This is a genomic window from Limisphaerales bacterium (assembly GCA_014382585.1).
Classification (GTDB): Bacteria; Verrucomicrobiota; Verrucomicrobiia; order Limisphaerales; family UBA1100; genus JACNJL01.
This window is the reverse complement of the sequence record JACNJL010000057.1, coordinates 1-115,343: the sequence shown is the minus strand read 5'-3', so window position 1 is coordinate 115,343 and position 115,343 is coordinate 1. Positions and strand designations below refer to the sequence as shown.

Sequence of the window (115,343 nt, the reverse complement as noted above, 5' to 3'; positions counted from 1 at the left end):
GTTTTTTCATCACCACACCACCACCAACGCTCCGCTGGATTGGGCCCAAGCGGGCAAGCCTGCCGTGGTGCTTTCCATAAACCCGCAAACCGATCTCATCCTGCCCGAGGCGCGGGTGGACCTGATGTTCAGCGCCGGCGGCAAGAGCTATCGGCTACAGCTTTCCAACTGCGCCAAACTGCCCGGGCAACGCTGGCGCGTCGCCGAAGAACTGCGCTTCATCGACCTCACCGCCGAGGCCGCCACCGAGAAGGATTGGGGCACCGACCTCCCCGCCGCCCTCAAGCAGGCCCGCGCTGAGGGCAAGCGTGTGCTGCTCGAATTCACCGGCTCGGACTGGAACCCTTCCTGCATCGCGCTGCACGACCGCGTGCTGACGCAACCGGGGTTTCGCGATTGGGCCGCCCAAAAGCTCGTGCTCGTGCGCGCCAATTTCCCGCGTCACACCTCCCCGCCCAAGGCGCAGGCCGACGCCAATAAATTGCTCGTTCACAAATACGCCGTCCAGGGGTTTCCCACCTTCCTGTTACTCAATGCCGACGGCACAGTGCTCCACCGCATTGAGGGCTACGACAATGAAGATGTCCTCGTGTGGGTGGGGGCATTAAAAAAGAAACTCAATCCAGAAAATGAATAGGATTATTTTTTATCCCATCGCGCTGTGCGGCGCGTTGCTGCTGGCCGCCGCCTGCGGCGACTCCACTCCTCCCAAGCCCGCCCCCCCCAAAGGTGGGAAGGCCAATTCCCTAACCGCGCCGGTGAATCCGCACAAATCGCCCGAGGCACTCGCACGGAAATTTCACGAATCGCTCTCCGCCAACGACGCCATCCAAATGATGCACCTCTCGATGCTGGGCGCGCCCACCAATGCGTGGATGGAGTTCACCGGAAAAATGTATCAGCACTCCAGTCAGTTGCTCGCGAAAAATTTAGCCGACCTTCAGGAGGCCAAGCCGCGCGAAGAACGCACTGACGCCGAACAAACGCGCATTTTCAACCTCATGGCTCAACGCCGCCAAATGGATCTTGCCTTCACCAACAGCCTCAAACGACTGACCATCGAGCTGCCCGAAATGCGCGAAAAATTCCTGCAACGCGGCTTTCTCGATGTGGTGCTGCAATTCAAGAACGCCGGACTGGATCCCGCGCAGCTCACGGTATCGCGCGTGGATACCTCAACACTCACCGATCAATATCAGGGCATCGAGATGCACGGCGGGCCGGTGACCGTTTGGTTTGCCAAAGGCGCCACACCACTGAACATCACGCTCACCCTTGTCCTCGCCAAGGTATCTGATCACGGCTGGGTGTTCGTGCAGGATCCCAAAGTCAACCTCCCCCCCGTACAAGGCCCGGTGCCCGAGCCGAGCCCGTAATGTCGACCGGGCCACCGAGCCGAGCGACAACACCAATTAATCTCGCCCCACACCCGCCCACGCGGTATAGCCTACGCCGTGAATCACACCGCCACCCACTGGACCCCCGCCTCGTGGCGCGCCCAGCCCATTCAGCAACAGCCGCCCTGGCCCAATGCCGGCGCATTGCAAGCTGCACTGGACGAAGTACGCGCTCTGCCGCCTTTGGTGAACCACGGCGAAGTCGATGCCCTTCGCGCCCACCTCGCCGAGGCCGCCCGCGGTAAGGCGTTTCTGCTCCAAGGCGGCGATTGCGCCGAGCGTTTTGCCGACTGCACAAAGAGCGCCATCGAGGCGAAGCTGAAAATCCTGTTGCAAATGTCCCTCGTCCTCACATGGGGCGCACGCATTCCAATCATCCGTGTGGGCCGGATGGCAGGCCAGTTTGCCAAGCCGCGCAGCAGCGACACGGAAACAGTTGACGGAATCGAAATGCCAAGCTACCGCGGCGACAACGTAAACGCCATCACGCCCGACCTCGCCGCGCGCCGGCCGGATCCGAAACGGCTTGTGAAGGCGTACCATCTCTCCGCCGCCACGCTGAATTACGCGCGCGCGCTGGTCGATGGCGGCTTTGCCGATTTGCATCATCCGCAACATTGGGACCTCGGCTTTGTGCGCAGCCAATCGCATCGCGCCGAGTACGAAGATATGGTTGAGCGCATTCGCGATGCCATTGATTTTCTGGAATCCACCGGCGTGCGCGGCACCGGCGCGCTACGAACGGTTGAATTATTTTCGTCGCACGAAGGGTTGCTGCTCGATTACGAGGAAGCGCTTACCGAAAAAGTCGGCGACCGCCACTACAACCTCGGCGCGCATTTTCTCTGGATCGGCGATCGCACGCGCAACCTTGGCGACGCGCATCTCGAATACTTTCGCGGCATCGAGAACCCAATCGGCATCAAAGTCGGCAAACAAATGCAGCCGAACGAATTGGTCGAAATCATCAACGCCGTGGAACCCGCCAATCGCCCCGGCCGCATCACGCTCATCTCGCGCATCGGCGCGGCCGATGTGCGCGAAGCGTTGCCGCCACTCATCGCCGCCGTGCGCGAGGCCGGCCAAAAAGTCGCGTGGTCGTGCGACCCCATGCACGGCAACACCACCACCACTGAGAGCGGATTGAAAACCCGCGACTACGATTGCATTCTTGCAGAACTCGAGGCCGCCTTCGAACTCCACGCCGCCGATGGCGGCCAACTCGCCGGCGTACATTTTGAGCTCACCGGCGAAGATGTCACCGAATGCACCGGCGGCCCGCAGGAACTTTCCGAGGCCGATCTCTCGCGCAGTTATGAAACCTACTGCGATCCCCGCCTCAATTACGCCCAAAGCCTCGAGCTCGCCCTCCGCATCGCGCAGCGTTTGCAATCCCGCCGCACCGCAGGAACGGCAACGCCTAACCGATGAAACGCGGCGCCCTCATCGGCATCATCGTGTTTAGCAGCGCCGGCTGCCTGTGGCTGCTGCTCGCGTGGCTGAGCATCACGGAAAGCACTTATCGTCAACCCGCCATCTCGCGCGCAGAAGCCAAGGCTGTTGCCGCCCCACAAGGCATTTATCAGCCGGAACATTTCACCGATGGAGAGATGAGTGCCTATAAGATTCGCCTTGAGAACGGATTCCTCGTGCTACCAGCCGGCAAAGTCACCTTTGCTGTCCGGAAGCTGGATCGCAATGGGATGGCGCTGTGGGAATTCACCCTCAAGGGCGGCGCAATCGGCGGGTTGATACACTATGATGCCACTTCCATCGTTAATGCCAGCTTCACCCATTCCCGCGAATATCACACCGTCCAGTCCGATCTTTCCTCGCGCAAGGTGGACCTTGCCTTTGATGAAAAAAACCGCGTCTGCAAACGCACGCTCGATGGACATCCTGACGGCCAAGTAGTCACCGAAATGGAAACACTTGATCCGCTCAGCATCATTTTCAAATTTCGCGAAATGAATCTCGCCGCTGCCAGCAAATTCTCCAGTGCCGTGAGCGATGGTAAGGCCACCTTTCCGGTCACGGTCAACGTGGTCGGCAAACAAGCGATTAAGATCGGCGGCCAAGCCTACCACACCATTCTCGTGGAGCCGGATCTCGGCAATTTTCGTGGCATCTTTAAGAAGAATCCTAACGCCAAGCTGCAAATCTGGCTCAGCGACGACGCCCATCGAATACCTCTCCGCATCAAGACCAAGATCAAACACGGCACCTTCATTGCCGAACTGGAAAAATATCAACGCCCCAGGCAGCCCAATTCACCCTCCGCCGTGGCAACCACGTCCCGCCTCATCAAGCTCATCATCAGCGGCGCCGTATTTATCTTCCTCGTCGGTTTTTTCTTACGAAGGAATTAAATCAATATGAAGGACTTGCCCCGAATGAGTCAGCAAATGCATCTACCGGCCCATCAACCCGCCGAGGCCGCCGCCTCCCATTTTGGCTAGCATCTTTTGCATTTTACCCATTTTTTTCATCATCTGCTGCATCTCGAAAAATTTGTTGAGCACGCCGTTCAGTTCAGAAACTTTCACGCCTGTCCCGGTGGCGATGCGTTTGCGGCGGCTGGCATTTAAGATGTTCGGGTTGCGCCGTTCCTGAATCGTCATTGCGCAAATCAATGCCTCCATTCGGCTCATTTCTTTTTGGCCTTTATCGAGGTCCGCACCCTTCATCGCCTGATCGCCGCCGGGCAACATCCCCACAATATTTTCCAGCGGCCCCATCTTTTTCATTGCGCGCATTTGCTCCAAAAAATCCTCCAGCGTGAAATTGCCTTTGCGCATTTTTTCTTCCATACGCTTGGCTTCATCTTCATCAATCGCCTCGGCGGCTTTTTCAACGAGGCTCACCACATCGCCCATCCCCAAAATGCGACCGGCCATTCGCTCGGGATGGAACGCTTCAAATTCATCAAGCTTCTCACCAAGGCCCACAAATTTGATGGGCTTGCCAGTGACACTTTTCATCGACAACGCCGCGCCACCGCGCGCGTCGCCATCGAGCTTAGTAAGAATAGACCCGGTGATGCCCAGCGCTTCATCAAAATGCGTGGCCACGCTGACCGCTTCCTGTCCGGTGGCCGCATCGAGCACCAGCAAAATTTCCTGCGGCTTGATGATGCCTTTGAGGTCGACCAATTCCTGCACCAGATTTTCATCAATCTGCAAACGACCCGCCGTATCAAAAATCAATACATTGCACGCCTGTGCCCGCGCCGCCTCCAGCGCGGCCTTCGCGATTTTGCTCACATCCTTTTCGCCTTTGAGTGCCACCACCGGCACGTCCACCTGTTGGCCGAGTGTTTCGAGCTGCTCCATCGCCGCCGGCCGATAGACATCCGCCGCCACGAGCATCGGCTGCCGCCCTTGTTTTTTGAGCAACTTGGCGAGCTTACCACTGGAAGTCGTCTTGCCCGCACCGTGCAGCCCCACCATCATCAGGCAGCTCGGGTTGCCGCCGGTTTCGAGTTGGGCATTGGTGTCGCCGAGCAACGTGACCAGCTCGTCGTGAATGATTTTAACAATCTGCTGCCCTGGCTGCACACTGGCGAGCACCGCTTCGCCCAGCGATTTTTCCTTCACGCTGGCGATGAACCCCTTGGCCACCTTGAAATTGACATCCGCCTCCAACAAGGCCAGCCGCACCTCACGCAAGGATTCGGCGACATTCTCCTCGGAGATTTTGCCCAACCCGCGCAGATTTTTGAACGCGCCCTGTAATTTACCGCTGAGAGTATCGAACATCGGCGCGCAACTTAGATCCCGCGCGCGGCGAAGGCAAGCACGGCAGCTCGGAACACCGTGCCCGATAGGGTGCCTGATGGGGCCGGAGGATTTGGGGTTGTCACACCCAAAGCTTTCCACTAGGTTTCCCGCCCTCCGAGTGGGAGGATACCGAAGCGGTCAAACGGGGCAGACTGTAACTCTGCTGGCTATGCCTTCACAGGTTCGAATCCTGTTCCTCCCACCATTTTCTTTTTGCTCCCAATTGCCGATTGAAAAGGTACTTTTGACGAAACAAAATTTTATGTCCGACAATAGCTCAGAAAAAAAAGCGCCGCCGGATCCTTTGGTTGTGGCGGTGGCGGAGCATGATGGGAATTTGGCGATGGGGGTGCGGGCGATTGCGCGGCGGGTTGAGACGAATGAGGACGCCGAGACAAATTTGTTGTTTATCCGTTACAATGTGCGCGTGGGCGATGAGGGGTTTAAATTGCTGGGGCAGTTGGAGCATCTAGAAGTGCTCGATGCTACGGATTGCGCCCTCACGAACAAAGGTCTCAAATCGATCGGTGAACTGACGAGGCTACGGGAGTTGATTCTCGATATCACCGAGGTGGGCGATGATGGACTGGCGCATCTTTCCAAAATGGAATGCCTCAGCCGCCTTTCGCTTTCGGCCACGCGCGTGACGGATGTCGGCCTGCAGCATCTCACCAATATGCACAACCTGCAGTCGCTCAATCTTTCCAACACCAGCGTGACCCACCGGGGACTACGGCATTTGAAGAATCTTTATAACCTCACCCATCTCGATCTCGGAGAAAACAACATCCGCGATGACGGAGTGGAGCATCTCTCCAAACTGGTGAATCTTGAAAGCCTCACGCTGAATTACAACCGCATCTCCGATGAAGGCGCCAAGTGGCTCAAGGGATACGACTTTCTGAAGTTTCTAAATATAAAAGGAAATTTCATCACTGACCGAATGGTCGCCGATCTCATTGAGTCGATGCCTCAAGCGACGATCAACCGCTAGAGCGGCTCCCCCTTTTCAGGTCGCGCTTGTGGATCGGGTTTTTCTCGGGCCTTTGGCGTTTGGTCTTTGAGATTTCCAAACTCACTCACTCACGTCGGCCTCTTTCGGCCCGCGTTTCATTTGAACCATCACGAGGCTAATGTCTGAAGGCGAAATGCCAGAGATGCGCGAGGCTTGCCCGAGCGTGGCGGGTTGATGGTCGATGAGCTTCTGCCGGGCCTCATTTCGTAAGCCCGTGATGCCGGCGTAATCTAGCCACCGGGGAATCTGCTTGTCCTCCATCGTGCGAAAACGCGCCACTTCGGCTTCTTGTCGCTCCACGTAGCCGGCATATTTCACCGTGATCTCCACTTGCCGCCGCACCTCTTCTGACAACGTTTCATCACTCTGCGGCAAGTTTTCATACTTCACATCATTCCGCCGCAACACCTGCGCCAACGAATTCGACCCGTCAAACGTCTTCCCCAACCGCTCAATCTCATTTTCCACTGCTATCTTTTTCTTAGAAAAAACATCAAATAACCGACCAGAAAGCACTCCTTTATCGTTGCCGATTTCTGAAAGTCTCATATCTGCGTTGTCCTGACGTAGCAACAATCTGTATTCTGCGCGGCTGGTGAACATCCGATATGGCTCGAGTGTGCCTTTGGTGATGAGATCATCTATGAGCACGCCGATGTACGCTTGATCGCGCCGAAGCACCAGCGGCTCCTTTTCCTGGGCACGAAGCGCGGCATTGATCCCCGCCATCAGCCCTTGAGCGCCGGCCTCTTCATAGCCGGAAGTGCCATTGATTTGACCGGCCAAAAACAGATTGCGACAGGGCTTGGATTCGAGGGAAGGGTGTAGCTGGCGCGGCGAGGCAAAATCGTATTCCACCGCATAAGCCGGACGAAGAATCTCGGCGTTCTCACAACCCTTAATCGTGCGCACCATCTCAATCTGCACCTCAAAAGGCAAACAAGTCGAAAACCCGTTCACGTAAATTTCATCCGTAGCAATGCCTTCCGGTTCCAGGAAAATTTGATGGGTCTCCTTGTCCTCAAACCGCACAATTTTGTCCTCAATCGAGGGGCAATAACGCGGCCCAACCCCGTCGATCACGCCCGAATACATCGGCGATTTATGCAGGTTTTCCTTGATAATTGAGGCTGTTTTGCTCGATGTCCACGTAATCCAGCATTTTAATTGGCCGCCAATTTGGTCTAAAATAGATCCTTTCGGATACTTGCTCCCCGAATGTTCCACGTGGAACGCCTCATCCTGCTCAGCATCTTTCCAAAAGGAAAAGTACGGCACCGGCTCATCACCGGGCTGTTCCTCAAGCTGGGAAAAATCAATGGAACGCTTCAGCAACCGCGGCGGCGTCCCCGTCTTCAGCCGGCCCAGCTCCAAGCCCACTTCCTGCAGTGATCCGGATAACCCCGTTTCAGCCGCTTCGCCGGAGCGGCCGCCTTTTTGTTTCGCATCACCCACGTGCATTAGTCCGCGCAAAAAAGTGCCCGTGGTGATAACGGTCGTTTTCCCATAATATTGAACCCCCATCGCCGTCTCGACGCCGAGCACTTCGCGATCCTTGTGCATTAATCTGGAAACCTGCCCTTGCTGGATAGTAAGATTGGGTTCGCGCTCGCAAACCCATTTCATTCGAAACTGATACGCCTTTTTGTCGCATTGCGCCCGCGGAGCCCAAACAGCGGGGCCTTTTTTCAGGTTGAGCATTCGAAACTGCAACCCCGTCATATCCGTGCACTTGCCCATTTCACCGCCAAGCGCGTCGATTTCCCGCGCCAAATGGCCTTTTGCCAACCCGCCAATCGCCGGATTGCAGCTCATTTGGCCGATGGTGTCCACATTCGTGGTCAACATCAGCACCTCGCAGCCCATCCGCGCCGCCGCCAGCGCAGCCTCCACCCCCGCGTGGCCGGCGCCCACAACGATCACGTCAAAATCTTTAGGATATCGGAAACTCATTTTCTTCGCCTCTTGGCAAACCATACAGAGCATCAAACCGCCATTCCCCGTCGATTTTTTCTAACCGACCATTCGCAGCCAAATGTTCGCAAATTTTGTAAACCGTCTCCGTGTCGTCGACCGACAACGTTTCCATCGCCAAATCTTCGACCGACATCGGATTTCCATCCCGCCGCATTAAGCACTCGAAAATAGCCAACTGCACCTCAATCACCCTTTCGGCAGCCTTTTTGCCAGCCTCAACGCCCGGCTGATGATAAGCATTTACATTAATGAGCGACGCATAAAAACCCACCGCCCGCTCATAAAGCGCAATCAACACTCCAACCGAAAACGGCGAAACATCCGGAATCGTCAGCGTGATTGATTCCCGCCCGCTCTCATAAAGCGCCTTGCGCGTGCCTTGGAAAAACCCACTGAGATAGTCTCCCGAAGTAATCATCCCGTGTTCCACGTGGAACATTTCCCCCGCCCGCTCTTCCAACACCTCGATAAATGTCGCAAAAAAATTCGGCACGCCATCTCGCAATTGCTGAATATATGCGTGCTGATCAGTCGATCCCTTGTTGCCGTAAACTGCGATTCCCTGATTGACCACTTGTCCATCCAGGTCTTTTTCCTTGCCCAAGGATTCCATTATTAATTGCTGTAGATAACGTGAAAGTAATTCTAATCGGTCTTTATATGGCAATATTACCATATCTTTATCCCCTTTACCGTTGCAGCAATAATGCCACGCCAGGGCAAGGCGGGCGGCCGGGTTGGTGTTTGCGTCGGGTTTTCGGGTCAATTCATCACAAGCTGCGGCCCCGGCCAGGAATTGGTCGATGTCGATTCCTTGAAGCGCAGCAGGCAATAAACCGACCGTGGCGGTTTCGCTGGAGCGACCGCCCACCCAGTCCCACATTGGGAACCGTTTCAGCCAGCCATCAGCTTCCGCAATTTTATCGAGCTTGCTGCTTTCACCGGTTACCGCGCAGGCGTGTTTGGCAAAATCCAAACCTTCACGCTCAAACGCTGCTTTTGCCTCCAGCATTCCGTTGCGGGTTTCTTTGGTTCCACCGGACTTAGAAATGACGATTACCAGTGTTTTTGACAGAGTTTCACCTATTTCTTCGATATCTTTATCGATACCGTTCGGGTCTGTGTTGTCAAAAAACCATAGTCTCATGCGGTCTAAATTGGGTTGACCGAGGGCGTGTGACACGAATTGCGGGCCAAGCGCGGAGCCGCCGATGCCGATAAGTAGTAGATTTTCAAACGGGCCATCGGGTCCGGCGAGTTTGCCTTCGTGTACATCGGCGGCGAATGATTTGATATCGTCCAGCGCGGATGTGATTTGGGTTGTGATTTCTTCGGTGGGCGCAAGCGATGCGTTCCGCAGCCAATAATGTCCGACCATTCGGTTTTCGTCGGGATTGGCAATGGCGCCACCTTCAAGCTCAGTCATCGCGGTGAAAGCGCGATCCATCGCGGGCCGCATCGTCTCGAAAAAGTCATCGGCGAAATCGATGCGACTAAGATCCAGCGAGAGATCGATTTCGGGATGAAAAGTGGTGCGCTTTTTATAGCGCGCCCAAAGTTTTAATGAATGAGTTTCCACGGGGCGGAGCAGCATACCGCGCAAACGGGGGAACTTTCAACCTTCTCTACATTGTATATCGTGACTGGCAGTGGAGCCTGTTTTTTGGTAAACACATTTCCGCGAAGGACAACTTCGGAAGGAAGCGCATGAGCAACAACAAAGTTTTAATTTTCGACACCACGCTGCGCGATGGCGAGCAATGTCCGGGGGCCTCAATGAATCTGCGCGAAAAGCTCGCAGTAGCGCGGCAGTTGAGCCGGTTGAATGTGGACGTCATTGAGGCAGGCTTCCCGGTCATAAGCGAAGGCGATTTCACCGCGGTGCAAACCATTTCCAAACAAATCAAGAACGCGCAAATCGCCGGCCTCGCGCGTTGCGTAAACAAGGACATTGACGCCGCCGGTGCAGCGGTGAAGCCCGCGGGGAAGCGCGGCCGCATACACGTTTTTTTGGCGACCTCAAAAATTCATCGCGAACACAAGCTCGGCAAAGCGCAGGATCAAATTTTGAAACTGGCGGTGGATGGCGTGAAGCGAGCGCGCAAATATGTAAAGGACGTAGAATTCTCTCCGGAAGACGGCTCGCGCACCGAACCGGATTTTTTGGTGGAGATTTGCAAAGCGGTAGTCAAGGCCGGCGCAACGACGGTCAATATCCCGGACACCGTCGGCTGGGCCGTGCCCGATCAGTACGGCGCGCTCATCGCGCACTTGCACGACAAGGTTTCGGAATTCCAAACCGGCAAAGCGATCATCAGCGTCCATTGCCATAATGACCTCGGCCTCGCGGTGGCCAATTCGTTGGCGGCGGTGAAGGCCGGCGCGCGGCAAGTGGAGTGCACGGTGAACGGCATTGGCGAACGCGCGGGCAACGCCGCGTTGGAGGAAATCGTGATGGCGCTCCAAACGCGGAAGGATGTGTTCCGCGGTTTTTCGTGCGGTATCAATTCCAAAGAAATTGTGAAAGCGTCCAAACTCGTTGCGCGGATGAGTGGGTTACCGGTGCAACGCAGCAAAGCGATTGTCGGCGAAAATGCCTTTGCCCACTCGAGCGGCATTCATCAGGACGGCATTTTGAAGAAACGTGAGACGTATGAAATAATGGATCCACGTAAAGTGGGGTGGGGCAAAACCGAGCTGCCGCTCACCAAGCACAGCGGCCGCGCGGCGGTGGCGGCGCGCTTGAAGCATTTGGGATTTAAGCTGTCCACTTCGGATGTCGCCGCGTTGTTCAATCACTTCAAAGAGATCGGCGACAAGAAAAAATTTGTGTACGACGAGGATCTTTCCGCCTTGGTGGAAGACATTCTCACGACTGTGCCGGAGACGTGGGCACTCGATTATTTGAATGTGTCCACCGGCAACCAAACCGTGCCGACGGCCACGGTACGCTTGCTGAAAACCAACGGGAAAAAAACAGAATCTGAACAAGACGCCGGCATCGGCGATGGGCCGGTGGATGCCGCGCTCAAAGCGATCGATCGCATCACGCACACGACCGGCAAGTTGATGGATTACGCGCTGCACTCGGTATCGCAAGGCAAGGACGCGTTGGGCGAGGTGTCAGTGAAAGTGGATTTCGGTGACGGCAAACTGGTGGCCGGCCGCGGCGCCAGCACGGACATCATCGAAGCCAGCGCGCGCGCTTATTTAAATGCGGTGAATCGTCATTTGGACACCAGCGGTATTCAAACTACAAAAACAAACCGCGGCAAACCGTGAGGGCATGAAACCGACTTTGATCCTCTTGGCCTTGCTCGTCAGCTGGACACTTCCGGCAGCTGATCGGCCCGGCGGCAAGTTGACCGCCAAACGAGCCACTCAATTTTACGACATCCGCGGGCGCACTCCCAACACCCTGCGCAAGGCGTTGGACGCGCAGGGGCCCTTGAGTCTGGATGGGAAAAAACGGTTCGACGCACGCACGGATTGGACATTGCAGTGGACTTATCAATGGGACGGCAAGCTCGCGCAACAAGCAGGATTTTATCGGCTTAGCGAATGGACGGTGAATGTGAAGTCCACCGTCATCCTTCCGCGCTGGGTTGAGTTCGATGAGGCAAACCCGTTGGAGCAACGCCGTTGGCAGGTTTACATGGCGCGACTCACGCTGCACGAAAACGGACACGCCAAACTCGCCGAGCTCGCCGGCGATGCGGCGAACAAAGCCTTCGCAAATATCAAAGTGTACCCCTCCAGCGCAAAACTCAAGGAAGCCGTGCGGCTCAAGGCACAGGAAATTCTGAAGCTCCATCGCGCAATGGAACTGGAGTACGACCAAAAAACTGATCACGGCAAAAAACAGGGCGCGCGCTTCCCCTAGCCCATGCTTGACGCGCGGGCGCGGGCCGCTACCGTTCGCGCATGAAAGCCACGTTTCTTTTTTGCTGGGCCAGCTTGGCGCTGGTGGGTTCCACCTTGGCCGAAGCTCAATGGTGGAAGGGCAACCTCCACACGCACACGCTGTGGAGCGATGGCGATGATTACCCTGAGCAAATCGCCAAGTGGTACAAGGATCACGACTACCATTTTCTCACGCTCACCGACCACAACACTTTGCAGGCGGGCGAGCGGTGGATCGATGTGATGAAGAGCAAAGGCGGCCCACCCGCACTGGCCAAGTACCGCGCGGCTTGGGGCGACTGGGTGCAAACCCGCGAACGCAACGACCGAATGGAAGTACGCCTGAAAACGCTGTCCGAATTTCGGGGCCGACTAGAGGTGCCCGAAAAATTCCTGTTGATCCAAGGTGAAGAAATCACCGACCGCTGGAAAACCGCGCCGGTGCACATGAACGCCACCAACCTCAAAACACTCATCAAGCCCAGCGGCGGGGACAGTGTTTACGATGTGATGCAGCGCAATATGAACGCGCTGCTCGCCCAACGCAAAGCCACCGGCCAGCCAATGATCCTGCACCTCAATCATCCTAATTTTGGCTGGGGCGTCACGGCGGAAGAACTCATGCGCGTGAAGGGCGAACGATTTTTTGAAGTGTACAACGGCCACCCCATCGTGCGCGACCGCGGTGACAAACTCCACGCCAGCACCGAGCGTATGTGGGACATCATTCTCACCCGCCGCCTCGCCGAACTCAACCTCGGCACCTTGTACGGGCTCGCCACTGATGACGCTCACAACTATCACGGCATCAATCCCAAACACAGCAACACCGGCCGCGGCTGGGTGATGGTGCGCGCGGATAAGTTGGAGGCCAACGCGCTGGTGCGCGCACTGGAAGCCGGCGATTTTTACTCAAGCACGGGCGTGACATTGAGCGAGGTTCAACGCTCGCCGAAAATGTTATCGCTCACCATCGCCACCGAGCCGGGCGTGGAATACACCACACAATTTATTGGCACCCGTAAGAATTATGATAAAGCACACAAACCATACTCGGTGGCCAGTGGTGCTAAGTTGCGCGTTACTCATCAATACAGCGATGACATCGGCACGGTGCTCGCCACGGTGAAAGGCAAGCACGCGGAGTATCGTTTGAAAGGCGACGAAATTTATGTGCGCGCCAAAGTCACCGCCTCCAATCGCGTGCGCAATCCGCGCGGCTATCCGGAATTTCAATCCGCCTGGGTACAGCCGATGGAACCGCGCGGACGTTAAAAAAATCAGCCCAAAAAAAGCCGGACCAGGTGGCCTGAAGAGAGCCTTCCTGGTCCGGTGAACTCAGAAACAGTACAAAGTAGGCTACTGTAGGATTTTTGATTCCAACTGTACTGGGAAGGAATCGAAATTATTTGTTTGTGAGTTCGTTTTTTGCACTGCCCCTTGGCTGCAGTGCTGCAGGTAAAAAAGCCACATATTCACGGAAATGTCAAGCTCGGTGAACAAGAAAACCACAACCGGTTGGGTGGACAAATTCACACAACGCAAAATCCTGTGGGTTTTTTAGTCGCCCAGTAGTTTGCGCAAGGTGTCTTTTGCCGCTTCCTCACGGCTGATTTCGCCTTTTGAGGGATCAATTTTTTTGAAGTTGCGCCGCGCGAAATCGAAGTACTCGCAATAGTTGGCGCGGTCTTTTTCATCGACCGGCTCGGCGCGGCGCTCGCGGCATTGATGCGCCACGACGATGTCGAAGTGAACGCAATTGCGGCAGCACCGGAAATCGGTGTTGCAGTCCTCGCACGCATCGCGCCGCCCCGGCGCAGTGGCCAGCGCCCAGTCTTTCCCGCAGTTGAAACAATGCCGCGTCATCGGTTGAGGGTAATCGCGTGAGTAAGTCTGGACAAGCAGCGAGACAAAAAACGCTGGCCTTGTTTTTTAAGGCTCAAATGAAGATCACGTTTGTTTGTGATTATCTTGTCCCGGCTGTGTCCCACTTTTAACGCTGGCGCGTTGGATGAATCCCATAATGAAACAAACAGAAATCGCTCGGTGGTTTATATGATTAAGGGGAGGGAGATCACCGGGCTAAAAATTACTCCCTTGGCCATCTTTTGATTATTCCTTGCGCTTCCTTGATAGTGTCGATTTGCGAATCTAAGGAAATCAAGGTGTTATTAATTGATCTCACGAACGTCAGATGATCAGTGCCCCTATTGTAAATTGCGTCAAGTGAGTTCATGGCAAATGCACGTGCTGTGGTATTATCACTCATCTGAATTAGCACCGCACTCACAGCGCCTGCGGAACGTGAGTTATGCCCATCCATTTATTGCAGTCCTTCAACAGGAATCCAAATCACCCGATCCGCCGGAGTGCCGGTTGTCTTGAGAATTCCCGTTACTGTATATTGATCCTTATGGGGTTTCTTATTTGGGTTGAAATTAAGACCATGATAAGGATGGAATTTTGAGTTTATCTGCAGCTCAAGTTTACGCGCCACCGTATCTCCAATTACAGCCTCCTTATTCCATTGTTTCTCATTCTGAATAAAGAATTCACCTTTAGATAAGTCGTATTTCCTACTTGCGGCATACTTGACGTCAAAAAAATTTAATGTAGTTCCTACAATTCGATATCCCTTATAATTGTCTCCAACTGCAATTGGCACAGCCTGTCGGTAAAAGCGTTTATATCTCTCCCTAAAAATTTTATAATCCTCAGATTTGACCAACCCTGTTGGGGGCCCTATGTGGAACAAACTGTTAAAGACAAGCTGAAGGTGTGAGCCACGAGGGCCAAGTATGGCATCGTACCCGAATTTCTTTTCAGCCAGAATAGTTTCTGCTGCCTCAATGACCTTCGCCGATGCCTCCTTGGTTAAAGGCTTCTTATCCGCTGCCAATACGGATTGGCCCATCACCACCGCACATATCAAGAGGCGTTGTTTCATCTTCGAGGAGGCTAACGATTGGCCCACCTCAGGGCAAGGGGGCATTCATTAACTGCCCTCAAGGAGTTTCACGGGGAGGAATGAGGGCGGTTACTTCGTGGGGTTGCTGTAGATTTTGCACTTCGGCAACGCCTTTTTCAGTTCATCGATCTGTGCCTTGGTGAGAGCGGGGTTGCCACTGAGATGAAGCTCCGTTAACTGCGTGAGCTTCTCCAGTTCCTGCACATCGGCCAGTTGATTGTTATAAAGATACAGCACCGTTAACTGGTTAAGCTGCTCCAGACGTTTCACATCGGTCAGTGGATTGTCACTAAGATGCAACTTCTTTAACTGCGTGAGATTCTCCAGACCTTTGATAGAGGACAGTAGATTGTTATTGAGATTCAGATACGTTAACTGCGTGAGCTTCTCCAGCCCCCTCACATCGGTCAGTTGATTATCACTGAGGGTCAGCGTCCTTAACTCCGTTAACTTCTCTAGAACCTTCACATTACTAAATTTATTCCTGTGGAGATTCAAACCCTTTAACTGCGTGAGTTTCTCCAGACCTTTAGGCAACGCGTCCAATCTGTTACTACTGAGAGACAGATGCGTTAACTGATTAAGTTTCTCCAAGCCCTCCACATCGATCCATTTATTGTAATCGAGATTCAAACTCGTTAACTGTGTGAGATTCTCCAGACCTTTCGGCAACACGGCCAATCTGTTATTACTGAGACGCAGACGCGTTAACTGGTTTAGCTTCTTCAAGCCCTCCACATCAGCCAGCTGATTGTAATCGAGATTCAAACTCGTTAACTTCGTGAGCTTCTCCAGCCCGTTAATATCGGTAAGTCCCTTCTCCCACATATCCAGCTTCGTCACCTTCTCAAAGTCCGCCTTGGTAAGTTCGCCTGTGGTTTTTTGGGAAGCTTTCCGAATCGCAGCCTCAATAACCTTTGCCGATTCTTCCTTGGTTAAAGGGGGGGTGCTCAGGAGATTCGAGCAATTCGGTAACGCCTTGTGTAACTCAGCCAAACCCGGCTTTGTTACTTGGGTGTCGATCAAGCTTAGCCATTTGAGGTTCTTCAGTTTAACCACTTCCTTAAGGCCTAAATCAGTAATATGTGTGCAGTACCATAAACTTAGTTTGGTGAGGTTCTTGAGCTTGGCTACATCCTTAAGGCCCGCGTCAGTGATTTGGGTGCTGTCCAAGCGCAGATAAGTGAGGTTCTCCAGATTGGCTACTTCCTTGAGGCCCGCGTCGGTAATTTGGGTGAAGCCCAAATCTAAGCCGGTGAGATTTTTCATCGCGGCTAACTCTTTAAGGTCTGCATCTGTGATTTGAGTGCTACTCAAGTATAGCGTGGTTAGGTTCTCCAGCTTGGCCAATTCCTTAAGGTCGGTGATATTTTTCAAATAGTTCCTTTCGAACCGAGTCACCTTCTTCAAGTCCGACTTGGTGAGTTCTCCTGTGGATTTCTTGAGTTGCTTGCGAATCGCCTTCTCCACGATGGGGTCGGAAATGAGCTTTTCGGGGTTTGCCGCACTTGTATTGCCATCCTCCTTCTTCCCGCACCCCACCAACGCCACCACGGCTAAAATCAATAGAATCTGTTTCATGTGCCGCGACCCTACAGGAAACTCCTCGCACCCACCGACTACAATAAATCAGAAAGATTATAATGGGATGCAATAACAAGATTCGCCTATTGCGAAAACAACAGTTTCCTCGGCCCGATATGTCCCTTAACGGCTTTTCTTGGGATAACTCTGGACAAGTTTTCCGTGCGCGGGCGGGCGTTGCATTTATGTTGGGTGCGTGACGGCTTATCATCAATTGCTCAATGCCACGGTGGATTATCTGGAAGGCGAGCGGGCGCTTGGGCGGCGGCATGTCAATGTGGATTCCGAAAAATTGTCGGTGCTGTTTCGGCCATTGCCAAAGCTCCCAGTGGAATCAATTCCAGATACGGCTTGTGATTCGATGGCGGATTTACGAACGCAAGCGTTGGCTTGCGCGCGATGCGAGCACCTGGTGGGTTCGCGAAAGCAAGTGGTGTTTGGCGTGGGCAATGAGGCGGCGGATATTTTATTTGTGGGCGAAGCACCGGGCGCGGATGAGGATGCGCAGGGCGAACCGTTTGTCGGTGCGGCGGGGCAGTTGCTGACCAAAATGCTCAAAGCGATGGGCTTGACGCGCGACGGTGTTTACATCGCGAACATTCTTAAGTGCCGACCGGACACGCCCAATCAACGCACCGGTAACCGCGCGCCCACGCCCAAGGAAATGGAAACTTGCTCTGACTGGCTGCATCGGCAGATTGATTTCATCCAACCCAAAGTCATCGTGGCGCTCGGCAAAGTGGCGACGGGGGGATTATTGGAAATGGACAATGCGCCCATTACAAAAATGCGCGGCACTTGGCAAACCTATCGTGGCATCCCTCTGATGCCCACCTTTCATCCAGCATACCTCCTGCATCAGGAATCGATGCAGAACAAACGCACGGTGTGGGAAGATCTTCTGGCGGTGATGGAAAAAACAGGGCTGCCCATCAGCGACAAGCAGCGCGGTTTTTTCCTCAAACACTGATCGAAGGCGCAGGCTTTTGGCTCGTGACGCACGCGGTTTTCTGTTAAGGAAATCGCATGGCCGCTAAACAAACATTGGGTTTCCTCGGCGCAGGGCGAATGGCCACGGCGTTGGCGGGAGGGATGGTGAAGGCAAAGCTTATTACGCCGCGCGCGTTATTTGCCGCGGATGTGGTGACTGCCGCAACGAAGGCATTTGCGAAAGCCACGGGCGGCAAGGCGCTCAGGAAGAATTCCGAGGTGCTTCAAAAAGCGAACGTCATCGTCATCGCAGTAAAGCCGCATCAGGTGGAGGAGTTGCTGAGCTCACTCGCGGATGACGTCACTTCCAAACATCTTTTTATTTCCATCGCGGCCGGCGTGACGATTGCGCAATTGGAAGCGGCGCTCGGCGGCAAGGCGCGGGTGATTCGGGTGATGCCGAATACGCCGGCGTTGGTCGGCGAGGGCGCGGCGGGGTTTGCGCGTGGCACGCGTGCAACGGTGGCGGATGCAAAACTGGCGGCGCGGATGTTGGGCGCGGTGGGGTTAGCGGTTGAAGTGCCGGAGCGGCTCATCAACGCGGTGACCGGCTTGAGCGGCAGCGGGCCGGCGTATGGATTTCAAATCATTGAGGCGTTGAGCGATGGCGGAGTAGCGGCGGGTTTGCCGCGTGAGCTTTCCACGCAACTGGCGGCGCAGACAATGCTCGGCGCAGCGAAAATGGTGTTGGAAACCGGCGAACACCCCGGCACACTCAAAGACCGCGTGGCCAGCCCCGGCGGCACGACCATCGAGGGCCTCCACGAAATGGAAGCAGCGGGTGTGCGCAACGCGTTGATCAATGCGGTGCGCGCCTCGGCAGACAAAGCAGGCACGCTCGGGGATTAACAATAAAGTAAGATGCCTTTCCCTTCGCCATCGGATAAGCAGGCGAAAGTGCTGTGGTTCTCCGTCACAGTGCTGGCCATCGCTGTGTTCCTCGCACTTCTGGCGCTGATGTTTTACGGCGTGGGTTGGATGCTCGACCGCCTCTCGCCGGTGCTATTGCCATTGGCCATCGCGGGCATCTTGGCGTTTCTGCTGAATCCGTTGGTGGATTATTTTGAACCTAAAATGTCTGCCAAAGTCAGTTTCCTGTTTGCCAAAATCCGAAATCCAAAACGTGTGAAGGCGATCTTGTTGGTGTTGATGATTGGGTTTTGCATCATCACCGCGCTCACGATGGTTATGCTCACCACGGTGGTGCCGGAGATGTTGAAGTTGGCCGAGGAAACCAAAGTGGAATACGTGCAGCAAAACATTCGCAACTGGGCGGCTGAACACAAGGACACCGATTGGGGCAAGGTGATGATGGTGCGCAAACTGGAAACAATCGATCTCAGCGCACTGATGGTTGCGGGCGAACAACAGCTCACGCGGTTTTCCGAGAAGGGATTTTCCGAAGCCATCGCGTTGATTGGGCTGTTGGCGGGCTTGGCGTTGGTGCCGGTTTACGTTTTTTATTTCCTGTTGGAAGCGCGCACCATTGAAATGAAATGGAGCGATTACCTCCCGCTCAAGGAATCGCGATTCAAAGAAGAGGCGGTATTCGTGCTGTCGTCCTTTAACGATTGTCTCGTGGTGTTTTTTCGCGGCCAGGTGTTGGTGGCGTTTTGTGTGGGCGTTTGCCTCTCGGTTGGATTTTCAATCATTGGGCTGCCGTACGCGATCCTCATCGGGCTGGCGGCGGGGCTGCTCGGCATCATTCCATACTTCGGTGTGATCGCCTCGGCCATTCCGGTCCTATTACTGTCGCTGGCGTATGGCGACCAAATGATTGTGGACGGGGCAGCGGCGCCGATGGTGGCATTAATGGTTTGTGCGTTGGTTTTGTTTTTGGAGAAAACAGTGATCCAACCCAAAATCATTGGTGACCGCGTGGGAATGCATCCAGTGGCGGTGATCATTTCGGTGCTAATGGGTGCCACACTGGTGGGCGGTGTAATTGGTGGTTTGCTCGCCATTCCAGTGGCGATGGCGTTGCGCACGGTGTTGTTCCGGTACGTGTGGGTGCGGCGGCAGATGCCTGAGAAGGCCACGCAAATGGAAGTGCTTTAATCGGTGATATTTTCCGGCAGCACGCCGGCGATAGTGCGCACATCAACGGCGTCCATATGCGCGGCGCGGATGGCTTCCAGACCTAAATCAGTATCCTCAAATGCGCGGCAATCTTCTGGCGGCACGCCGAGCAATGCGGCGGCTTTCAAAAAAGTATCCGGCGCGGGTTTGTGATTTTTTACGTCGTCACTCGTGACGAGTGCCTGAAACCAATCCGCCACGCCAAGGCGCTCGAGCAGCGGGCGAATGTATTTCGTTCGGCCGCCGGTGGCGATGGCCATCGGGAGCTTGCCGATGTGTTCGCGGGCGATGGCGGCGATGGGGGCGATGAGTTCCACCTCGTCCATCAGTGGTAAGTAAGCCTCTTCTTTTTGTCGGGAAATTTCCGCAGGATCAAAGTCGAGGCCTTGTTCCTGTTTGAGCATCGCCAGAATTTTTTGCGAAGGCACGCCGCCGAGTTTGTAAAAGCGTGCCTCGGAAAGTTTGATGCCGTTGTGTTGACAGACGCTGTTCCACGCGCGCCAGTGCAGAGGCATACTGTCGGCAAGCGTGCCGTCGCAGTCGAAGATGAGGGCGCGGGGTTGCATCAGGCTTGGAGGGCGGCGAGTTTTTCCTCCAAGTCATTTTGGATGAGGGGCGCGATCATCTCGCCAATGTCGCCCTCGATGAATGTGGACAGACTGTGCATCGTGAGATCAATGCGATGGTCGGTCACGCGGCTTTGCGGGAAATTATAAGTGCGAATGCGTTCGTTACGTTCGCCGGTGCCCACTTGCGCTTTGCGCTCGGCGGCGTACTTGGCATTTTCCTCAGCGAGCATTTGATCGAGCAAACGCGCACGCAGCACTTTCATTGCCTTGGCGCGGTTTTTGATTTGGCTGCGTTCATCCGAACATCGCACGATTAGACCGGTCGGTTTGTGAATTATTTGCACTGCGGAATCCGTGGTGTTTACGCCTTGCCCGCCTGGCCCGCTGGCGCGCGTTGCGGAGATGTCCAGTTCCTCAGGCTTAATTTCAATATCTACTTCCTCCGCCTCAGGTAACACTGCCACAGTGACCGTGCTGGTGTGAATCCGCCCGCTCGCCTCGGTGGCTGGCACGCGCTGGACGCGATGCACGCCGCTTTCGAATTTCATTTGCTTGTAAACTTCTTCGCCCCCGAGGCTGAAAATGATTTCTTTGTAACCGCCCATCGCTGCGTCGCTGGTGCTCATCAGCTCGTGTTTCCAGCCTTGGGCGGAGGCAAAGTGGATATACATCCGAAATAGATCACCGACAAAAAGCGCGGCTTCATCGCCCCCGGCACCCGCGCGAATTTCGATAATTGTATTGCGCGAGTCCGCGGCATCCGGCGGCACGAGGCCGAGTTCCACTTCCTTTTCGAGCAAGGGAATTTCAGTTTCCAAACGCGTAACTTCTTCTGCAGCCATCTCAGCCATCTCATCACCGCCATCGACCAATTCCTGATTTTCCGCCAATTCCTCGCGCGCTTTCAAATATTGTTCACCTTTGACCACCAAATTCTTTAGGCGCGAATATTCGCGGCCCAGTTCCTGTGCGCGCCGGTTGTTTTCAAAAACCTTGGGGTCGCCCAGCTCGATCTCCACCTCGGCCATTCGGGCGGCGAATTTTTCAATGTGGGGTTGCAGGTCCATCCGGAAAAAATTGGGGAAGGGCGGGAAAAAAGAAACCACCCGCCACGGCACAAACCGGGCGGGCGGTTAAAAAGGATTCGCTATTTTTTTGTTTTAGCGGCGCGAGCCTCGGCGATGGCTTTGGCCTTGGCGGCGCGTTGTTGGAACTTGTCGACGCGACCGGCAGTATCCACAAATTTTTGTTGGCCGGTGTAAAAGGGATGGGAGGTGCTGCTAATACCCATTTGGTACAGCGGGTATTCTTCGCCCTCAAAGGTGGTTGTTTCCCTCGTGGGCGCGCAGGAGCGGGTGAGGAATTCCTCGCCATTGCTCGTGTCACGAAAAACCATCGGGCGGTATTTATCAGGATGAATGTCCGTCTTCATAAATCGGGGCGGGGAATCTAACAGCCACAGGATACTTGGCAAGCGTGAATTTCGGTCATTTTTCCGCTGGTTTTGTGGTGGTTTCCCCATCACGCCGGCGTTGGGGCAAAATATCGCAGGCGCCTTGGCAGCCAAAAACCTTACTGATGAGGTGCCGATTGCGGCTCACGCCTGCGTAAATTGCTTCGGCAATCCAGATAATTCCCGGCACCCAAAGCACCCACGCCATCGGCACCAGCAGCGGCATTCGCAGCCCAATGAACCGCAACGCCCGCGCGCCGCGCAGCACGTTGCCCTCTGCATTGACGCAATGAATCGCCTCCATCAGCCCCTCCCGCGTCAGCCCCGGCGCGAGTTTGAGGCACTCGGGATCCGATGCGGGCACCAACCGCGCCACGCCGCACCAATCCAGCCACGTCAGCAAACGCATTTGGAACGTGCACATCCAACATTCGTCATCGTAGAGAATGCAGTGTTTTTTCTGCTCGGTCATTCGCGTCCGGCAGTTTAGGGTTTCCAAACAGCAAAACAAGCCTACACACCCAACCGATGATGAGCGAAGAATCCTGCAGCCTCTCCCAACGCGAATGCAAACCCTGCCAAGGCGGCGTGCCGCCGCTCGCGGGCGAGGCATTGGCACAACTGGCCGCCGAACTCGGCAATGACTGGCACGTCATCGACGGCCATCATCTCGAAAAAGAATACAGCTTCAAAAACTTCGCCGAGGCACTGGCCTTCACCAATCAGGTCGGCGCGCTCGCCGAAGATATTTTTCATCACCCCGACATCTGTCTCGCGTGGGGCAAAGTGAAGATCACCCTCTGGACCCATAAAATCGACGGCCTCAACGAAGCTGACTTCATCTTCGCTGCCAAAGCTGACGCACTCCTTTAACAACACTGATGTTGCAACGAACAATCATTTTGGGGGCGGCACTGTTAATCGGTCTCTCAGGCTGCAGCCGAAAGCGACCGGCGGCCCCCGCATCCCCAACCGGGGAAAAAACGAACCCTGCCAACGGCGGAGCCGCCGGCAAATCGGCAACCCGCGAGGTGCGCCTGCTGCACACATTACAAGGCCATCGAGGTTCGATCTGGAGCGTGGCGTGGAACCCGAACGGCAAACAAATTGCCACCGGAAGCTGGGATCATACCATCAAGTATTGGAATGCCGACACAGGCAAATTACAGCACTCTATGCGCGGGCACAAAAACCGGGTCCACAAAATTGCCTGGAGCCCGGATGGCAAACACTTGGCCAGCTGCGGCTGGGATGGGGAAATTAAGATTTGGGATGGCACTTGGCTCGAACACTCGTTGTCCGGCCATTCGTCAGTTGCCTTTTGCATTGCGTGGAGCCCGGACGGCAAACGATTGGCCAGCGGAAGTCCGGATCAATCCGTACGAATTTGGGATACGGAAAACGGCAAACTGCTACATCTGCTCGAAGGCCATACCGGCACCGTATGGAATGTGGCGTGGAGCCCGGACGGCAAACGGTTGGCCAGCGGAAGTAACGATAACACGATCAAAATATGGGACGCACAATTCGGTGCGTTGGCACATACACTGACAGGGCATGAGGGGGGCGTCTGGACCACAGCGTGGAATCCGGATGGCCAACGCCTGGCCAGTGGCAGCGACGACCGCACCGTGCGGATTTGGAATGCCACCACCGGCCGTTCAATCCACATCCTGCAAAGCCATCAAGCGTGCGCTCATTGTGTGACGTGGAATCGTGCCGGTGACCGGTTAGCCAGCAGTAGCTGGGATACAACCGCAAAAGTGTGGGATCCCAGCCAAGGTAAGTTGTTGCAAACCTTAAGCGGCCACACCGGCTTCATTAATTTAATCCAATGGAGCCCGGGCGATCAACAATTGGCCACGGCCAGCGATGACGGTACGGCCAACGTTTGGAACGCCAAAACCGGTCAGCTGCTCGATAGCCTCGGAGGACATTCCAGCGCGGTCCATAGTTTGGCTTGGGATCCGAACGACGGGCGCCTGGCCGTGAGTAGCTTCGATGGAAAAGTAAATTTATGGGGTATCACCGGCACCCACTCCCCGCCGGCCAAACCTCCCGCACCCGACCCCGCGTCCGAATATAAACATTCCCCCACCGAACTGGAGCAGCTGAAAAACGGTGAGGCGGTTTCCAAAACCCTATGCGTCACTTGTCATGTGCGGCCGGAGCCCTCAATTTTGAGCAGTGAAAAATGGGATCTCGCACTCCAACGGATGATGCCGTGGCTGGGGATGATGCCGCCGCATACCGGCCTGGCATCCACCAACGGATTTGAACGCGTGCTGGCCGCCAATATTTTTCCGGCCGCCCCGGTCATGTCGGTAAAGCAGTGGACTGATGTCTGCTATTATTACATCGAAAAATCTGAGTACGAAAAACCCGTCACCCTGAATCCCAACCCGCCTGAATTGCTTCAATTATTTGCCGTGGAACACCCCGCCACCCCGTTTGACGCGCATTGCATGCACGTCAACATTGGCGCAGAAAATTTATGGGTCGCGCACGAGCCCACCCGCACATTGCACCGGCTCGGCTCGGACGGTAAGTGGCGTAAACCCATTAACCCCGGTGGATCAGTTTCCCGCTGGCAACTCGATAAAACCGGCGCTTGGGGCACGCTCATCGGCAGCTTCCGGCCCTCAGTCGATCCCCGCGGCGCGCTGGTGCGATGGGAGCAAGGCAAAACCACTCCGCTCCTCCCAACCCCCCTGCACCGGCCGGCGGATGTGTTGCCCGTGGATCTCAACAACGACGGCCGCGAAGACCTCGTGGTTTGCGAATATGGTCACATGCTCGGCAGCGCATTTTGGCTGGAAAATACCGGCGGAACTTTCAAGCGCCACCCGTTGCTGAACCAGCCCGGCTCCGTCAGCGTAGCCAGCGCCCACTTTAATGACGACGGCATCCCGGACTTCGCCATTCTCACCGGCCAAGCACGTGAGGCCGTTCATTTATTTATCAGCACCGGGCCGGGCAAATTCGATCACCGCGAAATCCTCAAGCGCCACCCCGCATGGGGCCACACCCACATAGAAATCTTGGATTTCAATCGGGACGGCCACCCCGATTTACTCATCACCAATGGGGACAACGGTGAGGTCAATCCCGCACCCATCAAATCTTACCACGGTGTGCGACTGCATTTGAACGACGGCCATAATCAATTTCGCGAAGCGCTGTTCCACCAACAACCCGGCGCGTTCCGGGCCGTGGCTCATGATTTCGATGGCGATGGGGATCTCGACATCGCCTCCACCGCCTTCTTTGCCGACTACCAACGCGACCCCGCCGGCGGGTTTGTTTTCCTTCGTCAAGACCAACCCCTGAAGTTCACCCCGCTCGCCTTGCCCGCCGCCGACAGTCGCTGGTTGGCAATGGACGCCGGCGATCTCGATGGTGATGGCGATGTAGATATTGTTCTCGGCGCGTACAACAACGGCCCCTCCGAAAGCGGCTACCCCACCGCCATTCGAGTCCGTTGGCAGGCAAACCCCGTGCCCCTGATCATTCTGCGTAACCGCTCCAAATAGCCACGAACCGGAGCAAGGCGGAACTTGCCCCACCCATCGCGTTGCGGCACACTTGCGGCTTACAGATTTATGAAGCAGTACAAAAATTTCATTAATGGCGAATGGGTGTCCGCCGTTTCGGGCGACACGCACACCAATCTCAACCCCGCCGACACGCGCGAGGTGGTCACCGAATATGCGCTGGGTGGACGCGCCGAAGCGCAGGCGGCGATCGATGCCGCGCAAACGGCTTTCCCCGCGTGGCGGGCGACGACGGCACCCGCTCGCGGGAAAATTCTCAGCGCGGTAGCCAACATCATCGCCGGTCGCAAAGATGAGCTGGCGGAAATTCTTTGTCGCGAAGAAGGCAAAACCAAAGTGGAAGCCGGAATGGAAGTCGGTCGCACGGTCGATATTTTTCGGTTTATGGCCGGGCTGAGCTACACCATCGGTGGCAGCGTGGTGCCGCACGATTTGCCGAACAACATGCTCTTCACCAAACGCGAGCCGCTCGGCGTCGTGGCACTCATCACCCCGTGGAATTTTCCCATTGCGCTCCCCGCGTGGAAGCTCGCGCCCGCGTTGGTGAGCGGCAACACCGTCGTGCTCAAGCCCGCCACCCAGGCACCCGCGATGGCCCTCGAACTCGCGCGCGCCTTCGATGAGGCGGGTTTGCCCGCGGGCGTGCTCAACGTCGTCGTCGGCAGCGGCAAAGAAGTAGGCGATGAACTGGCCAATCACGAAGCGGTGCAGGCGCTTTCCTTCACCGGCTCGCACGACGTGGGCCACGGGATTTATCAGCAACTCGCCCCGCGCATGACCCGCGCGCAAATGGAAATGGGCGGCAAAAATCCAACCATCGTACTCGCTGATGCCGATCTTGATTTCGCGGCAAAAATCGTCGGACTCGCCAGCTTCGGCCAAACGGGCCAAGTTTGCACTGCGACCAGTCGCGTGATTGTGAGTGAAGAGGTGGCGGACGAGTTCACCGAAAAACTCATCGCCGAAGCCCAATCCCGCAACGTGGGCAACGGGATGAACGATGGCGTGACAATGGGTCCCGCCGTGAGCGCCGGCGAATTGGACGGCAATCTCGATTACATCAAAATCGCCAATGACGAAGGCGCCGAATGCGTTTGGGGCGGCGAACGCCTCGGCGAAGGCGATCTCGAGCACGGCCATTTTATGAGCCCCGCCGTAATCGCCAATGTGAAAAATTCCATGCGCATCGCGCAGGAAGAAGTCTTCGGCCCCGTGGTGGGCGTCGTAAAAGCCGGCGACTTTGACGAAGCCATCGCGCTCGCCAACGACATCGAGTACGGCCTCAGCGCGTCCATCATCACCCGTGACATCACCAAAGCGATGCGCTACACCGACCAAATCGAAGCGGGCGTCGTGAAGATCAACCAAATCTCCACCGGCCTCGCCCTGCAAGCCCCCTTCGGCGGCGTCAAACATTCCAGCACCAACAACTTCAAAGAACAGGGCCAAACCGCCATCGACTTTTACACGAGAGTGAAATCAGTTTACTTGGATTACTCAGCGTGAAGGGCTTGTAGATGGTAGGGCGTGCTCTCCAAGCGCGCCTTGGCGGTTTCGGAGAAACCGCCCTACCCGCGATCGAAATGAAACTCTGCAGATTCAAAATTAATGACGCGGCCCGCATCGGCCTTGCTGTCGATGAAACCACCCTTGCCGATCTCACCGCAGGCGGCATCCCCTCTATCACCGAATTGCTGGAAGACGCCAACGCCATTTCGCGCGTGGAGGCGCTCACGGATTTGCCGACTTACCCGCTGGCGGAAGTCACCTTGCTTGCGCCCGTGGAGCAGCAGGAAGTGTGGGCCGCAGGCGTCACTTACTTGCGCAGCAAAACGGCGCGCATGGAGGAAAGCGATTTCAGCGCCAGCGCGTACGATTTGGTTTACGATGCGCCGCGACCGGAAATTTTCTTCAAGTCGCTCCCCGAAAAAGTCGTGGGCCCAAACGAGCCCGTCGGCATTCGAGCCGATGCGACGTGGAGCGTGCCCGAGCCGGAGCTGGCGTTGGTCCTCAACTCGGGCGGACAATTCGTCGGCTGCACCATCGGCAACGACATGAGCTCGCGCGACATCGAAGGCGAAAATCTCCTCTACCTTCCGCAGGCCAAAGTGTACGACCGCTCTTGCGCCATCGGCCCGTGGCTCGTCCTCGCCCCCACCGAAGCCGAAGCCCGCGCGTGGACCATCGGCGTGGAAATCATCCGCGCAAACAAAACTGTTTTTGATGGCGAAACTTCCCTCAACAATCTCAAGCGTTCATTCGACGAATTGGCCGAATACCTTTGCCGCTCCCAATCATTCCCACACGGCGCGATATTGCTCACCGGCACCGGCGTGGTGCCGCCCGATGAATTCACACTGACCGCGGACGACCTCATCCGCATCCACATTTCCGGCATTGGCACACTGGAAAATCCGGTGGCGGTCATATATAACGGTTAATGTGAATGTAACGCTTTTTGGCCTTGTGCGTCTGGATTGAACAGTCACAATCACCTCTCACCCATAACCCATAAACCTAGAAAGAAAAAACTGAATGAAGAAACTAATGATGCTCGCGTTTGCCGCAGCCCTCGCGCTCGGCACTGCCCAGGCAGATGATAAGAAAGACGCACCAAAGAAAAAAGGAGGCAGTAACGTAATAGCGTTGGTAAAACAGCTGGATCTCAACGCGGATCAAAAGAAAACGCTCAACGCGTTTTTAAAGGAAAACCGCTCGAAATCCACGGAAATCCGCAAATTGCCCAAAGAAGAGCGCCGCGCGAAATACCAAGAAAACCGCAAAGCCATCGAAGCCAAGCTGAAAGAAATCCTCAACGAGGAACAACAAGCCAAGCTCAAAGAGTTGGTGGCCAAAAACAAGCCCGCCGGCAAAGGCAAGAAGCCCAAAAAGGACTAATCTTTCATTCCATACAAATCACAGCGGCCTGCGGGTCGCTTTTTTGTATCCAATTTAATCCAGACGCGTCTGCATTTCAGAACCGATTAACAATCACACATTATGAAAAACAAACAAACTATGCTGGCAACAGCACTCATCGCTGGCGGACTGCTCATCGCCTCCACCAGCCAAGCACAACCCGGCGAAGGCAAAGGCCAGCGTCCCGGTCAAGGCAAAGGCCAACGTCCCGGCGGCGGCTTCAACCGTTTCAACCCTTACGCTCAGCTCGACCTCACCGAGGCGCAGCAGGCAAAAATGAAAGCGGTGCAGGAGGCACAAAGCGCCACTATGCGTAAAATGTTTGAAGAACTCCGTGGCGGCGGCGGCGACCGCGAAGCCATGCGCGCTAAATTCGGCGAATTGCGTGAAAAGTTTCAGAAACAAACTGATGCCATCCTCACCGATGCGCAGAAAAAGAAACTGGCCGAAATCCGCGCCAAAGGCCCGCAACGTCCCGATCGCCCCGGCGGTGGCCAGCGCCCCGGCGGAGATGCCGGTCGGCGTGATCCTTATGCCGCGCTCAAGCTCACGGAGGCCCAAAAGAAAAAGGTCACTGAAATCCAAACCGCACAGCGCACCGAAATGCGGAAGCTTTTCAGCGGGGGCAACCGCGAAGGAATGCGCGAAAAAATGACCGCGCTACGCGAGAAAACCAACAAACAAATCGAGGCCATCCTCACCGACGAACAGAAAAAGAAGTTCAAAGAAATGCAATCCCAACGCAGCCCCGGTGGCCGTCCCGGCGGACGCGAAGGTGAAGGCAAAGGCAAACAACGCCCCGGCCGTTCGGACGCATAAAACCCACTACACACAACCCAAATTCAAGCGGCCTTCGGGCCGCTTTTTTTTGTGGTCTTGTCTGCAATCATACGAAATCAACCGTTTTCGCCCTATTTTTTGGTAGAAAATAATGGCGTAACCCCGCCCTTTTCCCGTCTAATCAGCCGCAACAATCCAAACCACACATTATGAAACAAACCCAAATCATCACCGCCCTGGCTTTGGCCGGCGTCACCGCCCTTTCCGCCAACGCACAGGATAATCCCAAGCCCAAACGCCTCCAACTGCAGGCAGCACCCTTTGCCGCCGGCGGCGCACTCATCCGCCCCGCAGTTTTCCCGCGTGGCATCGGAGGCATCAAGCTCTCCGAAGAGCAGCAGAAAAAAATGACGGTAATCCGCAAGGCCCAAAGCGAAGCTTACCGGAAGATTTACCAAAACAAAGATCTCACTCCCCAGGATAAGCGCGATCAAATGGCCGACCTGCGAGCGGATTTCCAAAAACAAATCGACGGTATTTACACGAAGGAACAAAAAGCCGAAATCGAGAAGGCCAAAAAAGCTCAGGCCGAGCGCAACGAGCAAATGAAAAAACTCCGCATCGTGCTCACCGAAGATCAACGCGCCAAACTCCAAAAAATGAATGCCAAGCGTCAGGAAGCTTATAAAGCAGTCCGCGAACTCCCGCAGGAAGAGCGACGGGACGCTTATAAAAAGCTCTCCGAGCAATACCAAAAAGACTACAACTCCATCCTCACCGACGAGCAAAAAGCGAATCAAAAGAAAATGCGCGAACTCTTCGGCAATCGCGGCGGCTTTGGCCAAGGCGGCATCCGCATCCTGCCCGCCCCCGGCGGTCGTGGTGGCGGCGTCCAACCCCGCATCCAACCGCGCCAGCTCAAAGAAGTCCCCCGCGAGAAAAAATAATCACCCTGAATTGATCCCCCCAAAAGGCGGCCTCCGGGCCGTCTTTTTTGTTGCCCAGTTTTCCCCAAGCTACTTTTTATCACCCGCCCAGAATAATCCGCGCCGCACCATTTCGTGCAGCGCTACGGATGATTCGGGATGGGGGCTGATGCAGAGCACGCGGCCTTTGCCGTATTGGCCGGCGATGATGGCGGGGGTGCCGGTCATTGTTCCTTTCTGCGGTTCGTAACAGGAAACTTCGCTGCGGAAATGCGCCAGCGGTTGAAACGCGGCGGGGCCCGCCTTGCCCATGGGCGACATAATGGGGCCGTTGTGATAGCGCACATCGAACGCGCCTATTTTACCGCCCAAGATTTTCCGGCCCGCTTTGGTGAGCTCCATTTGCACCGTGGCGGAAGGGCCGCGGTACCACATACTTTTGCGGCCCACTTTCGGGATGTCGATGCTCTTGCAAAATGTTTTGTGATTGCTGATGCCGAGCGACCATTCGTAATTGGCCGCCGCCAAATACGAGCCCGCACAGATGCCCACAAACCCGCCGCCATCAAGCACAAAATTTTGCACCGCCTTGCGTCCGGCCGGTGCCAATGCCTTGGCTTGTTTGCTGCCGCTGCCGCCGGGGAATACCGCGAGGTGAAACTGCCCCAGCACGCCATCGCGTACATCCGTCGCACCCACGCGCCGCATCACCGCGTGCCCCGCGAGCACGCGATCCACATTGCGCGGCCCATTACCTCCCGCGCCGCCGGCATCATAAATCGCCACGCGGAAACTATCCTTACCCACCAAAACGTGCGGCCCCGCCGTCGCCATTTGCAAATGCATAAGCAGCGCGTACACCATCAGCCGATGCTGCCGCGCGCGTTGGCTGCGGGGTTGATCTTTGGAAGTCGTTTCGCAAATCATCGCGTGCGCGCCCAGCCGCTCGTGCGCCGCGCGCGCCAGCGAGCCATCCACGGGATACCGCAGCCGCACAAATTTTTTCCTGGGCTCACTCACGGTCGCATTCACCGCCTTGAGCATCAGCGGCACGGCGGCATTTGAAGCGTTTGAATGCACGTCGATGATGGATGATCCGACGGATTTGGAATTGATTTGGTGAAAGTCCGTCCCCTCGTGCAAATCAATTAACCAATCCGGTTGATGCCCGATCACAAATTTCCACAACGCGATCGCCGGTTCACCCACGGGGCCTTCCTCGGAATTGGTTTTTTGAAAATTACGATTCAAGTCGCGCGTCTTGAGCGACACCCCCGGCAGAAACCGCGTGCCATCTTTCAGCCCCGGTCCGTTGGCGCGCGGCACCACGATGAGCCGCCCACGTTTCACCGGCCAATGCTGAATTTGCCCCGCGGCGCTGGCGCCCGCCGGCTCATTGCCGTGCACGCCGCCGACCACAATCACCGTCGGCCCCGGCTGGCCGCTGTCGTACACGCGCCACGCCATCGCCCACCGCGTGCCCTTGGCGATCACGCCGGTGGACACCGCCGCACCCGCACCCATCGCGCCAAACAGCACGGTGAACATCATCAACCCAAACGCCAACCATCGTCGCATCCGCAAATCGTTTGCCAGCGAGGGCAGCGCGTCAATAACTCTCGCTTTTGTTGCGGCGGGATTGTTGCCATTTTTTGGCATGCGCTGGATGTCGCTGTTTATTTTTCCGTGGCTCGCGATTGGGGTGAGTGGGGCTGATCAATCGCCGAAGGAGGTGGTGGCTTTGTGGCGGCAGTTGCCCCAGTTAGCGAAGGATACGCCGAACAAAGCTTATCGTGATTTGGACACGTGGCTGCCCAATCGCGGGTTGCGCGGGCTGTACGCCAAGGCACAGTTTGCGCTAAATGTGGCGCAGCTTGAAAAACTTTCGGACCATAAAATTTTCCGCGCGGGGCCGCATCGCAATGGCAAACTGGACTTGAACGCCGAAGGCGATTTCGGCCATTACAATCCGGCGTTTCTCAAGTGGGCTTTACAAAATGGAATTCCGGGCCGCCACGACGCCAAGCTTCGCAAGGAATTGCAGCTGGTTTATGAAAAATTTTTGAAGCGCACGGCCCGCCATTATTTTCGCACGCATAAACTGCTGCAAACGATGCCGGCGCGCGCGGCCAAGGCGCGGGACGGGTATGCCGTAATGTTGGCGGCTGAACGGGATGCGGGCGAATGGTTGCAGGAATTTTTCCGGCCAGAATCGGATCAGGCAGACAAAGCAGGGGAGGATTGGTTTGAGACCAATGTGTCGCTGGGCTTTTGGGTGCGGCGTGATTTGGACGGCTCATCCAAAGAATTCCAAGCGCTGCTCTCGGCACTGCTGCAAACGCACGACGCGGCGTGGCTCAAGCAGCCAAAATAAAGCCACTCCAATCCGCTGTTTCTTTCCATAAAAAATGCGCCCCCAATTTGATTTTTGGGTGAACCGGTGCTATGTTACAATGGTTAGTGTGGACAGGACCTAGCTGACCCAGTTGACGAGACACAGACACCAGACCGGCGGGCGCGGTTGCGTCCTTTCATTCGCGCTCGTCGGTGGCGGTGGAATCGGACATCAGGAGCCGACCCTTCGGGGCCCTCTCCGGGCGAGAAGCTCAAATTTCTCGCGCAGCTCCTAAGTTTGTCCCGCGTTCGGTTCCACCGCTATTCTTGTTTACTGGCTTAATTCAGGAACCCAAAGCTTCAGGAACCCAAAGCTTATCGGCGGCGGCGGGTTGTTCCGTGCGGCGGGCGCGGAGTTGGATGTAAGGCGCAATGAAATGGCCGCGGTATTCGAAACTGCCGGGCGCAGCGGAGGCGTCGCCGAATTTTGGCTCGGTGACCGCTTCAATCACAAACCCCGCCTCGCACAGGCCGCCGATCAAGTCTCCCCAACGATGCAGAAATTCCATCGTACCCTGTTCGCGATGCGGACCCGAACGCTTAGCGGGCGAAAGCGGGCCATCGAGAAAATACGGCTCCTCAATCACAAACCCATTCGGGCCCGGCGCGAGGTCCATTTGCAAACTGGTGGGTTGCTTGTGACGGCTGATGTAAACGCCGCCCGCTTTCATCACCCGCGCCAGCTCGCGATAGGCGATGCGGATGTCCGGCACATAACAAGTGCTCACCGGCTGCATCACCGCATCGTACTCCGCAGCGGGCAGCATCGAAAGATCATCGATGGACGTCGCCACCGTTTCTACTTGGAGCCCACGCGCCTCGGCGAGTTCATCATCCAACCGCAGCATTTCGGGGCTGATATCCACCACCGTCACCCGGGCGCCCGCGCTCGCCAGCATCGGCCCATGTCTGCCGCCGCCCGCGCCGAGGCACAGGATGCGTTGATCGGCGACTTCACCGCCGAGCCAGCCGAGTGGATCGAGAATCTCCAACGGCCGCGACATCTCATCATCCGTTGAAGGCCGCGTGAAGCGCTGGCCCTCTTTCACCCGCGCATCCCACGCGGCGCGATTGTGATCGTGAATGGGATTCATGCCCGCAACGATTAATGCTTCTTCGGCGCAGGCTTTTTGTTCTTTTCCTTTTCGGCTTCTTTTTTCTTTTTTTCTTCGGCTTCTTTGCGGGCTTTTTCTTCCTCCTTTTGTTTGTCGCGGAGGGGGTTGTTGCCGGAGGGTTTTTTGGGTTTGGAAATGCCGAAGGTGTGTTCACGGATGCGGCGGGGGAAGTAGTTGTTTTCGATATCGACGTCGGCGGTTTCGCGGTGGGGATCGATTTCGATCTTGGCGATTTTTTTGTCGGTGACGATCATCTTTGAAACAGTCTCGGGATTGCGCCGCCAGATTTGGGCGGGCAAGCGGATTTCTTCGGTGCTTTTGTCTTCGTACGTTATTTTGATCACGACGGGCATCACAAGGCCGCCGAGGTTTTTTAGGTCCACGATGTAAAACTGGCCTTTGCTTTTGAGCATGGCCTTCTCCTTTTCGCTGAGGCCTTTGAGGAGTTTCTCGTAAGCGGCGCGGTCTTTTTCGGTAACGTCGAGATCGTCGTAGTCGTTATAAAAATCTTTGAGTTCCGGAAAGGCGTCGACGCGTTTGGGGAGGGGTTTGTTGCGTTTTTGGAACAGGCGATCGGGCTCGGCATCGCGTTTGTCTTTCCGGGCGGTCTTATCTTTGTACGGATCGCGCGTGTCCATTTTGTAGTGGTGGACGTTTTCAATGGAAATGTCGGTGTGCTCAATGCCGTAAAACCAGCCGCGCCAAAACCAATCGAGATCCTGTCCGCCGGCGTCTTCCATGGTGCGGAAAAAATCGGTGGGCGTGGGGCTCTTGAACATCCAACGGCGGGCGTATTGTTTGAAGGCGTAATCGAACTGCTCGCGGCCGAGGACGCTTTCGCGCAGGATATTGAGCGCGAGCGTGGGTTTGGTATAGGCGTTGTAGCCGGTGCTTTGGAGGGAATCGGCGCCGGTCATGATGGGCATTTTATTGGGGGACTTCAGGTAACTGAGCAGTCCGCCCATGCGCTCGGGCATGATGCGCGAGGGATAATCGGCTTCCCATTCCTGTTCGGTGAGAAATTGCAGGAAGGAGTTAATACCCTCGTCCATCCACATCCACTGACGCTCATCTGAATTGACAATCATCGGAAACCAATTGTGGCCCACCTCGTGGATGATCACCGAGATGAGGCCGTACTTGGTGCGCTTGGAATAAGTGCCGTCCTTTTCGGGGCGCGGGCGTTGCCAGCAAATCATCGGGTACTCCATCCCGCCCACCGGCGCGTTCACGGAGATGGCGACGGGGTATGGATAATCAAACGTGTAGCGCGAGTACAACTCCAGCGTGTGGGCGACGGCGTGGGTGCTGTACCGGCTCCAAAGCGGCTCGCCTTCCTTGGGCCAGTAGCTCATCGCCATAATGGTTTTGCCATTCAAATTGACGCCCATTGCGTCCCACAAAAATTTTCGCGAACTGGCAAACGCAAAATCACGCACGTTGTCGGCTTTGAACACCCACGTTTTTTTGCCTTTGGCTTTTTCTTTTTCGTTGGCCTTGGCCTCGGCGAGGTTGATGATGAACACCGGCTTCTTTGACGTGCGCGCTTTGGCGAGGCGTTCGCGTTGGGTTTGGGTTAAGATTTTATCGGCATTTTGCAGCACGCCCGTGGAGGCCACCACGTGATCGGCCGGCGCGGTGATGCGCACCAGGTAATTGCCAAACTCCAACGCAAACTCGCCCGTGCCGAGGTACTGTTTATTTTGCCAGCCGGTGACATCCGTGTACGCGCACATCCGCGGGAACCACTGCGCAATGGCGTACAAATGGTTTTTGTCTTCCTTAAAATATTCGTACCCCGTGCGGCCACTGATTTTGGCGGTGTCGTTGATGTTATAATTCCACTCCACCGAAAACGTGATCGACTTGCCCGGTTTGAGCGGCGCGGGCGGGATTACGCGCATCATCGTTTGCACCACCACGTGCTTGAGCGGTTTGCCGGCGACATCCTTGACGGCAGTGATTTTGTGTCCGCCATTAAATTTCCGCTGCAATAACATCGAATCGAGTTTCTCAAAAGACAGCCCTGAAAACCCTGGCGCCGTGCGCGACTGCGCGGCGATCATTTTGGGATCCAACAAATTTTGATCCAGCTGCAGCCACAAATAATCCAGCGTGTCCTGTGAGCGATTGTGATACGTGATCGTCTCGCGGCCGGTGATGCGGTGCTTCGCTTCATCGAGTTCCACATCGATGACGTAATCCGCCCGCTGCTGCCAATAGCCCGGCCCCGGCGCGCCCGAAGCGCGGCGTGCCGCATCCGGCGTGGGCCACAGATCATCGAGTTGCTTGAAAGGATCCTTCGGCGCGGCTGACAGGGAAAACGCCAGAAGAAGACCCGCCGCGCAAACGCGACGCCAAAAAAGACTGAGTGATTTCAGCATAGGGATGGGTTGGGTTTACCCATTCCCCCCCGAAAAAGCAATGCCGGAAACGGGGCTTGTTTGACAGGGGGCTTTTGAATGAACACAGATGTTCACGATGGACAGGATGAAATTAAATCCTGAATATCCTGCTTATCTGTGTCAGAAAAATGCGATGTCTTAGCGGCTGCGCAACTTGGCCAGCAAATGGAGGATTTCGATGTACAGCCAAACGAGCGTCACCATCAATCCGAATGCACCGATCCATTCCATATATTTGGGGGCACCTTGTTCCGCGCCGTTTTCGATGAAATCAAAATCCAACACGAGATTTAATGCGGCAATGACCACCACGAACCCGCTGAACGCAATCCCGAATGTGCCCGAGCCGTGGATAAATGGAATGTTCACGCCGAACATACCGAGGATGAATGTGGCGAGGTAGATCAACATGATGCCGCCGGTGGCGGCGCACACGCCGAGCTTGAAATTTTCCGTAGCCTTAATGAGCCCGCTGCGATACGCGCCGAGCAGGGCGAACAGCACGCCAAACGTCAGCCCCACCGCTTGCACGACGATGCCCGGAAACATGGCCTCCATAAATGCCGATAACGCACCCACAAACAATCCTTTGAGGATCGCGTAACACGGCGCAGTGATAAATGCGATCGTGGGTTTGAAGTAGGTGACCAGCGCCAAAATCAAACTGCCGATCGCGCCGCCGATCATAAACAATTTCAGCTGCGGATGCATCATCAGCATCCCTTCCGAGTTGGTGCCCTGAAACACCATATTCCAAGTCACGGCCGCTGCCGCCACCAACAGCGTCAGCAGCAGGCCGGTTTTATGCACCGTGCCCATCAACGTCATCCGATCCTCGCCGGTGAGGTCGATGTGGCGGGTAAATGTGGTGTCATTTAAAACAGGATTTCCGGATCGCATCATAATAATTCCTCCAAGTTTTTGCTGAGCGCGCGCCGAGCAGTGATGACGCTACCATCAAATTGCCTTCGCGTCCATCCTCCTCTGAGAGGCGCAGAATTTCCCTCGCCTTCGCCGGCGCACTCGACAACCATCCTCCGCCATGGCCGATTCGCCTTATCTGACCGCCCCGGTGAAAAGCAAGGGCATGCCCAAAGGCATTCCGTACATCATCGGCAATGAGGCGGCGGAGCGGTTTTCGTTTTACGGGATGCGCGCTGTGCTGATGGTTTTTATGACCACCTATCTCATCCAGCCGGGGGGTGCATTGGATGTTTATACAGATCAGGAGGCGAAGAGCTGGGTGCATTTGTTTGTGGCCTCGGCTTATTTTTTCCCAGTGATCGGGGCACTGATCGCGGATGCGTTTTGGGGCAAGTACCGGACAATCATCACGCTCTCGTTGGTGTATTGCGCCGGGCACGGGTGTCTGGCGTTCATGGGGGTGATGGGCGACACGAAGGGATGGTTGCTGGCGGGACTATTCCTGATCGCGGTGGGCTCGGGGGGCATCAAGCCGTGTGTGTCGGCGCATGTGGGAGATCAGTTTGGCAAATCCAACGGGCACTTGCTGAGCAAAATCTTCGGCTGGTTTTATTTTTCAATCAACCTGGGCGCGTTTGCCAGCGGCATGCTCACGCCATTTTTGCTGGAAGCCACCGCGGGCGAAGGGATGGGCGCCAAGCTCTATCCCCACGTGCAATGGTTGGTGGGGACCAAGGGCCCAGGCGAGGTATTGTTCGGGCCTCATTATGCGTTTGGGTTACCAGGCGTTTTGATGGCGCTGGCAACCTGGGTTTTTTGGATGGGCCGCCATAAATTTGTTCACATCCAAGCCCGCGGGAAGGCATATTTTTCAGAAACATTTTCCCGTGACGGGCTCAAGGTCATCGGCCGCATCTGTGTGGTGTTTGCCTTCATCATTGTGTTTTGGTCGCTGTTCGATCAACTGGGCACCACTTGGCTGATCCAAGCCAAAAGCCTGAACCGGGTGATCCCGGAGGGCATCCCGTGGATTGGGGGCCAGGAATTGTTGCCGGCACAAATCTCGGCGGTATTCAATCCGCTGTTCATACTGTTGCTGATCCCGGTGTTTAATTACGGGATTTATCCGCTCATCAACCGGGTATTTCCCCTCACGCCCCTGCGCAAAATTGGCATCGGCCTGTTTGCCATGAGCGCGGCCTTCAGCATGGTGGCGGTGGTGCAAATGGTCGTAGACGGCGGCGGCACCCCACACATGGGCTGGCAAATCCTCGCCTGCGCCCTGCTCACCGCGGCGGAAGTCATGGTTTCCATCACCGGCTTGGAATTTGCCTACACGCAGGCCCCGCGCCAAATGAAGTCATTTGTCCTGGCGCTGTTCCTGCTCACCGTGTCGCTGGGCAATTTTCTGACCGCCGGGGTCACCTGGCTCAACACGGCTGAAGACGGTAATTCTCGGTTAAGCATGACGCAGGAATTATGGTTCTGGGCCGGCTTGATTTTTCTGGTCGCCGCCGTCTTTGTGCCCGTGGCAAAGGCATATCAGCCCAAGGAATACTTGCAGGACGAGGCTGAAGACAGCGAAACTGAGGCCCCGACCGCCAGCTAAATTTCTCGGAAAGACCTGTTGACACGGGGGGGTGTTTCTGGTCTATTCCCCGTCCCTTTTCGCAGTTTTAGGACAATTTTTAAGCTTATGTATGCAGTATTTGAAACCGGCGGCAAACAGTACCGCGCCTCGGCTGGCGAACTCCTGAAAGTGGAGTTGCTCGGCAGTGACAATGGCGCCACGGTAACGTTTGACCGCGTGTTACTCGTGAACAACGACGGCAAAGTCACCATCGGCGCACCCACCGTGGAGAACGCAACCGTCACCGGCGAGGTGGTGGAATCGGAGCGCAAGGACAAGAAGGTCGTCATTTTTAAAATGAAACGCCGCAAGCACAGCCGCACCAAGAACGGCCATCGCCAGCGCCATTCGATTGTGAAGATCACCGACATCAAAGTTTAACCCCGCAGAAAAATGGCACATAAAAAAGGACAGGGCTCCGTTAAGAACGGCCGCGACAGTAACCCCAAAAGCCTCGGGCTCAAAGTGGGCAACCAACAGCTCGTCAACGCCGGCACCATTCTCATCCGCCAACGCGGCACCAAATGGCACAAAGGCGCCAACGTGGGCATCGGCCGCGACCATACGCTGTTCGCGCTGGAAACCGGCCGCGTGATGTTCGACAAAACGCGGGGCAAAAGCCGCGTGAACATCGAGCCAGTGGCCACGGTGCAAAACTAGTCGCCAACAAAATCAAGTTCACGGCGAGGCCCTGTGCCTCGCTTTTTTTTGCCCCGCCAATCATCCCGCAATGTTCATTGACCAAGTCAAAATTTACGCCCGCGCCGGGCACGGTGGGCGCGGTTGCGTCTCGTTTCGGCGCGAATCCTTCGAGCCCATGGGCGGGCCCGATGGCGGCGATGGCGGGCGCGGCGGCACTGTGATCCTCGAGGCCAGTCACGATCTCAATAATTTGATCGCGCAATTTTATGTGCCGCGCCTTATCGCCAAAAATGGCAACCCCGGCGAAGGCGCAAAGAAGACCGGCAAATCCGGCAAAGATATTATCATCAAAGTCCCCTGCGGCACGGTGGTTTGGAAACTGGCCGACCCCACACCCGCCGAAGCGGAAACGGACGGCGACCGCGTGGAAAATTCCGCAGGCGAACAGGCGATGGAAATTGACCTCGAAGCTGATGATGCCCCGCCCGCGCCGGAGCTGGCCATCGGCGAGGAAGCCGAACTCGTCGTGGACCTCACCGAGCACGGTGAGCAATTCATCCTCTGCACCGGCGGACGCGGCGGGCAGGGCAATCATCACTTCGCCACGCCGCGCAACCAAGCACCGCGCCACGCCCAACCCGGCGAACCCGGCGGCGAAGGCAATTATCATTTCGAGCTGCGATTGATGGCCGACATCGGCCTTGTCGGTTATCCGAACGCCGGCAAGAGCACGTTGCTCAACGCCATCTCCCACGCCAAGCCGAAGATCGCCGCGTATCCATTCACCACACTGCACCCGCAAATCGGCGTGGTGGAAATGGACGGCTGGGAACGCTACACGGTTTGCGACATCCCCGGCATCATCGAGGGCGCCCACAACAACGTCGGCCTCGGGCACGCTTTTCTGCGGCACATTCGCCGTTGCCAAACGCTGTGCGTCATCCTCGATATGGCCGGCACGGACGACCGCAATCCGTGCGATGACTACGAAAAAATTCTGCGCGAGCTGGAGCTGTACGACGAAGCGATGCTCGCCGTGCCCCATCTCGTGGCGGCCAACAAAATGGACGAAGATGCGTCCACCGATTACCTCGCCGAATTTCGCCAACGCTTCCCCAAAATCGAAGTCCTCGAAATCATGGCCGCCATCGACGAAGGCGTGCCCGAGCTAAAGGAACGCTTTCGCGAAGCGGCCCGTGCGTAAATCACTTTCACCCATCACTCATTTCCCCTAACCTCCGCGCCCCATGTTACGAGCTGGTATCGTCGGACTGCCCAATGTGGGCAAGTCTACCCTGTTTAACGCACTGACCCGCACCCGCAAGGCGGAGTCGGCCAACTATCCCTTTTGCACGATTGATCCCAACCTGGGCGTCGTCACCGTGCCCGACAAACGCCTTGCGCCGTTGGCCAAAATTGAAAACTCCGAGGAGATGATTCCCGCCGTGTTTGAGTTTGTGGACATCGCCGGATTGGTGGCCGGCGCGTCGCAGGGCGAGGGGATGGGCAACCAATTCCTCAGCCACATCCGCGAGGTGGATGCCGTGGTGCAAGTGATTCGGTGTTTTGAGGATGAGGATATCCATCATGTTGCCGGCAGCGTGGATCCTGTTCGCGATATTGAAACGATCACCACCGAGCTCATCCTGGCTGACCTCGATAGCCTGCGCCGCCAACTACACAAGCTCGAGAAAGACGCCAAACGTGGCGATGCGGACGCCGCAGCCAAACTGGCTGTGGTGCAAAAACTTGAGCCCCATCTGGACGCCGGCAAACCCGCCATCACGCTTGAATTGGAGTCCGAGGAGCAAATCACCGCGCGCGGATTATTCCTGCTCAGCGCCAAGCCTACTATCCTCGCCGCCAATGTGAAAGATAGCGACCTCGCCGAGGCAGATGCGAATCCCTTCGTGCAACAAGTCCGCGACTACGGCCGCGAACATCACGGATGCGATACGGCAATCATCAGTGCCCAAATCGAAAGCGAATTGGCCGACCTCGATGAAGCCGAAGCCGCCGATTTTCTGGCCGACCTTGGCGTGGCCGAAAGTGGCGTGGGCCAACTCATCCGCGCCGCCTATCATTTACTCGGCCTTCGCACCTACTTCACCTGCGGCCCCAAAGAAACGCGCGCGTGGACCATCCGCGTTGGCGACACTGCGCCCCAAGCGGCCGGCGTCATCCACACTGATTTCGAGCGCGGCTTCATCAAGGCCGAAACCGTGGGGTACGACGATCTCATTTCCCACGGCTCCATTTTGGCTGCCAAAGAAAAAGGATTATATCGGCAGGAAGGCAAAGAATACATCGTGCAGGATGGCGATGTGATTTTGTTTAAGTTCAACGTGTGATCGGCGCCTCCAAACGAACAGCACCTTCACTCATTAAAAATCTTGGGCCGCGTTGCCGATTCGCAACAAGCCTTTTCATCGGCGGAATAAGCAATGTGCTTGCCGGGAAGCGTATCCAGGAAAAATATAAATTCCAGTTGCGCTGTCGCGCCGCGTTCGTTCACGAACTTATCCATAATGCCGTTCGGCGTTACCACATTTTTGCCGAGCACGCTCTCCAGTTTGAACTCCAGCAGATCACCAAAGGAATAATACAACAACTCGCTGCACACCAACTTACTTTCATCGGTGAAATCAAATCCAAAATCATAAGCGCGCCCGTGGTAGCCAAACGCTTTATGGATGACTTTACGGATGGCCGCAGTCCTGTCCTCAGGTTTATTAAATATCGGACGCAGCACGGCCACGTAATCCGCGTGCATCGAATGCTCGGCACTGGTGAACACGACGCCCTCGCTTATCGCCTCGATGATCACGCGCGGGTGGCCGTGCTCGGGGCGTTGATGCGCCGCGCGCGCTTCGGCATCGAGCTCGGAATAGTTGATGCCCATTGCTTCCAGTTCCGCGGGCGTGCCCACGTACAGCGCGCAGTGCGGCCAAAAGCCGGGCAGGAATGCGTTGGATAAATACCAGTTGCGCCGTTCGAGTATGATGTCGCCGGGCAGCAGTTGGGTCTTGGGATCGTTAAGCGTCATCTGAATGAGATGCTCGGAGATAAATGGATCGCGCCGGACGATGCGGGTGTCGCCCATGAAGGTGGCCATCATTTTTTGTGCCTCGTAAAACGGCACGTTCACGTCCTGCTCAAGTTGCCGCCCGATGCGCGAAAACCACGCGCGCACTGGATGGAGATCGGTCTCTTTCACCGCGTCCTGTCCGCGATGGATGCGCCCCTCCAGCCAGGTCACATCCGTGCCGGGCAAGCCTTCGCGATCCCAACGCGCGATGTGTTTTTCGAAATGCCCGCCGTAGGTTGCAAATAATTTCAGGTGATGCCGGTCGGTCACGCTGTGGTACACGATTTCAAATTGGCCCGGCTTAAGCCAGCCGGGTTCACCTTCGTTGAGCTTGGCGCGCGCATGATCGTTATCGCGATACTTCGTCACAAACTCCCGGCCCGCCTCCAGCGCCACCGCCGCCGCGGCGTAGCCGGTGAGGAAGCAACGGTCGCGCAGCGTTTCCTCCCGCACTTTTTTGAAGCCGATGTACACCCGCGCCAGATGAATCAGTTCTTTACGATAGCCGATGTAGCGGATGAACAAATGCCGAATTTGCCGGCTTTCCTCCGGTTGATAATCCTCCGTGCCTTCCCGCTTCATGCGATCGGCAATGCGTTGGTGCAGCTCAGCCGAATCCTGCCGCAGATGGTCCATCCCCTCGGCAAGTTTTTTGAGCCGCACCGAATCGCGGTTCAATTGTGTTTCCAACTCCGCGTCGGGAATGTCGGCCAGCATCGAGTGCGCGTTATCAAACGGACTGGGCGGCGGCATCGTCAGGCGGCCAAAATAAAAACTTCCCGCGCAGAGCACGCCCAACCCCACCGTCATCAATGCCGGCCGCATCCAGCGCGGCAGGGGCCGAACGTTCTTGGGACGTTTTTTTAGCCACCGGCCGATGATGACCAATGACCCTCCCGTCGCGCCCACCGCCAGCACGGTGACCGCCCAATGCCACCAAGCGGGCAGCGTCGAAAATGGGCTAACCCGAAACGCCAGCCCGACCAACAATGCCCCCAGCCCCGCCGTGAAGCCCAGCGTCGCGCGGCCGGATTCCCATTCCCACCGTGCGCCCGCGCGCCACAACACTTGCAGCCAGCCCAAGCCCACCGCCGTCACCACCGTGCCCCACCACAGCCGCCAGCCGATCACCGAGGGTTGCACCCGCCAGCTTTCGCTCCACACCAATAATTGGAAAAAAATCTGCGACGCCGCCACAAAACTGAGGGCCGCTATTCCTAATCGCGTGAGCCGTCCGTCCAACGGATGCGCCATCCGCGCAAACGCCGCACCCGTCAGAACGCCAAACGCGCAAAACGCCAGCTGCCCCATCGGTGCTTGAAACCGCCCCAATAAAAACCCACCCAACAGCAACAGCAGCAAAACCAAAACGGCGCTCCACTGGATCATCCGATACCAAGGCCGCCAAATCAGTGATTTGTCCGGTTGAGACATCACCGGAGGGTAAAGGACAAAGCCCCCATTACCAATTCCCAATTGGAGGGTTGGGATACACGAATCGTGTCCCCGCCTTGAAATTCGCAGCGAACCCTTTACCCTCGGCGCCGATGCAATTTTGTTTAAACACCAGCACCATCAAGCCGCAGCCGATTCTTAAAAAAATCGAATTGGCGGGCACTGCCGGTTACGACGGCATCGAGCTTTGGCTCAATGACATTTACGACCACATCGGCCGCGGCGGTGAGGTTAGCGATGTGGAAAACGCGTTGGCCGATCACGGCCTCATCGTGCCCAGCGTCATCGCCATCCGCCAATGGGGCGATCAAGACGGCTGGGAATTCGAGCTGGTGAAAGATGAAGCGCGACGGCGCTTTGCACTGGCCGCACGATTGGGCGCGCCGTACATCGTCGCCACGCCGCCGCTTGAACTGGCACGACAGGATCACCTGCCCGCACGCTACCGCGACCTATTGCAAATCGGCCGCGAGGAGGGCATCCGGCCCACGTTCGAATACATCAGTTTTTTCAAAAGCGTTTACAATCTTGCCGATGCCTGGCGCATCGTGCAGGAAACCGATGACGAGGATGCCACACTCATTCTTGATGCCTTTCACACGTGGAACAGCAGCTCGGATTTGGAGTTGCTGCGCGATATCCCCGCGGAAAAAATCAGCCATTATCACATCGACGACGCGCATCCCGACAAAGCCGCGGGCACTCAAACCGATCCGGACCGGGTCATGCTTGGCGAAGGTCAAATCGATCTCGCAACAGAAATTTCCGGGTTAAAGGAAATTGGCTACGACAAAACGATGAGTCTGGAATTGTTCAACGCAGAGGCGTGGGAGAAGGATCCGCTGGAGGTGATTACGATTGGTTTGGAACGAATGCAGGCGCTTTGGGCAGCTACTTAAAATAGTACATCATAAACACCGCACTGGCCGCCAGCAGCCCGGCCCAAAATCGGTCTTCACGCAGCAGGCTGTACGCGCGTCCTTTGGCCGCAGCGGTGAGCACCACCTTGAAGAGCGAATCCATAAACATCATAAACGTCCATACCCCCGCCACCATACCCGCGGCCATGGGCGAAATCAGTTGACCCGTCATCAGCACCCCCAGCATCGCGTACACCAGCATCGACCCCAGCAGCTTCATACCAAAATGTTGCAAATCAGCCGGCCGAATTAGGTTGAGCCCCGTCCAAGTCATCCTGCTCTTAGCCTCATCCGGTTCTTCGTTGCCGACAAACATCCGGTAAAATCCTGCCCCGCATAGCGCACAAATGAGACAGAGCATCGCGCCCGACATCATGAAATGATGCCCGCCCATCCAATCGGTCATCGCCGAGGAATACAGAAAAATGCAAAACATGGACAATACGCCCGCCAAGATGAGCGTGCCGGCTTTTCGCTGGAAATCACTCGCGCGTGCCAGGTTGCTGATCGCCGCATTGGCGATCAAGGCGAAGATAAAGGCCATGAACACGCTATGGAAAAAATTCAATTCGTAGCCGAAAAATCGGGTGACGCCGGGGCTATCCGACCAAACCGCCACGTAAAAGGAAGGCAACCCATACGACACCACCACGCCCGTGATGATCGAGGCAAAACCGCCCGCGGCCGTCGCGCCGCGCCACAGCATCCCCAGCAAGAATGCCGCCACCACGCCCGCCACCAACCGGCTTTGATGCTTGGCTACATAAGTGAAAAAGGGCTCTTTGGAGTTGGGATCAAAGACCGCAATCGTCAGCAACGCCGCCCCCGCCACCATCGCCACAATCAACCAACGGCCGACACGCACCAATTGTTCATCGGTGGCTTCGGGGTTGATGAATTTTTTGTAAAAATCAAACGTGATCAGCGTGGAGGCGGAGTTGAGCATGGAATCCACGCTGGAAAGGATTGCTCCAATCAGTCCGGCGGCCACCAGCCCCACCAAGCCCGGCACCGCCAGCGGCGCCACTACTTCACGCAACAGCATGGGGAAGGCCGTATCCCCATCGAGCGTGACCCCCGGCATGGTTTGCTTGAATAAATAATACGCCGCGATGCCCGTACCGATGGAGACAAAGGGGATGAGCAGTTTGAAAAAACCTGCCGTGATAATGCCCGCGCGCGCGTCTTTGAGCGACCGCGCCGCCAGCGCGCGCTGCACGACGAATTGGTTGGCGCCCCAATAATACATATGCAGCACCATCAATCCTGAGAGCATGCCCGTCCACGGCCGTTGCGGGTGATCGCTCGGCAAATACAAATGCAGCATGTCTTTACCCTGCACCACTTTGTCCAACTCACGGCCTTCGTCGAATTTCACCATCGTAGCCCAACCGCCAATGAGATCGTGGTTAAACGTGCACCACGCCACGATCAACATGCCCAGCAAAATGAACACGGACTGAATCGCATCAGTCACAATCACCGCCCGCAGGCCGCCCACCACCGTGTACACCCCCGCCACCAACGCCATAATGATCACTCCGGCGACGTAATAGCCTTGATTGATTTGGATGCTTTGCCCCGCTTGCACTGCCGCCTTCATTTGCTCCGGTTCGGCCAATAAAATATTCACCGCGCGCGAGCCCACATAAAAAGCCGGCAAAATCATAATCAACACAATGATCACCAGCATGATTAGCGCGTACGCCATGCGGCTGCGGTCATCAAAGCGGCGAGCAAGATAATCGGAGAGCGTGTACACGTGCAGCTTGCGGTACATCGGCAGGAAAAAATAACAGAGCATCAATAAGCCCGCGATGGCGGTGATCTCGAATTGGCTCTCCACAAAGCCGAGCGTGAAGCCGATGGCCATGAATCCCACCATGTGGTTGGCCGAAACATTAGTGCCAAACACCGAACCGGCCACGCCCCACCACGGGATGTCTTTATCGGCAAGAAAATAGCTTTGCGCAGAATCACTCGACTTGCGGCCGGCCCACAGGCCCACGGCCATCACTGCCAGCAGCGAGCCGAAGAATACCACGAAATCTGTTGTCGAGAGTATGCCGTCCATAGTCGAAAGCTGTGCGCAGCGTGCCTGATCGCCACTCCAAATCCAAGCCTCGGTTGATGACAACACGCCCTGCGCGTGCTATCCTTGTTGATGCCCGAAACCCTCGCAGATTGGTTGCGCGGAGCTGAACGGATTCTGGTCTTCACTGGCGCGGGCATTTCCACGCCCAGCGGCATTCCCGCATTTCGCGGCAAGGGCGGCATTTGGACCACGCGCCAGCCGGTGTATTATCAGGATTTCATGGAACACGCGGAATCTCGCATCGAATATTGGGAATACAAACTCGATATGTGGGAGGAACACGCCGACGCGAAGCCCAATGTCATTCACGAAAGTATCGTCCGTCTCGAGCAGGCGGGCAAAGTTGAGTTGGTCGTCACCCAAAACATCGACGGCCTCCACCGCGCCGCCGGCACGAGCGACGATCAACTCGTGGAAATCCACGGCACCGGCACGCTCGCCGAATGCCAAACCTGCGGCGCGCGCGATCCCGTCGAGGCCAGCTTCGCGCAATTCAAGCAATCCCACCAACCGCCCGTCTGTGAATGCGGCGGCTACCTCAAGCCCGCCACCATCAGCTTCGGCCAACCCCTCCGCGAGGACGACCTAACCCGCGCCTTCGCGGCAGCCGCAGCCAGCGACCTCGTCATCGCCCTCGGCTCCACCCTCTCCGTCAGCCCCGCCAACGCCATCCCCCTCGCCGCCGCCCAAACCGGCGCGCCGTACGTCATTATCAACCGCGACGAAACCGACCACGACACCCTCCCGCAAGTTTCACTTCGCCTCACCGGCAACGTCGAAGCCATATTCCCGCCAGCGGTTGATGATGCCCTGACGGATTAAGCGCCGACCCGCCCTTGCCGCAATCCCAGAAACAACTTGCCCCGTCTGAATGACTGCTGCAAACTCCCCGTCAACCCATTCAGTAAAATATGAAACGCATTCTTTCGATCATCCTTTTTATTTTCCCAATCGCAGTCGTGATCGCCGCCCAAACACCGCTGTGGATTTGGCCGGACCAAGCCCAGATCAATGGCGACGTGGTTTACTTCCGCAAAACCATCGAGCTGCCCGCCGGCAACGTGAAGAGCGCGAGATTCGAGGGGACCGCCGACAATGGCTTCACCCTGTTCGTCAACGGCAAACAAGTTCTGGCAGGCGGCAACTGGGGCACGTACTACACGACCGACGTGTCCAAGCTGCTGCGCGCGGGAAACAATGTGATCGCCGCCGAGGGGCGAAATGAGGGCAGCCCGGCGGGATTCGTGGCGCGACTGACGGTTGATATCGACGGCAAAAAGACCGTCGTGGTCACCGACACTTCGTGGCAAACCACGCGCAAAAAAAGCAAAGGCTGGGAGACGGCGGCGTTCAAGGCAGAAGGCTGGAAAAAACCCTTTGTCACCGGCAAAATGGGCGGCGCGCCTTGGGGCGATGTGTTCGCCGGCAAAGCAAAGGGCGGCGATGACACGGGCGCCGCATCCATCAAACCAGCCAGTGGCGAGATTGAAGTAGCCGAAGGTTTCAATGCGGAGCTGCTTTACACCGTGCCGAAGGGTGAGCAAGGCTCGTGGGTTTGCCTGTGCGTGGACGACAAAGGCCGACTCATCGCCAGTGACCAGGGCGGCAAAGGGCTTTACCGTATCGATGTCTCCGGCAAGGAAGCGAAGGTGGAAAAACTCGACATCGCCATCACGTCCGCACAGGGATTGCTGCACGCATTCGGCAGTTTGTGGGTGAACGTGAACGGCGGAGGCGCGGGCGTGTATCGCTTTACTGACACCAACGGCGATGGGAATTACGACAAAAAAGAAACCATCAAATTACTGGAAGGCGGTGGCGAACACGGGCCGCACGGGTTGGTGCTCAGCCCGGACAAACAACACATTTACGTCATCGCCGGCAACCACACGAAATTGCCAAAAACCGACAGCTCGTTGGTGCCGGAAGTGTGGGATGAAGATCTGCTTTTGAAACGGTTGCCCGATGCCAACGGCCACGCCCGCAATATCCGTGCGCCCGGAGGTTGGATTGCGCGCTTCGGCCCCGACGGCAAAAACTGGGAGACCGTCGCCATCGGTTTCCGCAATTCCTACGACATGGCCTTCAACCTCGATGGCGAACTGTTCGCGTATGATTCCGATATGGAATGGGACGCCGGCGCGCCGTGGTACCGCCCCACCCGCCTTTACCACATCACCAGCGGCGCGGAATTCGGCTGGCGCACCGGCACCGGCAAATGGCCCGCGTGGTATCCCGACGCCCTACCGCCGGTTTACGACATCGGCCCCGGCTCGCCCGTGGGTGTCACCTCCGGCCTCGGCGCCAAGTTTCCTGAAAAGTATCAAAAAGCCATCTATTGCCTCGACTGGACTTACGGCACCATCTCCGCCATGCACCTCAAGGCCGAAGGCGCATCGTACAGCGGCACGCGCGAAGAGTTCGTGGCCAGCAGCCGATTCCGCCTCACCGACGCCGTCATTAACCCAAAGGACGGCGCGATGTATTTCACCATCGGCGGCCGCGGCCAGCAAAGTGCACTCTATAAAGTAACGTACACCGGCAAGCAAAGCACCGCGCCTGCAAAAACCAAATCGCTGCACGCCGACGACCGTGCCGCCCGCTACTCGCTCGAAGCCCTGCACACCCGTAAAGCCGGCGCGGTGGTGAGCGCGTGGAAACATCTCGGCAACCAAGACCGCCACCTCCGCTGGGCCGCGCGCGTGGCCATCGAGCATCAGCCCGTCTCCGAATGGGCCGACGAAGCGTTGAGCGAAAACGACCCGCAAGCCGCGCTCACCGCCCTCTGCGCCCTCGCGCGGCTCGGGGATAAATCATGGCAACCCAAACTGTTAGCCGCACTGAACAAGCTCGATTGGGAGACGCTAAACATCGGCCAGCGCGCCGAGCTGCTGCGCGTGTATCAACTCGCGTTCATTCGCATGGGCAAGCCGAGCGAGGATGACGCCGCCGCCGTGGAGAAGAAACTCGACGCGGTCTTTCCCGCGCCAGTGAATTTGCTTAACTACGAGCTGGTCACGCTGCTCGTGTATCTCGAGTCACCCAACGTCATCGCCAAGACGCTGAAGTTGCTCGCGCAATCCACTGACCAATCCAAGTACGACTGGGCCGAGAGTTTACTTTCGCGCAACTCCGGCTATGCGCGCGCCTTCGCCGCCGCCGCCGCCAGCCCGCCCCAGCGCGATCAAATCCATTATGCCAAAGAGCTGCGCAACCTCGGCACGCACTGGACCTCCGGGCAACGGCTCGAGTATTTCCGATGGTTTCGCAAGGCGGAAAAATTCCGGGGCGGCAACAGCTTTGCGAAATTCCTGAAAAATTTCCGCAACGAAGCCCTCGCCCACGCGCCGCAGGCCGAGCACGCCACCATCAACGCGCTGCAACAGGAAACCATCGAGACGGGCCCGCCGTTTCCCATCGACGTCACCGTAAAAATCGGCGTCACCAATCCGCTCAAATTCGACAAGGCGGAGTTCAGCGTGAAACCCGGCGCGGCCGTCGCGCTCACCTTTACGAACAACGACACCATGCCGATGATCCATAACCTCGTGCTCATCCAACCCGGCGCGCGTTTCGAAATTGTCGCCGCCGCCGCCGCCATGGGCGCCACCGGTCTCGTCAAAGAATTCGTCCCCAAGAGCGACAAAGTCATCGCCCACACCCCGCTCGTCCTCCATCGCAACACAGTCACACTCTATTTCAAAGCCCCCACTAAACCCGGCAACTACGAATACCTCTGCACCTACCCCGGCCACGGCCTCACGATGTGGGGGACGATGCGGGTGAAATAATTTTCTTTTGCATCCCGCCCAAATTAGCCCAGAGTTTTCTCACTATGAAAATCATCGGTCTGATTATTGCCACCGCCGCCCTCATTGTGGCCTCCACCGGCTGCATGTCCCTCGAAGCCCGCGGCAAAGGCACCCAATCCGGCCTGTACCCCGGAATCAAAGCCGGCACGGAATACAATAAAGGCGCGGCCAACGCCACCGGCCTTGGCTCGGCAATGGGCCCCGCCATCGTCACCATAGATCGGCCTTTTAGCTTCGCGCTGGACACCGTGCTGTTGCCGATCGACCTCCTCGGCTCCATCTTCGGCGGCAAAAAAGAAAAGGCCGCCGAACCTGAACCCCCGCAGCCGGAACCCGCGCCGCAACCGTAACGCCAACGAATTTTATGCCCACCGTCCTTCGCATCAAGGGGTATCAGTTTATTTTTATGCGCAAGATGGACAGGAGCCCCCGCACATTCACATCATCAAGTCCGGCTGTGATTGTAAACTGTGGCTCGATCCCGTGCGCTTGGCGGTGAACCACGGTTTCCGCCCGCACCAATTGCGCGAAGCGATTCGTTTGACAGAAGAGCACGAAACTTTATCTTGAGCAGGTGGAATGAATTCTTCAGCCGACAAAATTAAAGACATCCGCGTCACGCGCGAAACATTGACGGTCACCTTGGCTGACGGTCGCGTGATGGCGGTTCCGATGTCACCCTATCCCACGCTGCAACACGCCAAGCCAGCCGCGCGCAAGGATTGCAAACTCCTCGGTGCCGGCTACGGCATCGAATGGCCAAAACTGGATTATCACTTGAGCGCCGAAGGCCTACTGAATGGTTGGCTGGAACCAGCAAGTTTGCAAATTGCCGCGCCCGAAGAGGCTTAATCGCCCAATCCAGTCTCGACTTCCCCTCCGTTTTCCGGTGACTTAACCACTCGCCGCTTAATCTTATTTCAACAAACCATGCCACTCACATCTGTTAAACAACTCAAGACTGTCAAAAAAAATGTGCGCAAACACGTGGACGCCGCGCTCGAAGCAACGGGCGGGCTATTGCGACTCGCGCCGACTTGGGTGCCGCGGTCGTTTTTGCAGCCGGGCTTGCGGCTTAAACTACATCCGGATGACACGTACGCTTACGGGCTCAATCGCGGCGGCATTGATGAGCGTTGGTTTGGCTCCACCACCGAGGCGGCCAATGAAGGGCGCGTGCCGGACGAGGGCCTCAGCTACGTGGTGCACGGGCGTAACCGATTCACCCTGCGCGATGCGGTGGCCGAGTGCGGCGCGGAGATCATCGGCAAGCGCATTTGGAACAAGTACGGCAAGTGGCCAGTGTATTCGAAGTTTTTTGATAACATGGGGCCCATCCCGCATCACATGCACCAAAGTGCCAAACAGGCGAAACTGGTCGGGCAGGAAGGCAAGCCGGAGAGTTATTATTTCCCTCCGCAACACAACAACGTGGGCAACAATTTTCCGTACACCTTCATGGGCCTCGAGCCGGGCACGACCAAGGCGCAAGTGCGCAAGTGCATCGCGGATTGGAACAAAGGCGACAACGGCATCCTCGACCTCAGCCGCGCGTACCGCCTCAAGCCCGGCACCGGTTGGCTCATCCCGCCCTGCATTTTGCACGCGCCCGGCAGCCTCTGCACTTACGAGCCGCAATGGGGCAGCGACGTGTTCGGCATGTACCAAAACCTCGTCGAAGGCCGCGAGGTCCCGTGGAGTTTGCTGGTGAAAGACATGCCCAAGAGCAAACACAAAGACATCGATTTCATCGTCGACCAACTCGACTGGGCCGGCAACGTGGACCCGAATTTCAAGGACAACCATTACCTCGAGCCCATCCCCGTGGCCGACACGCGCAGCGAAGGCTACGTCGATCGCTGGATCGTGTACGGTCGGATCAAGCGCGAACAGCTCTTCACCGCCAAGGAACTCACCATCGATCCCGGCACCAAGTGCACCATCAAAGACAAAGGCGCGTGGGGCGGCATCTGCGTCCAAGGCAAAGGCACCATCAACGGCCAACCCTTAAACAGTCCCAAACTCATCCGCTTCCACGAGCTGACCGAGGACGAATATTTCTGCACCGAAGCCGGGGCCAAGGCGGGGGTGACCTTCGAGAACACCAGCGCCACCGAGCCCCTCGTGCTCCTGCGCTACTTTGGCCCCGAGGTCAACAAAGACGCCCCCGCGATCGGAGATTACCGCGAGCGGAAGTTTGATTAAAAAGAAGACCGCTAATTCTCTGGCGTAATAATTCCTGCTTCGATGAGTTTCTTCACGATGGCCTTTGACAGTGCCTCGTGGCCTTCGGCGCGGAGGTGGCTTCGGTCGGAATAGAGGGGCTCGAAATTCAAACTTCCAAAAACCTGTTTCATCGACAGGTGAAGCACTCCTCTGCGCACGTGGCTTTCCGCAATTTTCTCCAGCCCGTTATCCTCCAAGCGCCGGGCTTTGTTTACGTCTTCCATTTTGTAGGCCTGCGTAATTAGTAGGATGGGAATTTGTTTCGAGGCGGCAGCTTGGGTGCTTTCACCGGTTATTTTTGTTACCAATTGATTCCACCTTTCCAAAGCTCCCGCTGCTGACATCGCCACAATTTCGGCATCAGCATCATTTTTTGCGTGCTTCATTCGGATAGAGGCGGGGATCCATTTCCATAAAACTTTTTCAGTTTTCATTTCATACAGGCGCCTCAGTGCTCTGCTTTTCATTGGCCAGTTTCTTGGGTGCCAGGAATCAAACTCGGTGCTTCGCAGGAATTCCCTTTCATCTTCAAATTCATTGGAGTTGTTGATGTGCAATATGATTAAATCTGGTTTGTATTTAAGCGAATGCGCCAATGTCAGATGTTTCCGCCGGGCCCCGTGGCCTCCGATGCCGAGGTTGATGCTCTCGGCCGAGATGCCCTGACCTTTCAGGTTTACGGCGATTTGGCCTGCGTAGGAGCTTTCCACGCTGGAGCCTCGCGTGACGGAATCGCCAACCACAAAAATTCGGAATACCCCCTCGGACGGTTCGATGGCGAACGACTGGGGCCGGAAGCGGCGACCGCCAGTACGCTTGAGGTTTACTTGCCCGTCTGATTCGACGAAACCTGCCGAGGGGTGGAAACCGTATTCAAACCTGCCTGACATATTCTCCTTAAAAAAGACGCGCACGGCCAACTCCACGGCAATCAACAGGCACAGTCCGATGAGGAAGGCGGGTGTGAATAGGGATTTATTTTTCATGGCGCTTAAAATTGGAAATAAATAAATTCCTGGTCATTCACCATAGAGGTGACAGTCAGAACAAACAGCAGCAAATAAATGATGCCTCGCGTAGCCCAATGATGCAGATCCAGTGATGCTTCATCACGTTCCTTGAGTGTTGCCCATTGCAGCAGCAGCAATGGGCCTATGTGCAGCAGCAGCCAACGGGCCGGCTTTTCCCATTCCATTGCGCCGGCCACTTGCCATTGGAAAATGCCGGTGAACCATAAGATTAATTCGGCACCTGATTCAGCACGGAATATCGCCCAACCCACCAACGTGAGGATGCACATAAAAACCCAACACGCCAGCTTCGCTAAACTCCCCGATTCGGATGCGCGCTGCCAATGGGATGAGAAATGAAATGCCATCAACAAACAGGCGTGGTATGCGCCCCATAAAATAAATTTCCAAGCTGCGCCGTGCCACAATCCGGCGAGCACCATTGCGATGGTGAGATTTCTGCAGGTTTGCCAATCGGTACTGCGGTTGCCGCCGAGCGGTATATAGACGAAATCTCGAAACCAAGTTGAAAGGGTGATGTGCCATCGCCGCCAAAATTCGGATGGGTTGAGGGCGAAATAGGGGAAGCGGAAATTTAGTGTCAGCTCAATGCCCAAGAGGCGCGCCGATCCACGGGCAATGTCACTGTAGCCAGAGAAGTCTCCATAAATTTGAAAGGCAAACGCAATCACACCCAGCAAGGCCCAAGGGGTGTTTAACTCAGGATGGCCGGACGAAAATACGTGGTTGGCGATGATGGCGCAGTTATCCGCTACAAACAGTTTTTTGAAAAATCCCACCAGCAACAGTCGGAGTCCGATATGCATATGGCCCATATCCCATTTTGCCGGAGCGATCAATTGTGGGAGCAATTTGGTGCTGCGCTCGATGGGGCCGGCGATCAATTGCGGAAAAAATGCCAGATAAGTTGCGAAGGTGATAAAGCAATCTGTGGGTTCCGTTTTTTTATTTTTGATATCAACGATGTAGCTGATGGCTTGGAAGGTGTAAAATGAAATGCCCACGGGAAGGATGATGTGGGTGAGCGTCCAACTGGATGAAAACCCGAGTTGCCCCACCCAGTTGCCGATTGATTCCGCAAAGAAATTGAAATACTTGAAAAATCCGAGCAATCCCAAGTTGATGCCGAGTGCCAGCCATAAATACCCTTTCCGGCGGGCTGATTCTAAGGAAAACGTTCCAATGAAACGGTTTGCAGCGAGCATCAAGGGGAGGAATGAAAATGCCACCATCAGGATTCCGTTGGAAACAGTTTTACCTTGGAAACCAAAAATCGCGCATACCGCGAGCCATACCCCGGGCAGCACGGCGAGGGTCGCTATTTTTCCAATGGATTTTTGCCGATTGGCGATCCCGAGTCCGCAAAGATAATAAGTGGTGCTGGAAGCGAGCAGCAGCGCCACAAAGCGCACGTCCCACGCAAGATAGAATAGATAACTGGCGGCGAACAAAAGCCGAATGCGCCACGGCTGCGGTGAAATCCAAAATAAAACAAAGGCCGCGAGAAGAAGGCAGCCGTATTCCAGTGAAATGAAATTCATTCGATAGGCGCAATTGACATCCCCGGAATGTGTGAGTCAAGAATTTGTTGGCTACACGATGACGGCTCCGCAGCCAGTCTTCTAATTTCCGGAGGCTTTTTCTTGTGTAGCACCCTCAAGGCGTGCATAGTCCCCGGCTCCTCGGGAGGGGACATCATGGAGCTAATCCGTAACATTGCAATTATTGCGCACGTGGATCATGGGAAGACCACGTTGGTGGACTGTTTTCTCAAGCAATCGGGGACCTTTCGTGCGAATCAGGCGATCGCTTTGGAGGAGCGGATCATGGATTCGATGGATCTGGAGCGCGAAAAGGGCATCACGATCACGGCAAAAAATGCGGCATTCGAGTTTCGCGGGCATCATGTGAATATTGTGGACACGCCGGGGCACGCGGATTTTGGCGGCGAGGTGGAGCGGTCGCTGAGTATGATTGATGGCGTGTTGTTGCTGGTGGATGCGAAAGAAGGGCCGCAGGCGCAGACGCGGTTTGTGCTGCGCAAGGCGTTGGAGGCGGGCGCGCAGCCGATTGTGGTGATCAACAAAATCGACCGCGACCACGCGCGGCCGGAATGGGTTTTGGATCAGGTATTTGAGCTCTTCATCGCATTGGGCGCCACGGATGCGCAGTTGGATTTTCCGTATATTTACGCCAGCGCCAAGGATGGCTACGCGACGACGGATCACACAAAACTCGGCGGTGAAATGACGCCGCTCTTCGAGATGATCGTCGACCGCGTGCCAGCGCCAACGAGTGATGCGGGCGAAGGCTATCGCCTGGCGGTGGCCAATGTGAGCTACTCGGATTATCTCGGCCGAATTGGGTTTGGCAAAATTCGCACGGGCACCATTCGTGTGGGCGATCCACTTTTTGGTTTGCGCGGCGATGCGGAACCGGTGGCGGGCAAGGTGACGGCGCTATTTCATTTTGAGGGGCTCAAGCAAATCCAAATCGAGGAAGCCCACGCCGGCGACATCGTGGGCGTAGCGGGCTTGCCGGATATTTTAATTGGCGAAACGCTCGTGGACAGCCTCGATCGTCCGGCGTTGCCTTTTAAGCCCATCGATCCGCCGACCATTAAAATGGCCTTCGCGGTGAATGACGGTCCGCTCGCGGGATTGGACGGCAAAAAAGTCACCGCCCGTAGCATTTGGGAACGCCTCGAACGCGAGGGGCGTGCGAATGTTTCGCTGCAAGTTGCGCAGACGGATAACAGCAAAATTTTCCACGTCACCGGTCGGGGCGGAATGCAGATCGCCGTGCTCATCGAACAAATGCGGCGCGAAGGTTTCGAGGTGCTTGTGAGCCGTCCCGAGGTGCTGAAGCATCAGGACGAAAACGGCAAGTGGCTCGAGCCGATTGAAAAAGTTTTTCTCGAAGTACCGCAGGACTCCGTGGGCGACGTGATGGAAGCGCTCGCCACGCGCAAAGGCAACGTCACCGATATGTCTCCCGCCGGCGACCGCATGACGCTCGAGGCGCTCGTGCCCACGCGCGGGCTCATCGGCTTCGAGGTCGAGCTGCTCAACTTCACGCGCGGCGAAGGCATCATGAGCCATCTTTTCCATGAGTACGCGCCGGACACCGGCGACATCCCCGCGCGCCGCACCGGCGCACTCGTCAGCATGGAAGATGGCACCGTGACCGCTTACGCGCTCGACACCCTCCAAGGCCGCGGCCGGATGCTCATCGTCCCCGGCGATAAAGTTTACAAAGGAATGATCGTCGGCGAAAACGCTCGAGACAACGACTTGCCCGTGAACCCCATCCGCGCCAAGCACCTCAACAACTTCCGTTCCCAAGGCGACGGCAAAGGCATTATATTAAATGCCCCGATGATCCTCAGCCTTGAGCGCGCGCTCGAATACATCGCCCCCGACGAATACGTCGAAGCCACCCCGAAAACCCTCCGTCTCCGCAAAAAAATCCTCAACGAACACGACCGCAAACGCTCCGAGAAACAACGCTCGCTGCAATTGGCGTAATTCAGAACGCCGTTGCACTTCGTAGCATTTTGGAGTTGAACGCAGCCGCTGGGTTGCTACCTTGGCCGCCGTTTCCATGTGTTTAATCAACTAAACTTTTTATGAGCAAATCCCCAAAACTTCATAATGCCATGTGGCCCGGACTCGTCGGCAAAGGCGACGACGAAGGCCAGGAGCCGCCAATCAGCCTCGAGCATATGCTCGACCTCACCGCCGCCGCCGAAGTGGACGGACAGAAATTTGATGGCATCGATTATTTTTTGTTCCTGCCGCACACCAATCCCGAGGCCACCGATGATGAGCTGAAAAGCATCGCCGACCTCATCGTCGGCAAAGGCTTCGACATTGGCTCGCTCGTCGCGCCCATTTGGCCGGGCACCGTGGGCGATTCGGCGATGGGATCGGCCGAGCAGCGCGGAAAGTTTCTCGACGCAGTGAAAATGGCTTGTCGCATTGCGAAAATTTTCAACGAACACGGCGCACGCAAGTACGGCGTCATCCGCATCGACTCCGCAGAATTCGGCGTCGAGAAATGGCGCGAAGATTCCACCGCTAACACTGCGCAAATCGTGGAGACCTTTAAAGAAGCCGCGACCATCGCCGCCGGCCACGGCGAACGCCTCGCTGCCGAAGGCGAGATTTGCTGGGCCGGAATGCACAGTTGGAAAGATATGCTCGACGTCCTCGAAGGCGTGGGAATGCCCGAGGCGCTCGGCTTCCAGGCCGACCTCGCACACACTTATCTTTATACGCTGGGCTACAATGCCCCTGAGCACGCCCTCGTGCAGGAAGGCTACAGCGACGAAGAGTTCTGGCCCGCGTACGAGAAGATGACGGATGCCCTCCGCCCGTGGACCATCGACTTCCACGTCGCCCAAAACGATGGCGAAGTGCACGGCGCCGGCGACCACGACAAGACCGGCAAACACTGCCCCGCCGATGACCCGAACGGCAAACTCGACATCACAAAATGCTCCGGCTACTGGCTCAAGGACGCCGCCGACCGCGGCATCCAACACATCTGCTGGGACGGCTGCATGTTCCCCAACGCCACACTCGAAAACCCCGAAACGTGGAACACCATCCTCAAAGCCATGATCGACGTCCGCGACGCGCACGGCTGGGAATAATCTTTTGAAATAATGAGCGAAAAAAAATCACTTAACATCGGGCTCGTCGGTTACGGCTTTATGGGCCGCACTCACACGAATGGTTACAAGCGCGTGAGCGACTTTTTTCCGGACCTCGGCCATCGGCCGGTGCTCAAGGCCGTTTGCGGCCGCACGGAAGATCGCACCAAAGCCTTCGCCGAACAGTGGGGCTACGAAAGTTTTGAAACCGATTGGCGCGAGCTGCTCAAGCGCGATGATATCGACGCCATCGACATTTGCACACCCAACGATCAACACGCCGAGGTGGCCATCGCCGCCGCCGAAGCGGGCAAGATGGTGCTGTGCGAAAAACCCCTCGCCCGCACCGCTGACGAAAGTTTGCCAATGGTCGCCGCCGTCGAGAAAGCCGGCGTCCCGAATACGGTTTGGTATAATTACCGCCGCGTGCCAGCCGTCACGCTTGCCAAACAAATTATCGACAGCGGCAAGCTCGGCCAGATTTTTCATTACCGCGCCAACTTCCTGCAGGACTGGACCATCAGCGCCGACCTCCCGCAAGGCGGCGAAGGCTTGTGGCGATTGGACGCCGCGGCCGCCGGCAGTGGCGTCACTGGCGACCTGCTCGCCCACTGCATCGACACCGCTCTGTGGCTCAATGGCAGCATCGCCGACGTGTCCGCCGTCACCGAGACGTTTATTAAAGAACGCGTCCACACTGCCACCGGCGAGAAACAGGAAGTCACCATCGACGACGCCTGTCTTTTCCACTGCCATTTTAAAAATGGCTCGCTCGGCTTGTTTGAGTCCACCCGCTACGCCCGCGGACACAAGGCGCTGTACACCTTCGAGATCAACGGTGCCGATGCCTCTATCCGCTGGGATTTGCACGACCTCAACCGGCTCGAGTTTTTTGACCACAGCGATGAGTCCACCACCCGCGGCTGGCGCAGCGTGCACATCACCGACGGCGACATGCCCTATATGGACAAGTGGTGGGTGCCCGGACTGTGCATCGGCTACGAACACACATTTGTGCATCAAGTCGCCGATTTCCTCGGCAGCCTCGACAGCGGCAAACCGTGCAACCCAACCTTCCGCGACGCCCTCGAAACTGCCCACGTCTGCGACGCCGTCCTCGCCTCCGCCAAGGACCGCGCATGGAAAGACGTATAAGCCAAACCCATTAACAACCCGCGCCCGCAATTGCCGGCGCGGGTTTTTTGTGCCCTTGTGCAAACCCCAATGAGTGCTAGCTTTCGCTTATGTCGCAAACGGTCCCATTGGACGAAATGACGATGGATAAAAAACCCCGATTGGTTGAAAGAGCAACTGCATCGCTGCGTCAAATGAAACATAGAATTTCGAAATGAAACTGACACTTATGACCGCGACGATTTTGATGTCTTTGTTTTGGGCAAACTTTCAGACATCTGCCGGCGAGCCGCACACCGATTTGCCCAAGGCACTGGCCGAGGCCAAGGCGCATCACAAGCCTGTGTTCATTTACGTTTATGATTCCATCTGAGGACGCTTTTGCCGGGCCTTGGAAAGGAAACCGGAGGCGGACCGTGCGTTCGCGAAACTGACACCCAAATTTGTGGTTCTGCATTTCGATACCCGGAATGGACGCGCGCCTCACGGGGATCGGCTGAAAGTAAAACGCAACCAAACTTACGCCATTGTGCTGAGCTCCGATGGCACAGAAATCGCCCGCACCGACAAGCCCGCCGACCTCAAGCCAGTGGTGGTGCTAATGAAAAAAGCGTTGAAGAAAAAATGACCCTCGCTGCAAACCCCACCTGTTTATGACAAGAAAAGGTCGATAAACGTGCGGTTTTGAAAAAATTGAGTTGAATGCACCCTGCCCTTTATGGCGTCTTATCCCTCCCGCACTTAAATTAGGGAAACAAACTAAGACACAAATACGAAACCATGCTGAAACACGTTTTTACAAAAACACTGATAGTGGCCGCCTTTTTGACAGGCATCGCCGTGACCACCCAAGCCGCGCCCGCACAAAAAATGTGCCCGCTAATGATCGAAGACGAAATCGATGAAGAAGAGTTCGTCGTGTACAAAGGTGTCAAAGTCTACACCTGCTGCGGCACATGCAAAAAACTTTGGGCCCAAAACCCGGATTACTACGCCGTAGTCAGCGTCGAGCAAGCCCCGCAGCTCAAAGCCGTGGCCTCCAAAACCATCAAGCCGATGGCGCAGCAATTCTGCCCCGTGTACAGCGACACCCGCGTACATCCCAAGAGCCCGTCCATGGAATACAAAGGCAAAAAAATCTACTTCTCCAAGGAACGCGCCTTGACCCGCTTCAAGGGCAATCCCGCGAAGTACGAGAAAAACCTCAAGTAGGATTCTCCTAACCCATTTGCAAGCCCCCGCGTGCGGGGGCTTTTTTGTGTCCTTACAATCCTGGGACTACCATTGTCCCACTGGCTTTGATACGGTCTTCTTGTCGTCTGCAATTTGGAAAACTGTTTGCGAAACCGATATCTAATAATTAGAATAATATCCACCCAATGGCAGGCATCCAAATTCATGCAAGTAACGACCTCGAGCGACTGGCTACGCATCTGGCCGGGCTGCTGCGTAACTATCGGCCAACGGATCCGTTTGAGCCACAAATGGTGGTGGTGCCCAGCTTGGGGATGCGGCATTGGCTCACACGATGGCTGGCAGAAACAGAGGGGATTTGCGCGAACATTGAGTTAATTTTTCCAACGGATTTTATTGAGCGGTGCGTAGCGAATGGCAAAGACGTGTCGGGGTACGGATCAGAAGCACTAACTTGGCGTATTCTGGGTTTGCTCAATGGAACCACGCTTGAGGAGCCGGCACGTTTTCTGAAAGACGACCCGCGGCAACTCAAAGCCTTTGGGCTGGCCCGGCGCGTGGCAGGCTTGTTCGATCAATATCTTTTATATCGGCCCGAGATGCTGGGCCAGTGGCCGAGCGGTGAGGCGGCGCGGTGGCAGGCGGCGTTATGGCAGGGTGTATACCGAGGCGTGGGCACCGATCATCCGGCGGCCTTGCGGGAGATTTTTTTGACGAAGCCAACGGCGGCCGGAACCGGCCCGGTTTTTTTATTTGGATTGGGAATGTTGCCGCCAGAACACTGGAAGGTGATCCGCGCCTTAGCTACTCAACAAGCGGTACATTTGCTGGTCACCCAACCGACGGCTGAAATTTGGGATGATCTGTTATCCGTGCGTGATCACTGGCGCCAAGTGGAGGTGGCCGGGAGCGAGGTGCCCGCTTCGCCCGACGGGCATCCCCTGCTCGTTTCAATGGGCCGCGTGGGTCAGGAATTTCATTCAATGTTGCTGGGTGGAAACGAGGGCTGGGACGAAGCTCTTTTTGGGAAACCCAAGCGCGGCACACTACTGCGGGAATTACAGGCGGATATTGGCGCAGTGGATTTGCCCGCGCGTGATGGGCGCAAGGCGCCAATGGATGACTCGTTGCAGGTCCATTCCTGCCACGGCGCATTGCGCGAGGTTGAAGTGTTGCACGATCAGTTGCTGCATTTATTCCAAACGCACGATGACCTTGCCCCGCACGAAGTAGTAGTGATGACGCCCGACATTGAATCGTATGCGCCCCTCATCCGGGCGGTGTTCGATAATCCGGAAGATCCGGCCAGCTGCATTCCCTTTACTATCGCTGACCGCCATCCGCGGGCGGCGAGCGCCATTGTGGATGCCTTTCTGTCGTTGCTGGAAATGGATGATACCGTTTTGCCAATCAACGAAGTGCTCACCCGATTGGAAACAGCGGCGGTGAGCCGACGGTTTGGCATTGGCGCGGAGGAACTGCAATTGTTGTACCCGCGCTGTCGCGATGCCCACATCAATTGGGGTTACGATGCAACACATCGCGACACGTCCATTGGCATCAAAAGTGAAACGCCCGAGGAACAGAATACGTGGCGCTTTGGCTTGGATCGAATGGTGCTGGGATACGCGATGCAGGCCGATGGCGAACAGCTCTGCGAAGGTCGGCTGCCGCTGCCCGGCGTGGAGGGCGACTTGGCCGAGGCCGTGGGAGGGCTGTCCGATTTCGTGGACGCGCTGCATGCAACGGCTGAGGATTTCCAAACGTTGCGTCCGGTCGCCCAATGGACCCGCGATTTGCGGGCGTTGCTGAAGCGTTTCTTTGACGCGCGCGGCGATGAAAAGGATGAATTGGGCCAACTGCAAAAAGCCATTGACCGGTTGGAAAAATTGGCGGGCGACGCGGACTACACTGCTGAAGTGGACATCGCCGTGGTGCGCGCGCAACTGCTGGCCACGTTGGAGGAAACCAAGACACGCGATGGCTACCTGCGCGGTATGGTGACGTGTTGCGCTCTCAAGCCGCTTCGCAGCGTGCCGTTTCGCGTGATTTGTTTGCTGGGAATGAACGATGGCGTTTTCCCGCGGGCCGACAGAGCGGAGGCCTTCGACTTGATGGCCGTCCGGCGAAAGCCCGGCGACCGCTCGGTGCGCGATGATGACCGCTATCTTTTTTTGGAAACCGTGTTGGCGGCGCGTGAAGTCTTGTATTTCAGTTATCTGGGCCAATCGCAGGCTGATGAGCACTCGTATCCGCCTTCGGTTGCGATTGGTGAACTGCTCGATGCGTTGGATCGCTCGTTTGAATTTGAGAAATCCGCGCGGGATACTCTGGTGCACGAACATCGGCTGCAGGCTTTCAGTGCGGCGTATTTTGACGCCGACAATCCGAAGCTCATTAGCTATTCCGCCACCCAAGCCGCCGCAGCGGAAAAGCTGCGGGAAACTTTGGGGCGCGATGAAGAGGCCGTCGAGACGGCGGCGGAATCCCAATGGTTTATCAAACAACCGCTGGATCCCCCGGAGGCGGAACGCAAGGCGGTGACCCTCGATGAGCTGCTGCAATTTTACCGGAAACCCGTGGAACACTTTGTGCGCAACCGGATGGAGATGTATTTGCGGTCGCGCGACGATTTGTTGGCCGACGAAGAACCGTTTGTGTTGAACAGGCTGGATGAATATAAAATCAATGACGATCTCTTGAAGCTCGCGCTGGATGCGGACGTAAATCTGGAAGACGCAACGGCTGCGCTGCGGGCGCGATTCCAAGCCGAGGGAAGGCTGCCGCACGGCGAATTTGGCCGTGCGACCTTTGAGAATTTGCGCAAGCGAATGGCCCAATTTACCCAAAGCCTGCGCGCGGAACCTTCGGGTTCCTTGGTGCCTCAGGCGGACTTGCGGGAAACGGTGGATCTCAAAATCAGGGGATTTCACCTCACGGGCGAGCTGGATTCGTTTGCCGATCCCCGCACTCAAGTGAGCCTGCGCTGCGCCAACGTGAATGGCCGCGAATTCTTGGCCGGCTGGATACGGCACGTAGTGTGGCACGCACTTTCTCCGGCCACGCTCTCGCCCACACTCACCCTCGTCGTCGGCCAGAAAGAAGGCGTGCAGGAGTTGAAATGGCTCAAGCCCATTGAGAAAATCGAGGACGCTCACCAATGGCTGGCTGAATTGCTGCAGATTTATTGGCAGGGCCAACAGGAGCCGTTGTTGTTTTTTCCAAAAACGTCGTTCGCTTTTATGAAAGCCAGCACGAAGGGCGCGGATGACCCAGAAGCCATTCAGGCCAAGCGCATCGAGGAGGCGCGGAAAAAATGGGAGCCGGATGAATTTGGCAAAGGATTTCCCGAAAGCGAGGATGCTGCTCACCAGCTTTGTTTTCAAAATGTGGATCCACTGATCGATCCGCGTTTTGCCGAGTTGGCTCAAGCCATTTTTGAACCCTTGGTGAAACACAACCCCACGCGCCGGAGCAAAGCCCTCACAGACTTGAGAGATCCAAATGAGTGAACCTGTAAAACAAGAATTTGATTTAACTAACGCCTCGCTGGAAGAGGGCGTGACGTTGATTGAAGCCAGCGCGGGCACGGGCAAAACCTATAACATCGCCGGGCTATTCACGCGGCTCATTTTAGAGCGCGGGCTGGAGGCGGGCGAAATTCTCGCGGTAACGTACACCGAAGCCGCCACCAAGGAATTGCGCGACCGCGTCCAACGCCGATTGGCCGAAGCCCTGCTGGTGCTCGAGACGGAAAAGGTCAAAGACCCCAACGATCAGTTGATGAATCAAGTGCGCGAAAAAGCCGCCTCCGGTGAGCTCAACCGCGAAACCTCCAAGCTGCGATTGCAGTTGGCGCGGGCGGAATTTGACAATGCGCCCATTTTCACCATCCACGGTTTCTGCCAACGAATGCTGGCCGATCGCGCTTTCGAATGCGGCCGACCTTTCGAGCAGGAAATCACCACGAACGAAATCGGGTTGCTGGGCGAAATCGCCCGCGATTTCTGGCGCGTCCAAGTGGTGCCCCGCAAAATGACCGCCAGCATTCTGGTCGGCGAAGACCTTTCTCTCTGGCGCGGCGGCCCCGGCAACAAGTGCCTTGGGCCAGACGGACTGGCCACGCTGGGCAGCCCGCTGTTGAATTATCCCGGGCTGGAAGTGCGCGGCCCCATCACCGATCAATCGATGGAGGATCTCGAACAGGATTTGGAAACCGCCATTTGCGCCCTTGCCGATTTGGATGGTGCGCGGGCTGATGCCATCAGGTTCCTAAAGGAAAGCAAACTCAAACGCGGCCCTTACAAATCGGAAACGGTGGATGGTTATCTTGAGAGTTTGGAGGCCATTGAACAAATGTCTTTCACCGCCAGTCACTGGAAAGATTTGAGCTGGTTCCTGCCCGAAACGATTCTGGAACCCAAAAATCAGAACATGGACTTTGAGCCGCCCGATTCTGACGCGATGTCATTCTTTGAGGCTTGCGAATCCATTTCAAAAACAGGCGATGCAATTGCCAATGGATGCCGATCCGCGTTTCTCCAATTTGCACAAACGGAATTGCCGAAGCGCAAAGAGGCGGCCGGGCTGCTGGGGTACGGCGATATGTTGACCGAGCTGGACGCCGTGCTTCGAGAGGCTCCCGATGGCCCCCTCGCCCAGCAAGTGCGCAGCCAATTCAAGGCGGCGCTGATTGATGAATTTCAGGACACTGACCCGGTGCAGTTGAATATTTTCAAGACGCTCTTTCACGGTGGAGGGCAAACTGCGCTGTTTCTCATCGGCGATCCCAAGCAATCCATTTACAGCTTTCGCGGTGCGGATATTTTCAGCTACCTCGCCGCGCGCGCGCTGGCCGACGAGGAGCGCACGCTGCTCACCAACTACCGCTCCGAGCCGCCATCCATCCAAGCCGTGGGTCAACTGTTTGAAAATCGTGGCAGCCACACTCCCGGGCCATTTTTCTTTGATGACATCCAATTCGAGCCCTCCAAGGCGCCGGATAATTATAGCGATCGCGGGGCAACATTGGTGGGCGATGCTGCCGCTCACTTAAATTTCTGGCTATGGCCTGGCACGGAAAAATCACCCTCGGGGCTCCCGCGCGTAGGCGATGACTGGGTGGCCGCCGGCAAGGCCCGGGGCGAACTCCCCGGCGTGGTGGCCTCGGCGATTGTGAAGCTGCTGCACAGTGACGCGCATTTTGAACAGCCCGGCAAAGAGCCCCGGCCGGTTAAGCCTGGCGACATCGCCGTGCTCGTCGCCAAGAACGCCCAAGCCGTGGCGATGAAAAAAGCCCTCGCGGAACGCGGCATTCCGGCAGTTTTGAAAACTCACGAAAGTGTCTTTGCCAGTGCCGAGGCGGCCGAGCTGGAATTGCTTTTGGAAGCCCTCGCCGCACCTAATAACCTCAGCCGAATCAAACAACTCCTCGCCACAGATCTCCTCGGGTTCGACGGCCACGCCTTGCATCGGTTGCCGGAACTCTACGACTTGGGGCCCACTTCACTCTCCGAATGCACCGAAGACGAACAACGAATGATCAAGGTGGCCAAAGGCTTGTCGGATTATCAGGCGCTGATGGTAAAGGAAGGTTTCCTGCCGATGTACCGACGATTCCTCACCGAGGGCAAAGTGCGCGAACAAGCATTGCGTTTTGATGATGGCGATCGCCGTCTCACTAACCTTTTTCATCTGGGCGAAATTTTGCAGGACACGATGGCCACCCATCGGATGAGCGCCACTTCCCTCGCCCGTTGGCTGGCACGTCAACGTCAGGACGACCGGCCCGATGACAAAAATCAACTCCGCTTGGAGAGCGACGAAAATGCCGTGCGCCTCGTCACCGTACATCGCAGTAAAGGCTTGGAATATCCGATCGTGTACGTGCCCTTCGCGTGGGATCGGAAAAACACGCCAAAGGAAGGCTTCGTTTTTCATCCCGACGCCAAAGAACATCCCGGTCAGGTCGTGCTCGATTTGGGCTCCAAAGAAGTAGAAAAAAGCCGGGGACTTGCCGCACAAGAAACGCTCGCCAACGAGTTACGCCTCCTCTACGTGGCCACCACCCGCGCCAAGCACCGCTGCACCGTGGTCCACGGTCGGCTGGGTAATCCGAACAAACAAGGCCAAAAGGAAATCACCAGCCTCGCTTGGCTGCTCCATCCCGACGCGGGCATGGAGGTGGCCCCCGCCGACAACGACGCCGGCATCGCCAAGCTCACCCCGGAAATGATCACCGAAGATTTGGAGGCATTGGCCAAAAAAACGGGCGGGACTATCGGCTCCGAATTGCTGCCTCAATCAAATGGCGACCGCTGGAAGTCCAAGACGGCTTCAGATCAACCATTGTCCGCCCAGTCCTTCACCGGCAACACCGATGCCCGCGAAGGCATCCACTCCTTCTCCGGCTGGACGGCGGGCGACCATCATTTTCACGATCGCCACGAAAAACCTGACCACGACGCCGGAACCAACGAACCGGTGGAGCCCGCCGAACCCAAGGGCATCCACAAATTCCCAGCCGGCACCACCGCCGGCAATTGTCTCCACGGAATTATGGAGCATCTCGATTTCGAAAAAGCCGCCACCAACGACGCCTCACAAAACGCCATCATCGAGAAATACCTCGAACGCTTTGGATTCGGTGAATTGAAAGATGGATTGACCGAAGCGTTTCACCAAAACATTCGCGATCTCCTCAACACGCCTTTGCGCGCAGGCGACGATTTCACCTTGGCGAAACTAAAAACCAAAGACCGCATCGCCGAACTGGACTTCACCCAGCGTTTAGCCAAGGTGGAACCGGCCCAACTCCGCGACATTTTTGCACGCCATCAAAGTGACGCCTGGCCGAACACGCTGCCGAATCGTATCGGCCAACTTTCATTTAAAACATTACGCGGCTATATGCGCGGCTCCATCGATCTCGTCTTCCGCCGCGGCGAACGCTTTTTCATCCTCGATTGGAAATCCAACCGCCTCGGCCACGACGCCAGCGCCTACACCCCCGACCAGCTACCCGCCGCGATGGCCCGAAGTTTTTATCACCTGCAATATCATATTTACACCGTGGCGCTCGATGCCTACCTGCGCCAACGCGTGGAAGGCTACGCGTACGCCACCCATTTCGGCGGCGCGTATTATGTGTTCAACCGCGGCATCGACCCCGCCCGGCCCGGCCAAGGGATTTTCTTTGACCTGCCACAACCCGAATTGATCGCCGAACTCTCAACCGCCTTCGGCCTGCACAAAAAACAACAATGAGTCACGACCTAAACACTGTTTTCGGTGAACACGCTTCCGTGGTGAACAGCGACGAATTTCGCTCCGTGGATCGCGCGCTTGGCGCGTTGCTGCATCGAATGGACACGAAAGCCCCTCCGGAGCTGGCCCTGGCCGCCGCAGTGCTTTCCCGCGCGCGCGGGCGCGGCGATGTTTGCCTGCCCTTTGGCCCAAAAGAATTCCAATCCCAACTCACGCGCGATCACGGCGCCCCCCTTCCCCTGCCCGCACGCGAGGATTGGCTGAAGGTGTTGAATAACAGCCCGCTTGTCGGCAAGCCCGACGATTTTCAGCCACTCATTCTCGATGACGCGCACCGCCTTTATCTCCACCGTTTGCACCACTTTGAAACCGGCCTCGCCGAAACCCTGCGCGCGCGCGCGGCGGAGCCACCCGATGCCCTTGATGCGGCGGATTTCAAATCAAACCTGCCCGCGTTTTTCCCCGGCAGCCAACCTTCGAAAGACGGCCTTCACCGGCAATACCTCGCCGCGTACGTGGGCCTCACCCGAAGGCTATCCATCATCACCGGCGGCCCCGGCACCGGGAAAACTTATGTGGCCGGACGCCTGCTCACTCTTGGAATCAAACTCGATGTGATCGATCCCCTCCGCATTGCCCTCGCCGCCCCCACCGGCAAAGCCGCCGCCCGTTTGCAGGAACAAATCCGTAACGCACTCGCCGATGCCGAAAAAAGCCAACTGCTTCCCAAGCCACTGGATGCCGCCGAATTGCCCGAAGCCCGCACCCTGCACCGTTTGCTCGGCGCTTGCGCCGATGGATCGCGCTTTCGTTTTGATGAAAACAATCTGTTGCCTTACGATGTGGTACTCGTCGACGAAGCATCAATGATTGATCTCACAATGATGGCTCGCCTCTTCCACGCCTGCCGTTCCGATGCCCGCATCATCCTCTTAGGCGATCCGGACCAACTCGCCTCCGTGGAAGCGGGCAGCGTGTTGGCCGACATCTGCGGCAACGCCCACGACCTCCCCGCCACGCCCGAATACACCGCCGCCGCAGCCGCCGCCACCGGCCAGCCAATCCAATCCGTAAAGGAAACCAACCCACTCGGCGACTGCGTGGTGCGGCTGGATTTCAGCCATCGCGCCGCTAATTCACAAGATATTCTCACCCTTGCCGCACATATTAACGATGGGAATGCTGCCGCCGCAATCCAGTGGATGGATCAACCAGAAAACACTCATCTCGCCCGCGAAACCCTTCCAGCTGCAAATCAACTCACCGACCGTCTATTGACTCCCGTTCGTGATGTCTTCCAGCAAGTCACGCAAGCCGACAGCCCCGAACAGGCTCTGACGGAGTGGAACGCGTTCCGCATTCTGTGCGCGATGCGCCGCGGCCCCTTCGGTGCGCCACGTATCAATCAACAGCTGGAACAAGCCCTGCTGGAATCCGGCGACCGCAAACCCGGCCAGTGGTATCACGGACGCCCCGTCATCATCACGCGCAACAATTATCCCACCCGGCTTTTCAATGGCGACCTCGGCATTGTCTGGCAGGATAAAACCGGGTTAGCCGTTTATTTCATCAACCCAACCGGTGAGCTGATGCAATTTGCCCCAGGGCGGTTGCCCGAACACGAAACGGCCTTTGCACTGACAATTCATAAATCGCAGGGGTCGGAATTCGACCGCGTACTTGTGGTATTGCCTTCGCAATCTGCGCCGGTGCTCACGCGTGAGTTGGTGTACACGGGTATCACGCGTGCCAAAAACGAAGTCACCTTGATGGCCCCGCCGGAAGTCCTCACCGACGCCATTGAAGCCAAGACCACCCGCGCCTCCGGCCTGCGCGACGCGCTCTGGAGTTAGCCGCTAAATTCCCTTGCTTTGCGGGCGGAGGAGTTGTTGGGTACGCGGGAATTTGCTGTGAGTGTTTCTGTGTTTTTATTGGCTGATGACTCCGCGTGTCACCGCACGATTGCGGGACTTTCGGTGCTGGATCGGTTGGTGATGACTGCTCACCGTGCGGGCGCGGAGGACATCACTCTCGTTTGCGCCGGCGAACGGCCCAAGCTCACGCGCGCCAAAGCACTGGGGACCGCGGTGAACTGGGTAGAGGAGATGCCCCCGTTGGAGGAAAATTCACTCATCGCTTCCGGCCAATTGGTGGTGCAGTTGCCGGATTTTAAAAAAGTGCTGACTGAAGGCGGTCGATTATTTTCTGAAACGCGCGAACCGCTGCCGTGCGGCTGGGTGGCGGAATGGAAAAATTCGTTGGAAGATTCGTTGCCGGATCGCCCGCGCATCCATGCCCGTGGCGTGGCGTGTGCGGTGAAGGATGGCCTCAGCGCCGCGCAGGCGGAGGACGCCCTTTGGGACACGATGGGCAGCCCCACCGATGGCCTTGTGGACACGCATTTCAATCGTCCGATGGGTCGGCCATTGTCGCGGTTGCTGATTCACACGCGGGTCACGCCAAACCAGGTTTCTGTTTTCGCCACATTGCTGGGCGTGGTTGCGGCGGCTTGTTTCACGATTGGTTTGCCCCAATGGATGATCCTCGGCGCGGTGCTGTTGCAACTCTCGGCGGTGATGGGCTGCATCGATGGCGACCTCGCGCGGATGGGGTTTAAGGAAACTGCAATCGGCAAGTGGATTGAATTGGGCGGGAACCAAATTGTACGACTGTGCCTGTTCGCCGGCCTCGGCGCAGGGGTTTACAAACTCAACGGCAACAGTGGTCCGGCGTTGTGGCTGGGGCTTTCTGCGGCAGTGGGCACGGTGATTTTCTTCGCGGTGATGCTGCGCGCTCACGTTCGGCTCCAGTCGTTTATCAACAAAACCGCCAACCGCGATTTCTCCGTGCTGCTGCTCGCGCTGGTCATTGCGCAACGCGTTGATTGGTTTCTATGGATGGCGGCGATTGGCGTTCATTTGTTTTGGATCGCGGCGCTGTGGGTGCATCAACGCGATGACGCGGAGGTAACCGCGTGAAAAAAAAATGGCGCTTCTTGTTGCTCGCCGTGGGCCTTGCGTTGTTTGTGTGGTTCATCCAACGCACCGGCTGGACGGACATCCGCGACCCCTTTGCCAAGCTCGGCCCGTGGATGTTCGTGGCGCTCATTCCATACGCGATCGTGTTCACAATCGATTGCGTCGGCTGGCAGTTTACCTTTGGGCCGACGGCGTTGAAGGGCATTCCATTTCGCGTGGTGTGGAGCATTCGGCTCATTGGCGAAGCGATTAACAACGTGATTCCCAGTATGTACGTGGGCGGCGAGGCGGTGAAAGTGGGGCTGCTCAAACGCCAAGGCGTGCCGATGGTCACCGCGGCCTCGGCGGCGGTACGATCGAAGACGGCTCAGTCGGTGGCGCAATCCACCTTCATCGCGCTGGGTGCTGCGGTGGCGGCGGTAGCGTTGCCCGCGGAACACACGGAAATCAAATGGGCATTCGCCGCCATCGCGTTATTCGCCTTCACGTGTATGGCGCTGCTTTTCCGCATCCAACGACACGGGCTTTGCTCCACGCTCATCGGGTGGGTGCGGCGACTGGGATTTGGGCTGAAGTCGCTGGTGCCCAAGGAGAAAAAAATTCGCGAATTCGATGATGAAATTTATGTTTTTTACAATCGCGACAGAAAATATTTCCGCTGGTGCACACTCACGTATCTTGCCGGCTGGATGTTCGACACCGTGGAAATTATGGTCGTCGCCCATCTGCTCGGCGCGCAAGTGACGTGGGCCGATGCCTTTGCAATCGAAGCCTTCATCAGCGTGGCGCGAGGGTTTAACACCGTGGTGCCCGGCGCTCTGGGCGTGCAGGAGTTCAGCGTGGTGGGGCTGTTCACGCTCTTCGGCTACGGCCACGAGCTGGGCGCGCAGTATGCGGTCGTGCGGCGCGGACGCGATGTGTTTTTCGCGGCACTCGGCTGGCTGCTACTTTACGTCGGTGAAGCCACCTGGAAATCCCTGCGCACCGAATCCCAAGCCGAAGACGCAAGCTAACAACGATTGCATTTTCTTCACCAAATTCTACACTTCGTCATGCGTTTTTTTTGGATTCCTGTGATTGGCCTGTTGGCCGTGGGCTGCTCATCGGAAGCGGATAAACTTGAAGAGAAAGCAATGGCTGGCGATGTAAGCGCGCAGTTTGATTTGGCAACACTTTTTGAAGCCGCCGAGGAGGGCGAGGCGGATTTGGTCCAAGCCTACAAATGGTATGCCATTGCTTCCACCAATGGGGATGTGGTAGCCGGCGAAAACCTACGGGATTGCGCGGAAAATATGTCGGCCAAACAAATTGCCGTCGCCCAAAAGCTGGTGGCGTCGTGGGTGAAAATTCATCCGCCACAATTCACCAAGCCAACACAAACGAATCAACCCAAGGTAAAACCCAAACGCTTGTCCCCGCAGGAACGCGTTGAAGCGGCAGTACGGGCAGGGCTCGATATGCCGATGGACGCCGCACTCACGCCCGCCGACTGGGCGCGGGTGACGAAGCTTGATTTAGCCTCAATGCGATTGCGCGATCTTTCTTTGCTGGCTCAATGCCATGCACTGCGCGAAGTGGATCTCGGCAGAAATGGCCTTTCCAATCTCACACCGCTGGCGGGGCTATCCAAGCTGGAAGTGATCTATGCCTATGAAAACCGCATCGCCGACCTCAAGCCGTTGGCCAAACTCACCGCCCTGCGCGAGCTTCAGCTCTCCATCAATCCCCCCATCAACGATCTGCAGCCGCTGGCTAACCTCGCCCAACTTGAGGTGCTGGAACTCGACAGCTGCGGCGCGACTAATCTCCAGCCCCTCGCGCGCCTCACCCAACTCCGCCGCCTCGTGTTGACCTCCAATAAGGCAACCGACGTGACCCCGCTGTACAGCCTCACGAAGCTGCGCTTTCTCTCCATCAAACATTGCCCCATCCCGCCCGCGCAAGCCGCGGCCCTGCGCAAGGCATTGCCCAATTGCAAAATATTCGGGCCGTAAAGTTTTATTTTTCGCCGGATGGGCTTGCTATTTATTGCGCGCCCGAGCGATTATCCACGCGTTCCGTGTCGTTACAGTTTACTTATGCGTTTTGTTTACCCATCCCTCGTCCTGCTGATGGTTTGCCTTGGCCTGCTCGGCATTGGATGCGCCGCGCCGCGTACCTACTCGCTTCCGGAGGCATCACATCCATCCGACGCTCTGCTGATGACGCCTTCGGTGGCCGACCCCATTGAGCCAGTAAACCGTGCTTCCTTCGCGCTCAATGAATTTTTGTTTGCCTATGCGGTGGACCCGGCCGTAGGCGTTTACAACACGCTCATCCCCAAGCCCGCTCGCACGGGCGTCCGTAATTTTCGCAATAATCTGTTTTATCCGCTACGACTCGTCAGTAATTTATTGCAGGGCAAATGGAGCGGCGCGGGCACGGAGACCAAACGGTTTCTCATCAACACCACTCTCGGCGTGGCCGGCTTGGGCGATCCGGCCACGCACAAATACAACCTCGCCTCCACCGGCGAAGACCTTGGCCAAGTGTTCGGCCATTGGGGTTGGGAATCGAAAATGTATTTGTACGTCCCTGTGCTGGGTGCCTCCTCTGAACGTGATGCGCTCGGCAGCTTTACCGGATTGGGGCTTGATCCCGCCTCGCTTGCACCCGCCGCCCGGATTGGGATGGGCTTCAACCACGTCTCCTTTAGCAGCCGCACCCTAAGCCAAATGCTCAAGACTGAGTACGATCCGTATGAACTCGCCAAAATGAATTATACCCTCAAGCGCGATGCCCAAGTGCGCGACCTCCAATTCGGCGGCTCTGCCGAAGATACCGGCCAAACACAAACGCTGATGGCGATTTACTCGCGCCCAAAAAATCCAGACTTCGCCAAGCTCGCGGATGAACTCGAAGTAACACCCAAAAACTTCGCCCGTCCCCTCACCGTTTCCCTATGGCTGCAAAAAAAAGCCGCCCCCATCGCGTGGATCCTCCCCGGCCTCGGTGGCCACCGCCTCAGCACCCGCGCCCTCGCCCTCGCCGAACAAGCCCACACCGAAGGCTACCACGTCGTTTGCATCAGCAATAATTTCAACTGGGAATTCATCCGCAGCGCCCCCGCCGATTATTTGCCCGGCTATATGCCACACGACCTCGCCGCCATCCGTGCCGTCCAACAATCCGTCGCCGCCCACCTCACGACCAAACACGGCGCAGCGCACCTCACCGGCCAGTCGCTACTCGGCTTTTCAATGGGCGCTTGGTACACCCTCAACCTCGCCGCCACCAGCCCGCCCGAAACCTACGCACACGCCGTCGCCATCAACCCGCCGCTCGATCTCGTCCACGGCCTCAAAGCGCTCGACCGTCTCTACCGTACCCCGGGCAAAGACTCCGCAGCCCTCCGCCAAATCGCACTGCTTAAGATCGCCGTTAACCAAAAACAAACCGCTGAGCAAGGCGCCAACATGCCCTTCACCGACGCCGAAGCTTCGTACCTCATCGGCCTCAGCTATCGCATCACCCTCCGCCAAGCCATCCTCTCCGGCCACCTGAACCTCGAAGGCCGCGACCTCCCTGCCCGCCGCCGTCTTTACCACCGCGTCAACGCCCTCAGCTGGGAAGATTATTTCACAAAAATCCTCACCCCCCACCTCGCCCAACAAACCATCCCCGTTGCCACCCTCACAAACGCCAGCGACCTCCGCCAACGCCAAGCCGGCGCCACCGCCGCCAAAAGCCTCCACCTCGTCCTCACCAGCAACGACTTTCTTTTAAGCGACGAGCACCTGAACTGGTTCCGCCAAAACTTCCCCAACCAAATCATTTACAATGAAAAAGGCGGCCACATGGGCCAACTCTGGAAAAAAGAAGTCCACCAAGCCATTAGTGAAGTGATTCGCTGGAAATAATTGGGCTGCACCCGCCGTACCCGTCACAAAATAAAATGGGGTACTTTTTGGGAATTAGGTGGAACCGTTAAATTGGGGCGGGGCCGAGTTTCCCTGAATTACGATGGCGGGTTGGGATTTTCTCAGTAATGTAAGCCCTGCTCTCCGTTCTATTTTGTTTGTGTCGCCTTCTTCTTTTGACGGCAGAAGCTCGGCCCCATCCCCCCTCCTTCTTCGGGAAATTTTTTTGTAACACCGCAGTGTTGCGCAGTCTGAATTCTGCCCCTATCTTCCGAGCACCCACATTTTAATTATGAAAACTGCCATTACCCTTCTGCTTGGACTCAGTCTAAATCTAGCCCTCGAAACGCAAGCCCAGCTACCCGATGGCAATCCCACCGAGACACGTGTGACCCACGGGCCAATGCTCGGCAGGCCCGCACCCGATTCCATGAGCCTGTGGGTGCGCACCGAACGCCCTGGCAAGGTGAGGGTTCTTTACGGCACCAAGAAAGATATGTTCACGCACGAAGCATCCATTGAGACGACCGACATCACCCGTGATAACACGGCCATCATCACCATCAATAAGCTGAAACCTAATACGCGTTATTACTACCGTATCGATGATCATCAACTGGAGGGCTCTTTCCGCACCATGCCGCGCGCAGTAGATTTCAAGAACCCGAAGGGCAACCCCAAGGGACTCTTTAATTTTAAATTCGAGTTTGCCTGTGGCAACAATCAAGGGGGCGGCGGCAACAGCGCAGGGCCGACCGTCCCTGTATTTAAAACGTTGAATGCAAAAGTGCGCGACGACATCAACTTCGCCATTCTCAATGGCGACTGGCTCTACGAACAACGCCGCGATTATTCTCCAAAAGACTGGCTGCGCCAGGTCGGCCTCGACACAATGCAACAGGCCCCACGCATCGTTCAAAAGGCACCAACGGTGGTGGGTGTTTGGGAAAATTATAAAACCTACCTCACGCGGGGCCGTAACCTGAGTGAATGGCATCGTCATGTGCCCTCCTTCTACACTGCAGACGACCACGAACTGATCAATGACATCTATGGAACCGCCGAAGCGGGCTACGTCAATCGCCGCGCCGTCTTTCGCGATATCGGCACAAAAGCGTGGTTCGACTACCTCGCGTGGGCCAACCCCGTACAGCATAATTCATCCGCGTGGTTTGGCACCGGCAAGTTCAAGAAAAACAACGATGTACTTGAGGATCCCGAGGCGGATTTTACAAAACTAAACTATAAGGAACTGGGCAACCTACACGTGCACTGGGGCACTCCCACAGCCGGCGTGCCCGATGCCAAGCTTGATGGCCAACCGGGTAATCCAAACTCTGCAGTGTATGACATCGTGGAGGTGCTTAGCCCCACCAAAGTCCGCATCCATCCACCGGCCAAGGCTGACGGTACCGCGGGCTACTCCATTGGCCGCCGATGTTACGGCAAGTTCAGCGTGTCTAATTGCGATTTCTTCCTCCTCGACACCCGTTCACACCGCAACCTTCATAATGTAGACAAACCAGCAAACCCCAAGGCCACCATGCTGGGCAAACAACAGCTAAAGTGGCTTAAGGACAACATTAGCAAGAGTAAGGCTGACTTTATCTTCATCGTCTCCTCAGTGAATTTCATGGTGCCCCACGTGGGCAGCGGAGGGGGAGACGACCAGCAGCTCACCATTAAGAAAGATGATGCGTGGACGGTGTTCCTGAAGGAACGTGAGGAACTCATCGATTTTTGGGACAAGCTCGACAAAGGCGTCTTTGTGCTCACCGGCGACCTGCACAACAGCTTCGCCATTAAGATCACCGATAACGTCTATGAATTTGCAAGCGGCCCACACAACTCCATCAACCATGCGCCGATGAAGGACGAAGGCGGCCGCCCGGCCAACGGCAGATTCAAGTACGGTCCACGCGCCTGCGATATCCGCTGGAGCAGCTACGCCATGGCCGACATCCCGCGGGCAAACCGCACCTTCCCGCACTATTGCGTGGTGCAAGTAAACAACGTCTTCAACAACCCTGTGGAACGGAATGGCGAGCGCTGGTTTGCCTTCCCGCATCCCCAGGTAATGTTCCAGTTTCACGATGCCTTCACCGGCGCCTTGCGCTATTCTGAAACGTACGTGCTGGGAATGGACTAACACCCCACCCCCTCATTTAACCACAGGTTTCCCCCACCGAATACTCAGACAAGAATTGGAGCGGGTGATGGGAATCGAACCCACGTCTCAAGCTTGGGAAGCTCACGTACTACCATTGTACGACACCCGCGTTTGAAGGGGCTGAGTTTAGCAAAAGGGGCTGTGGGAGTCGAGGGAGGCAGGGCGGTTTTCCGAAACCGCCGCAGCGTGCTCGGAGAGCGAGCCCTACTTTTAGCCAACTTCCAAATCAAAGATCCTATTCCCACTCACTATTCCCGATTCACCACTTCACCATCTTCGTTAACTCACGGACACGTTTCGTGATATCGGCTTTTTTAATCTTCGTGGTTTTCTTGAGTCCGAAGGCTTCGCAACAGTAGCTGGCGGTGATGGTGCCTTGGATGAGCGCTGAACGTAGATTTTTTTCAGGGCTGCCTTTTTGGCTGGTGAGGTGGCCCATGAGGCCGCCGATGAAGCTGTCGCCGGCGCCGGTGGGGTCCACTACTTTTTTGAGCGGATAAGCCGGTGCCACAAACAGCCCGCGTGGGCCGGAAAGGATGGCGCCGTGTTCGCCCTTTTTTACGATTACGTATTTGGGGCCGAGTTTATGAATACGCGGGAGGGCGGCGATGGGGTTGTCTTCTTCGGCGAGTTGGGCGGCTTCGCTGTCGTTGAGCACAAGGCAATCGAGGCGCGGCAGCAGCTTCAGCAGCGGAGCGCGGGCGATGTTGAGCCAGAGATCCATGGTGTCTGCCACCACAAATTTCGGGCGCCGCATTTGGTCGAGCACGTTGGCCTGCAAATCGGGTGCGCAGTTGGCAAGGAGGACGTACGGCAAGCGCGTTTGGGCGGCGGTGAGGGTGGGTGAAAAATTTTCGATGACGCCGAGCACAGTATCGAGTGTGCGGCGGTGATTCATGTTCAGCTCGTACTCGCCGGACCAGTGAAAGGTTTGCCCGCTGAGCTGTTGAAGGCCTTCGAGGTTGAGACCGTGCTTGCGATAGAGGTTGATATATTTGCGTGGAAAATCATCGCCCACCGCACCAATGAGATGGGGCGTGGTGAAAAAGCTCGCAGCAACTGCAGCGTGGCTGGCAGACCCGCCGAGGAGGCGCGGGTTTTCCGCGTGCGGGGTTTTGATGGAATCGAGGGCAGTAGTACCGAGGACTAATAAGCTCATGGGATTTGTTGGGTTTGTGGCGGCACGGAGGCTAAGCGTTCGCGGAATTGCTGGCAAGCGTGGGCGACATCGGGCGCATTCAAAATTGCGGACACCACGCAAATCCGACGCGCGCCGGCTTCCAGGACTGAATCTATATTTTCCAACGTAATGCCACCGATCGCAAACCAAGGGCGATCGATGTGTGCGGCGGCCCAGCGGACATATTCAAGCGTGACGCCGGGCCGTCCGGGCTTGGTGGGCGTGGGGAAAACGGGGCCGACAGCGAAGTAAGCGGCGTTGGTTTCCATCGCGCGCGCGGCTTGCTCGGGGGCGTGAGTGCTTAAACCGAGTTGAGGGATGAAGGTTGAGGGTTGCGGGGGGGCGCTTGACTCGAAGTAGTCTTCTTGGCCGAGGTGACAGATTTCGGCTTCGAGGTCGGTGGCGATCTGCCAGTGGTCGTTGATGACAAGGGGGATTCCGGCGGCACGGGTGATGGGGATAATTGCTTCAGCGGTTTGGCGGATTTTTTCTTCGGGCCAGTCTTTGGCACGGAGTTGGATGAGGTCGGCGCCGCCGTCGCAGAGTTGTTGGGCGAGATCGACGGGGGTGTGGTCGTGCAGATAGGCGCTGTCGACGAAGGCGTAGAGGCGGCAGTCGGCAAGGGGTTTCACGGGGGCGCCAATTTATGCGTCGCGCTCAATCATCTCGCGGCGGTTAGCGAGGAGGTTTTCGATAAAATTGGTGGCGTACTTGCCGCGCCGGAAATTGGGATCGCGCATCACGACTTGCTCAAAGGGGATGGTGGTTTTCACGCCGGTGATCATATATTCGCCAAGGGCGCGACTCATTCGGGCAATGGCTTCGCGGCGGTCTTTGCCGGTGGTGATGAGTTTGGCGATCATCGAATCGTACGTGGGCGGGATGGTGTAGCCGGCGTACACGTGGCTGTCGATTCGTACGCCGCGGCCGCCGGGTGCGTAGTACATTTTCACGCGGCCGGGCGAGGGCGCGAAATCGGCAAACGGATTTTCGGCGTTGATGCGGCACTCGATGGCGTGGCCGCTGAAGGTGACTTCATCCTGTGTGAGCTGCAGCGGCTCGCCCATCGCGATGAGGATTTGCTGTTTCACGAGGTCCACGCCGGTGACTTCCTCGGTGATAGGATGCTCCACCTGGATGCGTTTGTTGACCTCTAGAAAATAATAGTTGCCCTTGTCGTCGGTGACAAACTCCACCGTGCCGGCATTCACGTAGCGCGCCTCGCGGCAAATGCGCAGCGCGGCCTCGCCCATTTCATTGCGCAGCCCGGGCAAGTCAGCCATCAGCGGCGAGGGGGATTCTTCGATGAGCTTTTGATTGCGGCGTTGGATGGAGCAATCGCGTTCGCCGAGGTGGATGATGTTCCCTTGGGTGTCGCCCAAGATTTGAAACTCAATGTGCCGGGGATTCTCGATGAATTTTTCGATGTAAACCCCGCTGTTACCAAACGCCACTTCCGCCTCGGAACGCGCGGTGTGGTAGCCTTTCAACAGCGAAACTTCATTGTGCGCCACGCGCAAGCCGCGCCCGCCACCGCCCGCCACGGCTTTAATCATTACGGGATAACCAATCTCCTTCGCCACACGACGCGCCGTGGCTTCGTCATCCACCATTCCATCAGACCCCGGTGGCACTGCAACGCCAGCGCGTTCGGCGAGTTCACGGCTGGTTTGTTTATCACCAAACGCATTCATCACCGTTGCGCCCGGGCCAATGAAAGCGATGTTGCAGCTCTCGCACACCTCAGCAAAGCGCGCGTCCTCGGACAGAAACCCATACCCCGGATGGATCGCATCCACATCGGCAATCTCCGCCGCGCCGATGATGCGATCGCGTTTCAGATAACTTTCGTTGCTCGGCGCGGGCCCGATGCAAATGGCCTCATCGGCCATTTGCACGTGCATTGAATTTGCGTCCACCTCCGAGTACACGGCCACCGTGCGAATATCCAGCTCACGACACGCGCGCATAATTCGCACGGCGATTTCACCACGATTGGCTACCAGAATTTTTTCAAACATATTTTTAACAAGATAAAAACAAGAAAAAGAAATGATGCGCCGAACTTGTTTTAGCTCGGATCAATCCGGAACAGCCCCTGCCCATACTCCACCGGCTTGCCTTCCTCCATTAGCACTTCGATGATAGTACCCTTCACTTCGGCCTTGATTTCATTCATCACCTTCATCGCCTCGATGATGCACACCACCGTGTCCGCGTCTACCTTGGCACCTACTTCCACAAACGGTTCTGCATCCGGCGAGGGCTTGCGATAAAACGTGCCGATCATCGGCGACTTCACTTCCGTGCCCTCCGGTTCGGGTGCGGCAACGGGAGCCGCGGCCGGTGCTGGTGCTGCCGCCGGAATGGCAGCGGGGATTGGCGCGGCGGCGGGCAACACCATTGGCGCTTCCTGCACCACCACCGGTTCGCCTTTGCGCGGTTTGCCTGCGGCATCGCGTTTGAGTTTAATTTTGAAGTCGCCCTCTTCCATCTCGAATTCCGAGAGGGCATTTTTCTTCATTAGATCAACAATGCTCTTGATGTCCTTGAGATCCATAATAGGAAAAGTCAGGCAAACAATCCGGCACAAGTGTTGCCGAAAAGATTACTTTTTTGTAATAGATTGAGGTTGGTCGCCATCACGTAAACAGCGCCGCCACCCTGCCAAAAATAGCCAAATCGTCAAGCCGAGATTATTAACCTCGACCGCTACCGAACAATAATCAAGCCATTATAACCGTTTAATCACTTATCTTTAAGGATAAAGCCGCCTCTAATCCCAGCACGTACGAAGTAGGGCCGAAACCGCAAATTTGCCCTTCGCACACGGGGGCGATGAGGGAATTGTGCCGAAACTCCTCCCGCGCGTGGATGTTTGAAAGGTGAATTTCAATGATCGGCACATCGCTGGCGGCAATGGAATCACGCAGCGCGACGCTGGTGTGCGTGTAACCGGCGGCGTTGATCACGGCGACATTCGCCGCGCTGGCAGCCTCTTGAATCCACGTCACCAATTCGCCTTCGTCGTTGGTTTGGCGAAACTCAATCTCAGCGCGCCCCTCCGCCTGCGCGCGCACGGCGGCCTCGATATCCGCTAGCGTGGTGGTGCCGTAGATTTCCGGTTGGCGTTGGCCGAGCAGGTTTAAGTTCGGTCCATTGAGAAACAAAATTTTCACGGGAAAAATCTAGCGGCTGCGCACGCCGCTCACAACTTCAATTTCAACAAACCCGTTTCTAACGCAACCAATTCCTGCACGTTTGTGTGCAACGTGCGCTGGGTTTGTTCCATCAAACGCAAATTGGCCGCCGCATCGGCGGATGATAATCGGCCACCCACCGCTTCCGCCGTGTAATCCAGATTTGGAAACAATGCCAAATCACCATTCACGCTGCTCACGCCCGCGCTGTGCAACCACACATCGCGCAGCCAACCCTGCAACGCGCCGAGATACCCCGCGCGCCGCAGCCGATACTCCGCGCTGGCGGCCGCTTTGCATTCGTTCTCCCATTGCTCGCGTAATTCCGGATCCACCTCATCGTGATCGTGCAGCGGCGAGGCTTCTTCCACTTCAGTTTCGATGACTGATTTCATTTCCTCCAAACGCGCCATCAACGTGCCCAGCAAACGATACCGACCAAAGCAATCCTTCTTACCCTCCGCCGCCATTCGGGCGAATTCGCCAAGCCACGCCTGTTCATCTTCGCCAAAGCGCGGCCGACCATCACCCGCAAAGGTCAGCCGAAGGCAACGCGAGTGAATCGTATCCAGCAAGCGCTCCGGCTCAGTGGAAAGCAAAATAAACACCGTGCGCTCCGGCGGTTCTTCCAGCGATTTGAGCAGCGAATTGGCCGCGTTCGCATTCATCCGATCCGCCGCCACCAGCAGCGCCACTTTATATAAACCCTCCGTGGCTTTGTTGTTTACCAAATCGTGCAACACGCGCGGCGGGCTTCCAGTGCGCCGCACCATTTGTTCAATCTTGATTTGCCGCAGCTTGGATTCCGGCCGGATGACCATCACGTCCGCGTGATTCGTATTGTCAATTTTGTGGCAACTCGCGCAACCACCGCACGCATCCAGCGGCGTGCCATCAGGCGCGGCTTGCGGCGGCTCCTGACAATTCAGCGTCTGCGCCAACGCCAACCCCACCGCCTCCAGCTCCGCCAAATCCGTGCCGGTGAACAGATACGCGTGCCCCAACCGCCCGCGCTCCAAGCTGCGCTGCAGCAAAGTCACCACGTTTTCCTGAGTTGAAAATTCCGCCAACGGCACGGGCAAAAGATAAACCGTACGCCCCCAAACGTCCAGTGATGTTGTTTAGTCGGCCCGGGCCAGCGGGGGCCAACGCTGGAAAAGGAACTATTTTTTCTTGGGCGCGGCCCGGTTCCTCTCGACGGATGCTGGGATGTGTCGTCCTTCAAACTCCCGATTGCCCCGATCAAATCCATATCCCATGATTCGGCCAGCTGTTTTTTGGGGCATCAACGCGTTGGCCTTATTCGTCATATCAAAGCGCATCATCGCCGCCGGATCCGGATTGTTAAAACGGAATTGATTCAAATTTTTCAGGAACAGAGCCAACAGATGATCCGAAGTCTCCGCGTTCAAACCCTGAATCCGCGAGCTGGGCGTGCGACCCCCAAACCACAAATAAAATTCCAAGTCCCCCTCCGTGCCCCAGTTTTTTTCATCCAACACCATATTTCGGATCGTGGGAAAATGGAACGTCTCCGCAGCCACCTTGCCCATCGCCACTGGATAATCATGCCGCACCGCCGTGGCCGCACCATCCGGCGCGACTTGAAGACTCCAAAGCCCGCGATCCAGAGTTAGGAAAAGCGTCCTCAGAGGCACCGGAAAAGGTTGCTTGAAAGGCGTCACCCGAACCCGCTGGCCACTGGCCGATGCGGATCCATTTCGCAGGATGATCGGCGCATTGGTTTCGCCCGCCTGCGCCTGTTGTGACGCTTTTAGCTGTTCTGGCTTTGACTTCGAACAACCCGCCACCAAGGCGATCAATAAACAGAATGAAATAGGTTTCTTAGTAGCAAAGATTTTTTAACGATAAGGATGAAATGGGCGCGACAAAGGTAACGAAGGGGCCCAAACACGCACCGGCGGCAAATCAAGCGGCAACCGCTTCCCCTTCGCCTTCAACGCATTCACCGCCTCCGCACAAGCTCGACGATCCGGGCCCTTAAAATAATTGGTGCGCGAATGAAATTCCGTGGCGGTGTATCGGTTGGCCCATTTGTGGAACCGGTTGAGTTCAAAGAAATTGGGGGTGGTTAACATCAACCGCAGTTGCATTTTACAATCTTGAGCATTCCCCAAGAGGTTCGCACTAATGCGTTTCTTTACCTTTTCAATGAAAAGTTTCATTTCCGGGTTCACTTTATCTGGAAACGCATCTGCTTCCGTTCGTTGCATGAGCTGCTCGTATGTTTCGGGTCTCAGGGCCTCAATCATCAACAGCAATTGTGTTTTCAATTTCGCCTGTTGAGACAAAGACAGCCACTTTAAGTTTTTTGTTTTATCATCTTGTATTGCAATACCGTTTTCCAGGTGCCTCCACCTTCCCGGGGCCGACACAAATGCTCCAGGCTGATCACAAATTTTCTTTAAACTTTCAATATCAATTGTGCCTGAAGGGGCATGCATCCTGAAATCCCACACATAGAAATCGTGCCGCCCTGCAAGAATGCTGTCAGGTTTTGCCCCCAAGGCCCACATGCCAGACATGTCTGTAACCGATTCATAATGCACAACCACATCGCCTTTTATACCGACAAAAAATTTTATTTGATTCTCAAACAATAAAGCACCCTGTGTTTTCTCATCTTTTGCTGGTACGAGGGCTGTTCGTTTCCAACCAAAATCGGGTGAAGCATCAAAATGCGCTGGCTCACCGCCTTGCCTTGGTCCGGCAACCGTTATCACCAGCGAGCCGCCGTGAACCGAAAGCGCTAGCCCAATCAAATTAAACACAAAAATTAGGAAAATGTATCGCATTATTTTTTAAGCTGCACTCTGTGAGGCCTCCCATCAGCTGATCGCCAGTAGAGCCATAATTCGTTTAATTTAGTTTTTGTTGGAGATAAAAAATGCACAACGACTTTTCGGCTCTTACATTTTTCCGTAGTGATGACTGGATTTACATCAGTTATATATTCGAACGGCTTATTTAGCCCGGCCGCGCTTGAGCATTCCACTTGAACTACACACGCATAAATTTTATCCACAATATCAGCCGCTGCTGGGTAATGAACACCATATGATGGGTCATAAAGAACCCCTCCCACCCGAAGAATTGTATGCGAATCAAAATATGAAGGTGGATTTTGCATGCCCTGCGCTGCTATGCCTTCATCATCAATCACATCTGCATATATTTTCCCGTCAATCTCCATCCAGTTATACTTTTGAAGCTTTGTGTCAATGCCAAAACTTAGCAATCGCAGCTGAGGGCTGGTGATGCCTCCAATTTCAACCATTTTCATACCCGTCCTTTCACCGGTTATATTAATTTTGTTAACTGATTTACCGCATATCACAGCCGCTTGGGAGCGGATATAATTGTCATGAATCATAACCTTTTGGTGGTTTTTCAACCCTTTACCGTCTACCCATTTTTTGACATAAATCATCGTTTGGAAGTGCCTTCCAGGTTTAATCCGATTCATCATGTTGTTTACATAAAGAATTCTTGCCTCTTCCATTGCCTTTTTTACGCCTTGAGCTTCCAAGCAACTTCTAAATAGATGAACCCATTCGCCGCACCTGCCTGTTCTTTTTCTGACCATATCAAAAGCCCAAATTTTTAGCCATTCAACCCTCTCATTATGAGTTCGGTGGGGTGGAAGTCTCTTCGCGTTCATTTTCGGGTCTCCCCATGAGCCCCAGTAAAGCAACAATTCCCCATCCCGTCGCTTTACCTCTCTATCTTCAAAATCTGCCCATATTCTTTTTATGATTTCTTCATCAGTCTCCTGCCCTTTGCCATTGCGGCAGCTGATATCTAACACAGTTTCCAGCAAGGTGATGTCATTATCCTTCACCATCTTATTGATTAAAATTCTTACTTTTTCTGCTTCAGCTTCAGGATCCCCACCTTTTGCCGGGTCTTGGATTGGAGGATTATCCGGGCCGCTTCCCTCGCCATTAAACCCAGCTTCCTCCTTCCACGATACTGTAGGGTTCCTCAACGTCACATACATCCGGTTTTTGGTTGTACCGGCATATTCGAAATCTTTGGGAATGTGGGGGTGGGTGTCGTTGAGGTTAATGTCTTTTCCGGAAGTTACTGATACATACCATTCTATTTCGAGTGGATCGATTAAATCCACTTTGCGGGCCAGCTTTGTTTTGGAATGCATTACCCCAAATGTAAGATCGGCATAATTGCCAAGGGTTCGGTTTTCTTCAATCGTCGGTTTTGTGAAGACGTTCCGTCCGGTGACATCGCCTGAGGCGTTTCGCATCACTCGTATCCCAATTAAACAAACCAAATCATCCGGCTTCAGTGCGGGGAGTGGAAATCGAATGACGGGCTGCACCACAATGTATTGCCCGCTTACATAGCACACCGGATGGCTATGGCTCGGGCCTGATCCGCTTCCTGCTTTCGCGCGCCAATGCACTTCGCCCTCGTTGGCGGGATCGACAAAGTACAGGTACTCAAGAATTTCCTCCCCTGTGGTTTCATCAATAGCCGGCACGGGTTCATCCATAATGATGGGCAGATCGTTCTCATACTTTATTTCCTGAATCCAAAAATTACCCGTCAATTCCCGGGGTTGGCCCGGGTTGGGCAATAACACTTCGCACCCGCCTAACTCGCCGAGCTCTTCCGTATCAGTCGATTTCGGATTGCTGCCTTCGGGTGATTCAGTTTGATTTGGCTCGTTGGGGAGTTCTCCATATGATGAGTTAGTTTCGGGCTCATCGATCATGCCTCCCAGTCGCAATTGCCGTCTGGATTCAGCATTGTTTCCGGAAATACCGGATGTGCTATCCTGATTTTCATCGGCGCCCGCAGTCACGTTCCCGTCAAAGGCAATCAAGATCAGAGCGCAAATCGTACAAGATAATAGTTTTGTTTTCATATGGCCACAGCCAGTTAAACACACCCGTTTCATAGGGCAGGTGAATATTTCGTGAATGATGACGATTTTTGCAAGCTAGAGAAATGAACAGTCGGTCTGGTGGCAGCACAAGGGAGGCGTCCAGCCGCCAGGGCAATTGTGGAAAACCCGTGAATAACGGCGAATAAGATCCTCTTTCGCTGGGGGGGTTTGCCCGCAGAATGCGTCCAATAGAGACGTCCGAAGGCCAAATGTATGCTGTCCATTGACTTTTCGGAGGTTTGAGCGTATAGGTAAAGAAGGCCTCGGCCCATCCGTTGTCTGAATGTCTGATGAAGTTGCTTGGAAAAATGCTGGTGTGTGCGGTTCTGGTTGGTTGTAGCCAGGAATCGCTGGAGCTTGCTCAGCAGGACATCTCTCCCGCGCCCAAGCCACCGCTCGCTTCGCAGCCCGAAGAAACCATTCTCCCCGAACCGCCACCCAAGGTCGCCAAACCTGTTGTGGCGGAGCCTTCCAAGATTCAACTCCTGCCGGCCCCTGTTGAAACTCCTAAAGTGGTACCGCCGAAAGCGGAACCCACGCCGCCAAAAACTGAACCGGCACCTGAACCGGCCAAACCGAAGCTGACGCCCGAAGAAATCAAAGCGCGCAAACTCATCAGCGATGATCCGGAGGAAAATTTGGAAGTACTCAACCAAGCCCTCGATGCATGGCTGACCACCCACGAAGAGTTACCTGAGAAGATTGCTGACCTCGTGATGGGCGATCACCTTCCAATGCTGCCGATGGCTCCGGTGGGTCAGCGTTTCGAGATTGACCGCGTCACCAATCGCGTCGTGCTCGTTGCGAAAAAATAATCCACTTCCTTTTTCGCACTACTCGCACTACTCGCGGATTCCTGAATCCCGAACTCGAATGTCACCCGTTCCGAGCTTCACCGGCTGGAGCCAACCTTCGCCGTTTTGCGATTGCAGGAAAGCGAGAAGGTCAGCGAGTTGTCCGCGGGTGATGGCCTTGTCGAGGCCCTGCGGCATGACCGAAACGGGCGCGGGTTGGATGGATTTTATTTTCGAACGCTCCAGACGCGTCTCAATGTTTCCGGCCGCGCGGAGGGTAACCGCGGCGGCAGTCTCGCGCGCAATGACGCCCATATGCGCGCGGCCCGTTTTGGTTAAAACCAAAAACGCCTCGTAGCCGGGAACCTGACTGGCGTTGGGGAAAACCACCGCCTCGAGAATATCGCGCCCGGCGCGAATGCCGCCAATGGACGTGAGGTCGGGCCCCAGTCTGCTGCCCTCATTACCGATCGCGTGGCAGGTGGCGCACGCTGCCTTTTCACCGAAGAACACGCGGCGACCTCGACCAACATCACCTCCGGTGAGCAGCGGCTCCAGCCCGGCGAGCTGCGCGGCTTGTGCTTTTTCGCGGGCGGCCAGTTGGGCAAGCAGCGGTTGGGCGATGTGTTGAGCCGACTTGGGTTGGGTGGCAAGCACCTGCCGGATTTGCGTTGCGTTGAGCGTTTCCACTTCCATTTTGCCCAACGCAATTACCAGCGCGAGGCCGGTGTCGTCGGTGGGGTTGCGGGTGAATACGGATAGCAGCGGCGTCAGCGTAATGGCGTCAGCACTCGGCATCGCTTTTTCAGCGACGGACAAAATTTGTTTTTCGTTCAACGGCAATTGACCAATAACGCGGGCGGCGGTAGCACGGATGGTGGCGGATTTGCCGGTGGCATGACGGATCAAGTAACGGACAATTTCCGGCTCCACGATGTTCAGCCGCGGCGCCAATGCGCCGAGAAGAGCCAGCCGAAATGGCTCGGGCGCGGATTCGTCTGCAGCGGCCTGTTTGAGTTGCGGGTCGAGCGCGCTGAGGTTGCGCGCCTGCACCAAGCCCACGGCGCGCAGGCGAATGTGCTCAGACACATTTTTGTGGCTGATGATCTTTCCGATGGCCGCAATCCACGCGGCGGGCAGCGTGTTGACTTCACTTTTCTCAATGGCATCCAGCAGGAACAACCGACGGGAGGCGGTTTGTTCGCCGGCCAAAATTTCGCCGATCAGTGTTTGCACTTCGGCATTTTTCGCGAACGCCTTGAGGGCATCGCGCATTGTTTGCGCTTCGGCATCGGTCCACTTTATTTTTTTGAACTGCGTGCGCAAGTGGCCGACGATGCCAGGGGCCCAGTCGGCGTGGTGAGTCATTACCCACACGGCGGAGCGTGCGAGGGCGGGATCGGTGGCGGCAAGGTGCGGGGTAACGTGCTCCATTTTCAATGGACTGTCATCCACTTGATCCAGCGCAATCAGCGCGGCGCGGCGGGCCTTGGGCGAGCCTTTTTGCAAACGGTCGAACAGTGCTTCGTGAACATTGAGTTGAATGAGCGAGCGAATGATGGCGTGGTCGTGATGGGCATCGGCACTACGTTCGGCGGCATCGGCGAGGGCAACCGTGGCGCTGCGGCAGCCCATTTGGCCGAGGGCCGTAGCCATCTCGCGGGAGACAGCAGGGTGCTTCGCGCGGAGCCCGTCCAGCACGGGTTGGATCGCGGCTTGGTCAGCAGCGCGTCCGGTGGAGCGCGCGGCGGCGATGCGGACCTCGGGCGCAGGATGGGTCAACGCTGTGCGAATGACTTCGCGTGCAGGCTTGGAGCCTTGGCGATGCAATGCCCAAATAGCTCGGCATTGAGCTTCGGCGGAGATGGTTTTGTCTTTGAATAACGCGGCGATGTGCGGCACCACGGCGGCGGAACTTTGGGCGAGGCGGTCGATCGCTTTGTCCTGCACAAAGGGGCGCGGGTCGGCCAACAGTTTAGCCAATCCCGCGGGCGGAACTTCAGCACGGTCCAGAAACGCGCCGAGGGGGTCGGGAATCTTTGGCGCGCCTGTGCGGCGAATGCGGTAGATGCCCCCTTTGTGTTCGGGGCGCGAGATACGCGAGAGGGGGCATTGGTCGATGTACCACGCGCCGGTATCAATGACAATGAGGCTGCCATCGGGCGACTCAAGCACATCGGTGGGATGAAAGTTGGGGTCGGAGGAATGCAGGAACTCGCTGTCCTCGGTGACAAACGTGGCGCCTTTGCGTTTCAATACGTGGCGCTGGATGCGCTGCGGATTGAAGTGCGCGCTGAAAAGATCCCCTTGATACGCCTTGCCGAAAGACGTGCCGCGATAGCACATCAGGCCTGCGGGAGCTACGCGGGCGAAACGCGTCATCGGGCCGAGCAAGTCGCCGGTGAGTTTGAATTCCGAAACACTCGCGTGCCATTTCAAGTACACCCCGCCCTCGAGGAAATGCATCAGCGCATCGCGCTGGCCGTTGCGCGGGTTGGTGAAATAAGTCATCGTGCCGAACATCTCGCCCGCGGAATTGAAAGCGACCTCGACGGGGTTATCCATGCCGCCACCGGCCACCGGCTCCAATCCCGTGCCGTCGGTGCGCAGTCGCCATATGCGTGAAGCGAGGCCTTTGTAGTGACGGCCATCTTTGGTTTTAATATCAAACCCATGTCGGCCATCGGTAAGATACAGCCACCCTTCCGGCCCGAGAAACGGCCCGTGCAGGCTCGCCGTGCCGCGCGTCACCCAGCCGCTGGCAAGCACTTCGCGCTGATCCGTCACACCATCGCCAGTGGTATCGCGAAACCGCCACACATCCGGTGGCGACGCCACAAACACATCGCCCTTCCAACACAACACGCCCATCGGAATCCCCACCTTGTCCGCAAACACCGTGCTGCGGTCAAACACGCCGTCGCCGTTTTCATCTTCGAGCATAAAAATTTTGCACTCCGGCTTTTTCGACATCGCCTGCCCGCCTATATTTTTGCCCGACGAGGCCGCGATAAATAGTCGCCCCCGGTCATCAAAACTCGCCAGCATACCGTACGGCGCCAGTTCCGGCCCCGCGACCCGTTCAACCGTAAACCCATCCGGAACAGTGATGGCGGCCAGACCGGTTTTCGGTGCGGCCGGGCAAATCAAGGGGAAAAACGGAATGAAAATAAGAAGACGCAATTTCATCGGTGGCTGAAATTATGCGTTCCCACGCGCGAATGGCGAGTGAAAATCACCGCTTCGATTGACGCACCCGACTCACTCCCAGTCCCACAAGAAAAATGGTCAACGTGCCGATGACAATAATCATGTTTGCATGAAAAGGGCTGCGAAGGAATTCGGGCAATCCATCGGCAACGGTCATCCAGCAAATTACGAGCACGCCGATCGTCACGCCCGTGAGTGCCGCCGCGTGATCCGCTTTACGGGCGATCAGTCCGAGTAAAAACAGGCCGAGCATTCCACCCGCAAAAATGCCGGAAAGTTTCCACCAAACATCGAGCAAACTTTTTTGGCCAATCATCACCAACGCCACACCCGTGCCGAGTACGCCCCATGCCAGCGTTGCACCCCGCAAAATTTTCAGGGCGGCGGCTTCGTCTTGTCCGCGCTTCAAATAGCGTTGGAAAAAATCCTTGAGCGTGACTGTGGCGGAGCTGTTGAGGCTGGTATCGATACTACTCATGGCGGCGGCAAAGATCGCAGCGATCAACAGCCCGGCCACTCCAGTGGGCAATTGGGTGGCCATAAAATGAGGGAGAATTTGATCTCCGTAGTCCTTGTGTTCTTGCGTTACAGTGACCTTTGCAAGAGAGGTTGGGGTCACTTCAATCCCTTTGGTGATTAACTCTTTTTTTGCAACTTGTGTTTGCACTTCATTTCGCAAATTCGGGCTGGCCTCGTAATAGCTAAACAGCAGGGAGCCGATAAAAAAGAACAGGGCTGATACGGGCACGTAAAGGAGCGCGCCAAGCCACACGGAGCGTTTGGCCTCGCGTCCGCTGCTGGCGGCGTGGTAGCGCTGCACAAAACTTTGGTCGATGCCAAAATTGTTGAGGTTGATGAAGATGCCGAAAAGCAACATGACCCAAAAAGTAGATTGCGTGAAATCGAGGGCGAAGCTGCCGAAGCTAAACTTGCCAGCGCCGGCCGCAACGTGCAGCGCCTCGCCGGTGCCGCCGGGATGGTTGACCAACAGCAACACCCCGATTGCCAATGCACCCACCAGCAACACAATGCTCTGAATCACATCCGTCCAAATTACCGCCTCAATGCCGCCGAGCAGGGTGTAGAAAGTCACCGCCACGCCGGCCCCAATAATGATGACCGGCAGGCTCCAGCCGGTAAGCGCGTTGAGCCCGATGGCCACGCCAAAGAGGATCGCCCCCATCCGCGCCAGTTGCGTGAGCAGATAACAGACGAGCGCATATGTGCGCGCCCACGGGCCGAAGCGGTTTTCCAAATGATGATAGGCGGAGATTTCGCGGCTCTTGCGATAGAACGGCACAAAATATTTTACCGCCACCCACGCGGCCAACGGCAGTGAAAGGCTGAAGACGAACCCGTTCCAATTGCCGCCGTACGCTTTGCCGGGCACGCCGATAAAGGTGTTACTGGAAAGGTACGTGCCAAAAATTGAGAGTCCCACCGCCCAGCCGGGCAGCGATCCCCCTGCGGCCATGAAGTGGTGTGTGGTGCGATTGCGCCGAGCAAACCACGCGCCCAACCCCACTACGGCGGCGAGGTAAATGACCAATACAATCAAGTCAACGGTCGGAAGGCGTTGCATTTTTATTTTGCAAACGGCAGTGCCTTGGGGGTGACCACCACGCCACTGGTGAATTTGTATGGGCGCACTTTGCCGGGGAAGGTCAGCTCAATCATATAGGCGGTCCAACCCTTGGGAGGAGCTGGCGGGCGGGCGGTGTACGCGCCGTTTTGGCCAGGCTTCAAGAGGGTGCTCGTCCATTTGGGGCCAAGCTCGTCGATGCGAAATATCCGCGCCTCCGGATTGGTGGCCTGCCACAGGCGCACCTCGATCGGCTTATCCTTGGCGTGTACGGTGATGGTGCCATTGGTCGCCACGTTCCATTCATAATTCGGGAGCGGTTTTTGGTTCAAGATGGAATGGTAAAATGAAACCAGGCTGTCGAGGGCGTCGCTGTCCTTGAGGCCGTGGCCGGTGTTGGGCACGTAACGGATATGCTTGGGCCCCTTGAGATCATGCCAGTAAAACTGCCACGAGTCCGGCAGGAAAAACTGATCACCGCAGGAGTTGAGGAGAAACTTGGGCATCGTGAGGCGATCGCGGTATTCGTATGGATCTTCAATGCGCTTGAGTTTGGCAAACTCGGGTTTGTCCAACCATTCCATGATTTTCATGTCCACATAATCCTGCACGGCATTGGAGTAGCGGCCGTAAGCACTTTTATGGTGACGGAAAGAAGGCACCACGTTGAGCATATCGATGACAATTGGCGCGATGGCGACCACCCGTTTGTCAACCGCTGCCGTGCTCCAGGTCGTCCAACCGCGCTTGGAGCCGCCGGTGATGACGAATTGATCCACTTTCAATTCGCCTCCCTTTTTGCGCTTTAGAAAATCCGTGACCGTGTCCATTGCGCGCACCGCCGCCTTGGTCATCGGTAGCCGGAGCGGCCATTTTTCGTCGCCGGTTTTCAAGTATTTATCCCACGTATAGGCGATGATGGCGTCCTCGGAGCGCTCGCGTTTTTCGCCGGCAAAAATGAGCGGCTGATTGGGGGTCATCTTGAGTTCCACCACCACGGAACGGGTGGCCAGAGCGATTTGCATCATTTCTTTTGAGGCACTGTTCGGCGCGTCACCGCCATTGCTGCCGCCGCCAATAAAGAGCAGCCCCGTGCGATGCTCCACTCGGTCGGGCTTGGTGATGATCACCCAGTGTTTCCAAAACGGGCGGTTGACCTCTTTGGGGGTGAGATATTTCTGAGAGGTCATATCTAGAATGTAGGCCGTCGCACCCCTGGTTTTCACCGTGCGAACGAGATGATATTTATATGCCGGATCCGGCTTGGCGACATAGCGGTCGAGGGCGGTTTTTTGAGGCGCGGCAACAAGGGGCGAAACGAAAAATAAAAGTGGGATGATCCGATTCATGATGTGCCGCGAGGGTAAAGCGTGCGCCCAAAGCCGCAAGCTGATTTATGCCACGGATTGGACGTGCTCCCGGATGCAACCCGCCCGAGTTGGAGAAACTGCACTACCAATCGCCGACGCTGCCGTCTCGGTGAAATACGCGTTGCGGCAGCTCGGGCTTGTAAGGGTGTTTTTTAATTTCGTCCTCGTTGAGCTCGATGCCGAGCCCCGGGTTTTGATTGGGCTGCACGAGGCGGCCTTTTTCCTCAATGGAAAATCCTGTGGTCACAATGTCATCGCGCCATGGAACGTCGGCGTGGACGGTTTCGCAAATGATATAACTCGGCTGGCTGAAGCCAAACTCCAGCGAGGCAGCGGTACTCACCGGCCCTTGCGGATTGTGCGGAGCAAGTGAGATGCGATGCGCCTCGCACAGCGCGGCGACGCGGCGGGCCTCGGTAAAGCCGCCGACATGAGTGAGGTCCATTTGGCAAACCTCGCAGGCGCGGACGTTGAAAAGATCGCGAAAGTCAGCAAGACGCGTAACGCGTTCGCCCGTAGCCACGGGCGTGGTGATGGCCGCGTTAATGGCGACCATGCCGTCGATGCTCTCGGGCCAGCAAGGTTCCTCAAAAAAATACAGCCCGTGCGGCTCGAGGGCTTTGCCAAGCTGCAAACCCATCGCGGGCGAAGGGCGGGCGTGGCAGTCAACCATAATGTCGATGTCCGGCCCGACAGCCTCGCGCATGGCGGCGACGCACGCCTCGGCAGCACGGATAGGCGCTTGGCCTTCGAGCGGCATCATTGGCGGTACGGCCATGCTTTTAAATGCGGTGAAGCCTTCGGCCACAGTGGCCGATGCGAGATCCGCGAACCGCTTGGCGTTGTCGACGGGCGTTTCGTAAAACGTTTCCATGTTGCCTCCGCCCAGATGGCTATAGGTGCGGATGGTGTCGCGCACGGGCCCGCCCCAAAGTTTGTGGCAGGGGACGCCGTGAATTTTTCCGGCGATATCCCACAGTGCGATGTCGATGGCAGAGATGGCGGTGGAGCGGACTACGCCGTCGCCATGCCAAAAATGCTGGCGATGCATCATCTGCCAAAGGTGCTCAATACGCGTGGGGTCCTCGCCGATCAGCAGATCGCTGATATCCTCCACCGCACCGACGACGCCGCGCGTGTGCCATTCGAGCGTGCCTTCGCCCCAGCCGATCAGGCCCGGCTCGCTGGTGATCACTTTTACAAAAATCCAGTTTCGCATCCGCGCGTGGCAAACATGCGTTTCGATAGCGGTGATTTTCATTTATTTTGAGAGGGATTCAATTTTCGAGCCGATGGTTTCGATCACGGTTTCTAAACTCCCCGGCGCGGTGACGGCGATACTTTCCTGATAAATTCCTTTGTCGTACAGCGCACGCGGCGGCAAATAGCTCGCACCCCAATGGCTGGCGATGGCGGCGACGATGATCGGCGTGCCGGGGAAGCGTTCGCGCAGTGCCGTTTGCAAAATGCTGTATGGCTCGCCCTGCACGATGACCCACACCGCGCCGCCAATTTTGAGGACGATGGTCTCCAGCGGAAACGCATCCCCCGGGGGAAATTGGCTCAAGCGATGGAGCAGGCGGCGCTTACGCTCAGCCATTGCGCGGGCCTCGGGGGGGTCCTGCGATTCCCATTCGGCGAGTTCGGCGGTGACTTGCTCGGGGGTCGGCGTGCCGGGGCGGATGGGGAGGTCAATGGTTTCGCGATGGAGTTGCCAACGCGCGTTGGCCTCGGCGTGAGCGGCGGGAAGATCCGTGTGTTTCCATTCGCCGAGCGTTGCGCCGGAGACGACGGGGCCATGGTACGCAAAGCGAGTGCCCGCAACGGGCAACGCCTCTAAGGCGCTGAGCGCGGCGTAGGCGAGTTGACGCCCGTTGCGCTCGGCCACTTCGGGGTCACTCACAAACCCTTCAACGGGCCCAAGCTCACCGCTGGCGCCTTGCAAAAAAAGACAGGGCGCGCCGGTGGCGGCTTCGATGGTGTCGCGCATCGCGCCGGGGTAATCGGGGCTGATGAGCGTGTTGCCCCAAGCGAGCGTGGTGGGATGGCAGGCGTAGTTGACCAGGGTGGCGAGTAGCGCGCCGTCTTCCGCGTGAACGCGCCCGACAAGCACGGTGTCATCGGCAGGCGTGCCGGGGTTGTAGCCGCAGGCCCAAAGTTTATTTTCCTCATCCCAAAAATCGCGATGCGCGGCGAGGTTGCATCGGCCGGTTCCGTAGACGAGCGTGGCGATCTGTCGTTGATCCCACGCCTCACACGCAAGCTCGATGACGCGCACCGCAAGGTCATCGAGATACGGCGCAATGAGATGACCCCCGGGAAGGTCGCCGCGCTCAAGCCCCATCAACCCGGCAGCGTGGGTGTGGGAAAAGACGACAATTAAATCCGCGCGCGAAATTCCGGTGCCTTTGCTGACGTGAGCGAGCAGATGATCCATCTCCTCCCGGCCCATCACGCAATGATCCAGCGCGATGATGAACTGCCGCCCGTCCCCTTCAGCCGGTGCGAGTGCCGTGACGGTAGCGCGCAATGGCTGGTGGATGCCCGTGGCGCGATCGTGTTTCGCCGCACCCCACATGCGATGATAAATATCCGCCGGCGGCGTAATATCACCATGCGCGATGGCAAATCGGCAACGGCTTTGAGGGATGTCAATGTGCATCGGCATCGGGCAACGCAGTTTTGCGTAACAGGGATTGGTCGAAGACGGTGCCTGAGGAATCGAGCAGCCACCAAAAATAAGCCGCCGCAAGGTAGAGGCCACAAAACAGCATCATCACGCCCGACCAACCTACCATTTCCTGAAGGTACGGGACGCCAATCGTAAACGCGACCGCGCCGAGGTTGCCCGCCATATTCATCGTGGAAAACAGCGGAGCCACATGGCGGCCACCCATGTCGATGGTGATGGTGTAGCCACATGGCCCGGCGGTGCCTGCGAAAAAACTGCCGGCGGTGACGAGGGCCACCGCTATCGGGGCACCCTTCACAAAAAACGCAGGCACAACGAACAGCGCGCACAGGACGAGCGAAGTGCAGGCCACCCCTTGGCGGGAAGCGCGACGACTGCCAGTGCGCCGATAAACTGTGTCCACCACCGCGCCGCCAAGTAGAGTTCCCCCCACCGCCGCTAACAGCGGCAGCATCGTGAAAAGGCCCGATTGCTTGATGGTCACGCCGTGGTGTTCCTGCAAATAAGTCGCGAACCAGCTGCTGAAAAACATCATCGCCGCGGCGCGACAAAATTGCTGACCACAAATCCACCACGTTGCCGGACTGGCGAGCAAGTGCCGCCAAAGCGGTGGGATGCTTTTCCCCGATGGACCCGCGTGAACATCTTCCTGCGTGATATGCGCCACCTCAGCGGCGTTTGCAGCGCGATGCTCCTCGGGGAGATCGCGAAACCAAAACCAAAAAAGAACCGCAAACAGAATTCCGGGCACACTGAAAATAAAGTACATCCCTCGCCAGCCGATGTCCGGATGCACCACAAGCATGCCGGCAATCCACATGCCCACCGCCCCGCCCAGCGCCATGAATCCGCCAAGCGCCCCGCTGGGAAAGGCGCGCTCCGTGGCGGGGAACCACTTGGCAATGGTGTTGGTGGACGCCGGGAAAAGCCCCGCCTGCGTGATGCCCTGGCCCGCGCGCGCGCCCATGAGCATGGCTAACCCGCTGGCTTTGCCCATTAACAGGGTGGCCACCGACCACGCCGTTGCGAAGAGTGGCAGGCAAAACCGCGTGCCTTTTCGGTGCGCCAACCAACCGCTTGGGATTTGCATCAACGCGTATGGCAAAAAAAACAGCGCCATCATCCAACCCGTTTCGCGCTTGGTCAGATCCAAATCTGCTCGGATGGAACTCTCTGCCACAGAGATGGAATTACGGCAAATATAAGCCAACAAAGCCGCGACACACAGCATCCCGAGCACTTTGAATCGCGCCCTGGACGGGCTGGGTGGCGGGGGCAATTTGCTTGTCACCGCCGGCATCAGGCGATGATCTCTTTGATGACGTGGCCGAAATCACGCTCGAGGCGTTTGTGGCCGGGGAGTTCCATGCGCTCGGATTCGAGGCCGAGTTGATGCAGGAGCGTCGCGTGGACGTCGGTGACGTAGTGGGGATGTTCCTCGGTGTGAAACCCAATTTCATCGGTGGTGCCGTGGGCGATGCCGCCTTTGAGACCACCGCCGGCCATCCACACGCTGAAGCCATAGGGGTGATGATCTCGGCCGTTGCTGCCCTGCGAGCCGGGGGTGCGGCCGAATTCTGTGGCGAAGACAACAAGCGTTTCGTCGAGCATTCCGCGTTGCTTGAGATCCTTCAGCAAACCGGCAACGGGACGGTCCACTTGCATTGCCAATTCGGAATGCTTGGCCTTTAGATTGGAATGCTGGTCCCACGCACCGGCCGCGCCACTGCCGTGCATGATTTGAATGAACCGCACTCCGCGTTCGGCAAACCGCCGCGCGGCAAGCAGTTGTTGGCCGAAGGGCTTCGTTTCTTTTTGGTCAAAGCCGTACAGTTTTTTGGTCGCCTCGGTTTCGCGATCAAAATTTACCACGCCGGGCACGGAGGTTTGCATTCGGTACGCCAGCTCATACGACTTGATGCGTGCTTTGAGTGCGGCGTCATTCGGATAATTTTTTTGGCTGAGACGGTTCAGTCGGTTGACCAATTCGAATCCGAGCAGTTGCTCTGCATTTGTGATGTCGCCTTCGGGCCGGGCGTAGTCGAGCGGATTCTTGGGATCAATTTTCAGCTTCACCTCGTCGTACGCCGGGCCGAGGTAATGGCCATCGCTGCGGTCAAAATAGCGCGGCCCCATGCCGACGAATTGCGGCAGGTTTTCGTTGAGCGTGCCGAGGCCGTAGTTGACCCACGCGCCGATGGTGGGCACGCGTGGGTCGAGCATGTGGCGCCCGGAATGAAATTGCACCTGCGCGCCGTGGTTATCGTCGGTGGTCCACATCGAGCGAATCACCGCGATGTCATCAATGCATCCACCAAGATGCGGAAACCAATCGCTCACCCCGATGCCGCTCTGGCCGTATTTTTTGTATCCCACCTGCAGCGGATACAGCTTGGTGCGCTGTTGGCCGTTGGCATCGTTCACTACCACCACGCGCACCTTCTTCAGCCGCTCGCGATCCATCACGTATTTGAAGCGCGTCTCGCCAATTGATTTCCCCGCGAGCGTGTTGAGCATTGGCTTCGGGTCAAAACTTTCCATGTGGCTCACGCCGCCGCGCATGAACAACCAAATCACACTCTTCGCCTTGGCCGCAAAATGCGGCAATCCTTCCGCCCCGCGCAGCATCGAGGACAGTGCCATGCCACCGAAGCCCAGACCCGAACGGCCCAAAAATAATCTGCGATTCATGTCCATCATTTATCTGACTGAAACAAAGTCATTATGATTCAGCAACGCGTGAACCAGCCCCCGCCGCGCACGCTGTTTTGGATTTGCCTTCTTTGCCTTTCCGGCCGCGGCTTCAAGTTCGGCCAGCGCCTTCAGGCACTCCTGCCGCTCGGACGGATTTGGTTTGCGGCCTAACAGGATTTCAAATGCCCCGTCCACAAATTTTTCACCCTTTATTTTTTGTGCGATCAAACCGGACATCTCAATCGCCAGTTTACTGTTTGAGAGTGCGAGTGCCTGTTGCGGGACGATACTTTCGGTGCGGCGATAGCATTGAAGATGGTCGGCGTCGTTGAACATTTTTAACAGCTTGTCCTGCTGATCGCGGGAGTGTTTGAAATACAAACTGCGCCGACGCGCGGCATCGCCTGGGTTGATGGATGGGCCGCCCATTTTTGGATCCAACACCCCGGCGAGATGGAGCAGGCTATCGCGCACTACTTGCGCCTCCATTCGGCGATTGTTCATGCGCCAGTAAAAATGGTTATTGGGGTCGGCTACCAGCGTCTTGGCGTCTGCCCCGGCGGTGGTGGAGCTGAGACGGTATGCGCGCGAAGTAACGATGAGCCGGTGCAGGTGCCGGAAGCTCCAGCCGGATTCCATGAACTCCACCGCCAGCGTGTCGAGCAATTCCACCTGCATCGGTTGTTTGGCGCGCAAACCGAAGTCGAACACCGATTCCACCAACGGCTCGCCGAAGTGCCGCAGCCAAACATGGTTCACCGCCACGCGCGCGGTGAGCGGGTTTTTATTTGACGCAATCCACCGCGCCAACGCCAACCGCCGACCGGTGCTGGTTTCCGGATAGGTAGTGGGATACTGCGCCTCTTTGTGCGCGGGCGTTTCCAACGCTTTCTTCGCTGCGCGAATGGGCGTGAAGCCGCCCGCGCCTTTGGCCGCCGCCGCGAGTTTCTTTTCCGCGCCGGCGATTGTTGTTCGCGCCGCTTTCACTTTGTTCGCGTCTTTGCCCGCAGCGAGCAATTCGTACTCACCCGCCGCCCTCATCGCCTCCGCTTCGCGCTTGGCGGCCACCCGTGATGCCGCTTTGAAGTGACTCTTATTGTGCACCAAACGTTCAGCCACGAAAATTGCCTTTAACGAAATCAGCTGCGCCTCGGCGGCCGCGAGCTTGGCAGTCAACGCCTGCACTGAGGTGGCGGGCTTCGCTGATGGCGTTGAATCGTTGGACTCCACCAGCTTTACCTCCGCAGGTAGTGAGCGGATGGAGATATCGTCAAATGCCACCGTCGCATCGAAGCCGGACAATTCCAAGCGCCCGCCCGGTTTGCGATCGGGCAGGGTGTAGCCGATTTGGAATTTTTCGTTGAGCCACACATTCACCAAGCGATCGCGCACGGCAAAGCGCAGCGTGTACGGCGTGCCAATTTTAATGGGCTGCACGACGCGACCCTCGGCGGGGTACGAGCTTTCACCGTTGCGCTGATAAGCCACGTGCAGTTTCGGGCCGGGCTCGTGGGCGCTGGTATAAACGAAGTTGGCGTACTTGCGGTCGGGCGTGACGTCGAAGCGGAAGGTCACGGATTTGTACAGCGCGCCGCCCGTGTGCGTGTAGCGGCAGGTGATTTCGAAATCGCGCGGCACGGGCTGACGCAGCACGAGCCGTTCGGCATCGCGCGTGGGGATAGTTTGGTGCAGTGCGCCGTCTTTAAATTCCCAACCCTTGCCGAAGACTTCCCACACCTTCGGGTTGGGTTTGTTGAAATCATCTTTTACTGCAAATTCCGGCGTGGGTGTTGCCGACGAAGGTTTTTCCGACGCGGGCTTCTTATTGGGCGCGTTGGCGACTTTCGTTTTGGCGGCGGCCAATTCCGTCTTTGCCGCGTCTACTTTTGCCTGCGCTAATTTCAGTCGATCCTGTTTCACGTAGTCGCGCGCGGCAGGCGCAAAGGCACTGATGGGGAGTTGCACCGGTTCGATTTTCGGTGCGAAGCTGGACAGGATTGCAGGCACACTGGCTTGCATCACATGATTGGTGTCAGGGGTTTTCGGGTCACCGCGCAAATGCAAATAAGTTTTGATGTCGAGGTGATTATCGAAAACACGGGGAAGGCCGTCTTGTTCAAAATCCGTCACGCCGGGCACGGGATCCAGGCGGACTTGGTGGGGTTCGAAAATGGCGCGGAACCGGTAGTAGTCCTTGTGCGTGATGGGGTCGTACTTGTGGTCGTGGCATTTAGCGCAATTGAGCGTGAGTCCGATGAAGGCTTTGCCGGTATGCTCGATGGTGGCATCGAGCCAAGTGGTGCGGTTGAAGAGATAATAATTGCGCGCAAGAAAACCGGTGGCCCGCAGCGCCTTGGGGTCTTCCGGCGCGAGTTCGTCGGCGGCGAGCATTTCCAGAATCATCCGGTCGTAGCCCTTGTCCGCGTTCAGCGATTCCACAATCCAATCACGCCAATGCCAGATGTGCTTTTGGCTGTTGCGAAGTTGCGCGCCCAACCCGTACCAATCCGTGTACCGCCAGACATCCATCCAATGCCGCCCCCACCGCTCGCCGTGTTGCGGGTTATTCAACAGCGCATCGACGATTTCATTCCACGGTCGGCGGTCATCTAACTGCTCCCGGGTCGGCGGCAACCCAATGAGGTCGAGGTACAATCGCCGCAATAAAATCGTCCGCTCCGCTTCCGGTTGCGTTTTCAGACCCCGCGTTGCGCGGCGGTCATCCAAAATCACGTCGATAGGATTTCCGGCATCCCCCGGCAACGGCATTTTTGTTGGCATTTGAAACGCCCAATGCACGCGCGGATCAGCCTCGGCGATCTCGCCCTTGGGCACCGGCGCACCGTCGGCAATCCAATCCCGAATCGCCGCGATTTCTTCCGCCTTCAAGGCCGCCCCCTCCGGCGGCATCCGGTCGTCGTTATCTTTTGAGGTCAAGCGAGACAACAGCTCGCTGTCCGCCGGATTGCCGGGCACCACTACCGCAGCGCCCTTTGCCCCTTTGCGAATATTCGCCGCCGTGTCGAGCCGCAGGCCCGCCTTCTGCTTGAGCGCCCCGTGACACGCAAAACATCGCGCCTTGAGCACCGGTTTGATGTCGCGCAAATAATCTGCGGCATCAGCCGTCAGCACCATAAACAGCATCAGCGTCATTGGCCACGCCCTTGTCATCGAGCCATTGTCGCCGGTAGCGCGTGGGTGGCAATGCAAAACGAATTGTTTTGTCCGCGTTTTTCGCGTACACAATTTGGCGGAGGACGTATGGCTGAATCAAACACACCCATTGTGGACTTGCGCGAGCGCGTGCGCATCATCATCCACGAGGCGGACACGCCCGCGGGCAAGGCGTTCGACGTGGCGCTGATCTTCGCCATCCTCGCCAGTGTCGGCGTAGTGATGTTTATCACCGTGCCCGGCATGGAACATTGGGCCAAGACACTCGACGCTGTTGAATGGGGCTTCACGATTCTGTTCACCATCGAGTACGCGTTGCGGTTATGGTCGGTCGATTCGCCCGCCAAATACGCGCGCAGCTTTTTTGGCGTCATCGATCTGCTGGCCATCGTGCCCACTTACCTCAGCCTCATCCCCGGTGCGCATCTCGAATATCTGCTCGTCGTCCGCGCGCTGCGAGTGCTGCGCATTTTCAGGATATTAAAACTCATCGAATACGTCCGCGGCGCCCGCACCATCATGCACGCTCTGCGCGCGAGCTTTGCCAAGATCACCGTGTTCCTGATGGCCGTGGTTATTCTGGCCACCATCATCGGCGCGGTGATGTATCTGGTGGAAGGCCAACACGAAACCATCAAGGAACCCCGTCAACTCACCCAGGGCGATGCGGTGTTTGTACGCAATCACGTTGCCGAGGTCACAAGCGTTTCCAACCAAGGCGACCCCATCCCGATGGCACACGTACAGTTTACCGATCAGCGAACCGAAACTGTGTTGCTGAGCGAAGGGGTGTTAACGAAGCCGCGCAACGAACGATTTGAAAGCATTCCAAAAAGTATTTACTGGGCGATCGTCACGCTCACCACCGTGGGCTACGGCGACATCACCCCAACGTCGGCACTCGGGCAGTTCCTTGCGGCGGTGGTGATGATTATGGGCTACAGCATCATCGCCGTGCCCACCGGCATCGTCACCGCCGAAATGACCCGCGTCGATGGCCCGCACGCCCCCAACACCCGCGCCTGCCCCAACTGCGGAGTCGAAGGGCATCGAACCGATGCCGTCCACTGCCACGCCTGCGGAGAGACTTTGCACGGTGCGTATATTAAAACAGATGAGCAGGATATTTAGGATATTGAATCCTGAACACCGTGAATATCCGTGTTCATTTCTGGCTTTTTGTGTTCCTCCCGTAATATAAAAAACCATCCTCCGCGCCCACCAACAAATCCGGCACGCCGTTGCCGTTCCAATCCACCACCGTCGGACTGGTGGTGTGGCTCGAAATGTTGCGCTCAAATAACGTGCCCCGATTGACCAAACGAACCATGCCTTCGCGGGAGCCGGTGGATTGCCAAAGCTCGGCGTTGGGGCTGTTGGCGAGCACATCGCGGCGGCCGTCGCCGTCCCAGTCCACCACACAGATTTTGCGCCGACCACTGCCACCGGCGGTGCGGGTGTTCAGGCGCACGTAGCCGGGCTGTTGAGTTTCAAAAATGCGCTGCGGCGCATCAAGCACCACCCGGCCATCACGCCGGGCGCGCGGAAAAAGCACGAGATAACCCTCGTGATCGAGCATGATCAGGTCGGTCAAGCCGTCCTCGTTCCAATCAATCGCCACCGGCGTGGTGCGCCATTGGGTGAGCAGGCCCTTGCCTTGCGGCCGCATCCAGCCCCACTTGAGCGCGGGTTGTTTGCCCTCGCGCCATTCCACTTCCACGGGCGCCGCGGCATCCAGCTTGGGCGCGCGTCGCGTGCCGACGTTGCGATACCACACGACCTTGCCGAGGATGGAATTAACGATCAAATCCGGCAGCCCATCGTGATCCCAATCGGCCACCGTCTGCGTGGTGTACCCCCATTTGCGTTCGCACGGACCCTGGATGGAGCCGTTCGGACCGGCCATGATGCGGAGCGTTTGGCCGCCGGCCTCCAGCAACTGCGGCGCAGCCCACTTGGGGCGTTCGACTTTCGGCCCACTGAGATTTTCGATGAACGCAATGTGGCCGGCGGTGTTGCCGCAAATAATATCCTCATCACCGTCGCCATCCCAATCAAACCCTACTGGCGTGGACAACGCGCCAAACTTCACCTCATCGGCTTCCTGCTGAAAATATACCGGCGGCAAAAACTGCGGCAGCCCATCGCGCACCTTGCCCGTGTGTTCGACCAACGCCACGCGGCCATCCTCATCGCCCACAATTAAATCAACATCACCGTCGCCATCCCAATCCACCGCGCTGGGCAGGATCATTTCCAACTCCATCGTCAGCGTTTTGCCGTTGTGCGTGAGCTTGCGGCCAGCGGCGTACTTGGGGGCCTTGTGCGTGCCGGTGTTTTCAAAATAAGTGAAGCTGTCCACAAACTCGCCGCAGAGCAGATCCAGATCGCCATCGCCATCGAAGTCCGCAAAATTCGGCGAGGGCCGGCCGTACACATCCACCGGCTTGCCGCCGGCCTGCACCTTGGCGGGCGCCGCGTACTTCGGCGCGGCCGTCGTGCCTTCGTTGAGCATCAGATAGAGGTAGCCGTGCAGCGGGCCGTTGGTCCATTCGCCCTTCGCGTTATAGGCGTTGTCCCAGCCGTAATCGTCCCAGACGCCCACCGCAGCGACGAGATCCAGCGCGCCGTCGCCGTTGTAATCCACGTACTTCCATTGGTTCGCGCGAATCTTTCGATGCCGTTCGACGCGTGCGGTTGGATAAATCTTTGTAATCTTCGTGAGGTCCGCCGACACCTCTGCTCCCGGCAAAACAAAGCGCGGCTTACCGTCCACCCAACTCACTTGAATATTACGCAGCGACCCGCGCAACCGTTTGCCCGCCTTAAACACCGGCGTTTTGCTGCCTCCCGGATTTTCAAAAAACCAAATCCCGTTGTACGGCTTGCACGGGCAATCCACCACCAAATCGAGATCACCGTCTCCATCCCAATCCACCGGCATCGGCCAAGCCCACAGCCCCACCCCCAAGTCCACCTTCAGCCCGGGATGATTGTACTTAATCCGTTCAAGATCAGCGGCTGGTAGCAGGCATATTGAAGCAAGCCATACCCATGAGATATATTTCAACAAAGTCACGACGGAGTGTGGCATATACAAGACGACGATCAAGCTAAGATCCGCAGTAGAAATTTTGACCATTATAAAATTACCCAGTTTTTACAGTATGCAAACTTTTTATAACATGCTATTATCTTGGCTTGTTAGAGAGAACTGTTTTGGCTATTCAAAATAAATATAAGAATGTTGCGCGAATTTGCGGCGGAACAATCGTCGCGGCCTTTTTCCTGCCTTGGATCGATATCATGCTTTTCAGTTTTAGCGGAATGGAATTGAACAGCATGTTCAATAAAATGCAGGGACTGCAATCAGGATTACAGTCATTTGCAAATGCCTTCTCCGAAGGAGCGGGAGAGGGTCCACTCGAGGCGGAGGAATTATCAAAACCTCTGTGGCTTTATGGAACCATGCTCTTCCCGATTCTTGGGGTAAGTTCGGCCATTTTTAACAAGAAGCTGCTTCATATTTTTTCAGCTATTTTCATCTTGGGCATCGTAATTTGGGCGTTTGTAGACTTACGCAGCACTTTGAGTGGGGAGCTGGGAGATGGCGAATTTTCCATGCTTCAAATTATGTCAATCGGTCTTTGGGTGACTATTTTAGCCCCTTTTGGGCAACTCTTTGGAGCAATTGTGTATATGGATAATGCCGAAGAATCTGGCTCAATATAACCCCACAAGATTGATAAAAGTAATTAACCCCAACGCTAACCATAAAAACCAGATGGCTTCCTGCTAGGGCATGGTTGCCAACATAACAAAAGGAAAATAATGCAACAAATACCACGTGCGTGTGCAGCTCTCATTCTAATAGGCTTTTTTCTGCCTTGGATCACAATGGACTTAGGAGGGCTAGGAGCTCTCTTGGGAAGTGAAGGCGGTCTCAATATATCTGGATATCAGTTTGCCACTACCAAAGGTGCTATGGGCGAGGCACAATATGCCCTTTTGTTCGCTCCAATTGTCGCCATCGCCGCTGCAGCGTTTCACTCCAGAAAAGGATACGCTACTTGTTCAATTCTAGCCGCCGTCGTGATTTTGTTCGTAGGGCCTGTTTTCTTGAAAGCCGGTGCTGCAGCAATGGGCGTAGAAAGAGGTTATGGCTTGTACATGTGCTTCGCGGGTTGTGTTGGAATGTTAATATTTGGATCGATCGTAACTGAGCCGAAGCCGAACAGCGGATCAATCGATGCGACCGGTGAAGATTTAGTGTAATTAACCCGCACGACCAAAGGGAAAATTATTGCAAAATATACCGCGTGTTTTCGGAGTCATCATTGCGATCGGATTCTTTCTGAATTGGTATTCGGTTGATTTTCTTGAAACCAAGATGGGCTTCACTGGATTCACGCCGGCCAAAACTGGCGGAGAAAGATACCTGATGTTCATCATCCCTTTGGCAGGCATTTTTTCAACCATAGAGGCACAGAGAAAAATAAAAAACTCTGTGCCTCTGTGGTGAATCATTCCACCCCAGCCCGCTTTTCATTGCCCCGCGCGCCGAGGTTGCCGTAGCGATGGTAGTCGTGGGAGAGGCTTTGTTCTTCGACGTACCACAATAATTCCAAGCGACCTTCAGCGAGCACGGGCGTGCTCGGCGTGGAATTCGTCATGGGCTTGTTGGGTGTAACTGTGCAACACGGGCTCCACGGAGGGCACGCGGGTGGCGAGGGCTTTGAATACTTCAACTTTGTGTGTTTGCGAACTCACAGGCTCGTCTCTCCATTGCGGTTGATTGGAGGGACAAGCCCGCGAGTCTGTGGCGGCGTAGGGCCGGTTTACAGGCACGCCATGCCGGTGTTGTTGAATTCCCGGTTGTAGTGGGTCATGTACTGGACCTTGCGCTCGATGGAGTCGAGGACGGGCGTGCAAAAATTGACTTTCTCAAACTCGCGCGCGCTCCCCAATCCCCCGGGGCTGAACACGTTGATTTCCATCAGTTTATCCCCGACGATATCGAGTCCAACAAGGAACATCCCGTCTTGAACCAGCTTCGGGCGGACGATCTCGGCGATGGCCAGTTCCTTGTCGGTGATTTCCGCTTTGGCCTTGATGCCGCCGGCGTGAATATTGCTGCGAAGGTCGCCTCCCTCGCGCACGCGCCGGAATGCGGCGTAGCGTCCCTTGAAACGCAAGGGTTGGCCGTTCATCAGAAACATGCGTGTATCGCCGTGCTCGGCTTCCTTGAGGAACTCCTGACAAATGACATAGCCGTCGCGCACAATCGCGTCGATCATCTGGTTCAGATTCGGAATATCCGATTTGCGGACCATGAAGACATTGGCGCCTCCGGAGCCCTGAAGCGGCTTGATGACGGTGTCGCCGAATTCTTTCGCAAAGGATTTAATCTCATTGCGGTCGCGCGTGATGAGTGTTTGCGGGCGGACTTCCTCGGGGAAATTCTGGAAGTACATTTTGTTCATGGCCTGCATGAGACCATTGGGATCATTGAGCACAATCACGCCGTGCTGCAGTGCGTGGCGGCTGAACAGTATGCCGGCCTGGGCAGCCCAGTTGCGGGACGCCCGTTCGGTGGAAGGATCGTTTCGTAGAAACAACACATCCAACTCGCCCAGGGTCAGGCGTTCCCGCGAGGCTTTGGGGCTTTTGACATTGGTGATAAAACTTTTGAGACTTTTGAATTTTCGGGCCGGCGGACTGACCACCCGGGCGCGGACCTGATTGTCCGGATCCAACGCAAAATCGTCGGGCGACAGATAATACACCTGATGCCCGCGGTTGTGGGCGTACATGGCCAGACGGGTGGTGGTGTAGTTGTCTTCTTCGGTGAGCAGGTCATTGACGAAGAAGGCGATTTTTATTGGGATTCGATCCATAGGTTTCACGGGGAGTTTAATGCAAAAAAGGGTTCAATGGGAAGCCCGTCGTCGCGGCGTGGCAATCAGGTCCAACGGCGTACAAGGCCGCTGAAGCCGTTCAAGCCGAGCGGCAAATTTTGGCGTCTCGGTGTAGGAAGGGATCAAAAGAGGCGGTTGCAACACTTGTCGCAGTCGCAATTCGGCGATGATGGGCAGGTGGCGTTGGTGGATTTTACCGATCCACAGCGGCTCCAATGCGCCGCCGGCTTCGAAGTAGCGCAACAGCGCCAACACGCCGCGCAGGTACATGGCATCCTTGATCAACCCGCCGCTGCGGTAGGTGCGGGCGGTGACGCCATAAGCGGCGCGGTTTTCAAATTCCCAACGGCCCGTCAATTCGCGAAAGGTTTCCACAAACGACCTGCCTTCCTGCAAATGATGCGCCGCGATGACCCGTCCGGCCAGCAAGCGCAAACGAATCGCAGTCAGTTCACCGGCAAAATATTCGCTGAGCACGGCAAGCCCTTCCTGCATTTCGTCATAACCCGGCAAGCCGGACGCCAGAAGGCGCAAGGGTTGTTGGCGGGCGTTCCAGTAGGTTAGCACGTGTGTCCCGACTTCATGCTGAATCAATGCATTCAGACGATTGGCGGGGAGACGAGCGTGGGAGGGCACGAGCATGTTGCCTTCGGAAACCATCAGGCTGGCGACTTGATCTGTCAGAATGACCTTGGACTGCACCAAGGGATTGCACCGTTTCATGCGTTGGATCTCCGCTTCGGCGCGCTGGACGTATTGCTCGGCCGGCAGGCGACCAAAAGAGAGATCATCCCGAGTGCGTCCGGGCAGCGCGTGGAGGATGCGTTGGGCCGCTTGCAGCAATGCGTCATCAACCGGTTCAAACAACTGCAGACTGCCGTAAAGAAAATTGCGCGTCCCGCGGTCCATGAGCATGGTCAGCTGCCGATCCAGTTCCGTGCGTTTACTGCGAAAAAGGGCGGAAAGCGTGGGGTCTTCCACGCGATCCAGATCAATGCGGTACAGCGCGCCCTTCAACCGTGCCGGATCCATGGGCAACGGGCGGTATTGAAATTCCGGAGTCCGTTCAAATTTACGCCGATGAAATGTCTGCCAGCTGGGCTGAATATTGACCGGCGTGCTGAGCAGTAAAAAATCGAATTGCTCGGCGATCTCTGCCAGTCGACGGTCGACATCCCACACTGCGCGGGTGACGGCTCGGGGGCCCAACGCATGAAAATGCGGCGGTTGCTGAGGGGTTTGTGATCGGGCAAATTCGTAAAAGGCCTGACGCAATCCACGGGACAGTCCCCGGTGAATGCGGCGGCGGAGTTGGGTGTACTCGTGCAACCCGTTTTCACGGGGCTGATAAATCGGGCGCACCTCCAAGCCCATCAACCGCACATTCCATTGCTCCCGTTGACGGGGGGAGAGCAGTGGCGGGAGATCAATCGGGTACGAACGCGGGTGATGTTGAACGCGCACCTCAGCGGGTTGTTTGAGCACGCGCACCTTGCGAAGCGTTTGCTCCAACGCTTCCACGGTTTTTCCAGAATGCCGAACGGCGTGCACGGTAAACCCGGGGCGAAATGCCTCCGTGCTCTCCGTCTTCTTTGGCACGGCATGATGGTCGCCGGACCAGAGTTCCAACACCAACGACGCGCCAAAGGCTTCATTCATTTCCTGCAGCAACGTTGAAAGAAGGGCGTTCAATGGCCGCCGGAGATTTTTGTGTGCGGAGCAAATTAAATAAGAGGCTTCACCGCGAACCAGCCAATCGGTGCCTTCATCCTCCATCCCCACCGGATCACGATACACACAGAGAAACGGCAGTTGACGATCGATGTGCAACAGCCCTCCGAAAGGGAGCCGGCGATGGATCCGCTTGTTGTCGCGCCACAATCGGGCCATCTCCTCCACGAAGGCGGCGTCCAATGACGGGCTGGGGGTGCGGGCAGGCATCAGTTCAAATTCAATAACGCCCGTTCGGCGGACCATGCGGCGGTGTCCAAGGCGTTCGTGATCCGCCGAAAGGTGGCGTCATCACGGATGCCCGTCCATTCGTCCATAAACATTTTTTTGACTTCCACCGCCACCGCACAAACGCGGCCGGGCCAGCGCCCGTTCAGCCACTGGGAAAAATGGCCGCCCTGAAACTTCACATTGCGGCGTGTGTCCAAACCTTCCGCCCGCAAGGCACTTTCCAGAGAGTCCAGCACCGTCGCCCATTGTTCGGGGCAGGTCAACCGGGCGGTGCCGAGATTGATCTCCGGATTCGTCTCCGAATTCGCTGAGTCGGCCTGAGGCCCATTCCGACGATGGTTGTAGGTATGCAGATCGAGCACGAGCAAGTGGCGATGTTGCTTCAACTGCGCGTCCACAAAGAAAGCCACGGCCTCATAAAAGGCATCGTAAAAATCCAGCGCCGTTTGCTGAACGACCTCCGGCAACGGCGCCTCGTATAAATCCAAACCCCACGCGGCTTCCGGTCCGGCATACACCGCATTCTCCCGGGGCCGATTGAGGTCGCCATCAAATCGCGACCATTCCACCACCAACCCATGCGCACCAATCACTGTCCATTCATTGGTAAACGGATCCTCCTCACGCAGCCGATCGGGTTCCGGCAGTCGCAGGCAACCCGCCATGCCGGGCCGCAGCCGGTGTCCGGCGTGGATGGCGGTCGCCAGCACGGGGCCGTTTCCCAGACGCCAGTCCAGGCCCTCTATTTTTAAATCGGAATTCAAGCGGCGTCCCTATCAGTCAAACGCCATGGGAAATCAACACAAATTATTCTCTGGGCGGGTATATTTTTCAACCATTGTGAACCAGGTAGGGCACGCTGTCCCGGCGCGCCGCGGCGGGGTGGGCACCCCGCCCTACCTTGCGATTGTGTTAACTGGCCCGTTGCGCTGCTCGTCAAACCTTGGCCCGAGATTTCCGTAACGATGGTAGTCGTGGGAGAGGCTTTGTTCTTCGACGTACCACAATAATTCCAACCGACCTTCAGCGAGCACGGGCGTGTCGGCGATGTAGATGCAGGCTTCGTTGGCGGCTTGGCGGATGGCTTCGGGGACGCGCGATGGCTTGGCGTAGCGGAGGCGGTCAAATTTTTTGACAGCGGGTTCGGGGACAACTTGGGCGAATTCACGCCAGTCTTCCGCGCCGGGGCCGGTGATGGAGACTTCGCACCCCACCGAGATGGCAGCGCCGATGCGGGCGGCGATTTCGAGTTGGGTGTCGTCGGCGTGCAGACAGATGCAGAGGCGATCGATGGGGCGATAGCGGCGGAGATTGTCCTGGCCGAGCAGACGCAGGTGATCGTGCTCGGCATCAAATTCGTCTTGGATTTGTTTTGTGTAGCTGCGCAACGCGGATTCCACGGAAGGCACGCGAATGGCGAGGGCTTTTAAAAAATTATGCGGACTCGCAGGCTCGTCCCTCCATTGCGGTTGATTGGAGGGACGAGCCTGCGAGTCCGTGGCAGCACGTGTATCATTCCTCTCCTCAAAATCCATCAACTGCGCCACATAGTTTGGCCCGCCGGCTTTGATGCCGGGGCCGAAAGCGCTTTGGCCCATACCGCCAAAGGGTTGGCGCAGCACGATGGCGCCGGTGGTGGGGCGGTTGATATATAAATTTCCAGCACGCACGCGGCGTTGCCAAAATTCCTGCTCGCGCTCGTCAAGCGTCTCGATGCCGGAGGTGAGGCCGAAACCGGTTTGGTGAATGAGATCGATGGCGTCATCCAACTTCTCGTAACGCATCACGCTGAGCATCGGGCCGAAGAGTTCCGTGAGATGCGCGTGGCTGCCGGGCTGCACATTCCATTTCACCGCGGGCGAGGCAAGGTGCGGATTGTCCGCAGGCAACGGCGGCACCAGCCATTGCTCGCCGGGCTCGAGCGCTTCCCGCGCGCGGGCGAGGTCGCCGCTGGCAGGGCGAATGAGCGGATTCATTTTTGTATGCAACTCCCACGCGGATCCAACGGCGAGGCTCTCCACCGCGTCGCGCAGGCTGCGCCTGAATTTTGCGTCATCAAAAACTTCCGCCTCCAACAGCAACAGCGACGTGGCCGAGCACTTCTGCCCCGCGTGACTGAAGGCCGAGTGCAGCACGTGCTTGATGGCTTGATCGCGGTCGGCCATCGCGGTGACGATGGTGGCATTTTTGCCGCCGGTCTCCGCCAGCAAATTCAGCGAGGGCTTCGCGCGCAACATCGTTTGCGCCGTCTCCGTGCCGCCGGTGAGGATGACCACGTCCACGTCATCACTCTCCACCAAATGCTTGCCCGCCAAACGGCCCGGGCACGGCAGCAGTTGCAAGGCCTCGCGCGGCACGCCGGCGTTCCAAAAACATTCGCAAATGAGATGCGCCGGCAACAGCGTGTCGCTCGCCGGCTTGAGCAGCACCGTGTTGCCCGCCGCCAACGCCGCCGCCACGCCGCCGCATGGTATTGCGATGGGAAAATTCCAGGGCGAGATCACCGCCACCACACCCTTGGGTCGCGCGGTAAGGTTTGGTAAATCGTGCAGCGCCTGCGCGGTGCGTGGGTAAAACTCCGTGAAATCGATGGCCTCGGAAATTTCTGAATCGGATTCCGGCGCGATCTTGCCGCCGTCGGCCATCGCCGCGCCAATGAGATCCGTCCGCGCTTCCCGCATGCACTGCGCGGCCTTGGCAAGGATGGCATTGCGTTCGGCCATCGGCATCGCACGCCAACCGGCGGGATCCGCCTGGGCGCAGGCAACGGCGCGTCGCAAGTCGTCAGCATTCGCCTGCGGCGTGCGGGCGATGATGGTGTCCGGCCGCGACGGATCGGTGCTCTCTATTATAGATCGATCTTCGGTGACGGCTTCGCCGGCGATGATGAGCGGGATGTTTGTGGCGTCATCGCCGCAGCGCGGTTTCCATTTTGCAATGATGCCCTCGACCCACTCGCCGTTTTGCGGCAATGAAAAATCGGTGTCGGGTTCGTTGGTGAATTCGCGCCAATCATCGGCGAGCTTGGACGTGGTGGGCGGCTCGCACCGATCTTGTTGGCGATTGGGATGATTGGGCAAACTTTCGATGCGGTGCACGGAATCGCTGAATATTTTTTCGAGGTGCGACCATTCGGGGTCGTCCACGCTGATGTGGAAGGCGTGCCGCAGGAAATTATCGGGCCCGGTGTTTTCGTCCAGTCGGCGAATTAAATATCCAATCGCGTTGATAAATTCCTCATCGCGGCAAGCGGGCGCGTAGAGCAGAATATTTTCCGCGTGCTTGGTAAGGGCGCGGCGTTGATGGCTGGCCATCCCCTCGAGCATCTCCAACCGCACGCGGTGAATCGCGCCGCAATCCTGTGCGAGCAGTAAGCCATACGCGATGTCGAAGAGATTATGCGACGCGATGCCGGGCCGCACGGCGGCGATGTTTTCCTCGCGCATCGCCTCGTGCAACATCCGTTTGAAATTCGCATCGCTATCGATTTTCACATTGAACGGCGCTTGCGGCCAACCGCCGATGGCCGCCTCGATGCGTTCCATTTCCATGTTCGCACCCTTCACCAACCGCAACCGAATGGGCGCGCCGCCCGCATCGACGCGCGCGCGCGCCCACGCATTGAGTTGTTGCTGCACGGCATGGGCGTCAGGCAGGTACGCCTGCAACACGATGCCGGCGCTGATGTTTTCCATCCCATCGCGATCGAGCGTGCGCATAAACGCGGCGGTGGTGAGGTGCATGTCCCGGTATTCCTCCATATCGAGGTAGACAAATTTCGCCACGCGATCACCGTTGGGGCGGGTGAATGTTTGATCGGCAGCGGCACGAAAAAGCTTTTCCAATCGCCCGCACAACACGGCGACCGTGTGTTCGCGCGCGAGCGGGTTAACCTGCGAATAGAGCGTGGAGATTTTCACGGACACCACTTCGACCTCGGGTAAGGCGAGCGTGGCGAGATATTGTTCGAGGCGTCGGGCGGCTTCGGTTTCGCCGAGCACCGCTTCGCCAAGAAGATTGACGTTCATTCGCAGCCCCTCGGCGTGGCGTTGGCGGAGGTGCGCGGTAAGCGGCGGAGGCTCGGCTCGCAGGATAACATCGGCGGTGTCCTGCCGAATCTTGCGGCGCGACAGCGGGAATGCCACGAACGCCACCAGCTGTCCGATGCGGCGGAGCATTTGCAGGCCAAGCTTGTCGAGCGGGCCAAAGAATCGCGGGATGCCGCGCGTCTCAAGCAAATGTTGAAACTGACTAATGCCACGCGAGGCCGAGCGCGGGCGGAAAGCTTGGTCAGTGAGCTGGGCGACGGTCACCTTGTCCGGCGGATGCTCGAGCATTCCGGAAAGTTCATCGAGCTGCGCCTGTTCGGCGGGCGTGATGAGCGTGCCGGCGGTGGTTTGCAGCTCGCGCGCCAGCGCCATCGCCCGCGCCTCCAATGATTGGATTTCGGTGGCCATTGTTTTTTGCAACTAGGCGGGCGTGCTGAGTTCGTCGTCCCACAAATCCGTGCTCAAATATTTGAGGCCGGAATCGCAGATGTTGACGGCAACGGTTTTGCCTTTGAACTCGCCGCGCAAGAGTTGGTATGCGGCGGCGATGTTTGCGCCGGAAGAGTAGCCGGCGAAAATGCCTTCGGTGCGCGCGAGCCGTCGCGTGACCTCGGTGACATCCGCGTCCTCCACCGTGAGATGGCCGTCGACGTGGTCTTGATTAATCAGCGGCAAATCCTTGGCGTAACCGCCGCCTTGAATCACGTGCGCGCAGCAACTGATGCATTGACCCGCGAGCTTGGCCGCGCCGTGCGGCTCGACGATGTAACAGCCGATTGCCGGATTGTGCTCTTTGAACGCGCGCACCACTCCGGCGAAGCCGCCGCCGGTGCCCACAAAATCGCAGAAGGCATCGATGTTGCCGTCGGTTTGGCGGAGCCATTCCGGGCCGGTGTGTTCGTAGTGCGCCTGCGAATTTTCCTCGCGCTTGAATTGGTCCACGCGAAAAGCATTGTGCTCGATGACAAGGCGGGCGGTTGTGGCCTCCACGCGATCCAAGTCTTCGCCGGTAACCCCTGCCTTGGAATCGCCTTGCTCGACGAGCACAACCGTGGCGCCCATCGCGCGCATCATTGCCGCGCGTTCGGGGGTGTTGCCGCGCGACATCACCGCGATAAACGGATATCCCTTCACCGCACAAATCATGGCTAACCCATTGCCGGTGTTGCCGCTGGTGAGTTCAATCACAGTTTGCCCCGGCTGTAAAAGACCCTTCTTTTCGGCTGAATCAATAATCGCCCGGGCGATGAGATCCTTCTTCGAGCCGCCGGGGTTCAGATATTCCAGCTTGGCGAGGATGCGCCCATCGATATCGGCCGTGAGGCGAGAGAGATCCACGATGGGCGCGTGGCCGACAACGTCGATGATGGATGAACAGATGGCTTTGTTCATTTTTTCAAAGTCCCAATGACGGGGAAAGTCCCAATGACCAATGACCAAATCCCAAGGAAATCCCAATGTGCAAATCCCGAATCGCCGGTGTAATTTTGAGGAATTGGGATTTGGTCATTCCTTGGGGTTTGGTCATTGGGGTTTGGTCATTAAATCCCCATTTCAGTTTTCACCTCGCCGAACTTGGCGATGGCGAATTCGAGATCTTCCCGGGTGTGCGCGGCGGAGATTTGGGTGCGGATGCGGGCTTTATCTTGGGGCACGACGG

At 56.7% G+C, this 115,343-nt stretch carries 91 protein-coding genes, 2 tRNA genes and 1 pseudogene (1 of these 94 running past the window's edge); 50 read left to right on the top strand and 44 right to left on the bottom strand.

Annotated features, from left to right (window positions below; all coding sequences use genetic code 11):
- The 4 genes from H8E27_13065 to H8E27_13050 form a co-directional block, all read left to right on the top strand.
- Positions 1-637 carry the 3' portion of a thioredoxin family protein gene (locus tag H8E27_13065; protein MBC8326545.1) on the top strand. The gene continues 458 nt to the left of window position 1, outside the view, so only the last 637 of its 1,095 coding nucleotides appear in the window; its start codon lies off the left edge, out of view; its stop codon occupies positions 635-637.
- A complete protein-coding gene (locus tag H8E27_13060; GenBank protein MBC8326544.1) occupies positions 630-1,376 on the top strand; it encodes a hypothetical protein in 747 nt (248 codons plus the stop codon). Before H8E27_13065 ends, H8E27_13060 begins: the two co-directional genes overlap by 8 nt.
- Before the next feature lie 78 nt (positions 1,377-1,454).
- Positions 1,455-2,828 carry a 3-deoxy-7-phosphoheptulonate synthase class II gene (locus H8E27_13055; protein MBC8326543.1) on the top strand — a complete coding sequence of 458 codons (1,374 nt, stop codon included), beginning with the start codon at positions 1,455-1,457 and terminating at the stop codon, positions 2,826-2,828.
- The gene (locus tag H8E27_13050; GenBank protein MBC8326542.1) at positions 2,825-3,766 is read left to right on the top strand and encodes a DUF3108 domain-containing protein; all 942 of its coding nucleotides are present in this window, start codon (positions 2,825-2,827) and stop codon (positions 3,764-3,766) included. The genes H8E27_13055 and H8E27_13050 overlap by 4 nt, the downstream gene beginning before the upstream one ends.
- Before the next feature lie 42 nt (positions 3,767-3,808).
- Here H8E27_13050 and ffh read toward each other — a convergent pair whose 3' ends face one another.
- On the bottom strand, positions 3,809-5,155 hold the full coding sequence (gene ffh, locus H8E27_13045) for a signal recognition particle protein (protein ID MBC8326541.1): 1,347 nt from the start codon (positions 5,153-5,155) through the stop codon (positions 3,809-3,811).
- 141 nt (positions 5,156-5,296) lie between these two features.
- Here ffh and H8E27_13040 point away from each other — a divergent pair.
- Together H8E27_13040 and H8E27_13035 are read left to right on the top strand one after the other, a co-directional pair.
- Positions 5,297-5,381 (top strand) — tRNA-Tyr (locus tag H8E27_13040).
- A gap of 57 nt (positions 5,382-5,438) precedes the next feature.
- A complete protein-coding gene (locus H8E27_13035; GenBank protein ID MBC8326540.1) occupies positions 5,439-6,170 on the top strand; it encodes a hypothetical protein in 732 nt (243 codons plus the stop codon).
- A gap of 81 nt (positions 6,171-6,251) precedes the next feature.
- Here the strand turns inward: H8E27_13035 and mnmG are convergent, their stop codons facing one another.
- The gene (mnmG, locus tag H8E27_13030) at positions 6,252-8,144 is read right to left on the bottom strand and encodes a tRNA uridine-5-carboxymethylaminomethyl(34) synthesis enzyme MnmG (protein MBC8326539.1); all 1,893 of its coding nucleotides are present in this window, start codon (positions 8,142-8,144) and stop codon (positions 6,252-6,254) included.
- Positions 8,125-9,762, bottom strand: coding sequence for a glucose-6-phosphate isomerase (locus H8E27_13025; protein MBC8326538.1), 1,638 nt, complete (start codon positions 9,760-9,762; stop codon positions 8,125-8,127). The genes mnmG and H8E27_13025 overlap by 20 nt, the downstream gene beginning before the upstream one ends.
- A 113-nt stretch (positions 9,763-9,875) precedes the next feature.
- Between H8E27_13025 and H8E27_13020 the strand changes: the two genes are divergently transcribed.
- Genes H8E27_13020 through H8E27_13010 form a run of 3 tightly spaced genes read left to right on the top strand, consistent with a single transcriptional unit; the run spans position 9,876 to position 13,346 of the window.
- On the top strand, positions 9,876-11,450 hold the full coding sequence (locus tag H8E27_13020; GenBank protein MBC8326537.1) for a 2-isopropylmalate synthase: 1,575 nt from the start codon (positions 9,876-9,878) through the stop codon (positions 11,448-11,450).
- 4 nt (positions 11,451-11,454) lie between these two features.
- Positions 11,455-12,051 carry a DUF922 domain-containing protein gene (locus H8E27_13015; GenBank protein MBC8326536.1) on the top strand — a complete coding sequence of 199 codons (597 nt, stop codon included), beginning with the start codon at positions 11,455-11,457 and terminating at the stop codon, positions 12,049-12,051.
- A gap of 41 nt (positions 12,052-12,092) precedes the next feature.
- Positions 12,093-13,346, top strand: coding sequence for a hypothetical protein (locus H8E27_13010; GenBank protein ID MBC8326535.1), 1,254 nt, complete (start codon positions 12,093-12,095; stop codon positions 13,344-13,346).
- A 285-nt stretch (positions 13,347-13,631) separates the two neighbouring features.
- On the opposite strand, the gene H8E27_13005 is transcribed toward H8E27_13010, so the two are convergent.
- The 3 genes from H8E27_13005 to H8E27_12995 all read right to left on the bottom strand — a co-directional run bounded on the left by H8E27_13005 (position 13,632) and on the right by H8E27_12995 (position 16,620).
- The gene (locus H8E27_13005; GenBank protein ID MBC8326534.1) at positions 13,632-13,937 is read right to left on the bottom strand and encodes a hypothetical protein; all 306 of its coding nucleotides are present in this window, start codon (positions 13,935-13,937) and stop codon (positions 13,632-13,634) included.
- Positions 13,938-14,394: 457 nt separating this feature from the next.
- Positions 14,395-15,018, bottom strand: coding sequence for an ABC transporter permease (locus tag H8E27_13000; protein MBC8326533.1), 624 nt, complete (start codon positions 15,016-15,018; stop codon positions 14,395-14,397).
- A gap of 90 nt (positions 15,019-15,108) precedes the next feature.
- Positions 15,109-16,620, bottom strand: coding sequence for a leucine-rich repeat domain-containing protein (locus H8E27_12995; GenBank protein ID MBC8326532.1), 1,512 nt, complete (start codon positions 16,618-16,620; stop codon positions 15,109-15,111).
- Positions 16,621-16,984: 364 nt separating this feature from the next.
- On the opposite strand from H8E27_12995, the gene H8E27_12990 reads away from it, so the two are divergent.
- The 3 genes from H8E27_12990 to H8E27_12980 are packed head-to-tail and all read left to right on the top strand — an operon-like array spanning position 16,985 to position 19,671.
- On the top strand, positions 16,985-17,593 hold the full coding sequence (locus H8E27_12990) for a uracil-DNA glycosylase (GenBank protein ID MBC8326531.1): 609 nt from the start codon (positions 16,985-16,987) through the stop codon (positions 17,591-17,593).
- A 56-nt stretch (positions 17,594-17,649) separates the two neighbouring features.
- Positions 17,650-18,462, top strand: a complete 813-nt coding sequence (proC, locus tag H8E27_12985) for a pyrroline-5-carboxylate reductase (GenBank protein MBC8326530.1) — start codon at positions 17,650-17,652, stop codon at positions 18,460-18,462.
- Between the two features lie 12 nt (positions 18,463-18,474).
- Positions 18,475-19,671: an AI-2E family transporter gene (locus H8E27_12980; protein MBC8326529.1), complete on the top strand. Its 1,197-nt coding sequence runs from the start codon at positions 18,475-18,477 to the stop codon at positions 19,669-19,671.
- Here H8E27_12980 and H8E27_12975 read toward each other — a convergent pair.
- The 4 genes from H8E27_12975 to H8E27_12960 all read right to left on the bottom strand — a co-directional run bounded on the left by H8E27_12975 (position 19,668) and on the right by H8E27_12960 (position 22,186).
- Positions 19,668-20,258, bottom strand: a complete 591-nt coding sequence (locus H8E27_12975; protein ID MBC8326528.1) for an HAD-IA family hydrolase — start codon at positions 20,256-20,258, stop codon at positions 19,668-19,670. The two genes, H8E27_12980 and H8E27_12975, sit on opposite strands and share 4 nt — an antisense overlap.
- Positions 20,258-21,328 carry a peptide chain release factor 1 gene (gene prfA / locus H8E27_12970; GenBank protein ID MBC8326527.1) on the bottom strand — a complete coding sequence of 357 codons (1,071 nt, stop codon included), beginning with the start codon at positions 21,326-21,328 and terminating at the stop codon, positions 20,258-20,260. Before prfA ends, H8E27_12975 begins: the two co-directional genes overlap by 1 nt.
- An 80-nt stretch (positions 21,329-21,408) precedes the next feature.
- Complete coding sequence (locus tag H8E27_12965) at positions 21,409-21,693, bottom strand: type B 50S ribosomal protein L31 (GenBank protein ID MBC8326526.1); 285 nt, start codon at positions 21,691-21,693, stop codon at positions 21,409-21,411.
- Positions 21,694-21,748: 55 nt separating this feature from the next.
- Positions 21,749-22,186, bottom strand: coding sequence for a DUF393 domain-containing protein (locus H8E27_12960; GenBank protein MBC8326525.1), 438 nt, complete (start codon positions 22,184-22,186; stop codon positions 21,749-21,751).
- Between the two features lie 59 nt (positions 22,187-22,245).
- Between H8E27_12960 and H8E27_12955 the strand changes: the two genes are divergently transcribed.
- The 7 genes from H8E27_12955 to H8E27_12925 all read left to right on the top strand — a co-directional run bounded on the left by H8E27_12955 (position 22,246) and on the right by H8E27_12925 (position 29,914).
- A complete protein-coding gene (locus H8E27_12955) occupies positions 22,246-22,587 on the top strand; it encodes a 4a-hydroxytetrahydrobiopterin dehydratase (protein ID MBC8326524.1) in 342 nt (113 codons plus the stop codon).
- Positions 22,588-22,595: 8 nt separating this feature from the next.
- Positions 22,596-25,247 (top strand): VCBS repeat-containing protein, encoded by a 2,652-nt coding sequence (locus tag H8E27_12950; protein ID MBC8326523.1) that lies wholly within the window; start codon positions 22,596-22,598, stop codon positions 25,245-25,247.
- 69 nt (positions 25,248-25,316) lie between these two features.
- On the top strand, positions 25,317-26,774 hold the full coding sequence (locus H8E27_12945; GenBank protein ID MBC8326522.1) for an aldehyde dehydrogenase family protein: 1,458 nt from the start codon (positions 25,317-25,319) through the stop codon (positions 26,772-26,774).
- A 77-nt stretch (positions 26,775-26,851) separates the two neighbouring features.
- The gene (locus tag H8E27_12940; protein MBC8326521.1) at positions 26,852-27,709 is read left to right on the top strand and encodes a fumarylacetoacetate hydrolase family protein; all 858 of its coding nucleotides are present in this window, start codon (positions 26,852-26,854) and stop codon (positions 27,707-27,709) included.
- A 94-nt stretch (positions 27,710-27,803) separates the two neighbouring features.
- Complete coding sequence (locus H8E27_12935) at positions 27,804-28,166, top strand: hypothetical protein (GenBank protein MBC8326520.1); 363 nt, start codon at positions 27,804-27,806, stop codon at positions 28,164-28,166.
- Between the two features lie 102 nt (positions 28,167-28,268).
- Entirely contained in the window at positions 28,269-29,006 is a 738-nt protein-coding gene (locus H8E27_12930; GenBank protein MBC8326519.1) for a hypothetical protein, read from the top strand.
- A 170-nt stretch (positions 29,007-29,176) separates the two neighbouring features.
- Positions 29,177-29,914 (top strand): hypothetical protein, encoded by a 738-nt coding sequence (locus H8E27_12925; GenBank protein MBC8326518.1) that lies wholly within the window; start codon positions 29,177-29,179, stop codon positions 29,912-29,914.
- A gap of 69 nt (positions 29,915-29,983) precedes the next feature.
- Here the strand turns inward: H8E27_12925 and H8E27_12920 are convergent, their stop codons facing one another.
- Positions 29,984-31,471 (bottom strand): succinylglutamate desuccinylase/aspartoacylase family protein, encoded by a 1,488-nt coding sequence (locus H8E27_12920; GenBank protein MBC8326517.1) that lies wholly within the window; start codon positions 31,469-31,471, stop codon positions 29,984-29,986.
- On the opposite strand from H8E27_12920, the gene H8E27_12915 reads away from it, so the two are divergent.
- Positions 31,434-32,267, top strand: a complete 834-nt coding sequence (locus H8E27_12915) for a hypothetical protein (GenBank protein MBC8326516.1) — start codon at positions 31,434-31,436, stop codon at positions 32,265-32,267. The genes H8E27_12920 and H8E27_12915 overlap by 38 nt on opposite strands.
- A gap of 304 nt (positions 32,268-32,571) precedes the next feature.
- Here the strand turns inward: H8E27_12915 and H8E27_12910 are convergent, their stop codons facing one another.
- The 3 genes from H8E27_12910 to H8E27_12900 form a co-directional block, all read right to left on the bottom strand.
- Positions 32,572-33,381, bottom strand: a complete 810-nt coding sequence (locus tag H8E27_12910) for a class I SAM-dependent methyltransferase (GenBank protein MBC8326515.1) — start codon at positions 33,379-33,381, stop codon at positions 32,572-32,574.
- A gap of 11 nt (positions 33,382-33,392) precedes the next feature.
- Positions 33,393-35,786 carry a M1 family metallopeptidase gene (locus tag H8E27_12905; protein ID MBC8326514.1) on the bottom strand — a complete coding sequence of 798 codons (2,394 nt, stop codon included), beginning with the start codon at positions 35,784-35,786 and terminating at the stop codon, positions 33,393-33,395.
- Between the two features lie 159 nt (positions 35,787-35,945).
- Complete coding sequence (locus H8E27_12900; protein ID MBC8326513.1) at positions 35,946-36,707, bottom strand: Bax inhibitor-1/YccA family protein; 762 nt, start codon at positions 36,705-36,707, stop codon at positions 35,946-35,948.
- A 142-nt stretch (positions 36,708-36,849) separates the two neighbouring features.
- Here H8E27_12900 and H8E27_12895 point away from each other — a divergent pair, with 142 nt between their 5' ends.
- The 5 genes from H8E27_12895 to ychF all read left to right on the top strand — a co-directional run bounded on the left by H8E27_12895 (position 36,850) and on the right by ychF (position 41,354).
- A complete protein-coding gene (locus H8E27_12895; GenBank protein ID MBC8326512.1) occupies positions 36,850-38,340 on the top strand; it encodes a POT family MFS transporter in 1,491 nt (496 codons plus the stop codon).
- 87 nt (positions 38,341-38,427) lie between these two features.
- Positions 38,428-38,742, top strand: coding sequence for a 50S ribosomal protein L21 (gene rplU / locus H8E27_12890; GenBank protein ID MBC8326511.1), 315 nt, complete (start codon positions 38,428-38,430; stop codon positions 38,740-38,742).
- Positions 38,743-38,754: 12 nt separating this feature from the next.
- Positions 38,755-39,021, top strand: coding sequence for a 50S ribosomal protein L27 (rpmA, locus tag H8E27_12885; protein ID MBC8326510.1), 267 nt, complete (start codon positions 38,755-38,757; stop codon positions 39,019-39,021).
- Positions 39,022-39,091: 70 nt separating this feature from the next.
- A complete protein-coding gene (gene obgE, locus H8E27_12880) occupies positions 39,092-40,207 on the top strand; it encodes a GTPase ObgE (protein MBC8326509.1) in 1,116 nt (371 codons plus the stop codon).
- A 43-nt stretch (positions 40,208-40,250) separates the two neighbouring features.
- Positions 40,251-41,354 carry a redox-regulated ATPase YchF gene (gene ychF / locus H8E27_12875; GenBank protein MBC8326508.1) on the top strand — a complete coding sequence of 368 codons (1,104 nt, stop codon included), beginning with the start codon at positions 40,251-40,253 and terminating at the stop codon, positions 41,352-41,354.
- 26 nt (positions 41,355-41,380) lie between these two features.
- On the opposite strand, the gene H8E27_12870 is transcribed toward ychF, so the two are convergent.
- Positions 41,381-43,525: a hypothetical protein gene (locus H8E27_12870; GenBank protein MBC8326507.1), complete on the bottom strand. Its 2,145-nt coding sequence runs from the start codon at positions 43,523-43,525 to the stop codon at positions 41,381-41,383.
- Positions 43,526-43,638: 113 nt separating this feature from the next.
- On the opposite strand from H8E27_12870, the gene H8E27_12865 reads away from it, so the two are divergent.
- Positions 43,639-44,445 carry a sugar phosphate isomerase/epimerase gene (locus H8E27_12865; GenBank protein ID MBC8326506.1) on the top strand — a complete coding sequence of 269 codons (807 nt, stop codon included), beginning with the start codon at positions 43,639-43,641 and terminating at the stop codon, positions 44,443-44,445.
- Here H8E27_12865 and H8E27_12860 read toward each other — a convergent pair.
- A complete protein-coding gene (locus H8E27_12860) occupies positions 44,438-46,540 on the bottom strand; it encodes a sodium/solute symporter (GenBank protein MBC8326505.1) in 2,103 nt (700 codons plus the stop codon). The two genes, H8E27_12865 and H8E27_12860, sit on opposite strands and share 8 nt — an antisense overlap.
- 90 nt (positions 46,541-46,630) lie before the next feature.
- Between H8E27_12860 and H8E27_12855 the strand changes: the two genes are divergently transcribed.
- The 6 genes and pseudogenes from H8E27_12855 (at position 46,631) to H8E27_12830 (ending at position 52,578) form a co-directional block, all read left to right on the top strand.
- Positions 46,631-47,383 (top strand): NAD-dependent deacetylase, encoded by a 753-nt coding sequence (locus H8E27_12855; GenBank protein ID MBC8326504.1) that lies wholly within the window; start codon positions 46,631-46,633, stop codon positions 47,381-47,383.
- Between the two features lie 89 nt (positions 47,384-47,472).
- Positions 47,473-50,352 (top strand): heme-binding protein, encoded by a 2,880-nt coding sequence (locus H8E27_12850; GenBank protein ID MBC8326503.1) that lies wholly within the window; start codon positions 47,473-47,475, stop codon positions 50,350-50,352.
- A 44-nt stretch (positions 50,353-50,396) separates the two neighbouring features.
- A complete protein-coding gene (locus H8E27_12845) occupies positions 50,397-50,723 on the top strand; it encodes a YceK/YidQ family lipoprotein (protein ID MBC8326502.1) in 327 nt (108 codons plus the stop codon).
- A 14-nt stretch (positions 50,724-50,737) separates the two neighbouring features.
- A pseudogene (locus H8E27_12840) lies at positions 50,738-50,943 on the top strand (DUF4160 domain-containing protein).
- A gap of 9 nt (positions 50,944-50,952) precedes the next feature.
- Positions 50,953-51,225: a DUF2442 domain-containing protein gene (locus H8E27_12835; GenBank protein ID MBC8326501.1), complete on the top strand. Its 273-nt coding sequence runs from the start codon at positions 50,953-50,955 to the stop codon at positions 51,223-51,225.
- Positions 51,226-51,303: 78 nt separating this feature from the next.
- Entirely contained in the window at positions 51,304-52,578 is a 1,275-nt protein-coding gene (locus H8E27_12830) for a hypothetical protein (protein MBC8326500.1), read from the top strand.
- 11 nt (positions 52,579-52,589) lie between these two features.
- Here H8E27_12830 and H8E27_12825 read toward each other — a convergent pair whose 3' ends face one another.
- Both H8E27_12825 and H8E27_12820 read right to left on the bottom strand, forming a co-directional pair.
- Positions 52,590-53,534 carry an SGNH/GDSL hydrolase family protein gene (locus H8E27_12825; GenBank protein ID MBC8326499.1) on the bottom strand — a complete coding sequence of 315 codons (945 nt, stop codon included), beginning with the start codon at positions 53,532-53,534 and terminating at the stop codon, positions 52,590-52,592.
- Positions 53,535-53,590: 56 nt separating this feature from the next.
- On the bottom strand, positions 53,591-55,171 hold the full coding sequence (locus tag H8E27_12820; protein MBC8326498.1) for an MBOAT family protein: 1,581 nt from the start codon (positions 55,169-55,171) through the stop codon (positions 53,591-53,593).
- 156 nt (positions 55,172-55,327) lie between these two features.
- Here H8E27_12820 and typA point away from each other — a divergent pair, with 156 nt between their 5' ends.
- The 14 genes from typA to H8E27_12750 all read left to right on the top strand — a co-directional run bounded on the left by typA (position 55,328) and on the right by H8E27_12750 (position 76,907).
- Positions 55,328-57,157: a translational GTPase TypA gene (gene typA, locus H8E27_12815; GenBank protein MBC8326497.1), complete on the top strand. Its 1,830-nt coding sequence runs from the start codon at positions 55,328-55,330 to the stop codon at positions 57,155-57,157.
- Between the two features lie 101 nt (positions 57,158-57,258).
- Complete coding sequence (locus H8E27_12810; protein MBC8326496.1) at positions 57,259-58,287, top strand: TIM barrel protein; 1,029 nt, start codon at positions 57,259-57,261, stop codon at positions 58,285-58,287.
- Positions 58,288-58,299: 12 nt separating this feature from the next.
- The gene (locus H8E27_12805; GenBank protein ID MBC8326495.1) at positions 58,300-59,442 is read left to right on the top strand and encodes a Gfo/Idh/MocA family oxidoreductase; all 1,143 of its coding nucleotides are present in this window, start codon (positions 58,300-58,302) and stop codon (positions 59,440-59,442) included.
- A 193-nt stretch (positions 59,443-59,635) separates the two neighbouring features.
- Entirely contained in the window at positions 59,636-59,794 is a 159-nt protein-coding gene (locus tag H8E27_12800; GenBank protein ID MBC8326494.1) for a hypothetical protein, read from the top strand.
- A gap of 72 nt (positions 59,795-59,866) precedes the next feature.
- A complete protein-coding gene (locus H8E27_12795; GenBank protein ID MBC8326493.1) occupies positions 59,867-60,049 on the top strand; it encodes a hypothetical protein in 183 nt (60 codons plus the stop codon).
- 185 nt (positions 60,050-60,234) lie between these two features.
- The gene (locus H8E27_12790) at positions 60,235-60,633 is read left to right on the top strand and encodes a hypothetical protein (GenBank protein ID MBC8326492.1); all 399 of its coding nucleotides are present in this window, start codon (positions 60,235-60,237) and stop codon (positions 60,631-60,633) included.
- A gap of 167 nt (positions 60,634-60,800) precedes the next feature.
- A complete protein-coding gene (recC, locus tag H8E27_12785) occupies positions 60,801-64,127 on the top strand; it encodes an exodeoxyribonuclease V subunit gamma (GenBank protein ID MBC8326491.1) in 3,327 nt (1,108 codons plus the stop codon).
- A complete protein-coding gene (recB, locus tag H8E27_12780; protein MBC8326490.1) occupies positions 64,120-67,881 on the top strand; it encodes an exodeoxyribonuclease V subunit beta in 3,762 nt (1,253 codons plus the stop codon). The genes recC and recB overlap by 8 nt, the downstream gene beginning before the upstream one ends.
- Positions 67,878-69,734, top strand: a complete 1,857-nt coding sequence (gene recD / locus H8E27_12775; GenBank protein MBC8326489.1) for an exodeoxyribonuclease V subunit alpha — start codon at positions 67,878-67,880, stop codon at positions 69,732-69,734. The genes recB and recD overlap by 4 nt, the downstream gene beginning before the upstream one ends.
- Positions 69,735-69,791: 57 nt before the next feature.
- Positions 69,792-70,859 carry a CDP-alcohol phosphatidyltransferase family protein gene (locus H8E27_12770; protein MBC8326488.1) on the top strand — a complete coding sequence of 356 codons (1,068 nt, stop codon included), beginning with the start codon at positions 69,792-69,794 and terminating at the stop codon, positions 70,857-70,859.
- Entirely contained in the window at positions 70,856-71,872 is a 1,017-nt protein-coding gene (locus tag H8E27_12765) for a flippase-like domain-containing protein (GenBank protein ID MBC8326487.1), read from the top strand. The genes H8E27_12770 and H8E27_12765 overlap by 4 nt, the downstream gene beginning before the upstream one ends.
- Before the next feature lie 39 nt (positions 71,873-71,911).
- Positions 71,912-72,853, top strand: a complete 942-nt coding sequence (locus H8E27_12760) for a leucine-rich repeat domain-containing protein (protein ID MBC8326486.1) — start codon at positions 71,912-71,914, stop codon at positions 72,851-72,853.
- Between the two features lie 84 nt (positions 72,854-72,937).
- Positions 72,938-74,758 carry a VacJ family lipoprotein gene (locus tag H8E27_12755; GenBank protein MBC8326485.1) on the top strand — a complete coding sequence of 607 codons (1,821 nt, stop codon included), beginning with the start codon at positions 72,938-72,940 and terminating at the stop codon, positions 74,756-74,758.
- Between the two features lie 292 nt (positions 74,759-75,050).
- Positions 75,051-76,907 (top strand): alkaline phosphatase D family protein, encoded by a 1,857-nt coding sequence (locus H8E27_12750; protein MBC8326484.1) that lies wholly within the window; start codon positions 75,051-75,053, stop codon positions 76,905-76,907.
- Positions 76,908-76,963: 56 nt separating this feature from the next.
- Here the strand turns inward: H8E27_12750 and H8E27_12745 are convergent.
- The 10 genes from H8E27_12745 to H8E27_12700 form a co-directional block, all read right to left on the bottom strand.
- Positions 76,964-77,037 (bottom strand) — tRNA-Gly (locus H8E27_12745).
- Between the two features lie 150 nt (positions 77,038-77,187).
- Positions 77,188-78,087 (bottom strand): sugar kinase, encoded by a 900-nt coding sequence (locus H8E27_12740; GenBank protein MBC8326483.1) that lies wholly within the window; start codon positions 78,085-78,087, stop codon positions 77,188-77,190.
- Positions 78,084-78,740: a thiamine phosphate synthase gene (gene thiE, locus H8E27_12735; protein MBC8326482.1), complete on the bottom strand. Its 657-nt coding sequence runs from the start codon at positions 78,738-78,740 to the stop codon at positions 78,084-78,086. The genes H8E27_12740 and thiE overlap by 4 nt, the downstream gene beginning before the upstream one ends.
- Positions 78,741-78,752: 12 nt before the next feature.
- On the bottom strand, positions 78,753-80,129 hold the full coding sequence (accC, locus tag H8E27_12730) for an acetyl-CoA carboxylase biotin carboxylase subunit (protein ID MBC8326481.1): 1,377 nt from the start codon (positions 80,127-80,129) through the stop codon (positions 78,753-78,755).
- A 50-nt stretch (positions 80,130-80,179) separates the two neighbouring features.
- Positions 80,180-80,668 (bottom strand): acetyl-CoA carboxylase biotin carboxyl carrier protein, encoded by a 489-nt coding sequence (gene accB, locus H8E27_12725; GenBank protein ID MBC8326480.1) that lies wholly within the window; start codon positions 80,666-80,668, stop codon positions 80,180-80,182.
- A gap of 184 nt (positions 80,669-80,852) precedes the next feature.
- Positions 80,853-81,287, bottom strand: a complete 435-nt coding sequence (aroQ, locus tag H8E27_12720; protein MBC8326479.1) for a type II 3-dehydroquinate dehydratase — start codon at positions 81,285-81,287, stop codon at positions 80,853-80,855.
- A gap of 29 nt (positions 81,288-81,316) precedes the next feature.
- A complete protein-coding gene (locus tag H8E27_12715; GenBank protein ID MBC8326478.1) occupies positions 81,317-82,384 on the bottom strand; it encodes a hypothetical protein in 1,068 nt (355 codons plus the stop codon).
- 87 nt (positions 82,385-82,471) lie between these two features.
- A complete protein-coding gene (locus tag H8E27_12710) occupies positions 82,472-82,966 on the bottom strand; it encodes a hypothetical protein (protein ID MBC8326477.1) in 495 nt (164 codons plus the stop codon).
- 204 nt (positions 82,967-83,170) lie between these two features.
- Positions 83,171-84,124, bottom strand: a complete 954-nt coding sequence (locus H8E27_12705) for a hypothetical protein (GenBank protein ID MBC8326476.1) — start codon at positions 84,122-84,124, stop codon at positions 83,171-83,173.
- Positions 84,124-86,217, bottom strand: a complete 2,094-nt coding sequence (locus tag H8E27_12700) for a hypothetical protein (GenBank protein ID MBC8326475.1) — start codon at positions 86,215-86,217, stop codon at positions 84,124-84,126. The genes H8E27_12705 and H8E27_12700 overlap by 1 nt, the downstream gene beginning before the upstream one ends.
- 311 nt (positions 86,218-86,528) lie before the next feature.
- On the opposite strand from H8E27_12700, the gene H8E27_12695 reads away from it, so the two are divergent.
- On the top strand, positions 86,529-87,053 hold the full coding sequence (locus H8E27_12695; protein ID MBC8326474.1) for a hypothetical protein: 525 nt from the start codon (positions 86,529-86,531) through the stop codon (positions 87,051-87,053).
- A gap of 27 nt (positions 87,054-87,080) precedes the next feature.
- Here H8E27_12695 and H8E27_12690 read toward each other — a convergent pair whose 3' ends face one another.
- From H8E27_12690 to H8E27_12655, 8 genes are all read right to left on the bottom strand, one after another.
- The gene (locus tag H8E27_12690) at positions 87,081-90,221 is read right to left on the bottom strand and encodes a HEAT repeat domain-containing protein (GenBank protein ID MBC8326473.1); all 3,141 of its coding nucleotides are present in this window, start codon (positions 90,219-90,221) and stop codon (positions 87,081-87,083) included.
- Positions 90,222-90,267: 46 nt separating this feature from the next.
- Positions 90,268-91,824, bottom strand: coding sequence for a sodium:solute symporter (locus H8E27_12685; GenBank protein ID MBC8326472.1), 1,557 nt, complete (start codon positions 91,822-91,824; stop codon positions 90,268-90,270).
- A gap of 2 nt (positions 91,825-91,826) precedes the next feature.
- Positions 91,827-93,173, bottom strand: coding sequence for a PhoPQ-activated pathogenicity-related family protein (locus tag H8E27_12680; GenBank protein MBC8326471.1), 1,347 nt, complete (start codon positions 93,171-93,173; stop codon positions 91,827-91,829).
- 103 nt (positions 93,174-93,276) lie between these two features.
- Positions 93,277-94,455 carry a D-galactonate dehydratase gene (locus tag H8E27_12675; GenBank protein ID MBC8326470.1) on the bottom strand — a complete coding sequence of 393 codons (1,179 nt, stop codon included), beginning with the start codon at positions 94,453-94,455 and terminating at the stop codon, positions 93,277-93,279.
- Positions 94,456-95,862 (bottom strand): hypothetical protein, encoded by a 1,407-nt coding sequence (locus tag H8E27_12670; GenBank protein MBC8326469.1) that lies wholly within the window; start codon positions 95,860-95,862, stop codon positions 94,456-94,458.
- Positions 95,846-97,117 (bottom strand): MFS transporter, encoded by a 1,272-nt coding sequence (locus H8E27_12665; protein MBC8326468.1) that lies wholly within the window; start codon positions 97,115-97,117, stop codon positions 95,846-95,848. Before H8E27_12665 ends, H8E27_12670 begins: the two co-directional genes overlap by 17 nt.
- A 68-nt stretch (positions 97,118-97,185) precedes the next feature.
- A complete protein-coding gene (locus H8E27_12660; GenBank protein MBC8326467.1) occupies positions 97,186-98,577 on the bottom strand; it encodes a DUF1501 domain-containing protein in 1,392 nt (463 codons plus the stop codon).
- Positions 98,578-98,586: 9 nt separating this feature from the next.
- Entirely contained in the window at positions 98,587-101,733 is a 3,147-nt protein-coding gene (locus tag H8E27_12655) for a PSD1 domain-containing protein (protein ID MBC8326466.1), read from the bottom strand.
- Positions 101,734-101,841: 108 nt separating this feature from the next.
- Between H8E27_12655 and H8E27_12650 the strand changes: the two genes are divergently transcribed.
- Positions 101,842-102,885, top strand: a complete 1,044-nt coding sequence (locus tag H8E27_12650; protein MBC8326465.1) for an ion transporter — start codon at positions 101,842-101,844, stop codon at positions 102,883-102,885.
- Between the two features lie 34 nt (positions 102,886-102,919).
- Here H8E27_12650 and H8E27_12645 read toward each other — a convergent pair whose 3' ends face one another.
- Positions 102,920-104,848: a VCBS repeat-containing protein gene (locus H8E27_12645; protein ID MBC8326464.1), complete on the bottom strand. Its 1,929-nt coding sequence runs from the start codon at positions 104,846-104,848 to the stop codon at positions 102,920-102,922.
- 107 nt (positions 104,849-104,955) lie between these two features.
- Here H8E27_12645 and H8E27_12640 point away from each other — a divergent pair, with 107 nt between their 5' ends.
- A complete protein-coding gene (locus H8E27_12640) occupies positions 104,956-105,486 on the top strand; it encodes a hypothetical protein (GenBank protein MBC8326463.1) in 531 nt (176 codons plus the stop codon).
- 99 nt (positions 105,487-105,585) lie between these two features.
- Positions 105,586-106,029, top strand: a complete 444-nt coding sequence (locus tag H8E27_12635) for a hypothetical protein (GenBank protein ID MBC8326462.1) — start codon at positions 105,586-105,588, stop codon at positions 106,027-106,029.
- Between the two features lie 248 nt (positions 106,030-106,277).
- Here H8E27_12635 and H8E27_12630 read toward each other — a convergent pair whose 3' ends face one another.
- From H8E27_12630 to H8E27_12600, 7 genes are all read right to left on the bottom strand, one after another.
- The gene (locus H8E27_12630; protein ID MBC8326461.1) at positions 106,278-106,427 is read right to left on the bottom strand and encodes a hypothetical protein; all 150 of its coding nucleotides are present in this window, start codon (positions 106,425-106,427) and stop codon (positions 106,278-106,280) included.
- 165 nt (positions 106,428-106,592) lie between these two features.
- Positions 106,593-107,636 (bottom strand): glutathione synthase, encoded by a 1,044-nt coding sequence (locus H8E27_12625; protein MBC8326460.1) that lies wholly within the window; start codon positions 107,634-107,636, stop codon positions 106,593-106,595.
- Between the two features lie 48 nt (positions 107,637-107,684).
- Complete coding sequence (locus H8E27_12620) at positions 107,685-109,613, bottom strand: DUF1704 domain-containing protein (GenBank protein ID MBC8326459.1); 1,929 nt, start codon at positions 109,611-109,613, stop codon at positions 107,685-107,687.
- The gene (locus tag H8E27_12615) at positions 109,613-110,398 is read right to left on the bottom strand and encodes an N-formylglutamate amidohydrolase (protein ID MBC8326458.1); all 786 of its coding nucleotides are present in this window, start codon (positions 110,396-110,398) and stop codon (positions 109,613-109,615) included. Before H8E27_12615 ends, H8E27_12620 begins: the two co-directional genes overlap by 1 nt.
- Positions 110,399-110,530: 132 nt before the next feature.
- On the bottom strand, positions 110,531-114,091 hold the full coding sequence (locus H8E27_12610; GenBank protein MBC8326457.1) for a proline dehydrogenase family protein: 3,561 nt from the start codon (positions 114,089-114,091) through the stop codon (positions 110,531-110,533).
- Positions 114,092-114,103: 12 nt separating this feature from the next.
- Positions 114,104-115,075 (bottom strand): cysteine synthase family protein, encoded by a 972-nt coding sequence (locus tag H8E27_12605; GenBank protein ID MBC8326456.1) that lies wholly within the window; start codon positions 115,073-115,075, stop codon positions 114,104-114,106.
- A 149-nt stretch (positions 115,076-115,224) separates the two neighbouring features.
- Positions 115,225-115,343: 2-amino-3-ketobutyrate CoA ligase (locus tag H8E27_12600; protein MBC8326455.1), on the bottom strand; the 119-nt coding region annotated here is incomplete at its 5' end.

Bases quoted from the DNA above. Each gene is read 5' to 3' on its own strand.
- H8E27_12895 (MBC8326512.1), top strand. From the start codon at position 36,850: ATGGCCGATTCGCCTTATCTGACCGCCCCGGTGAAAAGCAAGGGCATG.
- H8E27_13010 (MBC8326535.1), top strand. From the start codon at position 12,093: ATGAAAGCCACGTTTCTTTTTTGCTGGGCCAGCTTGGCGCTGGTGGGT.
- H8E27_12755 (MBC8326485.1), top strand. From the start codon at position 72,938: ATGCGTTTTGTTTACCCATCCCTCGTCCTGCTGATGGTTTGCCTTGGC.
- H8E27_12700 (MBC8326475.1), bottom strand. From the start codon at position 86,217: ATGAAAACAAAACTATTATCTTGTACGATTTGCGCTCTGATCTTGATT.
- H8E27_12610 (MBC8326457.1), bottom strand. From the start codon at position 114,091: ATGGCCACCGAAATCCAATCATTGGAGGCGCGGGCGATGGCGCTGGCG.
- H8E27_12810 (MBC8326496.1), top strand. From the start codon at position 57,259: ATGAGCAAATCCCCAAAACTTCATAATGCCATGTGGCCCGGACTCGTC.
- H8E27_12835 (MBC8326501.1), top strand. From the start codon at position 50,953: ATGAATTCTTCAGCCGACAAAATTAAAGACATCCGCGTCACGCGCGAA.
- H8E27_12690 (MBC8326473.1), bottom strand. From the start codon at position 90,221: ATGAAATTGCGTCTTCTTATTTTCATTCCGTTTTTCCCCTTGATTTGC.
- ffh (MBC8326541.1), bottom strand. From the start codon at position 5,155: ATGTTCGATACTCTCAGCGGTAAATTACAGGGCGCGTTCAAAAATCTG.
- H8E27_12865 (MBC8326506.1), top strand. From the start codon at position 43,639: ATGCAATTTTGTTTAAACACCAGCACCATCAAGCCGCAGCCGATTCTT.
- rpmA (MBC8326510.1), top strand. From the start codon at position 38,755: ATGGCACATAAAAAAGGACAGGGCTCCGTTAAGAACGGCCGCGACAGT.
- H8E27_13035 (MBC8326540.1), top strand. From the start codon at position 5,439: ATGTCCGACAATAGCTCAGAAAAAAAAGCGCCGCCGGATCCTTTGGTT.
- H8E27_12740 (MBC8326483.1), bottom strand. From the start codon at position 78,087: ATGAGCTTATTAGTCCTCGGTACTACTGCCCTCGATTCCATCAAAACC.
- H8E27_12830 (MBC8326500.1), top strand. From the start codon at position 51,304: ATGCCACTCACATCTGTTAAACAACTCAAGACTGTCAAAAAAAATGTG.
- H8E27_13000 (MBC8326533.1), bottom strand. From the start codon at position 15,018: ATGAAACAACGCCTCTTGATATGTGCGGTGGTGATGGGCCAATCCGTA.
- ychF (MBC8326508.1), top strand. From the start codon at position 40,251: ATGTTACGAGCTGGTATCGTCGGACTGCCCAATGTGGGCAAGTCTACC.
- rplU (MBC8326511.1), top strand. From the start codon at position 38,428: ATGTATGCAGTATTTGAAACCGGCGGCAAACAGTACCGCGCCTCGGCT.
- H8E27_12935 (MBC8326520.1), top strand. From the start codon at position 27,804: ATGAAGAAACTAATGATGCTCGCGTTTGCCGCAGCCCTCGCGCTCGGC.
- H8E27_12990 (MBC8326531.1), top strand. From the start codon at position 16,985: ATGGCGGATTTACGAACGCAAGCGTTGGCTTGCGCGCGATGCGAGCAC.
- recC (MBC8326491.1), top strand. From the start codon at position 60,801: ATGGCAGGCATCCAAATTCATGCAAGTAACGACCTCGAGCGACTGGCT.
- H8E27_12820 (MBC8326498.1), bottom strand. From the start codon at position 55,171: ATGAATTTCATTTCACTGGAATACGGCTGCCTTCTTCTCGCGGCCTTT.
- H8E27_12965 (MBC8326526.1), bottom strand. From the start codon at position 21,693: ATGAAGACGGACATTCATCCTGATAAATACCGCCCGATGGTTTTTCGT.
- H8E27_12665 (MBC8326468.1), bottom strand. From the start codon at position 97,117: ATGCTGTGTGTCGCGGCTTTGTTGGCTTATATTTGCCGTAATTCCATC.
- H8E27_12905 (MBC8326514.1), bottom strand. From the start codon at position 35,786: ATGCTGAAATCACTCAGTCTTTTTTGGCGTCGCGTTTGCGCGGCGGGT.
- H8E27_12870 (MBC8326507.1), bottom strand. From the start codon at position 43,525: ATGTCTCAACCGGACAAATCACTGATTTGGCGGCCTTGGTATCGGATG.
- H8E27_13020 (MBC8326537.1), top strand. From the start codon at position 9,876: ATGAGCAACAACAAAGTTTTAATTTTCGACACCACGCTGCGCGATGGC.
- H8E27_12950 (MBC8326523.1), top strand. From the start codon at position 22,596: ATGTTGCAACGAACAATCATTTTGGGGGCGGCACTGTTAATCGGTCTC.
- H8E27_12945 (MBC8326522.1), top strand. From the start codon at position 25,317: ATGAAGCAGTACAAAAATTTCATTAATGGCGAATGGGTGTCCGCCGTT.
- H8E27_12850 (MBC8326503.1), top strand. From the start codon at position 47,473: ATGAAACGCATTCTTTCGATCATCCTTTTTATTTTCCCAATCGCAGTC.
- H8E27_12925 (MBC8326518.1), top strand. From the start codon at position 29,177: ATGAAACAAACCCAAATCATCACCGCCCTGGCTTTGGCCGGCGTCACC.
- H8E27_12760 (MBC8326486.1), top strand. From the start codon at position 71,912: ATGCGTTTTTTTTGGATTCCTGTGATTGGCCTGTTGGCCGTGGGCTGC.
- recB (MBC8326490.1), top strand. From the start codon at position 64,120: ATGAGTGAACCTGTAAAACAAGAATTTGATTTAACTAACGCCTCGCTG.
- H8E27_12675 (MBC8326470.1), bottom strand. From the start codon at position 94,455: ATGAAAATCACCGCTATCGAAACGCATGTTTGCCACGCGCGGATGCGA.
- H8E27_12940 (MBC8326521.1), top strand. From the start codon at position 26,852: ATGAAACTCTGCAGATTCAAAATTAATGACGCGGCCCGCATCGGCCTT.
- H8E27_12800 (MBC8326494.1), top strand. From the start codon at position 59,636: ATGAAACTGACACTTATGACCGCGACGATTTTGATGTCTTTGTTTTGG.
- H8E27_12655 (MBC8326466.1), bottom strand. From the start codon at position 101,733: ATGACGCTGATGCTGTTTATGGTGCTGACGGCTGATGCCGCAGATTAT.
- H8E27_12705 (MBC8326476.1), bottom strand. From the start codon at position 84,124: ATGCGATACATTTTCCTAATTTTTGTGTTTAATTTGATTGGGCTAGCG.
- H8E27_12960 (MBC8326525.1), bottom strand. From the start codon at position 22,186: ATGACCGAGCAGAAAAAACACTGCATTCTCTACGATGACGAATGTTGG.
- proC (MBC8326530.1), top strand. From the start codon at position 17,650: ATGGCCGCTAAACAAACATTGGGTTTCCTCGGCGCAGGGCGAATGGCC.
- H8E27_12660 (MBC8326467.1), bottom strand. From the start codon at position 98,577: ATGAATCGCAGATTATTTTTGGGCCGTTCGGGTCTGGGCTTCGGTGGC.
- prfA (MBC8326527.1), bottom strand. From the start codon at position 21,328: ATGGACCTGCAACCCCACATTGAAAAATTCGCCGCCCGAATGGCCGAG.
- H8E27_13060 (MBC8326544.1), top strand. From the start codon at position 630: ATGAATAGGATTATTTTTTATCCCATCGCGCTGTGCGGCGCGTTGCTG.
- recD (MBC8326489.1), top strand. From the start codon at position 67,878: ATGAGTCACGACCTAAACACTGTTTTCGGTGAACACGCTTCCGTGGTG.
- H8E27_12605 (MBC8326456.1), bottom strand. From the start codon at position 115,075: ATGAACAAAGCCATCTGTTCATCCATCATCGACGTTGTCGGCCACGCG.
- H8E27_12620 (MBC8326459.1), bottom strand. From the start codon at position 109,613: ATGCCTGCCCGCACCCCCAGCCCGTCATTGGACGCCGCCTTCGTGGAG.
- accB (MBC8326480.1), bottom strand. From the start codon at position 80,668: ATGGATCTCAAGGACATCAAGAGCATTGTTGATCTAATGAAGAAAAAT.
- H8E27_12995 (MBC8326532.1), bottom strand. From the start codon at position 16,620: ATGAAACAGATTCTATTGATTTTAGCCGTGGTGGCGTTGGTGGGGTGC.
- H8E27_13050 (MBC8326542.1), top strand. From the start codon at position 2,825: ATGAAACGCGGCGCCCTCATCGGCATCATCGTGTTTAGCAGCGCCGGC.
- H8E27_13005 (MBC8326534.1), bottom strand. From the start codon at position 13,937: ATGACGCGGCATTGTTTCAACTGCGGGAAAGACTGGGCGCTGGCCACT.
- H8E27_12670 (MBC8326469.1), bottom strand. From the start codon at position 95,862: ATGCCGATGCACATTGACATCCCTCAAAGCCGTTGCCGATTTGCCATC.
- obgE (MBC8326509.1), top strand. From the start codon at position 39,092: ATGTTCATTGACCAAGTCAAAATTTACGCCCGCGCCGGGCACGGTGGG.
- H8E27_12645 (MBC8326464.1), bottom strand. From the start codon at position 104,848: ATGCCACACTCCGTCGTGACTTTGTTGAAATATATCTCATGGGTATGG.
- H8E27_12980 (MBC8326529.1), top strand. From the start codon at position 18,475: ATGCCTTTCCCTTCGCCATCGGATAAGCAGGCGAAAGTGCTGTGGTTC.
- H8E27_12855 (MBC8326504.1), top strand. From the start codon at position 46,631: ATGCCCGAAACCCTCGCAGATTGGTTGCGCGGAGCTGAACGGATTCTG.
- typA (MBC8326497.1), top strand. From the start codon at position 55,328: ATGGAGCTAATCCGTAACATTGCAATTATTGCGCACGTGGATCATGGG.
- H8E27_12900 (MBC8326513.1), bottom strand. From the start codon at position 36,707: ATGCGATCCGGAAATCCTGTTTTAAATGACACCACATTTACCCGCCAC.
- H8E27_12845 (MBC8326502.1), top strand. From the start codon at position 50,397: ATGAAAATCATCGGTCTGATTATTGCCACCGCCGCCCTCATTGTGGCC.
- H8E27_12930 (MBC8326519.1), top strand. From the start codon at position 28,269: ATGAAAAACAAACAAACTATGCTGGCAACAGCACTCATCGCTGGCGGA.
- H8E27_13025 (MBC8326538.1), bottom strand. From the start codon at position 9,762: ATGCTGCTCCGCCCCGTGGAAACTCATTCATTAAAACTTTGGGCGCGC.
- H8E27_12685 (MBC8326472.1), bottom strand. From the start codon at position 91,824: ATGCAACGCCTTCCGACCGTTGACTTGATTGTATTGGTCATTTACCTC.
- accC (MBC8326481.1), bottom strand. From the start codon at position 80,129: ATGTTTGAAAAAATTCTGGTAGCCAATCGTGGTGAAATCGCCGTGCGA.
- H8E27_12695 (MBC8326474.1), top strand. From the start codon at position 86,529: ATGAAGTTGCTTGGAAAAATGCTGGTGTGTGCGGTTCTGGTTGGTTGT.
- H8E27_12955 (MBC8326524.1), top strand. From the start codon at position 22,246: ATGAGCGAAGAATCCTGCAGCCTCTCCCAACGCGAATGCAAACCCTGC.
- H8E27_12910 (MBC8326515.1), bottom strand. From the start codon at position 33,381: ATGAATCCCATTCACGATCACAATCGCGCCGCGTGGGATGCGCGGGTG.
- H8E27_12630 (MBC8326461.1), bottom strand. From the start codon at position 106,427: ATGACGAATTCCACGCCGAGCACGCCCGTGCTCGCTGAAGGTCGCTTG.
- H8E27_12860 (MBC8326505.1), bottom strand. From the start codon at position 46,540: ATGGACGGCATACTCTCGACAACAGATTTCGTGGTATTCTTCGGCTCG.
- H8E27_12920 (MBC8326517.1), bottom strand. From the start codon at position 31,471: ATGCGACGATGGTTGGCGTTTGGGTTGATGATGTTCACCGTGCTGTTT.
- H8E27_12805 (MBC8326495.1), top strand. From the start codon at position 58,300: ATGAGCGAAAAAAAATCACTTAACATCGGGCTCGTCGGTTACGGCTTT.
- H8E27_12650 (MBC8326465.1), top strand. From the start codon at position 101,842: ATGGCTGAATCAAACACACCCATTGTGGACTTGCGCGAGCGCGTGCGC.
- H8E27_12975 (MBC8326528.1), bottom strand. From the start codon at position 20,258: ATGCAACCCCGCGCCCTCATCTTCGACTGCGACGGCACGCTTGCCGAC.
- H8E27_12635 (MBC8326462.1), top strand. From the start codon at position 105,586: ATGCAACAAATACCACGTGCGTGTGCAGCTCTCATTCTAATAGGCTTT.
- H8E27_12680 (MBC8326471.1), bottom strand. From the start codon at position 93,173: ATGAATCGGATCATCCCACTTTTATTTTTCGTTTCGCCCCTTGTTGCC.
- H8E27_12750 (MBC8326484.1), top strand. From the start codon at position 75,051: ATGAAAACTGCCATTACCCTTCTGCTTGGACTCAGTCTAAATCTAGCC.
- H8E27_13015 (MBC8326536.1), top strand. From the start codon at position 11,455: ATGAAACCGACTTTGATCCTCTTGGCCTTGCTCGTCAGCTGGACACTT.
- mnmG (MBC8326539.1), bottom strand. From the start codon at position 8,144: ATGAGTTTCCGATATCCTAAAGATTTTGACGTGATCGTTGTGGGCGCC.